This is a genomic window from Pseudomonas sp. IzPS59 (assembly GCF_014863505.1).
Lineage (GTDB): Bacteria > Pseudomonadota > Gammaproteobacteria > Pseudomonadales > Pseudomonadaceae > Aquipseudomonas > Aquipseudomonas kribbensis.
The window spans coordinates 5,229,627-5,344,969 of the sequence record NZ_CP062251.1; the positions used below are offsets into that span (position 1 = coordinate 5,229,627).

The 115,343-nt window shown below is 60.5% G+C and carries 105 protein-coding genes, 2 tRNA genes, 2 rRNA genes, 3 pseudogenes and 1 riboswitch (2 of these 113 cut by a window edge); of the genes and pseudogenes, 58 read left to right on the forward strand and 54 right to left on the reverse strand.

Translation table 11 applies throughout. The features are described from left to right. The 7 genes from IF189_RS23390 to rplM all read right to left on the reverse strand — a co-directional run. Positions 1-73 carry the start of a ClpXP protease specificity-enhancing factor gene (locus IF189_RS23390; RefSeq protein WP_065261496.1) on the reverse strand. The gene continues 341 nt to the left of window position 1, outside the view, so 73 of the gene's 414 nt are visible here — the first part of the coding sequence; its start codon is at positions 71-73; its stop codon lies beyond the left edge, outside the window. 16 nt (positions 74-89) lie between these two features. After that, positions 90-707: a glutathione S-transferase N-terminal domain-containing protein gene (locus IF189_RS23395; protein ID WP_085709342.1), complete on the reverse strand. Its 618-nt coding sequence runs from the start codon at positions 705-707 to the stop codon at positions 90-92. Positions 708-854: 147 nt separating this feature from the next. Beyond that, entirely contained in the window at positions 855-1,637 is a 783-nt protein-coding gene (locus tag IF189_RS23400; RefSeq protein WP_064383969.1) for a cytochrome c1, read from the reverse strand. Next, on the reverse strand, positions 1,637-2,848 hold the full coding sequence (locus IF189_RS23405) for a cytochrome b (protein ID WP_134828053.1): 1,212 nt from the start codon (positions 2,846-2,848) through the stop codon (positions 1,637-1,639). Before IF189_RS23405 ends, IF189_RS23400 begins: the two co-directional genes overlap by 1 nt. Continuing rightward, complete coding sequence (gene petA / locus IF189_RS23410) at positions 2,848-3,441, reverse strand: ubiquinol-cytochrome c reductase iron-sulfur subunit (RefSeq protein WP_003228055.1); 594 nt, start codon at positions 3,439-3,441, stop codon at positions 2,848-2,850. Before petA ends, IF189_RS23405 begins: the two co-directional genes overlap by 1 nt. Positions 3,442-3,710: 269 nt before the next feature. Next, positions 3,711-4,103, reverse strand: a complete 393-nt coding sequence (gene rpsI / locus IF189_RS23415) for a 30S ribosomal protein S9 (protein ID WP_007961615.1) — start codon at positions 4,101-4,103, stop codon at positions 3,711-3,713. Between the two features lie 14 nt (positions 4,104-4,117). Next, the gene (gene rplM / locus IF189_RS23420) at positions 4,118-4,546 is read right to left on the reverse strand and encodes a 50S ribosomal protein L13 (protein ID WP_007928449.1); all 429 of its coding nucleotides are present in this window, start codon (positions 4,544-4,546) and stop codon (positions 4,118-4,120) included. Positions 4,547-4,790: 244 nt separating this feature from the next. Between rplM and IF189_RS23425 the strand changes: the two genes are divergently transcribed. Further along, positions 4,791-5,831 carry an NADP(H)-dependent aldo-keto reductase gene (locus IF189_RS23425; RefSeq protein ID WP_134828054.1) on the forward strand — a complete coding sequence of 347 codons (1,041 nt, stop codon included), beginning with the start codon at positions 4,791-4,793 and terminating at the stop codon, positions 5,829-5,831. A gap of 49 nt (positions 5,832-5,880) precedes the next feature. Here IF189_RS23425 and IF189_RS23430 read toward each other — a convergent pair whose 3' ends face one another. Next, positions 5,881-7,017, reverse strand: coding sequence for an acyl-CoA dehydrogenase family protein (locus IF189_RS23430; RefSeq protein WP_085709339.1), 1,137 nt, complete (start codon positions 7,015-7,017; stop codon positions 5,881-5,883). A 245-nt stretch (positions 7,018-7,262) separates the two neighbouring features. On the opposite strand from IF189_RS23430, the gene IF189_RS23435 reads away from it, so the two are divergent. Beyond that, positions 7,263-8,159 carry a GlxA family transcriptional regulator gene (locus tag IF189_RS23435; protein WP_170931599.1) on the forward strand — a complete coding sequence of 299 codons (897 nt, stop codon included), beginning with the start codon at positions 7,263-7,265 and terminating at the stop codon, positions 8,157-8,159. Positions 8,160-8,221: 62 nt separating this feature from the next. Here IF189_RS23435 and zapE read toward each other — a convergent pair whose 3' ends face one another. The 3 genes from zapE to IF189_RS23450 form a co-directional block, all read right to left on the reverse strand. Beyond that, the gene (gene zapE / locus IF189_RS23440) at positions 8,222-9,316 is read right to left on the reverse strand and encodes a cell division protein ZapE (protein WP_085606932.1); all 1,095 of its coding nucleotides are present in this window, start codon (positions 9,314-9,316) and stop codon (positions 8,222-8,224) included. A gap of 90 nt (positions 9,317-9,406) precedes the next feature. After that, a complete protein-coding gene (locus tag IF189_RS23445) occupies positions 9,407-10,762 on the reverse strand; it encodes a tryptophan--tRNA ligase (protein ID WP_192552344.1) in 1,356 nt (451 codons plus the stop codon). Positions 10,763-10,786: 24 nt separating this feature from the next. Then, complete coding sequence (locus IF189_RS23450; protein ID WP_134828118.1) at positions 10,787-11,416, reverse strand: alpha/beta hydrolase; 630 nt, start codon at positions 11,414-11,416, stop codon at positions 10,787-10,789. Between the two features lie 144 nt (positions 11,417-11,560). Between IF189_RS23450 and IF189_RS23455 the strand changes: the two genes are divergently transcribed. Further along, positions 11,561-11,995 carry a YhcB family protein gene (locus tag IF189_RS23455; protein ID WP_085709336.1) on the forward strand — a complete coding sequence of 145 codons (435 nt, stop codon included), beginning with the start codon at positions 11,561-11,563 and terminating at the stop codon, positions 11,993-11,995. A gap of 67 nt (positions 11,996-12,062) precedes the next feature. On the opposite strand, the gene IF189_RS23460 is transcribed toward IF189_RS23455, so the two are convergent. Further along, a complete protein-coding gene (locus tag IF189_RS23460) occupies positions 12,063-12,800 on the reverse strand; it encodes an OmpA family protein (RefSeq protein ID WP_134828056.1) in 738 nt (245 codons plus the stop codon). Between the two features lie 116 nt (positions 12,801-12,916). Then, positions 12,917-13,561: an MBL fold metallo-hydrolase gene (locus IF189_RS23465; RefSeq protein ID WP_134828057.1), complete on the reverse strand. Its 645-nt coding sequence runs from the start codon at positions 13,559-13,561 to the stop codon at positions 12,917-12,919. Positions 13,562-13,899: 338 nt separating this feature from the next. Between IF189_RS23465 and IF189_RS28915 the strand changes: the two genes are divergently transcribed. Beyond that, on the forward strand, positions 13,900-22,365 hold the full coding sequence (locus tag IF189_RS28915; RefSeq protein WP_225739919.1) for a M10 family metallopeptidase C-terminal domain-containing protein: 8,466 nt from the start codon (positions 13,900-13,902) through the stop codon (positions 22,363-22,365). 105 nt (positions 22,366-22,470) lie between these two features. Here IF189_RS28915 and IF189_RS23475 read toward each other — a convergent pair whose 3' ends face one another. The 5 genes from IF189_RS23475 to IF189_RS23495 form a co-directional block, all read right to left on the reverse strand. Continuing rightward, positions 22,471-25,206, reverse strand: coding sequence for a LuxR C-terminal-related transcriptional regulator (locus IF189_RS23475; protein ID WP_134828059.1), 2,736 nt, complete (start codon positions 25,204-25,206; stop codon positions 22,471-22,473). A gap of 170 nt (positions 25,207-25,376) precedes the next feature. Further along, positions 25,377-26,741, reverse strand: a complete 1,365-nt coding sequence (locus tag IF189_RS23480) for a DUF1329 domain-containing protein (protein WP_085733654.1) — start codon at positions 26,739-26,741, stop codon at positions 25,377-25,379. A 28-nt stretch (positions 26,742-26,769) separates the two neighbouring features. Then, complete coding sequence (locus IF189_RS23485; protein WP_134828060.1) at positions 26,770-28,659, reverse strand: DUF1302 domain-containing protein; 1,890 nt, start codon at positions 28,657-28,659, stop codon at positions 26,770-26,772. Between the two features lie 336 nt (positions 28,660-28,995). Further along, positions 28,996-30,678, reverse strand: coding sequence for a fatty acid--CoA ligase (locus tag IF189_RS23490; RefSeq protein ID WP_134828061.1), 1,683 nt, complete (start codon positions 30,676-30,678; stop codon positions 28,996-28,998). A 147-nt stretch (positions 30,679-30,825) separates the two neighbouring features. Next, positions 30,826-32,010, reverse strand: coding sequence for an MFS transporter (locus IF189_RS23495; protein WP_134828062.1), 1,185 nt, complete (start codon positions 32,008-32,010; stop codon positions 30,826-30,828). A gap of 96 nt (positions 32,011-32,106) precedes the next feature. Here IF189_RS23495 and IF189_RS23500 point away from each other — a divergent pair, with 96 nt between their 5' ends. After that, positions 32,107-32,880: an AraC family transcriptional regulator gene (locus IF189_RS23500; RefSeq protein WP_134828063.1), complete on the forward strand. Its 774-nt coding sequence runs from the start codon at positions 32,107-32,109 to the stop codon at positions 32,878-32,880. Here the strand turns inward: IF189_RS23500 and IF189_RS23505 are convergent. Continuing rightward, a complete protein-coding gene (locus IF189_RS23505) occupies positions 32,864-33,493 on the reverse strand; it encodes a LysE family translocator (RefSeq protein WP_085709326.1) in 630 nt (209 codons plus the stop codon). The two genes, IF189_RS23500 and IF189_RS23505, sit on opposite strands and share 17 nt — an antisense overlap. A 91-nt stretch (positions 33,494-33,584) precedes the next feature. Between IF189_RS23505 and IF189_RS23510 the strand changes: the two genes are divergently transcribed. The 3 genes from IF189_RS23510 (at position 33,585) to IF189_RS23520 (ending at position 36,418) form a co-directional block, all read left to right on the forward strand. Further along, a complete protein-coding gene (locus IF189_RS23510) occupies positions 33,585-34,550 on the forward strand; it encodes a 2-hydroxyacid dehydrogenase (protein ID WP_192552345.1) in 966 nt (321 codons plus the stop codon). A 33-nt stretch (positions 34,551-34,583) separates the two neighbouring features. Beyond that, the gene (locus IF189_RS23515) at positions 34,584-35,582 is read left to right on the forward strand and encodes a class I SAM-dependent methyltransferase (protein WP_085709324.1); all 999 of its coding nucleotides are present in this window, start codon (positions 34,584-34,586) and stop codon (positions 35,580-35,582) included. A gap of 40 nt (positions 35,583-35,622) precedes the next feature. After that, a riboswitch (yybP-ykoY riboswitch) is annotated at positions 35,623-35,745 on the forward strand. A gap of 88 nt (positions 35,746-35,833) precedes the next feature. Then, positions 35,834-36,418 (forward strand): TMEM165/GDT1 family protein, encoded by a 585-nt coding sequence (locus tag IF189_RS23520; RefSeq protein WP_085709323.1) that lies wholly within the window; start codon positions 35,834-35,836, stop codon positions 36,416-36,418. 44 nt (positions 36,419-36,462) lie between these two features. Here IF189_RS23520 and IF189_RS23525 read toward each other — a convergent pair whose 3' ends face one another. Beyond that, positions 36,463-37,281 (reverse strand): M48 family metallopeptidase, encoded by an 819-nt coding sequence (locus IF189_RS23525; RefSeq protein ID WP_096822780.1) that lies wholly within the window; start codon positions 37,279-37,281, stop codon positions 36,463-36,465. A gap of 1,442 nt (positions 37,282-38,723) precedes the next feature. On the opposite strand from IF189_RS23525, the pseudogene IF189_RS29225 reads away from it, so the two are divergent. Together IF189_RS29225 and IF189_RS29230 are read left to right on the forward strand one after the other, a co-directional pair. Then, positions 38,724-38,783: pseudogene (locus IF189_RS29225) on the forward strand (hypothetical protein); the annotation flags it as partial. A 198-nt stretch (positions 38,784-38,981) separates the two neighbouring features. Beyond that, positions 38,982-39,686 (forward strand): methyl-accepting chemotaxis protein, encoded by a 705-nt coding sequence (locus IF189_RS29230; RefSeq protein WP_409348360.1) that lies wholly within the window; start codon positions 38,982-38,984, stop codon positions 39,684-39,686. A 4-nt stretch (positions 39,687-39,690) separates the two neighbouring features. Here IF189_RS29230 and IF189_RS23535 read toward each other — a convergent pair whose 3' ends face one another. From IF189_RS23535 to IF189_RS23545, 3 genes are read right to left on the reverse strand one after another with little or no spacing between them, the layout of a single operon-like run. After that, entirely contained in the window at positions 39,691-40,314 is a 624-nt protein-coding gene (locus IF189_RS23535; protein ID WP_134828067.1) for an SOS response-associated peptidase, read from the reverse strand. A gap of 36 nt (positions 40,315-40,350) precedes the next feature. Continuing rightward, entirely contained in the window at positions 40,351-40,611 is a 261-nt protein-coding gene (locus tag IF189_RS23540; RefSeq protein ID WP_085709319.1) for a putative signal transducing protein, read from the reverse strand. 9 nt (positions 40,612-40,620) lie between these two features. Beyond that, positions 40,621-40,803 carry a CPXCG motif-containing cysteine-rich protein gene (locus tag IF189_RS23545; RefSeq protein WP_085709318.1) on the reverse strand — a complete coding sequence of 61 codons (183 nt, stop codon included), beginning with the start codon at positions 40,801-40,803 and terminating at the stop codon, positions 40,621-40,623. 142 nt (positions 40,804-40,945) lie between these two features. On the opposite strand from IF189_RS23545, the gene IF189_RS23550 reads away from it, so the two are divergent. Continuing rightward, positions 40,946-42,109, forward strand: a complete 1,164-nt coding sequence (locus tag IF189_RS23550; protein WP_192552347.1) for a 1-acyl-sn-glycerol-3-phosphate acyltransferase — start codon at positions 40,946-40,948, stop codon at positions 42,107-42,109. Between the two features lie 49 nt (positions 42,110-42,158). On the opposite strand, the gene IF189_RS23555 is transcribed toward IF189_RS23550, so the two are convergent. Next, on the reverse strand, positions 42,159-42,431 hold the full coding sequence (locus IF189_RS23555) for a hypothetical protein (RefSeq protein WP_114885469.1): 273 nt from the start codon (positions 42,429-42,431) through the stop codon (positions 42,159-42,161). Between the two features lie 193 nt (positions 42,432-42,624). Here IF189_RS23555 and IF189_RS23560 point away from each other — a divergent pair, with 193 nt between their 5' ends. Beyond that, a complete protein-coding gene (locus IF189_RS23560; RefSeq protein ID WP_039766399.1) occupies positions 42,625-42,831 on the forward strand; it encodes a hypothetical protein in 207 nt (68 codons plus the stop codon). 57 nt (positions 42,832-42,888) lie between these two features. Here IF189_RS23560 and IF189_RS23565 read toward each other — a convergent pair whose 3' ends face one another. After that, a complete protein-coding gene (locus IF189_RS23565; RefSeq protein WP_134828069.1) occupies positions 42,889-43,473 on the reverse strand; it encodes a YajG family lipoprotein in 585 nt (194 codons plus the stop codon). A 191-nt stretch (positions 43,474-43,664) separates the two neighbouring features. Here IF189_RS23565 and IF189_RS23570 point away from each other — a divergent pair, with 191 nt between their 5' ends. Together IF189_RS23570 and mqo are read left to right on the forward strand one after the other, a co-directional pair. After that, on the forward strand, positions 43,665-43,898 hold the full coding sequence (locus tag IF189_RS23570) for a hypothetical protein (protein WP_039766297.1): 234 nt from the start codon (positions 43,665-43,667) through the stop codon (positions 43,896-43,898). 700 nt (positions 43,899-44,598) lie between these two features. Next, on the forward strand, positions 44,599-46,107 hold the full coding sequence (gene mqo, locus IF189_RS23575) for a malate dehydrogenase (quinone) (RefSeq protein WP_114885473.1): 1,509 nt from the start codon (positions 44,599-44,601) through the stop codon (positions 46,105-46,107). 74 nt (positions 46,108-46,181) lie between these two features. On the opposite strand, the gene IF189_RS23580 is transcribed toward mqo, so the two are convergent. The 3 genes from IF189_RS23580 to IF189_RS23590 all read right to left on the reverse strand — a co-directional run bounded on the left by IF189_RS23580 (position 46,182) and on the right by IF189_RS23590 (position 47,750). Next, on the reverse strand, positions 46,182-46,469 hold the full coding sequence (locus IF189_RS23580; protein WP_007951679.1) for a PA4642 family protein: 288 nt from the start codon (positions 46,467-46,469) through the stop codon (positions 46,182-46,184). A gap of 63 nt (positions 46,470-46,532) precedes the next feature. Further along, positions 46,533-47,012: a hypothetical protein gene (locus IF189_RS23585; RefSeq protein ID WP_085709313.1), complete on the reverse strand. Its 480-nt coding sequence runs from the start codon at positions 47,010-47,012 to the stop codon at positions 46,533-46,535. 180 nt (positions 47,013-47,192) lie between these two features. Then, on the reverse strand, positions 47,193-47,750 hold the full coding sequence (locus IF189_RS23590) for a hypoxanthine-guanine phosphoribosyltransferase (RefSeq protein WP_192552348.1): 558 nt from the start codon (positions 47,748-47,750) through the stop codon (positions 47,193-47,195). 165 nt (positions 47,751-47,915) lie between these two features. Here IF189_RS23590 and upp point away from each other — a divergent pair, with 165 nt between their 5' ends. After that, positions 47,916-48,554 (forward strand): uracil phosphoribosyltransferase, encoded by a 639-nt coding sequence (gene upp / locus IF189_RS23595; protein ID WP_011335903.1) that lies wholly within the window; start codon positions 47,916-47,918, stop codon positions 48,552-48,554. Positions 48,555-48,556: 2 nt separating this feature from the next. Next, a complete protein-coding gene (locus IF189_RS23600) occupies positions 48,557-49,831 on the forward strand; it encodes a uracil-xanthine permease family protein (RefSeq protein ID WP_085709311.1) in 1,275 nt (424 codons plus the stop codon). 97 nt (positions 49,832-49,928) lie between these two features. On the opposite strand, the gene hemH is transcribed toward IF189_RS23600, so the two are convergent. Next, positions 49,929-50,951 carry a ferrochelatase gene (hemH, locus tag IF189_RS23605; RefSeq protein WP_134828071.1) on the reverse strand — a complete coding sequence of 341 codons (1,023 nt, stop codon included), beginning with the start codon at positions 50,949-50,951 and terminating at the stop codon, positions 49,929-49,931. 13 nt (positions 50,952-50,964) lie between these two features. Further along, positions 50,965-51,867: a TIGR01777 family oxidoreductase gene (locus IF189_RS23610; RefSeq protein ID WP_192552349.1), complete on the reverse strand. Its 903-nt coding sequence runs from the start codon at positions 51,865-51,867 to the stop codon at positions 50,965-50,967. A gap of 197 nt (positions 51,868-52,064) precedes the next feature. Between IF189_RS23610 and IF189_RS23615 the strand changes: the two genes are divergently transcribed. The 12 genes from IF189_RS23615 to IF189_RS23670 all read left to right on the forward strand — a co-directional run bounded on the left by IF189_RS23615 (position 52,065) and on the right by IF189_RS23670 (position 62,091). Continuing rightward, positions 52,065-53,051 (forward strand): NAD(P)/FAD-dependent oxidoreductase, encoded by a 987-nt coding sequence (locus tag IF189_RS23615; RefSeq protein WP_134828072.1) that lies wholly within the window; start codon positions 52,065-52,067, stop codon positions 53,049-53,051. Continuing rightward, entirely contained in the window at positions 53,048-53,263 is a 216-nt protein-coding gene (locus tag IF189_RS23620; RefSeq protein WP_134828073.1) for a TIGR02450 family Trp-rich protein, read from the forward strand. Before IF189_RS23615 ends, IF189_RS23620 begins: the two co-directional genes overlap by 4 nt. A gap of 111 nt (positions 53,264-53,374) precedes the next feature. Further along, on the forward strand, positions 53,375-54,328 hold the full coding sequence (locus tag IF189_RS23625; RefSeq protein ID WP_134828074.1) for a YbgA family protein: 954 nt from the start codon (positions 53,375-53,377) through the stop codon (positions 54,326-54,328). Continuing rightward, complete coding sequence (locus IF189_RS23630; protein ID WP_134828075.1) at positions 54,328-55,269, forward strand: MerR family transcriptional regulator; 942 nt, start codon at positions 54,328-54,330, stop codon at positions 55,267-55,269. The genes IF189_RS23625 and IF189_RS23630 overlap by 1 nt, the downstream gene beginning before the upstream one ends. Before the next feature lie 20 nt (positions 55,270-55,289). Continuing rightward, positions 55,290-56,735 (forward strand): deoxyribodipyrimidine photo-lyase, encoded by a 1,446-nt coding sequence (gene phrB, locus IF189_RS23635; protein WP_192552350.1) that lies wholly within the window; start codon positions 55,290-55,292, stop codon positions 56,733-56,735. Further along, complete coding sequence (locus IF189_RS23640) at positions 56,728-57,150, forward strand: nuclear transport factor 2 family protein (RefSeq protein WP_134828077.1); 423 nt, start codon at positions 56,728-56,730, stop codon at positions 57,148-57,150. Before phrB ends, IF189_RS23640 begins: the two co-directional genes overlap by 8 nt. Beyond that, entirely contained in the window at positions 57,147-57,929 is a 783-nt protein-coding gene (locus IF189_RS23645) for an SDR family NAD(P)-dependent oxidoreductase (protein ID WP_134828078.1), read from the forward strand. Before IF189_RS23640 ends, IF189_RS23645 begins: the two co-directional genes overlap by 4 nt. After that, positions 57,926-59,173, forward strand: coding sequence for an NAD(P)/FAD-dependent oxidoreductase (locus tag IF189_RS23650; protein WP_192552351.1), 1,248 nt, complete (start codon positions 57,926-57,928; stop codon positions 59,171-59,173). Before IF189_RS23645 ends, IF189_RS23650 begins: the two co-directional genes overlap by 4 nt. Then, the gene (locus IF189_RS23655) at positions 59,170-59,985 is read left to right on the forward strand and encodes a DUF1365 domain-containing protein (RefSeq protein WP_192552352.1); all 816 of its coding nucleotides are present in this window, start codon (positions 59,170-59,172) and stop codon (positions 59,983-59,985) included. Before IF189_RS23650 ends, IF189_RS23655 begins: the two co-directional genes overlap by 4 nt. Beyond that, positions 59,972-61,246: an SAM-dependent methyltransferase gene (locus IF189_RS23660; RefSeq protein WP_134828081.1), complete on the forward strand. Its 1,275-nt coding sequence runs from the start codon at positions 59,972-59,974 to the stop codon at positions 61,244-61,246. Before IF189_RS23655 ends, IF189_RS23660 begins: the two co-directional genes overlap by 14 nt. Further along, positions 61,239-61,730 (forward strand): DUF2878 domain-containing protein, encoded by a 492-nt coding sequence (locus IF189_RS23665; RefSeq protein ID WP_134828082.1) that lies wholly within the window; start codon positions 61,239-61,241, stop codon positions 61,728-61,730. Before IF189_RS23660 ends, IF189_RS23665 begins: the two co-directional genes overlap by 8 nt. Positions 61,731-61,782: 52 nt before the next feature. Beyond that, a complete protein-coding gene (locus IF189_RS23670) occupies positions 61,783-62,091 on the forward strand; it encodes a YkgJ family cysteine cluster protein (RefSeq protein WP_134828083.1) in 309 nt (102 codons plus the stop codon). A gap of 42 nt (positions 62,092-62,133) precedes the next feature. Here IF189_RS23670 and IF189_RS23675 read toward each other — a convergent pair whose 3' ends face one another. The 6 genes from IF189_RS23675 to hemA form a co-directional block, all read right to left on the reverse strand. Beyond that, the gene (locus tag IF189_RS23675) at positions 62,134-62,652 is read right to left on the reverse strand and encodes an acyloxyacyl hydrolase (protein ID WP_134828084.1); all 519 of its coding nucleotides are present in this window, start codon (positions 62,650-62,652) and stop codon (positions 62,134-62,136) included. Between the two features lie 110 nt (positions 62,653-62,762). Then, a complete protein-coding gene (murI, locus tag IF189_RS23680; protein WP_134828085.1) occupies positions 62,763-63,554 on the reverse strand; it encodes a glutamate racemase in 792 nt (263 codons plus the stop codon). Then, positions 63,547-64,302, reverse strand: a complete 756-nt coding sequence (locus tag IF189_RS23685) for a molybdopterin-synthase adenylyltransferase MoeB (protein WP_085733619.1) — start codon at positions 64,300-64,302, stop codon at positions 63,547-63,549. Before IF189_RS23685 ends, murI begins: the two co-directional genes overlap by 8 nt. Next, entirely contained in the window at positions 64,296-65,126 is an 831-nt protein-coding gene (gene prmC / locus IF189_RS23690; protein WP_134828086.1) for a peptide chain release factor N(5)-glutamine methyltransferase, read from the reverse strand. Before prmC ends, IF189_RS23685 begins: the two co-directional genes overlap by 7 nt. Then, positions 65,127-66,209 (reverse strand): peptide chain release factor 1, encoded by a 1,083-nt coding sequence (prfA, locus tag IF189_RS23695; protein ID WP_114885501.1) that lies wholly within the window; start codon positions 66,207-66,209, stop codon positions 65,127-65,129. Then, entirely contained in the window at positions 66,206-67,492 is a 1,287-nt protein-coding gene (hemA, locus tag IF189_RS23700) for a glutamyl-tRNA reductase (protein WP_085700892.1), read from the reverse strand. Before hemA ends, prfA begins: the two co-directional genes overlap by 4 nt. Before the next feature lie 182 nt (positions 67,493-67,674). On the opposite strand from hemA, the gene IF189_RS23705 reads away from it, so the two are divergent. The 8 genes from IF189_RS23705 to ychF all read left to right on the forward strand — a co-directional run bounded on the left by IF189_RS23705 (position 67,675) and on the right by ychF (position 74,591). Beyond that, positions 67,675-69,399: a tetratricopeptide repeat protein gene (locus tag IF189_RS23705; RefSeq protein WP_134828087.1), complete on the forward strand. Its 1,725-nt coding sequence runs from the start codon at positions 67,675-67,677 to the stop codon at positions 69,397-69,399. A 3-nt stretch (positions 69,400-69,402) separates the two neighbouring features. After that, on the forward strand, positions 69,403-70,020 hold the full coding sequence (gene lolB, locus IF189_RS23710; protein ID WP_192552353.1) for a lipoprotein insertase outer membrane protein LolB: 618 nt from the start codon (positions 69,403-69,405) through the stop codon (positions 70,018-70,020). Positions 70,021-70,022: 2 nt separating this feature from the next. Beyond that, positions 70,023-70,874 carry a 4-(cytidine 5'-diphospho)-2-C-methyl-D-erythritol kinase gene (gene ispE / locus IF189_RS23715; RefSeq protein WP_134828089.1) on the forward strand — a complete coding sequence of 284 codons (852 nt, stop codon included), beginning with the start codon at positions 70,023-70,025 and terminating at the stop codon, positions 70,872-70,874. A gap of 37 nt (positions 70,875-70,911) precedes the next feature. Next, positions 70,912-70,986: transfer RNA gene (locus IF189_RS23720), tRNA-Gln, on the forward strand. 45 nt (positions 70,987-71,031) lie between these two features. After that, positions 71,032-71,973 carry a ribose-phosphate pyrophosphokinase gene (locus IF189_RS23725; protein WP_003171603.1) on the forward strand — a complete coding sequence of 314 codons (942 nt, stop codon included), beginning with the start codon at positions 71,032-71,034 and terminating at the stop codon, positions 71,971-71,973. A gap of 140 nt (positions 71,974-72,113) precedes the next feature. Continuing rightward, positions 72,114-72,713: a 50S ribosomal protein L25/general stress protein Ctc gene (locus IF189_RS23730; RefSeq protein WP_085709289.1), complete on the forward strand. Its 600-nt coding sequence runs from the start codon at positions 72,114-72,116 to the stop codon at positions 72,711-72,713. 170 nt (positions 72,714-72,883) lie between these two features. After that, positions 72,884-73,468: an aminoacyl-tRNA hydrolase gene (gene pth, locus IF189_RS23735; RefSeq protein WP_007951726.1), complete on the forward strand. Its 585-nt coding sequence runs from the start codon at positions 72,884-72,886 to the stop codon at positions 73,466-73,468. Positions 73,469-73,490: 22 nt separating this feature from the next. Then, entirely contained in the window at positions 73,491-74,591 is a 1,101-nt protein-coding gene (gene ychF, locus IF189_RS23740) for a redox-regulated ATPase YchF (protein ID WP_085709288.1), read from the forward strand. A gap of 63 nt (positions 74,592-74,654) precedes the next feature. Here ychF and IF189_RS23745 read toward each other — a convergent pair whose 3' ends face one another. After that, on the reverse strand, positions 74,655-75,872 hold the full coding sequence (locus IF189_RS23745; RefSeq protein ID WP_085733612.1) for an MFS transporter: 1,218 nt from the start codon (positions 75,870-75,872) through the stop codon (positions 74,655-74,657). Positions 75,873-76,205: 333 nt separating this feature from the next. Between IF189_RS23745 and IF189_RS23750 the strand changes: the two genes are divergently transcribed. Then, a complete protein-coding gene (locus IF189_RS23750) occupies positions 76,206-78,263 on the forward strand; it encodes a methyl-accepting chemotaxis protein (RefSeq protein WP_192552354.1) in 2,058 nt (685 codons plus the stop codon). Here the strand turns inward: IF189_RS23750 and IF189_RS23755 are convergent. Continuing rightward, on the reverse strand, positions 78,256-79,158 hold the full coding sequence (locus IF189_RS23755; RefSeq protein ID WP_134828092.1) for a LysR substrate-binding domain-containing protein: 903 nt from the start codon (positions 79,156-79,158) through the stop codon (positions 78,256-78,258). The two genes, IF189_RS23750 and IF189_RS23755, sit on opposite strands and share 8 nt — an antisense overlap. 226 nt (positions 79,159-79,384) lie before the next feature. Here IF189_RS23755 and IF189_RS23760 point away from each other — a divergent pair, with 226 nt between their 5' ends. The 9 genes from IF189_RS23760 to IF189_RS23800 all read left to right on the forward strand — a co-directional run bounded on the left by IF189_RS23760 (position 79,385) and on the right by IF189_RS23800 (position 87,017). After that, positions 79,385-80,503 (forward strand): ABC transporter ATP-binding protein, encoded by a 1,119-nt coding sequence (locus IF189_RS23760; protein ID WP_134828093.1) that lies wholly within the window; start codon positions 79,385-79,387, stop codon positions 80,501-80,503. Between the two features lie 15 nt (positions 80,504-80,518). Then, positions 80,519-81,439 carry an ABC transporter permease gene (locus IF189_RS23765; protein WP_085709284.1) on the forward strand — a complete coding sequence of 307 codons (921 nt, stop codon included), beginning with the start codon at positions 80,519-80,521 and terminating at the stop codon, positions 81,437-81,439. Further along, complete coding sequence (locus tag IF189_RS23770; protein WP_085709283.1) at positions 81,439-82,245, forward strand: ABC transporter permease; 807 nt, start codon at positions 81,439-81,441, stop codon at positions 82,243-82,245. The genes IF189_RS23765 and IF189_RS23770 overlap by 1 nt, the downstream gene beginning before the upstream one ends. A gap of 27 nt (positions 82,246-82,272) precedes the next feature. Then, the gene (locus tag IF189_RS23775) at positions 82,273-83,319 is read left to right on the forward strand and encodes an extracellular solute-binding protein (RefSeq protein WP_192552355.1); all 1,047 of its coding nucleotides are present in this window, start codon (positions 82,273-82,275) and stop codon (positions 83,317-83,319) included. Between the two features lie 61 nt (positions 83,320-83,380). Then, the gene (locus tag IF189_RS23780) at positions 83,381-84,835 is read left to right on the forward strand and encodes an amidase (RefSeq protein WP_192552356.1); all 1,455 of its coding nucleotides are present in this window, start codon (positions 83,381-83,383) and stop codon (positions 84,833-84,835) included. Between the two features lie 86 nt (positions 84,836-84,921). Next, a tRNA-Met gene (locus IF189_RS23785) sits at positions 84,922-84,998 on the forward strand. A gap of 224 nt (positions 84,999-85,222) precedes the next feature. After that, the gene (locus tag IF189_RS23790) at positions 85,223-86,470 is read left to right on the forward strand and encodes an S-type pyocin domain-containing protein (RefSeq protein WP_192552357.1); all 1,248 of its coding nucleotides are present in this window, start codon (positions 85,223-85,225) and stop codon (positions 86,468-86,470) included. A 9-nt stretch (positions 86,471-86,479) separates the two neighbouring features. Next, entirely contained in the window at positions 86,480-86,749 is a 270-nt protein-coding gene (locus tag IF189_RS23795; protein WP_134828097.1) for a bacteriocin immunity protein, read from the forward strand. A gap of 16 nt (positions 86,750-86,765) precedes the next feature. Then, a complete protein-coding gene (locus IF189_RS23800) occupies positions 86,766-87,017 on the forward strand; it encodes a bacteriocin immunity protein (protein ID WP_134828098.1) in 252 nt (83 codons plus the stop codon). A 78-nt stretch (positions 87,018-87,095) separates the two neighbouring features. Here IF189_RS23800 and IF189_RS23805 read toward each other — a convergent pair whose 3' ends face one another. Further along, positions 87,096-88,202 (reverse strand): DUF2817 domain-containing protein, encoded by a 1,107-nt coding sequence (locus IF189_RS23805; RefSeq protein ID WP_134828099.1) that lies wholly within the window; start codon positions 88,200-88,202, stop codon positions 87,096-87,098. A gap of 155 nt (positions 88,203-88,357) precedes the next feature. Here IF189_RS23805 and ggt point away from each other — a divergent pair, with 155 nt between their 5' ends. The 3 genes from ggt to IF189_RS23820 all read left to right on the forward strand — a co-directional run bounded on the left by ggt (position 88,358) and on the right by IF189_RS23820 (position 91,131). Next, on the forward strand, positions 88,358-90,190 hold the full coding sequence (gene ggt / locus IF189_RS23810) for a gamma-glutamyltransferase (protein ID WP_192552358.1): 1,833 nt from the start codon (positions 88,358-88,360) through the stop codon (positions 90,188-90,190). A 263-nt stretch (positions 90,191-90,453) separates the two neighbouring features. After that, complete coding sequence (locus IF189_RS23815; RefSeq protein ID WP_085709278.1) at positions 90,454-90,756, forward strand: type II toxin-antitoxin system HigB family toxin; 303 nt, start codon at positions 90,454-90,456, stop codon at positions 90,754-90,756. Between the two features lie 3 nt (positions 90,757-90,759). Continuing rightward, the gene (locus tag IF189_RS23820) at positions 90,760-91,131 is read left to right on the forward strand and encodes a helix-turn-helix domain-containing protein (RefSeq protein ID WP_074692315.1); all 372 of its coding nucleotides are present in this window, start codon (positions 90,760-90,762) and stop codon (positions 91,129-91,131) included. Positions 91,132-91,331: 200 nt separating this feature from the next. Here the strand turns inward: IF189_RS23820 and IF189_RS23825 are convergent, their stop codons facing one another. The 4 genes and pseudogenes from IF189_RS23825 to IF189_RS29240 all read right to left on the reverse strand — a co-directional run. Continuing rightward, a complete protein-coding gene (locus IF189_RS23825; protein ID WP_134828101.1) occupies positions 91,332-91,955 on the reverse strand; it encodes a LysE family translocator in 624 nt (207 codons plus the stop codon). A 63-nt stretch (positions 91,956-92,018) separates the two neighbouring features. Beyond that, positions 92,019-92,618 carry a flavin reductase family protein gene (locus IF189_RS23830; protein ID WP_134828102.1) on the reverse strand — a complete coding sequence of 200 codons (600 nt, stop codon included), beginning with the start codon at positions 92,616-92,618 and terminating at the stop codon, positions 92,019-92,021. 87 nt (positions 92,619-92,705) lie between these two features. Next, entirely contained in the window at positions 92,706-93,137 is a 432-nt protein-coding gene (locus tag IF189_RS29235; RefSeq protein WP_371320925.1) for a methyl-accepting chemotaxis protein, read from the reverse strand. 156 nt (positions 93,138-93,293) lie between these two features. Continuing rightward, positions 93,294-94,022 (reverse strand): annotated as a pseudogene (locus IF189_RS29240) (PAS domain-containing protein); the annotation flags it as partial. Positions 94,023-94,261: 239 nt separating this feature from the next. Between IF189_RS29240 and IF189_RS23840 the strand changes: the two are divergent. Further along, positions 94,262-95,632, forward strand: coding sequence for a gluconate:H+ symporter (locus IF189_RS23840; protein ID WP_134828104.1), 1,371 nt, complete (start codon positions 94,262-94,264; stop codon positions 95,630-95,632). 38 nt (positions 95,633-95,670) lie between these two features. On the opposite strand, the gene IF189_RS23845 is transcribed toward IF189_RS23840, so the two are convergent. Next, positions 95,671-96,984, reverse strand: coding sequence for an MFS transporter (locus IF189_RS23845; protein WP_192552359.1), 1,314 nt, complete (start codon positions 96,982-96,984; stop codon positions 95,671-95,673). 199 nt (positions 96,985-97,183) lie between these two features. Between IF189_RS23845 and IF189_RS23850 the strand changes: the two are divergent. Further along, a pseudogene (locus IF189_RS23850) lies at positions 97,184-98,600 on the forward strand (short-chain fatty acid transporter). A 35-nt stretch (positions 98,601-98,635) separates the two neighbouring features. Here the strand turns inward: IF189_RS23850 and IF189_RS23855 are convergent. Together IF189_RS23855 and IF189_RS23860 are read right to left on the reverse strand one after the other, a co-directional pair. Continuing rightward, positions 98,636-98,980 carry a DUF86 domain-containing protein gene (locus IF189_RS23855; protein ID WP_134828107.1) on the reverse strand — a complete coding sequence of 115 codons (345 nt, stop codon included), beginning with the start codon at positions 98,978-98,980 and terminating at the stop codon, positions 98,636-98,638. Further along, positions 98,977-99,267: a nucleotidyltransferase family protein gene (locus tag IF189_RS23860; RefSeq protein WP_134828108.1), complete on the reverse strand. Its 291-nt coding sequence runs from the start codon at positions 99,265-99,267 to the stop codon at positions 98,977-98,979. Before IF189_RS23860 ends, IF189_RS23855 begins: the two co-directional genes overlap by 4 nt. A gap of 149 nt (positions 99,268-99,416) precedes the next feature. Here IF189_RS23860 and acpA point away from each other — a divergent pair, with 149 nt between their 5' ends. From acpA to IF189_RS23875, 3 genes are all read left to right on the forward strand, one after another. Continuing rightward, entirely contained in the window at positions 99,417-101,117 is a 1,701-nt protein-coding gene (acpA, locus tag IF189_RS23865) for an acid phosphatase (protein WP_192552360.1), read from the forward strand. A 119-nt stretch (positions 101,118-101,236) separates the two neighbouring features. Further along, positions 101,237-102,409 (forward strand): hypothetical protein, encoded by a 1,173-nt coding sequence (locus IF189_RS23870; protein WP_134828110.1) that lies wholly within the window; start codon positions 101,237-101,239, stop codon positions 102,407-102,409. Between the two features lie 178 nt (positions 102,410-102,587). Then, the gene (locus tag IF189_RS23875; RefSeq protein ID WP_192552361.1) at positions 102,588-103,112 is read left to right on the forward strand and encodes an SET domain-containing protein-lysine N-methyltransferase; all 525 of its coding nucleotides are present in this window, start codon (positions 102,588-102,590) and stop codon (positions 103,110-103,112) included. Between the two features lie 8 nt (positions 103,113-103,120). On the opposite strand, the gene can is transcribed toward IF189_RS23875, so the two are convergent. Further along, positions 103,121-103,765 carry a carbonate dehydratase gene (can, locus tag IF189_RS23880; protein ID WP_007951756.1) on the reverse strand — a complete coding sequence of 215 codons (645 nt, stop codon included), beginning with the start codon at positions 103,763-103,765 and terminating at the stop codon, positions 103,121-103,123. Between the two features lie 142 nt (positions 103,766-103,907). Between can and IF189_RS23885 the strand changes: the two genes are divergently transcribed. Then, positions 103,908-104,312, forward strand: coding sequence for a serine kinase/phosphatase (locus IF189_RS23885; protein WP_134828112.1), 405 nt, complete (start codon positions 103,908-103,910; stop codon positions 104,310-104,312). Between the two features lie 47 nt (positions 104,313-104,359). Here IF189_RS23885 and rimI read toward each other — a convergent pair whose 3' ends face one another. Continuing rightward, positions 104,360-104,812, reverse strand: coding sequence for a ribosomal protein S18-alanine N-acetyltransferase (gene rimI / locus IF189_RS23890; RefSeq protein WP_085709267.1), 453 nt, complete (start codon positions 104,810-104,812; stop codon positions 104,360-104,362). Next, positions 104,805-105,557 carry an energy transducer TonB gene (locus IF189_RS23895; protein ID WP_134828119.1) on the reverse strand — a complete coding sequence of 251 codons (753 nt, stop codon included), beginning with the start codon at positions 105,555-105,557 and terminating at the stop codon, positions 104,805-104,807. The genes rimI and IF189_RS23895 overlap by 8 nt, the downstream gene beginning before the upstream one ends. A gap of 231 nt (positions 105,558-105,788) precedes the next feature. Between IF189_RS23895 and mksB the strand changes: the two genes are divergently transcribed. From mksB to mksF, 3 genes are read left to right on the forward strand one after another with little or no spacing between them, the layout of a single operon-like run. Then, positions 105,789-107,069, forward strand: a complete 1,281-nt coding sequence (gene mksB / locus IF189_RS23900) for an Mks condensin complex protein MksB (protein WP_167748779.1) — start codon at positions 105,789-105,791, stop codon at positions 107,067-107,069. After that, a complete protein-coding gene (mksE, locus tag IF189_RS23905; protein WP_085709264.1) occupies positions 107,059-107,760 on the forward strand; it encodes an Mks condensin complex protein MksE in 702 nt (233 codons plus the stop codon). The genes mksB and mksE overlap by 11 nt, the downstream gene beginning before the upstream one ends. Continuing rightward, positions 107,757-110,597 carry an Mks condensin complex protein MksF gene (gene mksF, locus IF189_RS23910; RefSeq protein WP_134828114.1) on the forward strand — a complete coding sequence of 947 codons (2,841 nt, stop codon included), beginning with the start codon at positions 107,757-107,759 and terminating at the stop codon, positions 110,595-110,597. Before mksE ends, mksF begins: the two co-directional genes overlap by 4 nt. A 67-nt stretch (positions 110,598-110,664) precedes the next feature. On the opposite strand, the gene IF189_RS23915 is transcribed toward mksF, so the two are convergent. The 5 genes from IF189_RS23915 to IF189_RS23935 form a co-directional block, all read right to left on the reverse strand. Further along, positions 110,665-112,968, reverse strand: a complete 2,304-nt coding sequence (locus tag IF189_RS23915; protein WP_134828115.1) for an intermembrane transport protein PqiB — start codon at positions 112,966-112,968, stop codon at positions 110,665-110,667. Then, entirely contained in the window at positions 112,961-113,584 is a 624-nt protein-coding gene (locus IF189_RS23920; RefSeq protein WP_085709261.1) for a paraquat-inducible protein A, read from the reverse strand. The genes IF189_RS23915 and IF189_RS23920 overlap by 8 nt, the downstream gene beginning before the upstream one ends. Next, on the reverse strand, positions 113,571-114,230 hold the full coding sequence (locus tag IF189_RS23925; RefSeq protein WP_134828116.1) for a paraquat-inducible protein A: 660 nt from the start codon (positions 114,228-114,230) through the stop codon (positions 113,571-113,573). The genes IF189_RS23920 and IF189_RS23925 overlap by 14 nt, the downstream gene beginning before the upstream one ends. A gap of 150 nt (positions 114,231-114,380) precedes the next feature. Then, positions 114,381-114,496 (reverse strand): 5S ribosomal RNA (gene rrf / locus IF189_RS23930). A gap of 150 nt (positions 114,497-114,646) precedes the next feature. Beyond that, positions 114,647-115,343: ribosomal RNA gene (locus IF189_RS23935) — 23S ribosomal RNA — on the reverse strand; it runs 2,194 nt beyond the window's last position.

Genomic DNA, 115,343 nt, shown 5'->3' on the forward strand with positions numbered 1-115,343 from the left:
TGTGCGGGGTGCAATCGTTATCCACAATCCACTCGTAGAGCGCGCGGACCAGATAAGGTCGACTGGAGTTCATAGCGGCTCCTTAAGCCTTAGCGCATGTCGCGTTCGACACCAGACAGACTCGCCTGGAAAGCCTCACGCGCAAATTGACGCTCCATATAATCAAGCAGCGGCTTGGCCGGCCGCGGCAGTTCTATACCCAGAATCGGCAAACGCCAGAGTATTGGCAATAGGCAGCAATCCACCAGACTTTGTTCCTCACTGAGGAAAAACGGCTTGTCGGCGAACAGCGGCGACACGCCCGTCAGGCTTTCACGCAATTCCTTGCGCGCCACGACACGCGCAGCTTCCTTGGTGCGTGAATCCAGAATCAGATCCACCAGACCACACCAGTCACGCTGGATGCGGTGCATCAACAGACGACTGTTGGCACGCGCCACCGGGTACACAGGCATCAATGGCGGATGCGGGTAACGCTCATCCAGATACTCCATCACCACGGTCGACTCCCACAACGCCAGGTCACGATCGACCAGCGTCGGGAGACTGCCGTAAGGGTTCACTTCAATCAGTTTAGGCGGCTGACGACCAGCCTCCACAAAAATGATTTCGGCGCTGACACCCTTCTCTGCAAGCACGATGCGCACTCGGTGGGAATAGTGGTCGGCGGGGTCGGAGTAACAGGCCAACCGATTGGTCACGCCCATGGCGATCCTCCTCGCTTGTTGAAATAGTCGGAGCCGGAAAAACGCGCGCGCCCAGAGGGCGCCTCCCGCAAAACCTGGCTGACCAGGCTTTGCGTTTTCAGAGGCGCCCTTGGGCGCGCGCGATTAACAGCAATTGCTTGAAGCGTATCAGTGCACGTCTTTCCAGTATTCACGCTTGAGCAGGTAGGCGAACACAAAGAAGAACGCCAGGTACAGCAAGACGTAAGTACCGATGCGCTGATGTTGCAGCTTAACCGGGTTAGCCGAGTAAGCCAGGAAGGTTACCAGATTCTTGACCTTCTCATCGAACTGCTCTTCGTTCAGGGTACCGGTTTTCGGCACGATGGTCAGTTGATCGCAGGCTTCATGAGTCAGAGGCGTACCGGTCAGCGGATCGTACTGCTTCTTGCCATCCTCGACGATCTGCACCTGTTTGCAACCCACGACCTGACGACCCTGCAGGCCGACCAGCACGTTAGGCATGCCGACGTTCGGGAAGACCTTGTTGTTCACGCCCCATGGACGCGCCGGATCTTCATAGAACGAACGCAGATAACCATACAGCCAGTCGGTACCACGAACACGCGCCACCAGGGTCAGGTCCGGTGGCGCCGCACCGAACCAGGTCTTGGCGTCGGCCGGTTGCATGCCGATGTTCATGTGATCGCCGATCTTGGCACCGGTGAACACCAGCTTCTCCAGCATCATTTCGTGCGGAACACCGAGGTCATCGGCAACACGCTCGTAACGCTGGAACTTGGCGCTGTGGCACCCCATGCAATAGTTGGCGAAGGTACGCGCACCATCCTGCAGGGCAGCCTTGTCGGAAACGTCGATGTCGACTTTTTCCAGTTCCGGACCACCGTGTTCCGCAGCAAAGGACAGCACAGGCAGAGCAGCAAAAATCAGAGCAAAAAATAACTTTTTCATCAGCCAGTCACCCTTTCCGGAACCGGTTTGGTCTTCTCGAGCCTGGTGTAGAACGGCATCAGAATGAAGTAGGCGAAGTAGAGGAAGGTGCAGATCTGCGACACCAGCGTGCGCTCCGGCGTCGGGGCCAGAACCCCCAGAATGCCGAGGATCACGAACGCGATGCAGAACACCACCAGCCAGATTTTGCTCATCCAGCCTTTGTAGCGCATCGATTTGACCGGGCTACGATCAAGCCATGGCAGCACGAACAGCAAGGCAATCGAGGCACCCATGGCGATAACGCCCATGAGTTTGTCCGGGATCGCACGCAAGATTGCGTAGAACGGCGTGAAGTACCAGACCGGTGCAATGTGCTCTGGCGTCTTGAACGGGTTGGCTTGCTCGAAGTTTGGTTTTTCGAGGAAGTAGCCACCCATTTCCGGGAAGAAGAACACAATGAAGCAGAAGATGAACAGGAACACCACGACGCCGACAATGTCTTTCACGGTGTAGTACGGGTGGAAAGCGATGCCGTCCAGCGGGACACCGTTTTCGTCCTTGTGCTTCTTGATGTCCACGCCGTCCGGGTTGTTCGAACCGACTTCGTGCAGCGCCAGAATGTGCAGCACCACCAGACCGAGAATCACGATCGGCAAGGCCACTACGTGCAGGGCGAAGAAGCGGTTCAGGGTGATCCCGGAAATCAGGTAGTCACCACGGATCCACTGAGTCAGGTCGTTGCCGATGACCGGAATCGCACCGAACAGCGAGATGATCACCTGGGCGCCCCAGTAAGACATCTGACCCCATGGCAGCAGGTAACCCATGAAGGCTTCGGCCATCAGCGCCAGGTAGATCAGCATGCCGAACACCCACACCAGCTCTCGCGGCTTCTGGTACGAACCGTAAAGCAGGCCACGGAACATGTGCAGATAGACCACGATGAAGAACGCCGAAGCGCCGGTGGAGTGAAGCAAACGCAGGATCGAGCCGTACTCGACGTCGCGCATGATGTATTCGACGGAGGCGAACGCCTCTTCCGCCGACGGGGTGTAGCTCATGGTCAGCCAGACACCGGTGACGATCTGGTTGACCAGAACGAGCAGTGCCAGCGAGCCGAAGAAGTAGAAGAAGTTGAAGTTTTTTGGTGCGTAATACTTGCTGAGATGGTCTTCCCACATTTTGGTGGCGGGGAAGCGCGCATCAACCCAATCCATGAACTTGCTCATCACGCTTTCTCCGTATCGACGCCAATGACAATCAGGTCATCGGTCTCATAGGAATGCGGGGGTACTGGCAGGTTCAAAGGCGCAGGTTGCGACTTGTAGACGCGGCCAGCCAGATCGTAGTGGGAACCGTGGCAAGGGCAGAAATAGCCGCCTACCCAGTCTTTGCCCAGATCCGCGGGTGCCACTTCGGGACGGAAGGTCGGTGAGCAACCCAGGTGAGTGCAGATCCCGATCAGCAGCAGGATTTCCGGCTTGATCGAACGCACTTCAGGGTCGACATAGGTGGGTTGCGTGGAGTTTTTGGAGGTCGGATCGGAGAGCTGGCCCTCGATCTTCTTGAGATTCCCCAGGATTTCCGCAGTACGGCGAACAATGAATACCGGCTGGCCGCGCCATTCAGCAATCATCTGCTGTCCGGGCTCAATCTTGCTGACATTCACTTTCACCGGTGCGCCGGCAGCCTTCGCCTTGGCACTGGGAAACCATGACCCCACGAACGGGACCGCAGCCCCCACCGCTCCTGCAGCACCCACCACGGATGTGGCCGCTACCAAGAAGCGACGCCGGCCTGCATTCACGCCGTCATTGCTCATTCAGTCCTCTCCCATCAGCTTTGTGGCCTGTTAAATCAGGCATCTACTAAATATGAAACAATGTACTTATAAAAATTTTGCCGAATGGTAATGAAAACCCCCAATTCTGACAAGGTAATTACCCGGAGGGCTGGCCCTCAAGCCTTGTAGTATAGGGGGTCTACGAATGTGGCAAGTTGTCACAGCGCAATTATTCAAGAAATCGCACGCATAAAAAAACGCCCGGTTCCGTGAGGAATCGGGCGTTCTTTTTGAACGTGGAAGCGGAATTAACGCTTCGAGTACTGCGGACGCTTACGCGCTTTACGCAGACCAACTTTCTTACGTTCAACTTCACGGGCGTCGCGGGTAACGAAGCCAGCTTTGCGCAGAGCGCTACGCAGGGTTTCGTCGTAGTCCATCAGAGCGCGAGTGATACCGTGGCGGATTGCGCCAGCCTGACCACTTACACCACCGCCGATCACGGTGACGTAGATGTCGAATTTCTCGACAGTCTCGGTCAGTTCCAGCGGCTGACGAACTACCATGCGGGCAGTTTCGCGGCCGAAGAACGAATCCAGCGAACGGTTGTTGATGGAGATGTTACCAGTACCCGGACGCAGGAAAACGCGTGCGGTTGCGGTCTTGCGACGGCCAGTGCCGTAATTTTGAGTCGCCGACATAATGAACTATTCCGTTAAATCTTCAGTTCTTGGGGCTGCTGAGCAGTATGAGGGTGTGCAGCGCCCGCATAGACTTTCAGCTTACGGTACATGTCGCGACCCAGCGGGTTCTTAGGCAGCATGCCTTTAACCGCGGTCTCGATCACGCGCTCAGGGGCCTTGGCGATCAGTTTTTCAAAGTTGATCGACTTGATACCGCCCGGGAAACCGGAGTGGGAGTAGTACATTTTGTCAGTGGTTTTAGCACCGGTTACACGAACTTGCTCGGCGTTGATTACGACGATGTAGTCGCCGGTGTCAACGTGAGGAGTGTACTCAGGCTTGTGCTTGCCACGCAGACGGCTCGCGATTTCGGTGGCCAGACGACCCAGGGTCTGACCAGCAGCGTCGACGACAAACCAGTCGCGCTTTACTGTTTCCGGTTTAGCAGTAAAAGTTTTCATTCTTTATAGCCTCAGGGGCCGCCTGTAAATAAGACGGCGGATCTTACTGAATAGTGCGTACTTTGACAAGTCAAAGGCAGCCGGATACAGACGCTTTCGGGGGCTCGGGTCGGCGCGTCCGTTCAACGGCAAGATTCTTCGGCGGCGGGGCATCACTTCCACTGCAGAAAGAGGTCGGCAATTATGCAGATTGCGAAAAAAATTTCAACCTGCTTTTATGCTTGTTTTGCCCAAGGAGCACCCGATGGACTATCGCCAGCTAGGCCGTACCGACCTGAACGTGAGTGCAATCTGCCTCGGCACCATGACCTGGGGCGAGCAAAACACTGAAGCTGAAGCCTTCGCCCAGATCGAGCGGGCCAAGGGCGCCGGGATCAATTTCATCGACACCGCCGAGATGTACCCGGTGCCGCCAAAAGCCGAAACCTATGCCACCACCGAGCGCTACATCGGCAATTACTTCAAGAGCCGTGGCGACCGCGCCGACTGGATCCTTGCCAGCAAGATCGCCGGCCCCGGCAACACCATCGATTACATCCGCGACAAAAACCTGCGCCACAACCGCCAGCACATCACCGAAGCCGTGGACGCCAGCCTCAAGCGCCTGCAGACCGATTACATCGACCTGTATCAACTGCACTGGCCGGAGCGCAGCACCAACTTTTTCGGACAGCTGGGCTACAAGCACAAGATCGAAGCCAACCTCACCCCGCTCGAAGACACTCTCGAAGCGCTCGACGAGCAAGTGAAGGCCGGCAAGATCCGCCACATCGGTCTGTCCAACGAAACCCCGTGGGGCACCATGCGCTTTCTGGCCCTGGCCGAAGCCCGTGGCTGGCCGCGCGCGGTATCGATCCAGAACCCGTACAACCTGCTCAACCGCAGCTTCGAAGTCGGCCTGGCGGAAATCGCCATTCGCGAACAGTGCGGCCTGCTCGCCTATTCGCCGCTGGCATTCGGTTTCCTGTCGGGCAAGTACGAAGGTGGCGCCCGCCCACCAAAAGGTCGTCTGAGCCTCTACAGCCGCTTCAGCCGCTACTTCAACGCGCAATCGGAAACGGCGTGCAGCCGTTACGTGGCACTCGCCCGGGAACATGGCCTGGATCCGGCGCAAATGGCGCTGGCCTTCGTCAATCAGCAACCGTTCGTCACCAGCAACATCATCGGGGCGACGACGCTGGAGCAACTGGACAGCAACATTGCCAGTTTCTATCTGAATCTTTCAGACGAAGTGCTTGAAGGGATTGAAGCGATTCACAAGGATCATCCGAACCCGGCACCTTGATCCGGCACTAAAAGCCGCGCTCCCACGCACAAGCGTGGGAGCGCCCGGGTCATAGCGACCGCGCAATAATCTCTTTCATGATTTCATTGGTGCCGGCATAGATCCGCTGCACCCGCGCATCCGCCCACGCCCGGGCTACCGGATACTCCCACATGAATCCGTAGCCACCATGTAACTGCACGCACTCGTCGAGCACCTTGCATTGCAGGTCGGTGCCCCAGTATTTGGCCATTGCCGCCGTCGGCACATCCAGCTTGCCCTGAAGGTGCAGCTCCAGGCAGCGATCGACGAACACGCGGCCGATCTGAATCTCGGTGGCCATTTCCGCCAGTTTGAAGCGGGTGTTCTGGAAGTCGGCGATGGCCTTGCCGAACGCCTTGCGGTCACGGGTGTAATCCAGCGTCCATTGCAGTGCTGCCTCGGCTGAAGCCAACCCGCCAATCGCCACCGTCAGCCGCTCCTGCGGCAGTTCCTGCATCAGATAGGCAAACCCGGCGCCGGCCTGACCCAACAGGTTTTCCTTCGGCACTCGCACGTCCTGGAAGAACAATTCCGACGTGTCCTGGGCCTTCATTCCGACCTTCTCCAGGCGCTTGCCCTTGTCGAAGCCCGGCGTGTTCGCCTCTACCAGAAACAGACTGGTGCCCTTCGCACCCGCCTTCGGATCGGTCTTGGCCACGACGATCACCAGATCAGCCAGAAAACCGTTGGTGATGAAAGTTTTCGAGCCGTTGATCACGTATTCGTCGCCATCCAGCACCGCTGTGGTCTTGACCCCTTGCAGGTCGGAACCGGCGCCAGGCTCGGTCATGGCGATGGCGCTGACCATCTCGCCGGACACCAGTTTCGGCAGATATTTCTGCTTCAGCGCCTCGCTGCCGTAATGCAGGATGTACGGCGCAACGATGTCCGAATGCAGGGAAAAACCAATGCCGGTCAGACCCAGTCGCCCCACTTCCTCGATGACCACCGCGCTGTAAAGAAAGTCCGCCCCCAGCCCGCCGTATTCCTCCGGCAGATGCGAGCAGAGCATCCCCGCCTCCCCTGCCTTGTTCCAGAGTTTACGGTCGATGTAGCCTTGTTTTTCCCATTGCCCGTGAAACGGCACCGCCTCTTTCTCAAGGAAAGTCCGCACGCTGTCGCGGAACAATTCGTGCTCGGAGCTGAACAGGGTTCTGGGAATCATGCGTCACCTTTCGTTCTTGTTGGAGGGATCAGACCTTCAGAGACTAAGCCGCACACCCGTTACAGGACACTGGACACATCCGACAAAAAATAAGACGATCCAGCCGTCTGGTGACCACTTTCCCTTATAAAAACAAAAGTTGAATTATGTCCAAGCAAGTCTCCACGCCCTTGCGGCGCGTCAGCATCCTGGCGATCGACCGGGTTTTCGCTTCCACCCTCATGCAAGCCAAGGATTTCTTCCATCTGGCCAGCCTGCGTTACGGCAAACAACTGGGCCACGGCCTGACTCCGGCGTTCGAAACCCGCCTGGTCAGCCCCGACGGCAAACCGGTGAACAGCTTCAGTGACGTGGTCATGCCGGTGGACGGCGGCCTGGAAAACGCCGACGTCATCATCCTCCCGGCCTTCTGGGATGATTTCGACACGCTCTGCCAGCGTTATCCACAGGTACTGCCGTGGCTGCGTGAACAACATGCGCGCGGCGCAGTGCTTTGCGGCGAGGCCACCGGGGTGTTCTGGCTCGCCGAGGCCGGCCTGCTCAACGGCAAGGAAGCGACCACCTACTGGCGCTTCTTCAATGCCTTCGCCGAGCGCTTCCCCAAGGTCTATCTCAATCAGGACAAGCACCTGACCGACGCCGACAACCTGTACTGCGCCGGCGGCACCACCTCGGCCTGCGACCTCTATATCTATCTGATCGAGCGTTTCTGCGGTGCCAATGTGGCGCAAGCCGTGGCCCGCGACATTCTTTATGAAGTGCAGCGCAGCTACTCACCGGGCCGCATCGGTTTCGGCGGCCAGAAGCTGCATCAGGACGTGATCATCCTGCAGATCCAGCACTGGCTAGAAGAACATTTCGCCGACAAGTTCCGCTTTGAGGACGTGGCCCGTGAACACGGCATGAGCATTCGCAACTTCATGCGCCGCTTCCAGACCGCCACCGGCGACAAGCCGCTGCACTATCTGCAACGGCTGCGCATCGAGACCGCCAAAGGCTTGCTCTCCGGCAGCCGCAAGAGCATCAAGACCATCAGCTACGAAGTCGGCTACGACGATGCGAGTTTCTTCGCACGCCTGTTCCGCCAGCACACCGAACTGTCGCCGAACCAGTATCGACAGCAGTTCCAGCAAGCTGCCTGACGATTCGACCAGACACAAAAAAGGGCCTGCATCTGCAGGCCCTTTTTGTTTGCCAAATCCGCTTAAGGCTTGTGTGCCCGGGACAGGAATTCGTGGGATTGCATCTCCAGCAGACGGCTGAGGGTCCGCTGGAACTCGAACGTCAGGCGCCCGCCGGTGTACAGGTCTTTCAACTCGACTTCGGCAGAAATGATCAGCTTGACGTTACGGTCGTAAAACTCGTCGACCATGTTGATGAAGCGACGGGCGATGTCGTCGGTGGTGACGCTCATCTGCTCCACGCCACTGAGCAGCACGGCGTGGAAAATCTTGCCCAGCTCGATGTAATCGTTCTGGCTACGCGGGCCGTCGCACAGTTCGCGGAAGTCGAACCACGCCACGTCATCGCAGGTGCGCAGGGCGCGGATTTCGCGGTTCTCGATGATCAGTACGTCGTTTTCCACGGCAGCCGTGCATTCAGGCGTCAGCGCACGGAAGCTCTTGCGCAGGCTTTCGTGAGCGGCTTCATCAAGCGGGAAGTGGAACAGTTCCGCCTGTTCGAGGTGACGCAAACGGTAGTCGACGCCGCTGTCGACGTTGACGATTTCGGTGTTCTGCTTGATCAGCGCGATGGCCGGCAGGAAGCGCGCGCGTTGCAGGCCGTCCTTGTACAGTCCGTCGGGGACGATGTTCGAGGTGGCGACCAGGGTTACGCCGTTCTTGAACAGTTCTTCCATCAGCGTGCCGAGGATCATGGCGTCGGTGATGTCGGAAACGAAGAATTCATCGAAACAGATGACCCGCGATTCAGTCGCAAAACGCTTGGCGATGATGGTCAGCGGGTTTTTCTCGCCGCCGAGGGTTTTCATTTCTTCGTGCACACGCTTCATGAAGCGGTGGAAGTGGGTACGGGTCTTTTCCTTGAATGGCAGCGCTTCGAAGAAGGTGTCCACCAGGTAAGTCTTGCCGCGACCCACGCCGCCCCAGAAGTACAGGCCCTTGACCGGCGTCTGATCCTTTTTGCCAAACAGCTTGCCCAGCAAACCCGGCTTGTTCTGCTCGGCCGCGATCAGATCGTCGTACAGGCGTTGCAAGTGACGCACGGCAGTTTCCTGCGCCGCGTCATGGAAGAAGTCCGGGCGTTTCAGATCAGCTTGATATCGTTCTAGGGGCGTCATAATTCGTTAGCAAGGCAACAAAAACGGGCCGTCACTGTAGCGATGGCCCTTGGGAATGGCAATCGACCCTTGGTCGGGCCGGCCCTTTGATTATTCCTGAACCGGTGTCAGAGCGATCCGCAAGGCCTCAATGGCCGCGTCCCGCGCAGCAGCCTCGGCGAACGCCGGGCTGTCACCGACACACTGGCCTTCCAGCCAGACGCTGAAGCTCAGGTCTTCGCTGCGCACATCCAGCGCCTGACCCGATTGCAGTTGCTTGGTCACCTGGCCGGCGGTCTTGCCGTCAGCGAAGTTGCGCGACAGCAGCAATTGCTCGCCATCAGCCGCCAGCAGACGGAAACGGAAGCTGCCGTCGTCTTCGCGGAAGCTGACGAAGCGCGCAGCCTTCGCGGCTTTCTTCTTGGTGGTCGCGGCCACCTGAACCTGATTGACGAAGGAGCGCAGGCCGACCGCTTCACGCAGTTCGTTGAGGAACGGCGTCGCCACCGCACGGGCCTTCTTGGCGCCGTGTTGCAGGATGTCTTCCAGATCTGCCGGGCGTTCGATCAACTGGTGATAACGTTCGCGAGACTCGCCCAGCTCGTTGTCGAGCAACTGGAACAGACGGTTCTTCGCTTCGCCCCAACCCAGACCGCCCAGCAGTTCGCTGCGGAACTCGTCGGCCTGCGCCGGCGTGGCGAATGCCTGGAACAGGGTGAACAGGTGCGAGTTATCCGGGTCTTTCGATTCGCCCGGCGCGCGGGAGTCGGTAACGATCCGCGAGATCGCGTCCTTCATATCCTTGGCGCTGGTGAACAGCGGGATGGTGTTGTCGTAGCTCTTGGACATCTTGCGACCGTCCAGGCCCGGCAACGTGGCGACGCTTTCCTCGATCAGCGCTTCGGGCATGGTGAAGAACTCCTTGCCCTGGCCGAACAGGTGGTTGAAGCGCTGACCGATGTCGCGGGCCATTTCCACGTGCTGGATCTGGTCGCGACCGACCGGCACCTTGTGTGCGTTGAACATCAGAATGTCCGCCGCCATCAGCACCGGGTAGCTGTACAGCCCCATGGTGATGCCGGCATCCGGGTCTTCGCCGGTCTCGACGTTCTTGTCCACCGAAGCTTTATAGGCATGGGCGCGGTTGAGCAGGCCCTTGGCGGCGACACAGGTCAGCAGCCAGGTCAGCTCGGGGATTTCCGGAATGTCGGACTGGCGGTAGAAGGTCACGCGATCCACATCCAGACCACCGGCCAGCCAGGTCGCGGCGATTTCCAGACGCGAGCGCTGGATGCGCAGCGGGTCATCGCATTTGATCAGGGCGTGATAGTCGGCCAGGAAGTAGAACGAATCGGCGTTCGTGTCACGGCTGGCGACGATCGCCGGGCGGATGGCACCGGCGTAGTTGCCCAGGTGCGGGGTGCCGGTGGTGGTGATGCCGGTGAGGATGCGGGTACGGTTCGTCATGGGTAATCGCTTGTCAGACTGCAATCAATTCGAAAGACGCGGCAGGATCAGATCCTTGAGATCGGTCAGCTTGCCATGAAAAAAGTGTCCGCATTCTGCCACTTTCAGCAGCTCATGGGGGCGCTGGAGTTTGTCGGACCATTCGTAGACCAGTTGCGGATCGATCACCTCGTCGGTTTCCGGCTGGATCACGGTCAGTTCGCCCTGCTGCGGCAACTGATCCTGATCACCCAGGCGCATGACCGCAGGCGCCACCATGAACAGATGCTTGAGCACCACGCCTTGTGCTTCAAGACGACCGCCGAGACTTGCTGCAACAAATCCACCGAAGGAGAAACCGAACAGAGTCAGCGGCAGATCCGGGTGTTTTTCCCGCAGCCACGCGGCGGCGGCCTGGGCGTCATCGACTTCACCGCTGCCCATGTCGTGGGAGCCTTCGCTGGCACCGACGCCGCGGTAGTTGAAACGCAGGGTAATCAGGCCCGCGTCGCGCGCGGTGCGTTGCAGGGTCGAGACGACCTTGTTGAGCATGGTGCCGCCCTGCACCGGGTTGGGATGGCAGATCAGCGCGATGCCGCGTGGCTGCTCGTTGTCCAGGTACAGGGATTCAAGTTGACCCACCGGGCCATCAATCACTACAGGGGTTTCACGCATCAGCAAGGAAGGAACTCCGTGACCTCGAATCGGGTCGACTCGTCTAGCAAATTGTCTGTGCCAATCTATTGCGAGTGAATCGCGGTATACAGCGCAGGTTCGAGCCGTTAACGTAAAGCAAAGCCGTTTATAGAGGAAGGACTCGTGGAACACTCGCTCTTAGTTTGGTTGTTGCCGACTCTTGCCCTGGTTGTGGGTGTCGCCATTGGTTTCCTGATCGCACGCGTTGCGCCGAACGCCGCGCCCAGCCGCACACAGCGTCAACTGGACGACATTCAGGAACGTTTCGACAGTTATCAGAATGAAGTGGTGACCCACTTCAACAGCACCGCCAATCTGGTCAAGAAACTGACCCAGAGTTACCAGGAAGTGCAGGATCACCTCGCCGAGGGCGCCAACCGTCTGGCCCTGGACGAGCAGACCCGTCAGCGTCTGCTGGCTTCTCTGCACTCCGAAGCGGTTCAGGCTCCACGGGAACGCCTGACTCCACCGCACAGCCAGGAGCCTCCGCGCGACTACGCGCCGAAGACCCCGAACTCGCCGGGCATGCTCGATGAGCATTACGGTCTGAAGAAGTAATCAGTCTTCGCACCAACAAAAAGCCCCCGGACAATCACTTGTCCGGGGGCTTTTTTGTGCCTGACTGTTACGGATACTGCTGAACCGTACCCGGCTGCTGTTGCTGCTGACCACCGTACTGCTGGCCCGGAATCGCCTTCAGGTTGACTTCAACGCGGCGGTTCTGCGCCCGGCCATTGACGTCAGCGTTGCTGGCAACAGGATTATCCGGGCCGGCACCACGGGCCGACAGGTTGGCACCGCTGACGCCTTGCGAAGTCAGGTAGGTCGCCACGCTCTGCGCACGACGCTGGGACAGGTCCATGTTGTGCTGGCGGCTGCCGGTGCTGTCGGTGTAGCCGACGATTTCGATCTGGTTCTGGTTGAACTCCCTGAGCGAGCCCGCCAGGTTATTCAGCGGTTGATAGAAGCTTGGCGCGATATTCGCCGAATCGGTGGCGAAGGTGATGTTGCCCGGCATGATCAGCTTGATCTGGTCACCCTGACGCTGCACCTCGACACCGGTGTTGGCCATGCTGGCGCGCAGTTTCTTCTCCTGCTGGTCGGCGTAATAGCCGTAACCGGCAGCGGAAGCACCGACGACGGCAGCGCCGATCAAGGCGCCCTTGCCGCGGTTGTTGTGGTCGATGGCAGCACCGGCCAACGCACCGGCCAGTGCACCGAGGCCGCCGTACTTGGCGGTTTTGCTCATGCCCTGGGAGCCACCGTCGGCCTGACCCTGATTGTCATACGGGTTGGGCGAGGCGCAGCCGGACAGTACGGCTACGGCAGTAGCGACAATAATCAAACGACGCGTGGTGAACATGGAGAGCTCCTACTTTTTTGCATTCTGTGGTGCAACGGCCGTTTGGCAATGGACCTTTGCGGGCGTTGGATCATGACAATGCACAAAAATTCCGCCGGGCACTCGTGACAAAATGTTTAGGCGCGCACGAACGGATTTTCCCGCATTTCATCGCCCAGACGCGTATCCGGGCCATGTCCGGCCACAACGGTCGCGTCTTCGTCCAGTGTGTACAGCCGCTGCTTGATCGATCGCACGATGGTCGCCTGATCGCCGCCCCACAAATCCGTGCGCCCTACTCCGCGCCGGAACAACGTGTCGCCGGCAATCAACAGCTTAGCCTCGGAAAACCAAAAGCTCATGGAACCGGGTGTATGCCCCGGCGTGTGCAGCGCCACGCCGCAGCCACAGGCCAGTTCTTCATCGTCGCTCAACCAGCGATCCGGCGACGGCACCGGGGTGTAAGGCACGCCGAACATCTGACATTGCATCTCCAGGTTGTCCCAGAGGAACTGGTCTTCCTTGTGCAGATGCAGGGTCGCACCGGTTTTCTCTTTCATCTGGCCGGAGGCAAGGAAGTGATCGAGGTGCGCGTGGGTGTGGATGATGCTCACGACTTTCAGGCCATGGGCTTCGAGGCGCGCCATGATCAGGTCAGGATTGCCCCCCGGATCGACGACGATGGCTTTTTTTGTGATCGGATCACCGATGATGGTGCAGTTGCACTGAAGCGGGCCGACGGGAAAGGTTTCGCGGATAAGTGCCGGGGGGACAGAGGTCATGGTCAATCCTGATAAGCGCTGAAAAAGCAGGCTGCAAAGTCTACTTCAACGGCCGATACAGTTAGCCAATCGGATATCTGACGAATAACGTTAAAAAGTAATGGCCATATGATGCCAAACGTATCCGTTCTGATGCAAAATCGACATTTTTGTAGCGGCCGCATTCAGGAAGGGCCTCATCATTCTCAGGAAATAAAATGCCTACCCCAACTGGTTCCACGCTTAGTTTTTATTCCTCGCTGACCGGCGTCAAACCTGTTGACAGCCTATTGTCCGGATCCTATTGGGCGGGATCCAATTGGCCACTGGGCGGGTCCACCAACCTGACCTACAGCTTCATGTCCGCCAGCACCTCCTACTTCGCGACCAACTACAGTGCCGACAATGAATACAACGCCATGTATGACCTGTCGACGTCGCAGCAAGGCGGAATCATCAGGGCGCTAGCCTCCTGGAGCTCGGTTGCCAATATCACGTTTACCAAAACCACTGACGACATTTCCAATGTCGGCGATTTGCGTTTTGGCGGTTATGCGTTGATGAAAGACCAGGCGGCGGCCTGGGCCTACACCCCATCCAACACACCCAAGGGCGGCGACGTCTGGATTGGTGATCCCGCCAACGAATTCCCGATCAATGGCTCTTACGACTATCTGACCTACATTCATGAAATCGGTCATGCCATTGGGTTGAAGCACCCGTTCTCCCCCAACTCGCTGAACTCGACGATTCTCGACCCGTCGCTGGACGATGTCCGTTTCACCGTCATGAGTTACAACAACAACTACTCCTACCAGCCAACGACGCCGATGCTTCTGGACATCCTCGCGATCCAGGCACTCTACGGCGCCAATACCCAGTGGCAGGCCGGCGATACCGTCTACAGCTGGAAGCAGTACGACAAGATTTTCGAGACGATCTGGGACTCCGGTGGCAACGACACGATCGATGCCAGCAACCAGATGTCTTCGGTCAGCCTTGATCTGAATGAAGGTGCATTCAGTTCGATCGGCGTTGGCTTCTTCTACAACACGAACAACTTTTTCAACAGTGGCCTGGCCATTGCCTATGGTTCCAAAATCGAAAACGCCATCGGCTCGACGTTCAACGACCAGATTCGAGGCAATGCCCTGGACAACGTTCTGGATGGTCGTGAAGGCGCCGACTACATGGTGGGCGGAGCAGGTAACGATACCTACTACGTTGATAACAGAGGTGACGTGGTCGTCGAAACCGGTACGTCACCCACCGAAATCGACTCGGTGTTTTCAACGGTCACCTATGACCTGTTCGGCAGTCCAAACGTAGAAAACCTGACACTGCTGACCAACGCCAACCTCAACGCTTACGGCAACGCGTCGAATAACGTGATCGCCGGCAATGCCGGCAATAACATTCTCGATGGCCGCGAGGGTACCGACCTCTTGATTGGCGGTGCCGGTAACGACACCTACATCGTCGACAACGTCGGCGACGTGATTGTCGAATCCAGCACCCTCGCCACCGAGATCGACAACGTGCTGGCGTCGGTGACCTATACCCTTGGCGCCAACCTGGAGAACCTCACGCTGACCGGCAGTGCCAACATCAACGGCACCGGCAACACGCAGAACAACGTGATCACCGGCAACGACGGCAATAACCAGCTCGATGGTGGTGCAGGCGTCGACACCCTGATCGGCGGCAAGGGCAACGACGACTACAGTCTCGATCAGGCTGATGAACTGGCTCTGGTTCAGGAAAAGGCCAACGAAGGCAACGACACTCTGCACATCAGCTATGACGCCAACGCACAGACCAATGTCATCGACCTGAACCAGAACAACCTGGTGAACTTCGAGAACGTTCAGGTGCTGGGCAAGGGCGCGTTCAACCTCATTGGCAACAACCTGAACAACGTGTTGAGCGGCAACGACTCCGCCAACAATCTGCAGGGCGGTGCCGGCAACGATGTTCTGGACGGCGGCGCGGGGGCCGACACGCTGGTGGGAGGAACAGGCGACGATACTTACGTGATCGACCGCCTCGACGATACGGTCGTCGAACTCGCCAACGAAGGTCGCGACCTGGTACGCACGAGCGTCAGCTACACGCTCGGGGCCAATATCGAAGACGGCGAGCTGCTGGGCACAGCCTCGATCAACCTTACGGGTAACGAGTACAACAACGTCCTGACGGGTAACTCGGGCAATAACATCATCGATGGCGGCGTTGGCGCCGACACCATGCTCGGCGGCGCGGGCAGCGACACCTATTATGTCGACAACACCAACGATGTAATCATCGAGGACTGGTCCTACGACCATGACCTGGTCTATTCCTCCGTCAGCTACACCCTTGGCAACTACATCGAAACCCTGACGCTTACCGGCACGGCCAACCTTAACGGCACAGGTAACTTCAGTGACAACCGGATCAATGGCAACAGCGGCAACAACATTCTCGATGGCGGATCCGGTGCCGACTGGCTCTGGGGCGGCGCGGGCGATGACGTCTACATCATCGACGACATCAACGACCGAGTGATGGAGTTCAATGGCAATGGTCATGACGAAGTACGTACGACGGTCACCTACACCCTCTCCAACTTTGTAGAAGACGGTGTGCTGCTGGGCTCTGCATCCATCGACCTGACAGGCAACGACCTGGTCAACGTACTGACCGGCAACAGCGGCAACAACGTACTGGATGGCGGTGCGGGTGCCGACATCATGACCGGCGGTGCCGGCAACGACACCTACGTGGTCGACAACGTTGGCGATGTGATCAACGAAACCAGCACCCTCGCCACTGAGATCGACACCGTTCGCGCTTCGATCGACTACACCCTCGGCGCCAATCTGGAAAACCTGACCCTCACCGGAACAGCCAACCTCAACGGCACCGGCAATGCGCTGAACAACGTCATCACCGGTAACGACGGCAACAACGTCCTCGACGGCGGCACGGGTGCTGACCTGATGGCAGGCGGGCTCGGCAACGATACCTACATCGTCGACAACGTCGGCGACGTGGTCAGCGAAACCAGCACCCTGGCCAGCGAGATCGACACCGTAAAAGCCTCGGTGGACTTCATCCTCAGCGCCAACCTGGAAAATCTGATACTGACCGGCAACGCCAATATCTATGGTATCGGCAACACCCAGAACAACGTCATCACCGGTAACGACGGCGACAACCAGCTCAATGGCGGTGCCGGTCTCGACACCCTGATCGGCGGCAAAGGCAACGATACCTACTTCCTCGATCAGGCCGGTGAACTGGCGCTGGTGCAGGAAAATGCCGGCGAAGGCAACGACACGCTCAATGTCGTGTATGCCGCCACGGCACAAAACAGCCTGATCGACCTGGGCCTGAGCAATCTGCAGAACATCGAAAACCTCACAGTGCTGGGCAGCGGTGCGTTCAACGTGACCGGCAACGGTCTGAACAACACCCTGACCGGCAACACCTCCGACAACATCCTCGATGGCGGTGCAGGGGCTGACCTGATGATTGGCGGTGCCGGCAACGACACCTACGTGGTCGACAACATCGGCGACGTGGTCAGCGAAACCAGCACTCTGGCCAGCGAGATCGACACCGTAAAAGCGTCGATCGACTACACCCTCGGCGCCAACGTGGAAATTCTCACCCTGACCGGCACTGCCAACCTCAACGGCACCGGCAATGCGCTGGACAACGCGATCAACGGCAACGCCGGTGACAACATTCTCGACGGTGGCGCCGGCGCCGACCTGATGGTGGGCGGGCTCGGCAACGATACCTACATCGTCGACAACGTCGGCGACGTGGTCAGGGAAACCAGCACCCTGGCCAGCGAGATCGACACGGTAAAAGCGTCGGTGGACTACATCCTTGGCGCCAACCTGGAAAACCTCACGCTGACCGGCAACGCCAATACCTATGGCATCGGCAACGCCCTGAACAACGTCATCACCGGTAACGACGGCGACAACCAGCTCAATGGCGGTGCCGGCCTCGACACCCTGATCGGCGGCAAAGGCAACGACAGCTACTTCCTCGATCAGGCCGGTGAACTGGCGCTGGTGCAGGAAAATGCCGGCGAAGGCAACGACACCCTCAATGTCACTTATGCCGCGACGGCGCAAAACAGCCTGGTCGACCTGAGCCTGAGCAATCTGCAGAACATCGAAAACCTCACGGTGCTGGGCAGCGGTGCGTTCAACGTGACCGGCAACAGCCTGAACAACACCCTGACCGGCAACGCCTCCGACAACATCCTCGATGGTGGTGCCGGTGCTGACCTGTTGGTGGGCGGGCTCGGCAACGACACCTACATCGTCGACAACATCGGCGACGTGGTCAGCGAAACCAGCACCCTGGCCAGCGAGATCGACACCGTAAAAGCGTCGATCGACTACACCCTCGGCGCCAACGTGGAAATTCTCACCCTGACCGGCACCGCCAACCTCAATGGCACCGGCAATGCCCTGGGCAACGCCATCAACGGTAACTCAGGTGACAACATTCTCGACGGCGGCGCCGGTGCCGACCTGATGGTGGGCGGTCTCGGCAACGATACCTACATCGTCGACAACGTCGGCGACGTGGTCAGAGAAACCAGCACCCTGGCCAGCGAGATCGACACCGTCAAAGCCTCGATCGACTACATCCTCGGCGACAACCTGGAAAACCTCACGCTGACCGGTAATGCCAATACCTACGGCATCGGCAACGCCCTGAACAACGTCATCATCGGCAACGACGGCGACAACCAGCTCAATGGCGGCGCCGGCCTCGACACCCTGATCGGCGGCAAAGGCAACGATGCCTACTTCCTCGATCAGGCCGGTGAACTGGCGCTGGTGCAGGAGAACGCCAACGAAGGCACCGACACCCTGAATCTGGTTTATGCCGCTACGGCTCAGACCCGACTCGTCGACCTGAGCCTGAGCAATCTGCAGAACATCGAAAACGTCTCGCTGCTGGGTGCTGGCGCTTTCAACATTACCGGCAACAGCCTGAACAACACCCTGACCGGCAACGCCTCGGACAACATTCTCGATGGCGGTGCGGGGGCTGACCTGCTGATCGGTGGTGCCGGTAACGACACCTACGTGGTCGACAACGTCGGCGACGTGGTCAGCGAAACCAGCACCCTGGCCAGCGAAATCGACACCGTAAAAGCGTCGATCGATTACGTCCTCGGCGCCAACCTGGAAAACCTCACGCTGACCGGCAACGCCAATACCTACGGCATCGGCAACGCCCTGAACAACGTCATCATCGGTAACGACGGCGACAACCAGCTCAATGGCGGTGCCGGTCTCGACACCTTGATCGGCGGCAAAGGCAACGACAGCTACTTCCTCGATCAGGCCGGTGAACTGGCGCTGATGCAGGAGAATGCCGGCGAAGGCAACGACACCCTGAATGTCGTGTATGCGGCCACGGCACAAAACAGCCTGATCGACCTGAGCCTGAGCAATCTGCAGAACATCGAAAACCTCACGGTGCTGGGCAGCGGTGCGTTCAACATTACCGGCAACAGCCAGAACAACACCCTGACCGGCAATGCTGACGACAACGTGCTCGATGGCGGTGCCGGCCTGGATACCTTGATCGGCGGTAAAGGTAACGACACCTACGTTCTCGATCAGGCAGGCGAACTGGCGCTGGTGCAGGAAAATGCCAATGAAGGCAGCGACACGCTCAATATCGCTTATAACGCCACGGCGCAGACAAGCCTGATCGACCTGACACTGAGCAATCTGCAGAACATCGAAAACGTCTCGCTGCTCGGCAGCGGTGCATTCAACGTGACCGGCAACAGCCTTAACAACCTGCTGACCGGTAACGCTGCCGACAACGTGCTCGATGGCGGTGTGGGCGCTGACCTGATGGTAGGCGGGCTCGGCAACGATACTTATATCGTCGACAACGTCGGCGATGTCATCCGGGAAACCAGCACCCTGGCCAGCGAGATCGACACCGTAAAAGCCTCGGTGGACTACATCCTCAGCGCCAACCTGGAAAATCTGATACTGACCGGCAATGCCAATACCTACGGCATCGGCAACGCCCTGAACAACGTCATCACCGGTAACGACGGCGACAACCAGCTCAATGGCGGCGCCGGGCTCGATACCCTCATCGGCGGCAAAGGCAACGACAGCTACTTCCTCGATCAGGCTGGTGAACTGGCGCTGGTGCAGGAGAATGCCGGCGAAGGCAACGACACGCTCAATGTCGTGTATGCCGCCACGGCGCAAAACAGCCTGATCGATCTGAGTCTGAGCAATCTGCAGAACATCGAAAACCTCGCGGTGCTGGGCAGCGGTGCGTTCAACATCACCGGTAACGGCCTGAACAACACCCTGACCGGCAACGCCTCCGACAACGTTCTCGATGGCGGTGCCGGTGCTGACCTGATGATTGGCGGTGCCGGCAACGACACCTACATCGTCGACAACGTCGGCGACGTGGTCAGCGAAACCAGCACCCTGGCCAGCGAGATCGACACCGTGCGCGCCTCGATCGACTACACCCTCGGCGCCAACGTGGAAATTCTCACCCTGACCGGTACTGCCAACCTCAATGGCACCGGCAATGCGCTGGGCAACGCCATCAACGGTAACTCCGGTGACAACATTCTCGACGGTGGCGCCGGCGCCGACCTGATGGTGGGCGGGCTCGGCAACGATACCTACATCGTCGACAACGTCGGCGACGTGGTCAGAGAAACCAGCACCCTGGCCAGCGAGATCGACACCGTCAAAGCCTCGGTCGACTACATCCTCGGCGACAACCTGGAAAACCTCACGCTAACCGGTAATGCCAATACCTACGGCATCGGCAACGCCCTGAACAACGTCATCATCGGCAACGACGGCGACAACCAGCTCAATGGCGGTGCCGGCCTCGACACCCTGATCGGCGGCAAAGGCAACGATACCTACTACCTCGATCAGGCCGGTGAACTGGCGCTGGTGCAGGAGAACGCCAACGAAGGCATCGACACCCTGAGTCTGGTTTATGCCGCCACGGCTCAGACCCGACTCGTCGACCTGACCCTGAGCAATCTGCAGAACGTCGAGAACGTCTCGCTGCTGGGCGCTGGTGCGTTCAACATTACCGGCAACAGCCTGAACAACACCCTGACCGGCAACGCCTCCGACAACATCCTCGATGGTGGTGCAGGGGCTGACCTGTTGATCGGCGGTGCTGGCAACGATACCTACATCGTCGACAACGTCGGCGACGTGGTCAGCGAAACCAGCACCCTGGCCAGCGAGATCGACACCGTAAAAGCGTCGGTGGACTACATCCTTGGCGCCAACCTGGAAAACCTCACGCTGACCGGCAACGCCAATACCTATGGCATCGGCAACGCCCTGAACAACGTCATCATCGGCAACGACGGCGACAACCAGCTCAATGGCGGTGCCGGCCTCGACACCCTGATCGGCGGCAAAGGCAACGACAGCTACTTCCTCGATCAGGCCGGTGAACTGGCGCTGGTGCAGGAGAATGCCGGCGAAGGCAACGACACCCTCAATGTCGTGTATGCCGCGACAGCGCAAAACAGCCTGATCGATCTGAGCCTGAGCAATCTGCAGAACATCGAAAACCTCACGGTGCTGGGCAGCGGTGCGTTCAACATCACCGGCAACAGCCTGAACAACACCCTGACCGGCAACGCCTCCGACAACATCCTCGATGGCGGTGCCGGTGCTGACCTGTTGGTGGGCGGGCTCGGCAACGACACCTACATCGTCGACAACATCGGCGACGTGGTCATTGAAACCAGCACCCTGGCCAATGAGGTCGACACCGTGCGCGCCTCGATCGACTACACCCTCGGCGCCAACGTGGAAATTCTCACCCTGACCGGCACCGCCAACCTCAATGGCACCGGCAACGCACTGGGCAACGCCATCAACGGCAACGACGGCGACAACATTCTCGACGGTGGCGCCGGCGCTGACCTGATGGTGGGCGGTCTCGGCAACGATACCTACATCGTCGACAACGTCGGCGACGTGGTCAGAGAAACCAGCACCCTGACCAGCGAGATCGACACTGTTAAAGCGTCGGTGGACTACATCCTTGGCGCCAACCTGGAAAACCTCACGCTGACCGGCAATGCCAATATCTACGGCATCGGCAACGCCCTGAACAACGTCATCATCGGCAACGACGGCGACAACCAGCTCAATGGCGGCGCCGGGCTCGATACCCTCATCGGCGGCAAAGGCAACGATGCCTACTTCCTCGATCAGGCCGGTGAACTGGCACTGGTGCAGGAAAACGCCAACGAGGGTAACGACACCCTCAATGTCGTTTACTCGGCTACGCCGCTGACCAACCTGATCGACCTGAGCCTGAGCAATCTGCAGAACGTCGAGAACGTCTCGCTGCTGGGCAGCGGTGCGTTCAACATTACCGGCAACAGCCTGAACAACACCCTGACCGGCAACAGCGCCAACAACGTTCTGAATGGAGGCGCCGGCGCTGACACGCTCATCGGCGGCGCAGGCGCGGACACCTTTGTTTTCAGCGCCGTCAACGAAATGGGGATCGGAGCCAATCGTGATGTCATCAGCGACTTCAGCAGCCTGCAGGGTGACAAGATCGATCTGAGCCACTTCGATGCCAATCTGCTGGCGGCAGGCCTCAATGGTTTCACCTTCATTGGCGCAGGTGAATTCACTGGAGCCGGGCAACTGCGATTCGTCGATCACATTCTTTCGGGCAACGTCAGCGGCAACGCCACGGCAGACTTCGAAATCCAGTTGGTGGGGGTCAATACATTCAGCGCCAACGATCTGGTGGCCTGATGGTTTTACCGTAAAGCTGCAATCCGGCCTGGCTCACAGGCCGGATAAAAAAACGCCCCGATCGTATCGGGGCGTTTTTTATTGGCCGTGACCGTTGAATATCCGCTAACACAACACGCCCAGCTCCTTGGCCCGCGCCACGGCCTGCGTGCGCCGCTCCACCCCCAGCTTGCTGTTGATATGGCTGGCATGGGTTTTCACGGTATGTAGCGAAATGAACAGTTGCTCGCTGATTTCCTGATTCGAACAGCCTTGGGCGATCAACCGCAGGACTGCCAGTTCCCGGCTGCTCAGTTGTTCCGCTGTCGGGAGCTCTTGAACGTTGCGCGATGCCACGGGAGGGAAATGCTCCAGCAATTGCTGGCTGGCGAAACCCGGCAACATCAGCAACAGCTGCCCGCGCAACCACTCGGCATGTTGTTTGACCAGAGCATCAAAGGGCTGCAACACCCCGCCGCTGGCCGCTTCAATCGCCTGAGCCAATGCTTTTCGGGCTTCAGGTTCACGACTGCTCGCCAACAGTAACGCCACTTTTTGCGTCAATGCCATCACGCTCAACAGCTGACGTCCGGTTTGCTGGCCGTTTTCCAGCAATACATTCAGCCGCCCTTCGGCGAGCATGGGTTGCCCCTGAATGACGTCCAGCAACGCCTGCTGCAATTCGACATGCAATGGCAATTGCGGGTGAAACTCCGGCGGAGCTGCGGCACGTTCGCCGGTGTAAGTCTGACCCAGCCTCCCCAGCCAGGCCTCTGCCAGGTCAATGCGTCCCTGCGCCAGCCACAGTTCACATTTGACCAGGGTAATCATCGCCAGGTAGTAGATCGGCGGAACGTCCCAGATGTGCATCAGACGCTCGGCTTCGGCCAGCTCGGCAAAGGCCCGTGCGTAGTCGCCGCTGCTGCCGTCAAGTCGGGCGATGACGCAATGGCCGATCAACACGCTGATATCCCGACAGGCTCGAGCTTCGCTCAACCCCGTCTGTAATCGATGGCGCGCCGCTTCAGGTTGCAAGCGCATGGCCAACAGAAATCCCTCGTACAGCGTCAACCGCGCACGCACGGCGTACAAGCGCTGGGCCGATAATCCACGCAGGCGCTCCAGGCCCTGTTGCACTTCATCGAGCGAACGCACAATTTCCCCACGTGCCTGCAACACCCGGGCGCGGTCGTAATGGGCCAACGCTTCGAACAGCGGATTGCCGACCCGCTGCGCCAGTTCCAGGGATTCTCGGTTCAAGCCTCGTGCGCGCCATAGATCGCCATCGGCAATCGCCAGGTTGGACAAGGTCGACAAACACATCAGGCGCTGGCCATATCGCTTGGCCGGCAAGCTCTCCAGCGCTTCGCTGCAATATTCGATGGTCTGCTCGCGATGGCCCCGGCCTCGGGCGATGATGCCCTTGAGCGCCAGCCATTGAGCGAGCATGGATTTCTGTGCGGTGGCCGATGGCGCCGGCAGAAACCGGCTCAGGTGACTGGCAAGCTCCTCGGCCGCATCGAGCTGACAGGCCAGCCCCAGCGCCCAGCTGTACAACACGATCAGGCGCGGCGTGCTGATCAGCAAGCTATCGGGCAAGTCCATTTTCCAGCGCAACAACATGCCGACGTTCTGTTCGGCGAGCAACTGTTCCTCGGAAAGGTTCTGCACCAGATTCGCCGCCACGTCCAGATGCCCTGCGCGCAACGCCTGTTCCACGGCTTCGTCCAGCAAGCCTTGAGCATTGAACCAGCGACAGGCGCGCAGGTGCAGCGTAGCAACAGGCACCACCGCCCGAGCGATTGGCCGACTGCGCAACAGATCGGAAAACAGATGGTGATAGCGATACCAATGCCCGTGTTCATCCAGCGGCACCAGAAACACCTGATGCGCCAACAGGAAGCGCAGAATCTCGGCACTGTCGTGGGCTTCGCGCACCGCATCGCACAGCTCGCTGCAAAAACGTTCCTGCGGCGCGGTGTCGTAGAGGAACGCCTGCACCTCGGCCGGCAGGCAGTCGATCACTTCTTCCAGCAGGTAATCACGGATCAGCCCTTCCCCGCTGTTCAAGGCCTGCGGCAATGCGGCATCGCTCCCGGCCTCGGATACCGCCAGCAACCAGAAGCGCAGCCCCGCCACCCAGCCTTCACTGCGCTGGATCAGGTTTTCCAGGGCCTCGCCGCGTAGCGAGCTGCTGTGCCGATCGAGCAACGCCAGCGCTTCGTCGTGGGTCAGGCGCAGATCCTGTTCATGCAGTTCCAGCAACTGTCGCGAAAGACGCAGACGGGCGAGATGCCAGTCGGGCCGCTGGCGGCTGGTGACCATGACCAACAGGCCATCGGGCAAATGATTGAGAAAAAATTGCAGGCAGCGGTCGAGTACCGGCCCCTGGGCGAGGTGATAGTCGTCCAGTACCAATAACAGCGGCGAGGTCGGTTGCAGGTGCAGTGCCAGCTCATCGAGCAGGCCATCGAGCCATTCTTCGAAGGCGAACGGTTGATGACGCTGGCGCATTTTCAACAGGCCGAGTGCGCGGCTGCCGAGTTCCGGGAAGTAGTCCTGCAGGCCTTCGAGCAGACGCTCGAGAAAGCGCCCCGGGTCGCTGTCCCGGGCGCTCAGTCCCAGCCACAGACTTTGCCAATGTCCTGGCAGACTTTGACAGAACTCCACGGCCAGCGAACTTTTGCCAAACCCGGCCGGGGCGCAGACCAGCAACAGACGTCCACCGAGCCCGGCTTGCAGTCGCTCGCAAAGTCGTGGCCGCAGTACGTATCCGTCAGGCAGCGGGGGACGAAAGAAACGTCCGTCCAGTGCCGCGACGGCAACGCTTGCAGGACCCGGAAGTGGGGACAGATCAGTCATGGCCGGCTCTTGTTCGAATGGCTGTTGGCGGCGTAGCAGATGTCCGCAGACTAGCCTTAAACGGCGTACATATGAAGTTGTTGCTACAAATGGCTACAAAATCACCACGCAAAAAAAACGCCCCGAACCAGTCGGGGCGTTTTTTCGAGGATGCGGCCTCGGGTTACAGCTTAGCGGATACCGTCCTGGCCCAGGTTGCCTGGCTGAAATTCGCTCTTGGTGGCAGAGAAGCCGAAGTCATAAGCCTGTTTCTCTTCGTTCTTCATGCCCAGTGCCAGGTAACGACCGGATTGCAGGTCGTACAGGGTTTCCAGCGCGTACCACGGCACTTGCTTGTCGTAGTAGTCCTCGGCATGGGCCTCGGCGACGCGCCACAGCTGACCGCGACCGTCATAGTGGTCGATGACCGCTGCCTGCCAGGTATCTTCATCGATGAAGAAGTCACGTTTGGCGTAGATGTGGCGCTGGCCCGGCTTCAGGGTCGCCACCACGTGCCAGACGCGGCGCAGCTCGTAACGGGTCAGGTCCTGATTGATGTGGCCGGCCTTGATGATGTCGGCGTACTTCAGCGTCGGCGAATCGATCTTGTAGCTGTTGTTGGCAATGTACATCTCTTTCTTGCCTTCGAGCTTCCAGTCATAACGATCCGGTGCGCCGTTGTACATGTCGAGGTTGTCGGAGGTACGCAGGCCGTCCGCCGCGGTACCCGGACCGTCATAGGACACTTGTGGTGCCTGACGCACACGGCGCTGACCGGTCGCATAGACCCAGGCCTTGCGCGGTTCCTTCACCTGGTCGAGGGTCTCGTGCACCAGCAGCACGGTACCTGCCAGACGAGCCGGCGCGGTCACTTTCTGCTTGAAGTAGAACAGCACGTTGCCCGGGTTGGCCGGATCGTAATCCTTCATCTTGTCGCGGAACACGAACTGGTCCTGGAAATACACCAGGCTGAACGAGCCGTTGGTCTGCGGCGTCGCCTGGGTCACCAGACGGGTCACGCTGCCACCGCGATAGCGGGTGATGTGGTTCCAGATGACTTCCAGACCGTCTTTCGGGATCGGGAACGGGATGGCGGTCTGGAAGTTTTCCAGACCGTTGCCACCGGCTACCAGCGTGGTGGTCGTGGCGTTTTTCTTGATCGCGGCGAACACGTCATCCGGCACGGTGGCACCGCGATGGGACGGGTAGACCGGCATCTTGAAGGTGTCCGGGTAACGCTTGAACATCGCGTACTGGCCCGGCGCAAGCTTGTCCTTGTACTGGTCGACGTTCTGCGCGGTGATGGTGAACAGCGGTTTTTCACTGCCATACGGATCGGACAGGAAGCCTTTGCTGTCGACGGTGCCGGCATTCTTCGCCAGCGGTTTCCAGGCCGGGATCGAACCGTCGGCGTTGCCCGCCATCTCGGCGCCCATCGGGGTCAGGCTCTTGCCCAGTTTGTCGGCTTCGGCGGCAGGGACCGCCGCCATCACGCTGGTCGCCAGCAGCGAAAGCCCCAGAACACCGGCGTGGAACAGATTCTTTGTTATTTTCATAGGTTTGTTCGTCCTGAAAAAACTGCGCTTAGAAGTTCACGCCAACACTGAGGGCAACGAAGTCGCGATCATCCACCGTGCTGTATTCGCCACCAAAGAAGTTGGTGTAGGCCAGGCTTGCGGTGTAGGTGTTCTGGTATTCGGCATCCAGCCCGAGGCTGATGGCCTTGCGACCTTCCTCGAAGTTGCCGCCAGGGCCCGGGGAGTAACCCTTGACGTCGTGGGACCAGGCCACGTTCGGCTTCAGGTTCACGCCGGCGAACACGTCGCTGTAGTCCCAGATGGCACGAGCGCGATAACCCCAGGAAGTGGCGGTGGTGAAACCGTTGTTGTCGCAATTGCTGGAGCGGTTGCTGGTCGACGCGCCAGGGCCGGCACCGTTGATGGTCGAGGTGTTGAGGATCTGCGAGCAGGTGTTCAGGCCGCCAGTGGACGGCAGTTCACCCGGACCGAAGACCGGATCGCGGCCGTAACGGGCCTCGGACTTGCTTTCCAGACCGCCGACGTGGGTCACGCCGACTTCACCCACCAGGGTCAGACGGTTGGCGCCCATCACCTGATCGAAGAAGTGCGTCAGGGTGGTCTGCAACTGGGTGATTTCTTTACGGTTGTAACCGTGCAGGTCCTGGCCCGGCACGCCATTGAGGATCGAGGCGTTGGTCAGTGCACCGCCCAGCGGACGCACACCGGCAAACAGGATGTCGGTTGAGTTCAGTTGCACCGGCGCATTCGGCCGGTAGCTGACCTCACCGCTCCACGCCGTACCGGTAGGCAGGGTGGTGGAGAAGCTCAGACCGTAGAGGCGAATGTCCTCCGGATACTCGATGAAATACTCGGAGTTACCCGCCACCACCAGAGGGCCCAGAGCCTGGAACGGGCCAGGTAGAGCCTTGACGCCGTTATAGATCGACTGTGGCGCACCGGTCGCGCTGAAGATCGGCGCACGGCTGTGGTAGTTCATGAAGTAGGCACCGAACTCGGTGGCCAGCGGATCGAACATGTACTTGGCCGACACACCCCACTGCCCGCTGTCCCGCGCATTGCGGTTCGGCGAACGGCGTACCAGCACGCCTTCTTCGTTGACGTCGACATTGGCAGCCGCCAATGGGCCGAGGGCAACACTTGGAATGGTCGAGCGCTTGTTCAGCACGCGCAGGTTGTCGTCGCAACCGGTGGTGACGATGTCAGGCTGGGAGAAGAAGGTGCCGCAGTTGTCGGTCACGGTCTTCTGCCAGTCGATCTGGTAGAAACCTTCGGCCGACAGGTTTTCGGTGATGCTCTGGGACAGATAGAACATGTTGACCGGGATCAGGCCTTCCTTGATCTCGGCGCCCGGACGGCGAAATGCGGAAACGTCGATCGGGTTGATCGAGTTGATGCCGCCACCGATGAAGGTACTTTCACCCCAGTTCACCACTTGCTTGCCCAGACGCACCGAACCCGGCTCATCGGCAATGGCGTAGTTGTGGTAGATGAACGCATCGAGGATCTGGCCGCCCGAAGAGCGGGCTGCCACGTCGCGGTTGTGGTTGCTGACGTCCTTGTATTCCAGGTCCTGGTTCTGCAACGCGAAGTCGTACCAGTACTTGCCCCGGACGAAGACACCGGTGTCGCCGTATTTCAGTTCGAGGTCATGGATGCCCTTGAAGATCTTCGAGAACGCTTGCCCGCTCTTGAAGTTCAAGTGACCGTCGTCGGAGGTCTGGGACAGGCCCCGGCCGCCGTTGTTGACACCAATAAGATCCTTGTTCGGCTGCTGGGTCGACACGCTCATGCCCAGGGAGAGCGAGGAGTCGAACTGGCCTTCGATTTCACCGACGTTGAAGCTGACGCCGAATGCGGGCCCGGCGAGCGTGGAGGCAAGACTGACCGCCAGAGGCAGTTTCGCCCGGCGCCAGAACTGGTTTACTGAGGTCATCGACGCTACTCCATGTGCATTATTGTTATGGCAGTGAGTACTTTTAAAAACGCCTGAAGGACCGGGCGCCAGGAGCCTCCCGAAATCGCTTCAAAGTTGCATCGCCCCGTTTGTGCGTGTGCCCCGTTTCTAAAAATCCTTGAGCGGACTATAGCCAGCAGGTGGTACTGCTTGATCCCTCTAAAGTGTGATTTGCAGCTGCCGGCCACTCTGGAACAGTCCTTTCGCCAGTCCGACACATGTCGGCCCGGCAAGGATGGCTGATTTTTCCGATTTCACAAGCCAAGCGCTTGCTTGGTGGGGCTGGCGCGCCGTTTTCGGCGCGCCGGGGGGCACTCAAAGTGTCGAGAGGAAGGTGCTGTTGTTGGCCTGCCATTCGGTGATGTCGAGGCGGATGCGCTTCTTGTCGAGTTTGCCGACACTGGTCTTGGGAATTTCAGTAACAAGCGCGATCTGGCTCGGGATTGCCCACTTGCTCAGGTGCCCCAGTTCCACGAACGGCTTGAGGTGTTCCTTAAGCTCGCGCGCCCCGATGGCGTGCCCTTCGCGAATGACCAACAAGGCAAACGGACGCTCGCCCCACTGCGGATCGGCGATGCCCACCACTGCTACCTCACGTACCGCAACGTGACGGCTGATCAGGTCTTCGAGGTCCAGCGAGGAAATCCATTCGCCACCGGTCTTGATCACGTCCTTGATGCGGTCGCGGATGTCGATCACGCCCATGCTGTCGAGTGTTGCCACGTCGCCGGTGTGCAGCCAGCCACCGGCCCACAGCTCTGCGCCCTTCTGCGGTTCGTTGAAATAGCCCTCGGTCAGCCACGGCGCGCGCAGCACCAGCTCGCCCTGGGTTTCGCCATCGGCGGGCAGGAAGTTGCCGTCGCCATCGACGATCGCCGCTTCGACAAGCGGCCCCGGCACCCCGGCCTTGATCCGGTAGGTGGTGCGTTCGTCTTCGGTGCCCGCCATCAGCTCGTCGTTCAGATGTGCGCAAGAAACCAATGGTCCGGTTTCCGACATGCCGTAGGCGGCCGTCAGTTGAATGCCCTTGCTCTTGGCCGTTTCATACAGTGTGCGATTGAGTGCGCTGCCGCCGATGACGATCTTCCAGCCGCCGAAATCGGTGCCCTGCGCTCCCTTGGCGTTGAGCACCATCTGCAGGATGGTCGGCACGCAGTGGGAGAACGTGACCTTCTCCTTGCGCCACAACTCGACGAGGAACTCCGGGTCGTAACGTCCCGGATAAACCTGCTTGAGCCCGAGCATGGTCGCCACATACGGCAGGCCCCACGCATGCACATGGAACATCGGGGTGATCGGCATGTACACGTCGTTGGTGCCCAGCAGCCGCACGCTGTCGATGGCGCCCATGATGGTCGACACGCCCATGGTGTGCAGCACCAGTTGCCGATGGGTGAAATAGACACCTTTCGGATTGCCGGTGGTACCCGTGGTGTAGAAGGTGGTGGCGACCGAGTTTTCGTCGAAGTCCTGGAAGTCGTACTGCGGGCTTGCGGCCGCCAGCAGTTGTTCGTACTCGCCGACCAGATTCGGCAAATCCGCGTTTTTTTCCGGCAGATCGGTCAGCAGCAGGGTTTTCTCCACCGTGGTCAGGTGCGGCGCGATGGCCTGGTACAGCCCGACGAATTCGCTGTTGACCAGCACGAAGCGGTCCTCGGCGTGGTTCATGGTGTAGAGGATCTGTTCCGGCGACAGGCGCACGTTGATGGTGTGAATCACCGCGCCGATCATCGGAATGGCAAACATGCATTCGAGGTAGCGATGGCTGTCCCAGTCCATCACCGCCACGGTATCGCCGGCCTTTACGCCGGCTGCCGTCAGTACGTTGGCCAGTCGCGCGACCCGCTCGATCAGCGTCGGATAGCTATAGCGCAACTGGTCACGGTAGATGATCTCGCGGGTTTTCTCGTAACGGGCGCCCGACATCAGCAGCCGTTTAATCAGCAATGGATACTGGTAGGCCCCTTCGGCGGGCGGAATAACGCGAGTCTGCAACATAAGAATCCCTTTTCTGACTGCACGGTGTTGGCGTTGGAGTTTTGTACTCTAGAACCCTTATACGCCAGCCAAATCAGCCAAAGGAATGATTTGCAGAGCCGTACAAATGCTAGCTTTGCGCCAGCATTTGTCGGATTTCGTCACCGGTCAGGCCGTTTGCCCTACAGCCGCTTCGGAAGGGGTGCGTGGGAAAACCACCGCAGCGAGGAAGGTCAAAGCGCCAAACCCGGCCAGAATCAGGTAAAGCCCCACAAAACCATGGCGCGGTTCGACATAGGAAATCAGCGGAATCGCCGTCGCACTGGCACCGAACGATAAACAGTAACGCAAGGCAAATACCCGCGACTGCCATTGCGGCGCAACGAAGTTGGCGACCATCGAATCGTTCACCGTCACCTGGCCGAACACCACGAACATGAACGCCGCACCGAGCGCGATCACCGCCCAGCCATCGACGTAAGCCATGGCATAAAGCAGTGGCGCCTGAAACAGCGTCAGCACCACAAATGGCCATTTCAGACTGACCCGGTGCAGCAATTGCCCGATGCTCAACTGCGCCACTGCACCGAACGCGTACGCCAGACTGACCACCACGCCGAGGGTCTGCGGCGAGGCGAACAGGTCATGCAGGCGCTCCTGGAACAGCTTTGGATAAGTCATGGTGGTGGCGTTGAACACCACGCCGCCGGTGGCCGTGGCCAGGGCCAGCACGCCGAACACCATCACCATCGAAATGCGCTGGCCACCGGCGCCCTTGAGCGCGGTGTGCGGGCGCTTGGGGATCGGTTCCTCGCGCACCTGCAAGGCAAAACCGATCCCCAGCACGATGGCCACGGCACCCGGTATCAGGAATGCCGAACGCCAGCCGAACTGCGCCACCAGCAAACCGGTAATCAGCGCCGAGAACGCCACGCCCAGATTGCCCCACATGCCGTTGATGCCGATTTCGCGACCGCGATTCTGCGCGTAGGCCACCAGCATCGCCGTGCCGACCGGGTGATAGATCGCGGCAAAAATACCGATCAGGGTCAGGCCGATGACCAGCATCGTCGGGCTGTTACTGAGGCCGGTCACGATCGCCGAAGCGCCGATACCGAAGAAAAACACCAGCATCATCCGCCGCCGGCTCCAGTGATCGCCCAACCAGCCGGCCGGTAGCGAACACGCGCCAAACGCAATGAAACCACCCAGTGACAGGCCGATCAGCGCGGCATAGTCGAGGGCGAAGGCCTGGGTCATGCCGAGCACGGCGGCGGGGAAAATCAGCATGAACATGTGATCGATCACATGGGCTGCGTTGATGTAGCGGATGACATTTCTGGATTGATTCATCGCGGCACGCTTTCTTGTGGTGAACAGATGAGGGTGAGCGCTTATGCTAAGTTGGCGAAAAAGCGCATTCCTGCCATACAAGTCAGTGAACCGGACATGTTGATCAGCCATTTCGAACACGGCCCGGTGAGCGCCTATCCCCGGGATTATCTGGATGGCGCGCACCAGCCATTGCACCTGCATCGCGAGGCGCAGTTGCTGTATGCGGTGAGCGGCGTCATGCGGGTGGTCACGGCGCAAGGTGCGTGGGTGATTCCCCCGACCCGCGCGGTGTGGATTCCACCGGAAGTCGGCCATGAAATCTTCATGTCCGGTGATGTGCAGATGCGTTCATTGTTCATCGCGCCCGAACTGTCGCCGGCCAGCCTGCAACACTGTTGCGTGCTGGCGGTGACGCCGTTGCTGCGCGAACTGATCCTGCGTGCGGTGCAGGGCCCGCCCCACGCCGACAATCCGCTGATCCAGCAATTGATGCTGGAGGAGCTGGCCGGCCTCGAAAACCTGCCGCTGCATATACCGATGCCCGGCGACCGACGCCTGCAAAACATTTGCCTGGCGCTGCTGCGCGAGCCCGATCATCCGAACACCCTGGAAGACTGGGCACAGCAGGTCGGGGCCAGCTCGCGCACCTTGGCGCGGCTGTTCCAGCAACAACTGCAGATGAACTTCAATGCCTGGCGCCAGCAACTGCGCCTGATGGAAGCCCTGCCCCGCCTGCTCGCCGGGGACAGCGTGCAGAGCGTGGCGCGGGATCTGGGTTACGGCAGCGCGCGGGCGTTCAGCGCGATGTTTCGCCGTTTGCTCGGGGACAATCCCCGGGAGTACCTCAACGCCCTGAATCAGCTCCGCTCGATCAATGCATCTCGGTGAACGCGAGCTTCACGCCGATTGCGATCAGCACCGCGCCCATGGTGCGGTCGAACCAATGGCCCATGCGGGCGAAACCGGCACGCACGCGCTGCTGGCTGAACAGCATCGCCACCAGGCAGAACCAGGTGGCAGTCGCAGCCGCCAGGTAAACCCCGTAACCGGCCTGCACTGCCAGTGGCGTGTGCGGGTTGATCACCACGGTGAACAGCGACAGGAAGAACAGCGTGGCCTTTGGGTTCAGACCGTTGGTCACGAAGCCTGAAGTGAAGGCGCCACGGGCGGTGCGTTCGCCGGCCTCTTTGTGCAAGTCGTCCGTCACGGTCTTGGCCGGTTGCGCACGCAGGGCCTTGTAGCCGATGTACAGCAGGTAAGCGGCGGCGGCCCATTTCAGGGCGTTGAACAACACGATCGATTGCGAAACGATTAGGCCGATGCCCAGCAGCGAATAACCGACGTGCAGGAAAATCGCCGTGCCCACGCCCAGTGCCGTCCAGGTGCCGGCACGACGCCCGTGGGTCACGCTCTCGCGCACCACCACGGCAAAGTCCGGGCCGGGGCTGGCGACGGCCAGCAGGTGGATCAGTGCAACGGTCAAGAACTCGGTCCAGTACATGGGGGCTCCTTTCGGCCAGGCGTAACGTTTTGTTTCATCTGTTAGGCTCGGCAGATTACGCCTTCCCTTCAAAGCACAACAGGTACAGTTGATGACGAACGCCCACCGCGCCGTATTCCTCGATCACCCTTCCCTGGACCTCGGTGACCTTGACCTCGAGCCGTTGCGTGCGTGCTTCAGCGACCTGCAACTGTTCACCCAGACACTGCCTGCGCAGGTTGCCCAACGCCTGCAAGGCGCGACCGTGGCCATCAGCAACAAAATCCTGATCGATGCCGCCGCCATGGCCGCCAACCCACAGCTGAAACTGATCCTGATCACCGCCACCGGCACCAACAACGTCGATCTGGCCGCCGCCCGCGCCCACGGCATCACCGTGTGCAACTGTCAGGGTTACGGCACGCCGTCGGTGGCGCAGCACACGATCATGCTGTTGCTCAATCTCGCCACGCGTCTGGCCGATTATCAAAGAGCCGTCGGCGAAGGACGCTGGCAGCAAGCGAAACAGTTCTGCTTGCTGGATTACCCGATCGTCGAACTGGAAGGCAAAACCCTCGGGCTGCTCGGGCATGGTGAGCTGGGCGGCGCGGTTGCGCGTCTGGCGGAAGCCTTTGGCATGCGCGTGTTGCTGGGGCAGATTCCGGGGCGTCCGGCCCGTCCGGACCGCTTGCCATTGGAAGAGCTGCTGCCGCAGATCGACGCTCTCACCCTGCACTGCCCGCTCAACGAACACACCCGCCACTTCATCGGTGCCCGCGAGCTGGCGTCCATGAAACCGGGGGCTTTCGTGGTCAACACCGCCCGTGGCGGGCTGATCGACGAGCAAGCCCTGGCCGATGCCTTGCGCAAGGGTCATCTGGGTGGCGCGGCCACCGATGTGTTGAGCGTCGAACCGCCAACCCAGGGCAATCCGCTGCTGGCCGCCGACATCCCGCGCCTGATCGTCACCCCGCACAACGCCTGGGGCAGTCGCGAAGCGCGGCAGCGAATCGTCGGCCAACTGGTGGAAAACACCCAGGCGTTCTACAGCGGTAAGGCGCTGCGGGTCGTCAGTTGATAAACTGCGGCACTTTTTTTCACAGGAGCAGTTATGGATCCGCGCAGTGAAGTACTGCTTCGTCAGGTCGAGTTATTCCAGGGTTCGCTGTTGCTGGCCGGTCTGCCCGCCGACGACCTGCTCGGGCGCCTGCCCAACGCCTTCGGCTGGTGCTGGCATGCCGGCGATCAGGCGGCGCTCGATGCACGCTTCGAAGGTCGCAGCCATTTCGGCGTGAACGTGCCGGAGCGCGAGTTCGACAGCGCGGTGGTGTTCCTGCCCAAGTCCAAGGATCTGACCGACTACATCCTCAACGCCGTGGCCTCACGTCTGGCCGGGCGTGAGGTGTTTCTGGTCGGGGAAAAGCGCAGCGGCATCGAAGGTGCCTCCAAGCAGCTCAACCCGTTCGGCAAGCCGCGCAAGCTCGACAGCGCGCGCCACTGCCAGCTGTGGCAAGTGACCGTGGCCAACGCTCCAGAAGCCAAATCCCTGGAAAGTCTGGCGCAGACTTACGAATTGCCGCTGGCCGAAGGCCCGCTGAAAGTCATCAGTCTGCCGGGCGTGTTCAGCCATGGCCGACTGGATCGCGGCAGCGCCCTGCTGCTGGAGCATCTGGACAAACTGCCGAGCGGTCACCTGCTGGACTTCGGTTGCGGTGCCGGCGTGCTTGGCGCAGCGGTCAAACGTCGCTACCCGCACAATCAGGTCACTCTGCTCGACGTCGACGCCTTCGCTGCCGCCAGCAGTCGCCTGACATTGGCGGCCAACGGTCTGGAAGCCGAGGTGTTGACCGGTGACGGCATCGACGCCGCGCCGATGGGTTTGAACGCGATCCTGAGCAATCCGCCGTTCCATGTCGGCGTTCACACCGATTATTTCGCCACCGAAAACTTGCTTCGAAAAGCAGCCAAACATCTGAAAAACGGCGGCGAACTGCGCCTGGTGGCGAACAGCTTCCTGAAGTATCAACCGCTGATCGAAGAGCATCTGGGCGTGTGTGCGATCAAGGCCGAAGGCAACGGATTCCGGATTTACCGGGCCAAGCGCGGCTGAAAATTAGCACTTGCCGAATGGATTGCGCCTAGGCAGAATCCGCTCCGTCCTAGGGGAGTAGTCTCCCACGAGCGCCATGCTCGTCCGGCATACGTCAACATACTTGATCCTCAGATCATGGCGTATGCGACCCAAGCGTCCGCAGCAGACGGATCGCAGGGTTTGACAAGACCTATGACACGCACACCTTACCCGGGGCGGGAAGGCTGTACGTGTCATAGCCGTGTCGACCCGCCCCTTAGGAAATCCTGATGCTGGACTCGTTACTCGTTCCCACCGCAATCGTTGCCTTGGCCGAAATCGGCGACAAGACGCAACTGCTCGCGCTGATTCTCGCCGCTCGCTTTCGCAAACCCTGGCCGATCATTGCCGGTATCGTCGCTGCGACCCTGGCCAACCACGCGGCAGCCGGTGCGGTAGGCGCCTGGTTCGGCAGTTTCTTCTCCGATGCTGTCCTGCACTGGATTCTCGCCGCAAGCTTCACCGCCACCGCCCTGTGGACGCTGGTGCCGGACAAGATGGACGACGATGAAGCCAGCACCGCCCGCAAGTTCGGGCCATTCCTGACTACCCTGATTGCATTCTTCCTCGCGGAAATCGGCGACAAGACCCAGATCGCCACCGTGATGCTGGCGGCGCAATATCCTGAGCTGTGGCTGGTGATCATCGGCACCACAGCAGGCATGCTGATTGCCAACGTGCCGGTGGTTCTGGCGGGTAACTTTGCAGCGGAGAAACTGCCGCTGACCCTGATCCGTCGCCTGGCCGCCTCGGCGTTCATGATCCTGGCGATCGTCGCGGTGTACAAGGCGATGCAGAGCAGCGGCTGGGTCTGATCCGGCAGATCGCTCCCGCACTCGGTGCGGGAGCGATCATTGCTTCAGGACTTTGGCGCTTTCTCGTAAAGCGGCATGACCTTCGGAATTGCCGCCTGCAGCGAGGCAATCCGGCTGGAGGATGCCGGGTGAGTGCTCATGAACTCCGGCGGTGCACCTTCGGACGCCTTGCTCATCTTGTTCCACAGAGTGATCGCGGCGTTCGGGTTGTAACCGGCGCGAGCCGCCAGCTCCAGGCCGATCAGGTCGGCCTCGTTCTCGTTGGCGCGGCTATTGGGCAGCGTCATGCCGTAGTTGGCCACGGTGTCGGCCAGCGCCAGGCTGTCCTGACCCAGACCGAGCAACGCGCCGGCGCCCTGCTTGGCCATCTCGATGCCATAGGCCTTGGACATCGCTTCACGACCGTGTTCGCGCAGGGCGTGGGCGATTTCATGGCCCATGACCGCGGCGATTTCATCGTCGGTCAGTTTCAGGCTGTCGATCAGCCCGGTATAGAAAATGATCTTGCCACCAGGGCCGCAGTTGGCGTTGAGCTCGTCACTCTTGATCAGGTTCACTTCCCACTGCCATTGCGCGGCATCCGGACGGAAGTTCGGCGCCTGGGCGATCAAGCGGTTGGCAATCGCCTGAACCCGCTTGGCTTCGTTGCTGGTCTTGTCCAGCACGCCTTTGCTGGACGCCTCGCCAACGGTCTTCTGATAGGACTGGGCATACATCTGGTCGACCTCTTGCGAGGACAGCATGCTGAACATGTACTGCTTGCGCTCCACGCCCACGGCACCGCCGCTGGTGGTGTTGACCGACTGACAACCGGCCAGCAACAGCGCTGCGCTCAGTGCACTTACAACCAATGTCTTGTTCATTCAAAAGCTCCCTGAAAACATGCCGCGTATCCTAGGCGGGTAATTGTATCGACGCCAGATACAACGGACGTGTTGCACCCACTTTCAGAAGGCGCCCGCCGGCCCTGTAGGAAAAAATTCATATCCGCCGACAAGCCCTGCGCATCTGCGTCGCGCACTGCTCCATTTGCGACATCCGCCTTCAATTGCGCGCACTTCGCCTCATGGCGCAATAGTGGCTGCCGATACGCCAGCGCAGACGTCCTCTTGCGTGCGGAGCTTCCATGAAATTCAAGTCGATCCAGTTTTCCGTGGCCGCCCTGGCCGGCGCCATCGTTCTCAGCGTGGTGGCTGCGCTGGTGCTGTATGCGCTGTTCTCCGGCGCCCGCACCCAAGAGATGGTTCAACAACGGACCCAGGAGCAGTTCGAGCAAGTCATCGAACAGCGCCTGACTTCCCTGGCACAGACACAAGTCAGCCAGATCCAGCGTGAGCTCGAAGCGCCGCTGCTGATTGCCGGCGGACTGGTTCGGGTCAACGCCCTGCTCGGCACCCCGGGCGCCGATGGCCAGCCGCGACTGACCGTCAGCCGCGAGCAACTGATCAGCCTGATCAAGGAAAACGTCGAGAAGAACCCGAAGATTCTCGGCACCTACATCGGCTGGGAAAAGAACGCACTGGACCACAATGACGCGGCCTACGTCGGCACCAGCGTGGTCGGCATCGACGCCGCCAACGGACGCTTCCTGCCGTGGTGGTTCCGCAACGACGACGGCACTCTGGGCCTGGACAAACTGGTGGACGTCGACGACCAGAAAGTCCTGTCCACCGGCGTGCGCGCCAGCGAGTACTACCTGTGCTCGAAAGAAACCAAAAAATCCTGCGTGATCGATCCGGCGCCCTACAAGGTTGGCGACAAGATCGTCATGCTCGCCTCCTTCATTGAACCGATCATGCTCAACGGCGTCTTCCAGGGCATCGTCGGTGCAGACCTGTCGGTGAACTTCATCCAGGAAATGCTCCTGGGCGCCAACCAGAAGCTGTACAGCGGCGCCGGGCAAATGGCCCTGATCGGCGGCAACGGCCGGATCGTCGCCTACACCAAGGACCCGAGCAAATTCGGCGAGAAGGTCAGCGACATTCTCGACGCCCAGCAGATTGCCAATATGGCCAATCTCAAGCGCGGCGAAGTGACCTATTCCGTCAATAAAGAGGCGGGCCGGATCGAGTTGTACCTGCCATTCGGCATCGGCCAGACCGACGCACGCTGGACCCTGATGCTGCAACTGCCACTCAACGCGGTGATGGCCGATCTGCAAAAGCTGCAAGGCGACCTCGACGCCCAGCGCAAATCCGACACTTTCGGCATGGCCATGGTCGGCCTGCTCATTGCCGGCCTCGGCCTGCTGGTGATCTGGCTGGTGGGCCACGGCATCGCCCGACCGCTGAAGCAAATGGTCACCATGCTCGATGACATCGCCCAGGGCGAGGGCGACCTGACCCGTCGCTTGAGCAGTGACCGCAAAGACGAACTCGGTTCAATCGCCAAAGGCTTCAATACCTTCCTCGCCAAATTGCAGGCGATGATCACGCAGGTGGTGTCGTCGGTGCAGAGTGTCAGCGATTCCTCGGAGCACACGGCGGACATCGCGATCCGTACCAATATCGGCATTCAGAAGCAGATGGCCGAGATCGATCAGGTCGCCACCGCGGTACAGGAAATGACCGCCACGGCCCAGGACGTGGCGCGCAACGCGACCCAGGCCGCACAAGCCGCCAGCCATGCCGATCAGGCCGCCAGCCAGGGCATGCAGATCGTACGCGACACGTCGAATTCGATCGGTGTGCTGGCCGTGGAAATCGGCAAGGCAGTGGACGTGGTGCAGACGCTGGCCAAGGACAGCGAAAACATTAACGCGATCCTGATTGCCATTCGCGGAATCGCCGAGCAGACCAACCTGCTGGCCCTCAACGCAGCGATTGAGGCGGCCCGTGCTGGCGAACAGGGACGCGGTTTTGCGGTGGTGGCCGACGAGGTACGCAACCTGGCGCAGAAGACCCAGAAGGCCACCGAAGAAATCCAGAGCATGATCCAGCAACTGCAACAGGGCACCCGCGATGTGGTGCGGGTCATGGAAGACAGCCAGAACCGCACCGATGAAAGCGTGCAGCACGCGGCCAAGGCGGCCGAAGCGCTGGAGACCATCACCCAGGCGGTGTCGGTGATCAACGACATGAACACCCAGATCGCCAGCGCCGCCGAGGAACAGAGCGCAGTGGCCGACGACATCAACCGCAACGTGATCAACATCGGTCAGGTGGCGAACGAAGTGGCCGGTGGCGCGGATGAGTCGAGTTCGGCGAGCGCCGATTTGACCAAGCTGGCGGAGCAGCAGCGGCGGTTGATCAATCAGTTCAAGGTCTGACCGATCAGGCCGGGGTCAAACACTCCGGCCCGTTGAGTTTCGGATCATTGACCAGGTTCGCCAGCACCCGCTCGCGCAAGGCGGCGGGTTCGCTGGCGAGCAGGCCTTGCAGAACGTGCAGCGGCGTCTCGGGGTCGAGCCACGCCGCCTGCCCCGCCTCGTCGAGAATCAACGGACGGCGCTGACTGGCCGCCGGTTGGGTGATCACCGCCGTGCTCAGCCAGACCTGCTCCTGCACCGGATACGCCTCCCAGATCGCCGCAAAAAACAACGAAGCCCCTTCTCCCGGCGTCAGCCAGTACGGCTGCTTGCGCACATTGCCACGCCATTCGTAGAAACCGTTGGCCGGCAGCAGGCAACGACGCAGGCGCAGGGCTTCGCGAAACATCGGTTGTTCGGCCACGGTTTCGGCCCGGGCGTGGGCCGGGGTGCGCGACAGATCGGTCAGCCACGGCGGCGTCAGGCCCCAGCGGGCGCGGGCCAGGGTGCGCTGGCCGTCAGGCTCGGCACGCAGCATCAACACCGAATCGTTGGGGGAAATGTTCCACTGCGCCTGCTGATCGGCGGGAAAACCTGGCAGCGCCGCGAAGTCGCGGTTCCAGCGAAACAGGGCATAACGTCCACACATGGGGCAGCACGACTCAAGAATAAAACGAACGCCAGCCTAACAGACCAGCGTACCGGGGAAGCTCTCCGGTTCATCGCCGGGCAGCGGCAGCGCGGCATTGTACGCGCTGATCAGTTCGCGGGCGTATTCGGCCTGATCGTTCTCGACCGAAAGCCCGAGCAGGCCGAAGATCGGCAGCTCGCCGGTGCCGCCGAGCAGGTCGCGCCCGACCAGATGCGCCTCGATGCCTTCGCTGGCGAGCATGCCCTTGAGCATTTCGCCTTCCATCAGGTTTTCCGGCTCGTAGATTCGCTGCATGGGCGCACCTCACTCGTTTTCGCTGAACACTTCCAGAAACCAGTCCTGGCCATCGACCTGCAACACAAAGGTGATCGGCCGGCAACACACCTGACAGTCTTCGATATAGGTCTGATCACCCGCCGACAGATCCACTGTCGTCTCGACTTCCTCCCCACAGTACGGACATTCATACAGTGCGCTTTCCAGCATCGCGGTCTCCCGGGTGACTTGTGCGTATAATCGCCGGTCTATTTGCAGGGCTATTTTTGTCTGACTACTTTTTCAGACCGTGCCCCGTTGGTTTTCGATCAAAACCTTTACTTACCCTAGCCGTTTCCAACAAGAGAGCATGATGGGCGAATTCGATGCCATCCGACCTTACGACGACAGCGAAGTACCTGCGGTACTGGCAAGACTGCTCGGCGACAAGGCGTTTCTAGATATCCTCACCCACTTCCGCTTCCCGCGTTTCGCCGGTGCCTTCGGCTGGATGCTCAAACCACTTATAGCCCATCGGCTGCGTCGTGAGTTCGCCGACGTGACATCGGTGGCGATGTTGCAGGACAAGGTCGAGTTCTACGTCGACCACACCATCGAGCGCGCCACCGACGGCGTGACCTACACCGGTGTCGAGCAATTCAAGTCCGGCAGCGCCTATCTGTTCATCGCCAACCACCGCGACATCGTGATGGACCCGGCCTTCGTCAATTACGCCGTGTACCACGCCGGCCTGCCGACGCCGCGCATCGCGATTGGCGACAACCTGCTGCAAAAGCCTTTCGTCAGCGACCTGATGCGTCTGAACAAGAGTTTCATCGTGCACCGCTCGATCACCGGGCGCCGCGAGAAAATGGCCGCGTACCAGTTGCTGTCGGCCTACATCAACCACTCGATCCGCAACGATTGCGCCTCGATCTGGATCGCCCAGGCCGAAGGCCGCGCGAAGGACGGCGACGACCGTACCGAGTCGGCGATCCTCAAGATGTTCCACATGAGCCGCAAGGACGAGCCGTTCGGCGAGGTCATCCAGTCGCTGAACCTGACGCCGGTATCGATCAGCTACGAATACGACCCGTGCGACCAGGCCAAGGCCCGCGAACTGTACATCCGCGCCACCACCGGCACCTACAGCAAGGCGCCGGGCGAGGATGACGTGAGCATCGCCAAGGGCATCACCGGCTACAAGGGCCGGGTGCACGTGAATTTCGCCGCGCCGATCACCGAACTGTTCGAAGACACCAAGCAACTGGCGGTCGAGATGGACAAGCAGATTCTCGGCGGCTACCGGTTGTTCCCGGTGCATTACCTGGCGTATGCGCAGTGGGCGGATGCCGATCCGCAGTTGAACGTGCCGAAGGCTGCCGACGTGTTCGGTGCCGAGGAACTGGCCAAGGCCCAGGAAGAATGGCAAAGCCGTCTGGATGCCTGCCCTGAGGAGCATCGTCCGTATCTGGTGCTGCAATATGCGACGCCGGTGCGCAATCAGTACCGGGTCAAGGCTGGCTTGCCGCTGTAAGCGGTTTCGAGCGGATACAAAAACGGCGCCTTCGGGCGCCGTTTTTCGTTCAGTAGCGGGTACTGATCCAGGAAATCAGCAACGCCAGCCCCAGACAGGCAAAACCGAAACGATAGAAAAACCGGTTCATGCGCAGGGTCGCCCAGTCCAGCACCGGCTCTTGGTCAGGCTGGCTCTGGCGCTGGGCCGCGATACTGGCCATCGCCCGTTGCTCACGCCGACGAGTCGCGTGCAGCAGCCAACTGCCCGGGAAGGCCAACAGCAGGGCCAGCAGGTTGATCAGTTTGGCGGGATGGGCGGTAAACAGCGTCATCAAGTGCATCACAGACCTCAATCTAAACCGGAATGGCGAACGCCAGACCGACGACCGCGGCGCGGATTCTACCGAAACCCTCCCCCGCAGCCCTACCCTTTGCGACAAATAACCCATCAATCGACCGATGGCTGTCCTGTGTCACGGCATCGTCATTTGTTTCGGCCACCCTGCGCGCCTCGAAACGTAAACGGAATGCGACATGCTTCACGCTGAAAACCAGGATCGCCTGTACCTCATCTCCCCGTCCGACGAACAACAGACCCTCGTCGGCAGCCTGGCCTTCAATGTTCAGGACCGTCACTGGCTGGTGTATTGCGCCCTCGGCGGGCACCAGCATGCAGACTTGCCCGAGACTGATCTGCTGACCGGCGTCAGCGTCCTCGACTTCTACTCGCAGGCCGCCTGAATGAAAAAAGCCCGGGGCCATCGCTGGCCCCGGGCTTTTTCACATCTGACGCATGCCTTATTCGGCGAGGATCTGGCCGATGGAAGGATCCTTGAACACACGGGTCAGCGCATCGCTCAGTACATCGCTGACCAGTTTGGTGTTGGTTTCCTGGTTCGGCGCCATGCCGAAACGCTGGTCCAGCGACGCACCGTAACGGCCGCTGTAGCGACGGTTGCCGCTCTGCACGTCGGAGCGGAAGGTCGCGCCGATGGTGGCTTCGGTCACGTACATGCCTTCTTTCGGCGACTGGTATTTCAGTTCAGTCAGGGTCACGGTCAGTTGCGGAGCATTCATCGCACCGCTGGACGGGGTGAAGCCCAGCAGACGCACGGCCGCTTCGGCCTGGGCCTGCAACTTCGGCACGATCTGCTCACGCTGGACGGTGATGGCGCTGGTTTCCGGGTACAGGCCACCGCGGGTGCCCAGGGTTGGCGACGGACGACCGTCGACCACGCGAACCACGACAGGCTGGCCATGGCCGACCGGTGCCAGCTGAGTGGTCAGCTTCGGTTCCGGGCTCAGTTGTTGCGGGCTGTGGGCGCAGCCAACCAGGGTCAAACTGGTCACAGTGATCAAACCGAACAACAGGCGTTGCAACATGCTCTTCTCTCCAGAATCAGGCACAGACAGGCCCGCAGTATAGCGGTGGGCCACTGCGGGTCACCAGCACTGAAATCTCAGACAAACCCCGCAGCACGCGGTTCCTGTCACAGATTGTTCACCCCCCATACATGTTCGCTTCACGGTCTTTTGACAATCTTCGTCACAGATCTCCAGAAGGAACACACACCATGCGCTATCTGATCTCGTTGTTCGCTCCACGCCCGCTGCACCGCAGCTTCGCCCTGCTCGACCGCAACGGCCATTGCCAGGCTTTCAAGCAATGCAGCCTGCAGCCAATGGGTGACGGCTGGGTCGAAATCGAGGAAATCCGCCTCAACTGGTTGCACCAGCCTCTGCCGGCCAGCGCCCGGGTCGAGCAGCAGCGCCCTCGCGCACGTGCCCAGGCGATGTTGAGCATCTGACCGGATGCCTAATAAAAGTCATTAAACTCGACCAACTCCCCGCATTTCTTCGATACAATCTCCCCCCGATTATAAGGACGTCTCCTGATCGGGCCCCGCAACAGCGTCAATGCGCATGCATTGGCATCCAAATCGCCCACAGAGAGCCGCCCACACAGATCGAGTGAAGCTGGCGTGCTTGCTGTTTCCCTGGCAAATCCCAGCTTTTCGCGAATCTGCAGAGCTGTCATGACGCTCGGTCACTGAGTTGTTTGCCCCTCCGGGCACGGTGCCAGCCGGGACAGCCCTTTTTGAGGTTCACGTCTTCAAAAGAGCGTGAAAAAAACGGGTTTTCACAACTTCACAAGAGTGTGGCGAGCAAATGAATAGTTTTGCGTCTGAACATGCACCATTAGCGTCTGAAACAGCCCAACGACACAGGAACGGGTACGCCTCGAATACCGGAGCCTGAAGCCTGTCCGCTACGGATTTGGTTGCACAAACGGATGTCTCGACCATAAGTCGAATTGCCAGCCACGTGCTGAAATGAGTTCATGTGACTCTTGAAGCCAGGCCGCACGCATCCGTCGAAGTTGCGAAAAATTGCGAAGATTCGGACATGGCAAACCTGGCCATGGGTACCTGGGGTGTAACTGACCTGCCCCGGACACCTGGCAGCCATGCCGACAATTTGGTGCTGCAGATTTTGGAGACGCGTTAAATGGCGCATAACGAAGCAGTCGACGTAGTTCTGGTTGGGGCCGGCATCATGAGTGCCACCCTTGCAGTGCTGCTCAAGGAACTCGACCCGGCGATCAAGCTGGAAGTCGTCGAACTGATGGATTCCGGTGCCGCGGAAAGTTCCAACCCGTGGAACAACGCCGGTACCGGCCACGCCGGCCTCTGCGAGCTGAACTACACGCCGCAGAATGCCGACGGCACCGTCGACATCAAGAAAGCCGTACACATCAACACCCAGTTCGAGGTGTCGAAGCAGTTCTGGTCGTACCTGACCAAAAAAGGCACCTTCGGCTCGTGCAAGTCCTTCATCAGCCCGGTGCCGCACCTGAGCTACGTCGAGGGTGAAAAAGGCGTTTCGTTCCTCAAGGAACGCTTCAACACGCTGCACAAGCATCACGCCTTCGCCGACATGGAATACACCGAAGACAAGGCGAAGATGGCCGAGTGGATGCCATTGATGATGCCGGGCCGCCCGAAAGACCAGGTGCTCGCCGCCACCCGCGTGATGAACGGCACCGACGTCAACTTCGGCGCGCTGACCAACCAGTTGCTCAAGCACCTGACCAGCGCCCCGGATGCCCAGGTCAAATACTGCAAGCGCGTGACCGGCCTCAAGCGTAACGCCAATGGCTGGACCGTCAGCATCAAGGACGTCAACAGCGGCAGCAGCCGTGAAGTCGACGCAAAATTCGTGTTCCTTGGCGCCGGTGGCGCGGCCCTGCCGCTGCTGCAAGCCTCGGGCATCGAAGAAAGCAAAGGCTTCGGCGGCTTCCCGATCAGCGGCCAGTGGCTGCGTTGCGACAACCCGGAAGTGGTCAAGCATCACCAGGCCAAGGTCTACAGCCAGGCTGCGGTGGGTTCGCCACCGATGTCCGTGCCGCACCTGGACACCCGCGTGGTCGACGGCAAGAAGTCCCTGCTGTTCGGGCCATACGCCGGTTTCACCACCAAGTTCCTCAAGCACGGCTCCTTCATGGACCTGCCGCTGTCGGTTCGCGCCGGCAACATCGGCCCGATGCTGGCCGTGGCGAAAAACAACATGGACCTGACCAAGTACCTGGTCAGCGAAGTGATGCAGTCGATGGAACAGCGTCTGGAATCCCTGCGTCGTTTCTACCCGGAGGCGAAAGCCGAAGACTGGCGCCTGGAAGTGGCCGGCCAACGGGTGCAGATCATCAAGAAAGACCCGAAAAAAGGCGGCATCCTGCAGTTCGGTACCGAACTGGTGGCCGCGAAGGACGGCTCCCTCGCCGCCCTGCTCGGCGCTTCGCCAGGTGCTTCGGTAACTGTTTCGATCATGCTGGAACTGATCGAGAAGTGCTTCCCGGCCAAGGCCAAGGGTGAGTGGGCTGCCAAACTGGCGGAAATCTTCCCGGCCCGTGAAAAGGTCCTGGAAACCGACGCTGCGCTGTATCGCAAGATCAACGCGCACAACAACGTCGCGCTGGAACTGGTTGAAGCCAGTAACGAGACCGAAAGCTACGCCTGATCCGGCTCCATGAAAAACGCCCCGTACTCAGTGAGTGCGGGGCGTTTTTTTATGCCTGTGGAAAACTTCGGCTATCAGCCGCGCGCTTTCTCGATCAGCTCGATGTATTCCGGGGCGTTGCGTTGATCGCGGATCTGGTCGACGAAGGTCTTGCCATGCTCGTCCTTGCCGTCTACGTCATAACCGGCTGCAACGAAGAACGTCAGGAAACGCTCGAAATCGTCGATGCGCAGGCCACGGTACGCCTTGACCAGTTTGTGCAGCGACGGCGAAGTGGCGTCGACCGGCTCAAAATCGAGGAACAGCTTGATCTGCTCATCGCCGATCTCGTCACCAATCACTTGCTTCTTATCTTTACGCATTGCCGACTCCAGCTCGCAGACATTTCACGGGGCGGGCAGTTTACCCCCGCCCGGGCACGAGGCTCAACGCGCACGCGTGCTGCCGGTGTGCAGATCGGCCCAGATGTGGCCGTTGGCGTAGCTGAGGAATTGCACATACACGGTGTCGTTGCGCAGCAGATCGATGATCACCCGGTACTGGGCCAGCGGATAAAACAGGGTCAGGGTCTTGCGCTGGTCGTCGTATACCGGTTTTTTCAGGCTTTTGCTTTCGCCATCGAAGCTGACCAGCACCTGATTGATCGTCGCACCCTTGTTCAGGGACTTGCCCTTGAGGCGGATCATCAATGGCGAAGTGACCGGTATCGGCTGCTGGTTGGACTGACGCTGGGCGCCGACCACCACCGAATAGTCGGTGACCTGCAACAGTTGCTGCTGCTCGGGTTCGGCATCGCGCAGGGTGAGGTCGTCGGGCGGCAGGAATTGGCTGTGCATCGGGGCGGCGGCCAAGGGCAGGCTGAGGGTCAGCAACAGGGCGGCGCAGCTGCGGATCAAGAGGCTCATGACAGGCTCCGGAGGGCGGGGCCGAGCACTCTAGCATGGGTATCGCGGATGGATCAGCATGCCCAAACAACTGTAGGAGCGTGGCTTGCCGCGATAGCGTCGGCATATCCGACATCAATGTGTCAGACAGTCCGCCATCGCGGGCAAGCCCGCTCCCACAGGGATCGGGGTTACCCGGAATTACATGCCTTTGACGGCGAAGATCCCGTTGGCGTTGCGCCAGTAGCCTTTGTAGTCCATGCCGTAACCGAAGATGTAACGGTCAACGCATGGCAGGCCGACGAAATCGGCTTTCAGGTCAGGACGGGCCTTGCGGTCGTGGTCCTTGTCGATCAGCACGGCGGTGTGCACGGCACGGGCACCGGCGTGTTTGCAGAAGTCGATGATTGCGCCCAGGGTGTGACCTTCGTCGAGGATGTCGTCGATGATCAGCACGTCACGGTCGATGAACGAGACTTCCGGCTTGGCTTTCCAGAACAGGTCGCCGCCGCTGGTTTCGTTGCGATAGCGGGTGGCGTGCAGGTAGGACGCTTCCAGCGGGAACTGCAGATGGGTCAGCAGTTTGCCGGAGAAAATCAGCCCGCCGTTCATCACACAGAACACCACCGGGTTGCTCTCGGCCAGTTGTTCGTTGATTTGTGCACCGACGCGGGCAATGGCAGCCTCGACTTCAGCTTCGGTGTACAGGCAGTCAGCCTCTCGCATGACTTGACGGATATGCTCGAGATCAGCGGACATGGCGCTCTCCAAGGGGGGTCTGTTTCGGAAAAGCGGGCAAAGGTACGCATCCCGCACGGCCGAATCAAGCATTTGTGGACTAACGTACTGTATGTCCTATAGGACATCACCCTCGGATAGATTAATCTAGGCCGGTTTTTTTGCCCGCCGCCGGAGCCTTTCCCCATGTCCATCCAAGAGATCCGCCATCCGCTGATCCGTCACAAACTTGGCCTTATGCGCCGTGCAGACATCAGCACCAAGAATTTCCGCGAGCTCGCTCAGGAAGTCGGTGCCCTGTTGACCTATGAAGCTACCAAAGACCTGCCGCTGGAAACCTACGATATCGAAGGTTGGTGCGGCACTGTGTCGGTGGAGAAAATCGCCGGCAAAAAGATTACCGTCGTGCCGATCCTGCGTGCCGGCATCGGCATGCTCGAAGGCGTGCTGAGCCTGATCCCGGGCGCGAAAGTCAGCGCCGTCGGCGTTGCCCGTAACGAAGAAACCCTGCAGGCCCACACTTATCTGGAAAAACTGGTTCCGGAAATCGACGAACGCCTGGCCATGATCATCGACCCGATGCTCGCCACCGGCAGCTCCATGGTTGCGACCATCGACCTGCTGAAGAAGGCCGGCTGCAAGGACATCCGCGCGATGGTGCTGGTTGCCGCGCCGGAAGGCATTGCCGCCGTCGAGCAGGCTCACCCGGACGTGATCATCTACACCGCGTCCATCGATCAGAAACTCAACGAGCACGGTTACATCATTCCTGGGCTTGGCGATGCCGGTGACAAGATCTTCGGCACCAAGCAGAAGGACGCTTGACCATGCAGGATGAGTTCAACGATCCGCTCTGGCGCACGGTGCTGTCCGGCGCGCAGATGCTGTTCGTGGCTTTCGGCGCCCTGGTGCTGATGCCGCTGATCACGGGCCTTGACCCGAACGTGGCACTGTTCACCGCAGGTCTTGGGACGATTCTGTTCCAGATCGTCACCGGGCGTCAGGTGCCGGTGTTCCTCGCGTCGAGCTTTGCCTTCATCACTCCGATCATCCTCGCCAAGGGCCAGTTCGGCCTTGCCGCGACCATGGGCGGCGTGATGGCGGCCGGTTTCGTCTACACCTTCCTCGGCCTGGCCGTGAAGATCAAAGGCACCGGGTTCATCGACCGTCTGCTGCCACCGGTGGTGATCGGTCCGGTGATCATCTCCATTGGCCTGGCCATGGCACCGATTGCCGCGAACATGGCGATGGGCAAGGCCGGTGACGGCTCGGAGCTGATCCACTATCAGACCGCGATGATGATCTCGATGCCGGCGCTGCTGACCACGTTGATCGTGGCAGTTTTCGGCAAAGGCATCTTCCGTCTGGTGCCGATCATCTCCGGCGTGCTGGTGGGTTTCGCCATGTCGTTCTATTTCGGTGTCGTCGACACCGCGAAGATTGCGGCAGCCCCGTGGTTTGCACTGCCTCACTTCACCGCGCCGGAGTTCAACTGGCAGGCAATCCTGTTCATCGTCCCGGTGGCCCTGGCCCCGGCCATCGAACACATCGGCGGCGTGATTGCAGTCGGCAGCGTGACCGGTCGCGACTACCTGAAGAAGCCGGGCCTGCATCGCACCCTGCTGGGTGACGGTATCGCTACCACGGCAGCCGGTCTGTTCGGCGGTCCGCCCAACACCACCTACGCCGAAGTGACTGGCGCGGTGATGCTGACCAAGAACTACAACCCGAAAATCATGACCTGGGCGGCGATCTTCGCCATCGCCCTGGCGTTCATCGGCAAGTTCGGCGCCCTGCTGCAAAGCATTCCGGTGCCGGTGATGGGCGGGATTCTGTGCCTGTTGTTCGGTTCGATCGCAGCGGTGGGGATGAACACTCTGATCCGCCACAAGATCGATCTGGGCGAGGCGCGCAACCTGGTGATCGTTTCGGTGACCCTGGTGTTCGGGATCGGCGGTGTGCTGGTCGGCACCGGCACAGGCCCCGACGACTTCGGCCTCAAAGGCATCGCGCTGTGCGCGGTGGTGGCGATTGCGCTGAACCTGATCCTGCCGGGCAACGACAGCTGGAAACACAAGAAGGCGGATGAGCCGCTGATCTAAGCTGTAGCTTCATCGCCTGAAAGACCGCTATCGCCAGCAGGCTGGCTCCCACATTGGAATGCATCTTCCTGTGGGAGCCAGCCTGCTGGCGATGCTTTTAGAGGGCCAACGGCGCCCGCTCACACAACGTCGCCAATGCCTTGGCCCATTGCGGGTCATCGTTCAGGCACGGCACCAGCACCAACTCCTCCCCTCCCGCCTCGCGGAACTGTTCCTTGCCGCGATCGCCGATCTCTTCCAGGGTCTCGATGCAATCGGCAACAAACGCCGGGCACATCACCAGAATCTTCTTCACGCCGCTTTTGGCCAACTCATCCAGCCGCGCTTCGGTGTACGGCTCGATCCATTTCGCCTTGCCCAGTCGCGACTGGAACGACACCGACCATTTGCCATCCGGGATGCCCATGCGCTTGGCGAACTCGGCTGCCGTGCGCAGGCACTGGCCGCGATAGCAGGTCGCAACGACTTCCGGCGGTGCACCGGCGCAGCAATCGCCGTGACCATCGAAGCGATGGCCCGGATTGAGCTTGGTCAGATGCCGCTCCGGCAAACCGTGGAAGCTCAGCAACAGGTGATCGTAATCCTGCTGCAAGTGCGGCCGGGCACTCGCCACCAGGGCATCGAGGTATTCCGGTTGATCGTAGAACGGCTGCAACACCGACAATTGCACATCGAGTTTCTTCTCGCGCACCACCCGCTTGGCTTCTTCGATCACCGTGGTCGTGGTGCTGTCGGCAAACTGTGGATAAAGCGGTGCGAGGGTGATGCGTTTGTGTCCCGCCGCCACCAGCTTCAGCAGGCCTGTCTCAATGGACGGCTCGCCGTAACGCATGGCCAGTTCCACCGGGCCGTGGGTCCACTGGGCCTTCATCTGCTGTTGCAGGCGACGGCTGAGCACCACCAGCGGCGAGCCTTCATCCCACCAGATCGAGGCGTAGGCGTGGGCCGACTGCTCGGGACGCTTGATCAGGATCAGCGACACCAGCAGACGCCGCACCGGCCACGGCAGGTCGATCACGTACGGGTCCATCAGAAATTGATTGAGGTAGCTGCGCACGTCGGCCACCGAAGTGGAGGCCGGCGAACCCAGGTTGACCAGAAGCAAGGCGTGATCGGTCATGCAACGTCCTATTTCAGAGGCGGCTGGACAAATCGTCCAGGGCCGCGCGTAAATCCGTGAACCGGAAATTGAATCCGGCTTCCAGCAAGCGTGCCGGCGTGGCCCGTTGACCACCCAGCAACAGCAATGACATCTCGCCGAGCCCGACCTTCAGGGCCAGGGCCGGCATCGGCATGAACGCCGGGCGATGCAGCACGCTGCCCAGCGTCCTGGCGAATTCGCGATTGCGCACCGGCTTCGGCGCGCACGCATTATAAGGACCACTCGCCTGATCGCGGTGCAGAAGAAAATCAATCAGGGCGATTTGATCGTCGATATGAATCCACGACATCCACTGTCGACCATTGCCCAAAGGCCCGCCCAGCCCGAGTTTGAACGGCAGCAACAGGCGCGACAAAAAACCGCCCTCGGCCGACAGCACCAGCCCGGTCCGCACCAGCACTACGCGGATGTCCATCGCTTCGGCACGCTGCGCGGTTTCTTCCCAGGCAATGCACAACTGGCTGGCGAAATCGTCGACCACCGGTGGCGACTCTTCGGTCAACTCACGTTCGCCGCCGTCTCCGTACCAGCCCACGGCCGAGCCCGAGATCAGCAGTGACGGTTTTTGCCCGCGGTTTTCCAGCCACGCCAGCAACGATTCGGTGAGCGTGATCCGGCTGTTCCACAGCAACGCCTTGCGCCGATGGGTCCACGGCCGGTCGGCAATCGGCGCGCCGGCAAGGTTGACGATCACATCGACCGGTTCATCGCCAAGGTCCTCCAGACGCGCGATGCCACGCACTTGAGCGCCGCAGATTTTTGCGACCTTTTCCGCACGACGGCTCCACACGGTCAACCGGTGGCCCTGACCCGACCAGTGCCGGCAGAGCTGACGTCCGATCAATCCAGTACCGCCGGTCAGCAATATGTGCATGACATCTTCCTCGCGTGGCGTTTTACTTCGATCACTAGTCTATTTTTATAAGCAGGGATCTTTTCTATCGGACAGGCTCTATTGTTTAACAATAGGCCAAGCTGTCAGAACGAAAACGCTGGAAGTTATACCAGAAAACAAAATTGTACAGGTTTCATCCACGGCGTAGTCTGTACAGAAAGGTAAACGAGGCCCCTATGACTGTACCTATCGCAATCATTGGCACCGGCATCGCCGGACTCTCCGCCGCCCAGGCCCTGACCGAGGCCGGGCACACCGTCCAGTTGTTCGATAAAAGCCGCGGTAGCGGCGGGCGCATGTCGAGCAAGCGCAGTGACGCCGGCTCGCTGGACATGGGTGCGCAATATTTCACGGCCCGCGACCGACGCTTCGTCACCGAAGTCCAGCGCTGGCAAAGTCAGGGCTGGGTCGCCGAGTGGACGCCGCAGCTCTACACCTTTCATGGCGGACAACTGAACCTGTCACCGGACGAGCAGACCCGCTGGGTCGGCTCACCTCGCATGAGCGCCATCACCCGTGGTTTGCTCGACGGCCTGGAAGTGCATTTCGCCTGCCGGATCACCGAGGTCTATCGCGGTGAAGAGCACTGGCATCTGCAAGACGCCGAAGGCTTCACTCACGGCCCTTTCAGCCATGTGGTGATCGCCACCCCGGCGCCTCAGGCCACCGCATTGCTGGCCGCTGCGCCAAAACTGGCCGGGGCCGCTGCCGGTGTGAAGATGGACCCGACCTGGGCCGTCGCCCTCGCCTTCGACACGCCGCTGGATACCCCCATCGAAGGCTGCTTCGTACAGGACAGTCCTCTCGACTGGCTGGCTCGCAACCGCAGTAAACCCGGGCGCGACAACACCCTCGACACCTGGGTCCTGCACGCCACCAGCGCCTGGAGCCGGCAGCACATCGACCTCTCCAAGGAAGCCGTGATCGAACAGTTGCACGGCGCCTTTGCCGAGTTGCTGCATAGCGCCATGCCCGCACCGACTTTCAGCCTCGCCCACCGCTGGCTCTACGCCCGCCCGGCCACCAGCCATGAGTGGGGCACGCTGGCGGACGCAGACCTGGGGCTGTATGCGTGCGGCGACTGGTGCCTGTCAGGCCGGGTCGAAGGCGCGTGGCTCAGCGGCCAGGAAGCTGCACGCCGCCTGCACGAACACCTGCAGTGAACCGCATCAATCCGCAAAAACTGCTGCTGTCGAAATGGACAGCAGCCCTGCCGCAAAACCGTGAAAAGCATTTTCTGGTGACCGAACTGTTCCGCGACGAGAACGGCACTGTGCTGGAGATCGAAATGCAGGCAGTGCTGACCAGGCGTACCACGCAACTGGACTGGCATGTTTTGCAAGACGATGCACACTGGAAAATGGGCTGGCGCTAGTCTTCGCCAAAATCTTGTACAAATAATTTGACTTGTACACCTTTGAATCTATGCTGAAAGAATGTTGTACAGAATAAACATTCTGTACAAATTCAGATTCGAGGTGCCGTCATGTCTGAACCGTCCCCACCCAAGATCGCCATCAGCGCCTGCCTGATGGGAGCCGAAGTGCGCTACAACGGCGGACACAAGGCATCACGGCTGTGCACCCATACACTCACTGAATATTTCGAATTTGTCCCGGTGTGTCCGGAAGTCGCGATTGGCCTGGGCATTCCTCGTGAGCCGATCCGGCTGGTGGGCGATCCGGATCATCCCCAGGCTCTCGGGACAGTTCACCGCGAGACCGACGTCACCGATGCACTGTCCGCCTATGGCGAGAAAATGGCCACCGAGCTCGACGACATCTGCGGCTACATCTTCATGCAGCAATCGCCGTCCTGCGGGCTGGAACGGGTCAAGGTCTATCACGCCAACGGTGCACCGATCGGCAGCGGTCGCGGGATCTATGCCCAGGCCTTCTGCGCCCGGCACCCCGACCTGCCGGTGGAAGAAGCCGGGCGCCTGAACGATCCGGTCCTGCGGGAAAATTTCATCACCCGGGTATTCGCCTACAGCGACTGGCAGCAAGTGCTCCGGCAAGGCCTGAGCCGCCGTGCCCTCACCGACTTCCACTCGCGCTACAAATACCTGCTGATGGCCCACAACCCGGTGCAATACAAGGCGCTGGGCAATCTGCTGGGCAACATGGGCCAGACCGATCCCGTAGAACTCGGCCCGCGCTACTTCAGCCAGTTGATGGTGGCGCTGACCACCTGCGCCACACGCCGCACCCACAGCAACGTGTTGCAGCACATCAGCGGTTACCTGAAACAGGCCATCAGCGCCGAAGACAAACAGGAAATGCAGCACGTCATCGGCCAGTACCGCCACGGCATCGTGCCGCTGGTGGTGCCGCTGACACTGCTCAAGCATCACTTTCGCCAACACCCCGATCCATACATCGCGCAACAGGTTTACCTGCAACCGCACCCGGAAAACCTCAGCCTGCGAAACGCCATTTGATGAACGACTCACCCGACACCAGCGCCCGCGAAGACCTCGGCGCCGACTTCAAGAAAGCCCTCGACGAAGGCTGGCTGCCAATTCGCGAGGTGGCGCGCCAGACCGGCGTCAATGCGATCACCCTGCGTGCCTGGGAGCGCCGTTACGGGCTGATCGTGCCGCAACGCACGCCCAAGGGGCATCGCCTGTATTCGGCCGAGCATGTACAGCGTATCCAGCACATCCTCACCTGGCTCAACCGTGGCGTGGCGGTCAGCCAGGTCAAACCGCTGCTCGACACACCGCAAACCGTCAACGAGCCGCTGGAAAACGAATGGCAGCCCTTGCACCAGGCCGCGCTGCTGGCGGTCACGCAATTGAACGAGCGCAGTCTCGACGACAGCGTCAACCAGGCCATGGCGCTCTACCCGCCGCGAACCCTGTGTGAGCAATTGCTGATGCCGTTGCTGGCGGACCTCGAGCAACGCTGGCAAGGCCAGTTCGGCGCGCAGATGGAACGGGTGTTCTTTCACGCCTGGTTGCGTAGCAAATTCGGCGCACGCATCTACCATAACAACCGTCAGTTGCGCACAGCGCCGCTGCTGCTGGTCAACCAATCGGATTTACTGCTGGAGCCACACCTGTGGCTCTGCGCCTGGCTGATCAGCAGCGCCGATTGTCCGGTGCAGGTATTCGACTGGCCGTTGCCGGCCGGGGAGCTGGCACTGGCAGTCGATCATCTGCAAGCCCGGGGCGTGCTGCTGTATTCCAGCAAAGCCATGAACCTGGCGCAGTTGCCGAAACTATTGAACGGCATCAGTTGCCCGAAAATGATTGCCGGACCAACGGTGTGCATCCACCACGCCGAGTTGTCCGTAAGAACTTCCGAGATCGCTGATCTGTACCTGGCCGAAGATCCCTTGTCGGCACATCGGGCACTCCTTCAGCGTGGGTTGATTTAATGATTCGTGCAGAGAACACCATGCAATTGATCTGGCTGCGCAGCGACCTGCGCCAACATGACAACACCGCCCTGACGGCCGCCGCCGAGCGTGGCCCGACCGTGGCCGTGTACCTGTTGAGCCCCGAACAATGGCAGGAACACGACGACGCCCCGTGCAAGGTCGATTTCTGGCTGCGCAACCTGCGGGAACTGAGCAAGACCCTCGGCAAGTTGAACATCCCGCTGCTGATCCGCCACGCCCCGCTCTGGGATAAGGCGCCAGCAGTGCTGCTTGAGCTCTGCCGGCAACTAAAGATCGAGGTCGTTCACGTCAATGAGGAATACGGCGTCCACGAAAGCCGCCGCGATGCGGCCGTTGCCCGGGCATTGCAGGCCGAAGGGATCGCATTTCACAGCTATCTCGATCAGTTGCTGTTCAAACCCGGCAGCGTGCTGACCAAGACCGGCACCTACTTTCAGGTGTTCAGTCAGTTCCGCAAGGTCTGCTATGAACGCCTGCATCGTTCGATGCCGTCCTTGATAATGGCGCCGTCCGCACAGGCCCCACTGAACATTGCCAGCGATCCGGTACCCGATTCCATCGAGGGTTTCCCGACACCCGGCCAAGCGTTGCGCAACCTGTGGCCCGCCGGCGAAGCCGAAGCCCGGCGCCGTCTCGACACCTTCGCCGACGTGCAGATCGACTACTACAAAAGCGAGCGCGACTTCCCGGCCAAACCCGGCACCAGCCAGCTCTCGGCCTATCTCGCCGCCGGGGTGATCTCGCCGCGCCAATGCCTGCATGCCGCGCTGCAAAGCAATCAGGGCGAATTCGAAAGCGGCAAGGTCGGCGCGGTTACCTGGATCAACGAACTGTTGTGGCGCGAGTTCTACAAACACATTCTGGTCGGCTACCCACGGGTCTCCCGCCATCGCGCGTTCCGCCCGGAAACCGAAGCCCTGGCCTGGCGCGATGCGCCGCAGGAACTCGCGGCCTGGCAGGAAGCACGCACCGGCCTGCCGATCATCGACGCAGCCATGCGCCAATTGCTCGAAACCGGCTGGATGCACAACCGCCTGCGCATGGTGGTAGCGATGTTCCTGACCAAGAACCTGCTGATCGACTGGCGTGAAGGCGAGCGTTTTTTCATGCGCCACCTGATCGACGGCGATCTGGCCGCGAACAACGGCGGCTGGCAGTGGAGCGCGTCGACCGGCACCGATGCGGCGCCGTATTTCCGGATCTTCAATCCGATCAGCCAGTCGGAAAAATTCGACAGCGAAGGCCTGTTCATCAAGCACTGGCTGCCTGAACTGGCCGCGCTGAACAAGAAAGAAGTGCACAACCCTGCAAGCGCTGGCGGACTGTTCGGCGTGGCGGACTATCCGCCGCCGATCGTCAACCTGAGCACCTCGCGGGAGCGGGCACTGACCGCGTTCAAGAATCTGCCCTCCCGTACGTCTGTCGGAGAAGGCCATGAGTGAATTCCTGCGCCGTTTCGCCCGACAGTTCGCGCAGTTGAACAAGGACAACCTGCACGGCCTGGACGCGCTCTACAGCGAGGACATTCATTTCACCGACCCACTGCACGAGGTGCAGGGGCTGACGCAATTGCGCAACTATTTCAGTGAGCTGTATGCGAACGTAACCGAGCTGCGGTTCGACTTCCACGGCTTCGACCAGATCGGCGACTGCGAAGGCTACCTGCGCTGGGTCATGAGCTACCGCCACCCGCGTCTGGCTGGCGGGCGGTTAATTCGGGTCACGGGCTGTTCGCACCTGCTCTGGCGTGACAAGGTTTATCGCCACCGGGATTACTTCGATGCCGGGGCGCTGCTTTACGAACATTTACCCATATTGGGCCGGGTAATCGCCTGGCTGAAAAGGAGACTGGGATGAGCCGCTCAACGCCACGCCGTTATTGGCTGACCGGTGCCAGCAGTGGCATCGGTGCAGCAATGGCTGAAGAAATTCTGAAAAGCGGTGCGCACCTGGCGGTCAGTTCCCGCCAGGTCGAACCGCTCAAAGAGCTGTCGCAACGCTACCCGGGCCAGGTACTGGTCGTGGCCGGGGACCTCACCAATAGCCAGACCGTACGGGAAATCGGTGAACAGATCGCGCTGGAGTGGGGGTCGCTGGACAGCGTGATCCTAAACGCCGGCACCTGCGAATACGTGGATGCAAAACAGTTCGACGCTACGATCGTCGAACACGTAGTGCGCACCAATCTGCTTGCCAGCAGCTATTGCATCGAAGCCGCCCTGCCCCTGCTGCGCAAAGGAACCGCGCCGCATCTGGTGGGCATGGCCAGTTCCGTCACCTACGTGCCGCTGCCCCGGGCCGAAGCGTACGGTGCGTCGAAGGCCGGACTGCGTTATCTGTTCGAGTCATTGCGCATCGATCTGGCGGACGAAGGCATTGAAGTCACCATCATCAGCCCGGGCTTTGTCGAAACGCCACTGACCGCCAAAAACGACTTCCCGATGCCATTGAGCTGGCCTGCGGAAAAAGCGGCGAGCCACATTTTCGGCAGGCTCAAGGACCGGCCACTGGAGATTGCCTTTCCGGCACTGTTCATGGCGGCGCTCTGGCCGCTGTCGAAAATGCCCGCGCAAGTACAACTGGCGATCGGCAAGCGCATGGTGCGCAGCACACCACCCTTGCGGGATCCGACGTGAACATCGCCATCGTCGGCAGCGGGATCGCGGGGCTGACCTGCGCCTACCTGCTCGATCGCCGACATGACGTCACGGTGTTCGAGGCCGGCGATTGGGTCGGCGGCCATACGCACACGGTGACAGTGACGGTGGACGGGCGTGATTACGCAGTCGACACCGGGTTCATCGTGTTCAACGACTGGACGTACCCGAACTTCATTCGCCTGCTCGGCCAATTGGGTGTGAGCAGCAACGCCACCGAAATGAGTTTTTCGGTGACCGACCCCGATACCGGCCTGGAATACAACGGCAACAATCTCAACAGCCTCTTCGCTCAGCGCAGCAATCTGTTGTCGCCGGGGTTCTGGGGCATGCTGCGCGACATCCTGCGTTTCAACAAGGAAGCCAGGCGCGACCTCGCCGAACAGCGGATCGCCAGCGACACCACACTGGACGACTACCTCAAGGCCGGCGGCTACGGCGAGCGTTTCATCCTGCATTACATCGTGCCGATGGGCGCGGCGATCTGGTCGATGCCGATGGCCGAGATGCTGAATTTTCCGCTGCAGTTCTTTGTGCGGTTTTTCGAGAACCACGGTTTGTTGTCGGTCAGCAATCGCCCGCAATGGCGAGTGATCGAGGGTGGCTCCAGTGCCTACCTCGCATCATTGACCGCGCCATTCAAAGAGCGGATCCGCGTGAACTGTCCGGTAAACCGGATCGAACGCAACGAACACGGCGTGGTTATCCACAGCCCCGTCGGTATCGAACACTTCGACAAAGTCGTGCTGGCCTGCCACAGCGATCAGGCATTGCGACTGCTGGCCAATCCGAGCCGCGCCGAACGGGAGATTCTCGGTGCCCTGCCCTACGCCGACAACGAAGTGGTGTTGCACACCGACACCCGTCTGCTGCCGATGCGCAAACGGGCCTGGGCCAGCTGGAACTATCGCCTCGGCGGTGCGGGACATACCCAGGCGGCCGTGACCTACGACATGAACATCCTGCAAGGCATCCAGAGCAATACCACGTTCTGCGTCAGCCTCAACCAGAGCGCCGGCATCAGCCCGTCCAAAGTGCTTGCCCGCTTCACCTACGCCCACCCGCAATTCAGCCTCGCAGCGGTGGCGGCACAACAGCGCTGGGCCGAACTCGATGGAGCGCAGCACACCCATTATTGCGGCGCCTACTGGGCCAACGGTTTTCATGAAGACGGCGTGGTCAGCGCTTTACGCGTCGCCGCCGCGTTCGGGGAAAGCCTGTGAACAGCGCGCTCTACAGTGGCTGGATCGCCCATCGGCGCTTCGCCCCGCGTCGGCATGAGTTCCGCTACCGGATCGGACTGCTCTATCTCGACCTGGCCGAACAGGACGCCGTGCTGAACCTGTCGCCACTGTCCGGGGCGAGCCGCTTTGCCCTGTTCTCGTTTCGCGAGACCGACTACCTCAAGACCTTCACCGGTCGCGGTGTGCGACTGATCGATGCTGTGCGTCTTCAAGTCGGCGCGGCCCTCGGTCACGAGCCGCAGGGCTCGATCTGCCTGCTGACCCAGCCGCGAAGTTGGGGCCTGGCATTCAACCCGGTGAGTTTCTTTTATTGCCACGAAGCCGACGGGCAACTGGCGGCAATTCTCTGCGAAGTCAGCAACACGCCGTGGCGCGAGCGCTATCACTATGTGCTGCCGGCGCGGGCACCGACCAACGTGCGCGACTTCCATCAGCACTTCGCCGTGGCCAAGGCGTTTCACGTGTCGCCGTTCCTGCCGCCGGACCTGGAATACCGCATGAGCTTCAGCCCCGCCGCGCAAACTCTCGGCGTGCACATGGCCGACTGGCAGGGCGAACGCAAACTGTTCGACGCCACGCTCAACCTCAAGCGCCAACCGCTTGATCGACGAAACCTGCACCGGCATCTGTGGCGTTTTCCATGGATGACCGCCAAGACCGCCCTCGCGATCTATTGGCAGGCCCTGCGATTGCTGCTCAAGCGCACCCCGCTGTTTCCCCATCGGACGGCCGACGACAGCTTTCGAACCGCCACTGCATCTCCCGAGGAGCACCGCCATGAAATCCTCTAGCGTTTCGGCCAGAGCCGCCATCCCGTTCAGTACCCACGGCATCACCGGCTCGCTGCTGCGTCGCGGTGTCCTGCGTCAGCTCGCACAGCTCAAGCACGGGCAACTGGTAGTGATCGAGGACGGCGAACGCCAGGTCTTCGGCACACCGGGCAGTGCGTTGCTGGGCGAGATTCATGTCCTCGATGCAGCGGCCTGGGGCATGGTCGCGGGCAACGGCTCGATCGGCGCTGGCGAGGCCTTCATCCACGGCTACTGGAGTTCACCGGACCTGACCGCCGTGGTGCGCGTCTTCGTCAGCAACCTCGAAGTGCTCGACGGCATGGAGGGTGGACTGGCCACAATCGGCCGGCCACTGGTACGCGGTCTGCACTGGCTCAACCGCAACACACGCAAGGGCTCGCAGAAAAACATCGCCGCCCACTACGACCTCGGCAACGATCTGTTCGAGCAGTTTCTCGACCCGACCATGATGTATTCGGCGGCGCAGTTCCTCAGCCCCGACGACAGCCTGGAACAGGCACAACTGAACAAACTGGAGCGGATCTGCCAGAAGCTCGCACTCGAGCCTGGCGATCACTTGCTGGAAATCGGCACCGGGTGGGGCAGCATGGCGCTGTATGCCGCGCAGCACTATGGCTGCAAAGTCACCACGACCACCCTGTCCAAAGAGCAATACGCGTTCACCGCCCGGCGCATCGAAAGCCTCGGCCTGCAGGACCGGGTGACGCTGTTGCTCAAGGACTACCGCGACCTCACCGGCCAGTACGACAAACTGGTGTCGATCGAGATGATCGAGGCGGTCGGCCATCGCTTCCTGCCGACCTACTTCAAGCAATGCGCGCACCTGCTCAAGAGCAACGGCCTGATGCTGCTGCAAGCGATCACCATCCGGGACCAGCGCTACGAGCAGGCAAAACGCGGCGTGGACTTCATCCAGCGCTACATTTTCCCCGGCGGCGCCCTGCCCTGTGTGCAGAAGATGCTCGAAATCGTCAGCCGTGACACCGACATGAACCTGCTGCACATGGAAGACTTCGGCCTGCACTACGCCCGGACCCTGCGCCTGTGGCACGAGAATTTTCGCCACGCCCACGGTCGCCTGAGCGAATTGGGCTACGACGATTATTTCCTGCGCCTGTGGGAGTTCTATCTGTGCTACTGCGAGGGCGGCTTCCTCGAACGTACCATCGGCACCGCACAATTACTGCTGGCCAAACCGGCGGCGATGCCGGCACCGCTGCTCGGACGCTTCGATGCTTGAGCGGATCGCCAACGCGGTTCTGTTCCAGATCGGCTGGCTGGCCTGCGTGCTCGGCGGCAACAGCCTGTGGCTGCTGGTGGCGCTGGCGGCATTGGTAATTCATCTGCGCTGGATCAGCAACTGGGCGGCGGAGGGCCGACTGATTCTCGGCGTGGTGATTCTGGGCACCGCCGTGGACAGCGGCCTGCGCGGTCTTGGCGTGTTTGAATTCAAGGACCTGTCGCCGCTGATTCCGCTGTGGCTGATGCTGTTGTGGGCACTGCTGGCCACGACATTGCGCCATTGCCTGCAATGGAGCGCCCGGCCATGGTGGCTGGCGAGTGTGCTCGGGGCTGTCGGTGGCGCGTTGTCGTATTGCGCCGGTGGACGACTGGCCGGGGTGCAGTTTCCCTACGGCGAGTTACCGACTTTGATCGGCATCGGTCTGTTGTGGGCGTTGCTGTTTCCGTTGTTGCACCTCTTGTCGCGGCGCCTGGTGCAGTAATCGTCCGTCAGGGCTTTCACACGCGCGCAGGTCACTGCCGTACACTGCGGCCATGAAAACCATTCCCCTGCAGCCAATCGACGACGAACCCGCCGTCACCTGCTCGACCTGCGCGGCCTGCTGCTGTCAGCTCGAAGTCATGCTGATCACCGACACTGGCGTACCCGAGCGTTATATCGATACCGATGAGTGGGGTGGGGAAGTCATGTTGCGTCTGGATGACGGCTGGTGTGCGGCGCTGGATCGCGACACGATGATGTGCACGATCTACGAAAAACGCCCGCTGATCTGCCGCGAATTCGAGATGGGCGCGCCGGAATGCATCGAGGAACGCCTGGGGATTGCCACGGCGTATCGCTGAATACAAAAAAAGGAGCGCTTGGCGCTCCTTTTTTCATGGGTGTTACAACGGCATCGTGTAGTGCAGCGAGTAGCTTTCTACCCCGTCGTTGTTGCTCGACATGCCGGCGTTGGAATAGTGAGTCGCACGGATCCCCACCTCGTGCCCGCCATGGAAGCGCAGACCGAAACCGATGCGGTCTTCGAACTGGAAGGCCTGGCCGATCTTGTTGCCTTCGTAGTCGGTGTTGGAGAACACCGCCGCGCCGATACCGGCCTCGACATAGGGCTTGATCGACTCGCCGGAAAACTCGTAAACGAACACCGGCGAGAACGACAGGCTGTTGTTACTGGAGCCCTTGTCACCTTCCCAATAGGTATAGGCGCCGCTCCAGTAACCGGTCAGACGACCGACATCGCTTTGCAGCCAGCTCTTGTCCCAGTCGAAATTCATTCCCAGGCGATAAGTCATCGTTGAATCGCTGGTGGCTCCAACCCCGAATTCCACGCCAGCGGCCTGTGCAGTAAAACTTTGCCCCATCAGTGCGGCCGCAATCGCGGCCAAGCAGAATAGTCGCTTCACTTGAAACATCCTTTTCCTAACGGTCGTATGGTTTTTAGTGTGCTTGACGCTTATAGAAATCGGCGCTTGAACAGAAGTTCAGCTGATTTTTCAGTTATGACACAACTTTTTTACATCGCGAAGCTTTGCACATCGCCGGGCGTTTGTCCCAGCAGTGGCAGGATGTTTTTCAAGGACTGGGGATCGGCGCTGGTCCAGAATCTGGCGTGGCGATTCGGGCCGGCAGCGAGCAGATCGCGCTCGGCCAGCAGGCGCTGAAGTTGCCGGGCCACGGCGGCGCCGGTGTCGATCAGGCTGATGTCGTCGGGGAGCATCGTCTTGAGCAGCGGCTTGAGGAACGGATAGTGGGTGCAGCCGAGAATGATCGTGTCACAACCCGCGCCCAACAGCGGTTCGACATAGCGGTGAAGCAGCTCGCGCAATTCGGCGCTGTGCAGGTCGCCGCTTTCGATCAGCTCCACCAGCCCCGGGCATGGCTGGGTGATGACCCGGATATCGGTGGCAAAACGGTCGAGCAAAGCCGCGAACTTCGCGCTCTGCAAGGTGCCGGTGGTGGCGAGGACGCCGACCACGCCGCTGCGTGTCGCCGCTGCTGCCGGCTTGACCGCCGGCTCCATGCCGACAATCGGCCAGTCGGGAAAATCACGCCGCAGATCGGCAACGCCGGCCACGGTCGCAGTGTTGCAGGCGATCACCAGCGCCTTGGCGCCCTGCTCGCGGAAAAAACCGGCCATCACGCTGCAACGCTGACGGATGAACTCCGGGGATTTCTCGCCATAAGGAATGTGCCCGCAATCGCCGAGGTACAGCAGCGATTCATTGGGCAGCAGCTGCTGGATTTCCGCCAGCACCGACAGGCCACCGACGCCGGAATCGAATACGGCGATCGGCGCTTCACGCATGGTGCGAACCACAGACGCTGCATCCCGGATCACGCTTGACCCGCAGCTCACGGAATCGCGAGCCCAGTGCATCGATCAACAGCAGGCGCCCCACCAGTGGCTCGCCGAAACCCGCCAGCAGCTTCAAGGCTTCCAGCGCTTGCAGGCTGCCGACCAGCCCCACCAGCGGCCCGACCACGCCGGCTTCGCTGCAAGTCAGTTCGGCTTCGCTGCCGTGACCGTACAGGCAGTGGTAGCAGGGGCTCTCGGCGCGACGCGGGTCGAATACCGACAGCTGTCCTTCGAGACGGATCGCCGCGCCGCTGACCAGCGGTTTGCGCGCCGCCACACACGCGGCGTTGACCGCTTCGCGGGTGGAGAAGTTGTCCGAGCAGTCGAGCACCAGATCCACCGCTGCCACGGCGGCGGCGAGAGAATCCTCGTCCAGTGCCTGACGATGGGGCACCAGTTTGATTTCAGGATTGATCGCGCTCAGGCGCTTGAGCGCCGAGTCGACCTTGGTCATGCCGACGCTGTCGGTGTCGTGGATGATCTGGCGCTGCAGGTTGGTCAGGTCGACCGTGTCGAAATCCGCCAGATGCAACTCGCCGACGCCCGCCGCCGCCAGATACAAGGCCACCGGCGCGCCGAGACCGCCGAGGCCGACGATCAGCACGCGGCTGTCCTTGAGCTTCAACTGGCCATCGATGTCGATGTGTTGCAGGAGGATCTGCCGACTGTAGCGCAACAATTCCTGATCATTCAGCACGGCAGGCGCCCCAGGCTGATCCGTTGATGGCCGCCCAGATCGGTGCGGCTGTGGACTTCTTCGAAACCTTGCGTCAGCAACAGATCGCGTACGGCTTCGGCTTGATCATAGCCGTGTTCGAGCATCAGCCAGCCACCGGCCTCCAGATGCGCCGGCGCCTGGGCGATGATCAGACGCAGATCGTCGAGCCCGTCGATGCCGGCCACCAAGGCGCTTTCCGGCTCGAAACGCACATCGCCTTGCACCAGATGCGGATCGGCGGCGCGGATGTATGGCGGGTTGCTGATGATCAGCTGGAATCGCTTGCCTTCGAGGGCACTGAACCAGTGACTGCTGAGCACCGTGGCGTTGTTCAGGTGCAAGCGCTGACGGTTGCGCTCGGCCAGGGCCACGGCTTCCAGTACGCGATCCACAGCGGTGACGCTCCACGCCGGACGCTCGCTGGCCAGGGCCAGGGCAATCGCCCCGCTGCCGGTGCCGAGGTCGAGAACCCTGGCCGGGGTCGCCGGCAGCAATTCCAGTGCGGCTTCCACCAGCAGTTCGGTGTCCGGGCGCGGAATCAACGTATGCGGCGCGACTTCCAGATCCAGCTTCCAGAAACCCTGCTGGCCGAGAATGTAGGCCACCGGCTCGCCGCTGCGGCGGCGTTGCAGGTATTCGGTGAAGACCAGCACGGCTTCGCTCGGCACGATGCGCTCGGGCCAGGTGTGGAGAAAACTGCGGGACTTGCCCAGCGCCGCAGCGAGGAGCAACTCGGCGTCCAGGCGTGCGGTGGGCGAGTCCGGCAGTTCGGCGGCGCGCAACAGGCTGGCGATGATGGTCATTTATTCACCTATCGCTGCCAGTTGGTCGGCCTGGTATTCGGCCAGCAACGGCTCGATCACCGCTTCGACGCCACCGGCGAGGATTTCGTCGAGGGAGTACAGGGTGAGGTTGACGCGGTGGTCGGTGACCCGTCCCTGGGCAAAGTTGTAAGTGCGGATACGCTCGGAGCGGTCGCCGGAACCCACCAGCAATTTACGCTCGCTGGCGATGGCGTTGGCCGCTGCGGTGGTCTGCTGATCGTTGAGCTTGGCCGACAGCCAGGCCATCGCCCGTGCACGGTTCTTGTGCTGGGAACGTTCTTCCTGGCACTCGACCACGATGCCCGTCGGCAAGTGGGTGATACGGATGGCCGAGTCGGTCTTGTTGACGTGCTGACCACCGGCCCCGGAGGAACGGTAGGTGTCGACGCGCAAGTCCGCCGGGTTGATCTCGATCGCTTCCTGCTCGTCGGGCTCCGGCAACACGGCCACGGTGCAGGCCGAGGTGTGGATGCGGCCCTGGGATTCGGTGGCCGGCACGCGTTGTACGCGGTGCGCGCCGGACTCGAATTTCAGCTTGCCGTACACATTGTCGCCTTCGACCCGGGCGATGACTTCTTTATAGCCGCCGTGTTCGCCTTCGTTTTCCGAAAGGATTTCCACGCGCCAGCCACGTTTTTCGGCATAACGCGAGTACATGCGAAACAGGTCGCCGGAGAAGATCGCCGCCTCGTCGCCACCGGTGCCGGCGCGGATTTCGAGGAACACGTTGCGCCCGTCGTTGGGATCCTTGGGCAGCAGCATGCGCTGCAAGGTGGCTTCCAGCTCGATGAGTTGCTCTTTGGTTTCGCGCACTTCTTCCACGGCCATTTCGCGCATGTCCGGGTCGCCGTCCTTGAGCAGCGCCTGGGCGCCTTCCAGATCGGCCTGGGCCTTGAGCAGCTGTTTATAGGCTTCGACGACCGGCTCGACTTCGGCGTATTCCTTGGAATAGGCGCGGAATTTGGTCTGGTCGGAAATGACTTCGGCGTCGCCGAGCAGCGCCGTCAGTTCCTCGAAACGGTCCTGGAGGATATCCAGCTTATTGAGCAGTGACGCTTTCATTGCGGTTTTTTATCCGAAAAGCTATCCGGTGAGCCCTCGAGGGCAAAGAGTTCCTGGGCCATGGCCAGCGCATCGAGGCGGCCTTCGGCAGAAAGCTTTTTCAACTGAACGCTCGGGGCGTGCAGGAGTTTATTGGTCAGGCCACGGGCCAGCTGGCCCAGCACGTCCTCGGCGTTGCCGCCGTTGGCCAGCAGACGCAGGGCCTTTTGAAGTTCTTCGTCGCGCAGGCGTTCGCTCTGTTGACGATAGGCCTTGAGCACGTCGACCGCCGCCAGCTCGCGCAGGCGCACCATGAAATCGTCGGCGCCGACCGAGACCATCTCTTCGGCGGCTTGCGCTGCGCCCTGACGGCTCTTGAGGTTTTCGGCGACCACTTCGTGCAGATCGTCGACGCTATAGAGGTAAACGTCGTCGAGTTCGCCGACTTCCGGTTCGATATCCCGTGGAACGGCGATGTCGACCATGAAGATCGGTTTGTGCTTGCGCAGCTTCAGGGCGCTTTCAACGGCACCCTTGCCGAGGATCGGCAACTGACTGGCGGTGGAGCTGATGACGATGTCGCTGCGCACCAGTTCCGCCGGAATGTCCGACAGCAATACCGCGTGGGCGCCGAACTGTTCCGCCAGCAGGCTGGCGCGCTCCAGCGTGCGGTTGGCCACCACGATACGCTTGACCCCCAGATCATGCAGATGGCGGGCGACCAGGGTGATGGTCTCGCCGGCGCCGATCAGCAGGGCCTGGCTGCGTTGCAGGTCACTGAAAATCTGTTTGGCCAGGCTGACCGCGGCAAACGCCACGGACACCGGGTTCTCGCCAATGGCGGTGTCGGTGCGCACTTGCTTGGCAGCGTTGAACGTCGCCTGAAACAAGCGCCCGAGCAGCGGCCCGATGGTGCCGGCCTCGCGGGCCACGGCGTAGGCCGATTTCATCTGGCCGAGGATCTGCGGTTCGCCCAGCACCAGCGAGTCGAGCCCGGAGGCGACGCGCATCATGTGACGAACTGCCGCATCATCTTCATGCACATAAGCACTCGCGCGCAGCTCATCGAGGCTTAAATGGTGATAGTCGGCCAGCCAGCGCAGCACGATATCGGCCGAAAGCTGATCCTGTTCTATATACAGTTCACTGCGATTGCAGGTGGAAAGGATCGCAGCTTCGCGGCTGTCGGTGAGTCGGCAGAGCTGCTGCAAGGCCTCCACCAGCTGCTCAGGGGTAAAGGCCACGCGCTCGCGGACGTCTACTGAAGCAGTCTTGTGGTTGATACCGAGTGCAAGGAAGGCCATTCAAGGTCGCTGATGGTGACGTGAAGCCGGCAATTGTCCTACTTCGTCAGATTCAGAACAACTACCGCTGACTATTGTCCCAATTGTCGGCCCCTATAATGGCCACAATCGAGACTCGGTTATGTTTGGCCGAAGGCTTGTGTCATGATGATCCGACCGCAGGTTAGTCGTCCTCTTCCTATATGAATAGATCTTCCGCGTTGCTCCTTGCTTTTGTCTTCCTCAGCGGCTGCCAGGCCTTGGCCCCCGTTTCGCACGATGGCACCTCATCGGTCGAAGACACCACGCCAGCCCCTGAAAAGCCCAAGGTTTACAGCTCGTTCAGCCAGGAAACGGTGTTCAGCCTGCTGAGCGCCGAACTCGCTGGTCAGCGCAATCGTTTCGACATTGCCCTGGACAACTACGTGACCCAGGCCATCAACACCCAGGACCCGGGTGTTTCCGAGCGGGCGTTCCGTATTGCCGAGTACCTGGGCGCGGATCAACCGGCGCTGGATACCGCACTGATCTGGGCGAAAAACGCACCTGACGACCTCGAAGCGCAACGCGCCGCCGCCGTGCAACTGGCACGCGCCGGGCGTTATGACGACTCGATGGTCTACATGGAGAAAGTCCTGCAGGGCAAGGGCGATACCCATTTCGACTTCCTCGCGCTGTCGGCCGCCGACACCGATCAGGAAACCCGCAATGGCCTGATGAAAAGTTTCGACCGTCTGCTGCAGCGTCACCCGCACAACAATCAGCTGATTTTCGGCAAGGCCTTGCTGATGCAGCAGGATGGCGACACCAAAGGTGCGCTGACCCTGCTCGAAGACAATCCGCCGGACGACGGCGAAATCGCCCCGATCCTGCTGCGTGCCCGCCTGCTGCAAGGGCTGAACCGTGGCGACGAGGCCCTGCCCCTGCTGCAGAAGAACATCAAGAAGTACCCGGACGACAAGCGCCTGCGCCTGACTTACGCGCGGATGCTGGTGGAACAGGACCGGATGGACGATGCCAAGGTCGAGTTCTCCACGCTGGTCCAGCAATACCCGGAAGACGACGAACTGCGTTACTCGCTGGCACTGGTGTGCCTGGAAGCCAAGGCCTGGGACGAGGCCAAGGGTTACCTGGAAGACCTGATCGCCCGGGAAAGCCATGTCGATTCCGCGCATCTGAACCTGGGGCGCATAGCCGAAGAACGCAACGACCCGCAAGGCGCACTGATCGAGTACGCCCAGGTCGGGCCGGGCAACGACTATCTGCCGGCGCAACTGCGTCAGGCCGACATCCTGATGAACAACGGCAAGACCGCCGAAGCCCAGAGCAAACTGGCCGCCGAACGTGATGCGCAGCCGGATTACGCGATCCAGTTGTACCTGATCGAAGCCGAGACCCTGTCCGCCAACAATCAGGGCGACAAGGCCTGGAAAACCCTGCAACAGGCATTGCAACAGTATCCAGACGATCTGAATCTGCTCTACACCCGGGCCATGCAGGCGGAAAAACGCAATGATCTGGCGCAGATGGAAAAAGACCTGCGCCTGATCATCAAGCGCGATCCGGACAATGCCATGGCCCTCAACGCCCTCGGCTACACGTTGTCCGACCGCACAACCCGCTACGCCGAAGCCAAGGCGCTGATCGAGCAGGCGCACCAGATCAATCCGGAAGACCCGGCGGTACTCGACAGCCTCGGCTGGGTGAATTTCCGCATGGGCAACCTGGATGACGCCGAGAAGTATCTGCGTCAGGCGCTGGAGCGCTTCCCCGATCACGAAGTCGCCGCTCACCTGGGCGAAGTCCTGTGGACCAAGGGTAACCAGCGCGAAGCCAAACAAATCTGGGGCAAATTCCTCAAGGACCAGCCCGACAGCACCATCCTGCGCAGCACCATCAAGCGCCTGACCGGATCCGAGACTCTTTAACTCATGTTTTTGCGCCACGTCATCGTTTTCAGCTTCATCGCCCTGCTCGCCGGTTGCGCGGGTTTTGGCGCCCGCGAATCCGTCGAAGGCCATGGCAGCCCGGCACAATGGGCCGCGAACAAACAGCAACTGAGCGGCCTCGACGGCTGGCAGATCGACGGCAAGATCGGCATCCGCGCCCCGAAAGACTCGGGCAGCGGCACGCTGTTCTGGCTGCAACGCCAGGATTATTACGACATCCGCCTGTCCGGCCCGCTGGGTCGCGGCGCAGCCCGTTTGACCGGTCGCCCGGGCAAGGTTTCGCTGGAAGTCGCCAACCAGGGCCGCTATGACGCGCAGTCGCCGGAAGTCCTGCTGGAAGAACAGCTGGGCTGGAAACTGCCGGTATCGAACCTGTCCTGGTGGGTGCGTGGCCTGCCGGCCCCGGCCAGCAAGAGCCGCCTGACCCTCGATGCCGGCAGTCGCCTGGCCAATCTGGAACAGGACGGCTGGCAGGTCGAGTACCTCGGTTATGCCGAACAGAATGGTTACTGGCTGCCCGAGCGGATCAAACTGCACGGCACCGATCTGGACGTGACGCTGGTCATCAAGACCTGGCAACCGCGTAAATTGGGGCAATAAGCATGACCGCTCCACGCCTGACGCTGCCTTCTCCGGCCAAACTCAACCTGATGCTGCACATCCTCGGTCGCCGTGAAGACGGCTATCACGAATTGCAGACGATTTTTCAGTTTCTCGACTACGGCGACGAAATCACCTTTGCCGTCCGCGACGATGGCGTGATTCGCCTGCACACCGAATTCGACGGCGTGCCCCACGACAGCAACCTGATCGTGCGTGCGGCGAAAAAACTTCAGGAACAATCCGGTTGTTCGCTCGGCATCGATATCTGGATCGACAAGATCCTGCCGATGGGCGGCGGTATCGGTGGCGGCAGCTCGAATGCGGCGACCACCCTGCTCGGACTCAATCATCTTTGGCAGTTGGGCTGGGATGAAGATCGGCTGGCAACACTGGGGCTGAGCCTGGGCGCCGACGTGCCGGTGTTCGTCCGTGGCCACGCGGCTTTCGCCGAAGGTGTCGGCGAGAAACTGACCCCGGTCGAGCCCGCCGAACCGTGGTATGTCGTGCTCGTACCGCAAGTCTCTGTTAGTACGGCAGAAATTTTTTCAGATCCATTGTTGACACGTAACACGCCGCCCATTAAAGTGCGCCCCGTTCCCGAGGGAAACAGTCGAAATGACTGCTTGCCGGTGGTAGCAAGGCGTTATCCAGAAGTACGTAACGCATTGAATTTGTTAGGTAATTTTACCGAAGCAAAACTCACCGGAACTGGAAGTTGTGTGTTTGGGGGCTTCCCAAGCAAAGCTGAAGCTGATAAAGTCTCGGCCCTTCTGACAGAGACCCTTACAGGGTTTGTAGCAAAGGGAAGCAACGTTTCGATGTTGCATCGCAAGCTGCAAAGTCTGCTCTAAAGGAACCAAGTGCCCGGCACTTGCAAGCAACAGATACAGGGGCGTCGCCAAGCGGTAAGGCAGCAGGTTTTGATCCTGCCATGCGTTGGTTCGAATCCAGCCGCCCCTGCCATTTTCTATACTCATCCAGGTTACCCTCAGCCTCTAGGTACTGCGCGTGTCCAAGATGATGGTCTTTACGGGGAACGCTAACCCCGATCTGGCTCGGCGTGTCGTACGTCAGCTGCATATCCCTCTCGGTGACATCTCTGTCGGTAAATTCTCCGACGGCGAAATTACAGCCGAGATCAATGAAAACGTTCGCGGTAAAGACGTTTTCATTATTCAGCCGACTTGCGCTCCGACCAACGATAACCTGATGGAACTGGTAGTGATGGCTGATGCCTTCCGCCGCTCCTCGGCTACTCGTATCACTGCTGTTATTCCTTATTTTGGTTATGCCCGTCAGGATCGCCGTCCGCGTTCCGCACGTGTGGCTATCAGCGCGAAAGTCGTTGCTGACATGCTTACCGTAGTCGGCATCGACCGTGTTCTCACGGTTGATCTGCATGCTGACCAGATTCAGGGTTTCTTCGATATTCCGGTAGATAACATCTACGGCTCCCCGGTTCTGGTGGATGACATCGAAGATCAGCGCTTCGAGAACCTGATGATCGTGTCCCCGGACATTGGTGGCGTCGTGCGTGCACGTGCCGTTGCCAAGTCGCTGGGCGTGGATCTCGGGATCATCGACAAACGCCGTGAGAAAGCCAATCACTCTGAAGTGATGCATATCATCGGTGATGTCGAAGGGCGTACCTGCATCCTGGTCGATGACATGGTCGATACCGCCGGCACCCTGTGCCACGCGGCCAAGGCCCTGAAAGAGCATGGCGCAGCCAAGGTCTTTGCCTACTGCACACACCCTGTGCTGTCGGGTCGGGCCATCGAGAATATCGAAAATTCCGTGCTGGACGAGCTGGTGGTCACTAACACCATCCCGCTGTCCGCAGCAGCACAAGCCTGTGCACGTATCCGTCAACTGGATATCGCACCGGTTGTTGCCGAAGCGGTTCGCCGCATCAGCAATGAAGAATCGATCAGCGCGATGTTCCGCTAAGGGCCCTGCCCTTCTCGAAATGTCTCGTTGACGAAAAGCGCCCCGCCCCAACACTCATGTTGGGGCGGGGCTTTTTTGCCCATGCCGCTTTGACGTCGGTCGCAGACGTCGCCCGGACATGGCTATTTTGGAGATACAAAATGACTGATTTCATCCTGAACGCCGAAGCGCGTACCGACCTGGGGAAAGGTGCGAGCCGCCGCCTGCGTCGTCTCGCCAGCCAGGTTCCTGCCGTTGTCTACGGTGGTGACAAGGCTCCTGAGTCCATCATGATGCTGGCTAAAGAAGTAGCCAAGCTGTTCGAAGACGAGGCTGCTTTCAGCCACGTCATCCAACTGAACATCGGCGGCGTCAAGCAAGACGTGGTTGTTAAAGCCATGCAGCGTCACCCGGCCAAGCAGTTCATCATGCACGCCGACTTCGTACGCGTTGTTGCCGGCAAGAAACTGACTGCTGTTGTTCCAGTGCACTTCATCAACGAAGAAGCTCCGGTCAAGAAAGGCGGCGAGATCTCGCACGTAGTTGCAGAAATCGAAGTTTCCTGCGAAGCCAAAGACCTGCCTGAGTTCATCGAAGTCGACCTGGCCAAAGCCGAAATCGGCACCATCATTCACCTGTCGGACCTGAAAGCTCCTAAAGGTGTTGAGTTCGTTGCTCTGGCACACGGCGATGACAAGGCTGTTGCCAACGTCCACGCTCCACGTGTTGCTCCAGAAGCTGCCGAAGGCGCTGCAGAGTAATCACTCTGTAAAGCCGGAGTGAACAGGTAACATCGCGGACTGGAACGTAGCGAGAAAGCGGGCGGGAACGCGGAGTTTACATCCATGGTAAATGAGCATTTTTCGTCCACTTTCGCCGCCTTCCCCGATCGCGGCGATGTTATCCACCACTCCAAGGAAGGGCCCCTATCGTGACTGCCATCAAACTGATCGTTGGCCTGGGAAATCCAGGTGCCGAATACGAACAGACCCGGCATAACGCAGGGGCCCTTTTTGTTGAGCGCATCGCCCACGCACAGAACGTGAATCTCGTGGCCGATCGCAAGTATTTCGGCCTGACCGGGCGTTTTTCGCATCAGGGTCAGGACGTTCGTCTGCTGATTCCCACCACCTACATGAACCGCAGCGGCCAGGCCGTGGCGGCACTCGCCGGTTTCTTCCGCATCAAGCCCGAAGAAATCCTGGTGGCACACGACGAACTCGATCTGCCTCCGGGCGTCGCCAAGCTCAAGGTTGGCGGCGGCCATGGCGGTCACAACGGGTTGCGCGACATCATTGCGCAATTGGGTAATCAGAATACGTTCCACCGCCTGCGGCTTGGCATCGGCCACCCGGGCGTCGCCAGTATGGTTTCAAATTTCGTCCTGGGTCGTGCGCCACGCGCCGAACAGGAAAAACTCGATGCCAGCATCGACTTTGCCCTCGGCGTGCTGCCGGATATCCTCGCCGGTGAATGGAACCGCGCGATGAAAAACCTGCACAGCCAGAAGGCCTGACTCTAATCCGAGGGGAAACACCATGGGATTCAATTGCGGCATCGTCGGCCTGCCTAACGTCGGCAAGTCCACCCTGTTCAACGCCCTGACCAAATCCGGGATCGCGGCCGAGAACTTCCCCTTCTGCACCATCGAGCCGAACAGCGGCATCGTGCCGATGCCGGATCCACGCCTGAATGCTCTGGCGGAAATCGTCAATCCAAAGCGCATCCTGCCGACCACCATGGAATTCGTCGACATCGCAGGCCTGGTGGCCGGCGCGTCGAAAGGTGAAGGCCTGGGCAACAAGTTCCTGGCCAACATCCGCGAAACCGACGCCATCGCTCACGTGGTCCGCTGCTTCGAAGACGAAAACGTGATCCACGTTTCCAACAGCGTCGACCCGAAGCGCGACATCGAAATCATCGACCTGGAACTGATCTTCGCCGACCTCGACAGCTGCGAGAAGCAACTGCAGAAAGTCGCGCGCAACGCCAAGGGCGGTGACAAGGACGCAGTGGCCCAGAAAGCCCTGCTGGAGCAATTGATCCCGCACTTCACCGAAGGCAAGCCTGCGCGCAGTCTGATGAAGAACATGAGCGCCGACGAGAAGGCGATCATCAAGGGCTTCCACCTGCTGACCACCAAACCGGTCATGTACATCGCCAACGTCGCTGAAGACGGTTTCGAGAACAACCCGCACCTGGACGTGGTCAAGGCCATCGCCGAAGAAGAAGGCGCCATGGTCGTTCCGGTCTGCAACAAGATCGAAGCGGAAATCGCCGAGCTGGACGACGGTGAAGAGAAAGACATGTTCCTCGAGGCCCTGGGCCTGGAAGAGCCTGGCCTGAACCGCGTGATCCGCGCCGGCTACGAAATGCTGCACCTGCAGACCTACTTCACCGCCGGTGTCGAAGAAGTCCGCGCCTGGACCGTCCGCGTCGGTGCCACCGCACCACAAGCCGCCGGCGTGATCCACACCGACTTCGAAAAAGGCTTCATCCGCGCCGAAGTGATCGCCTACAACGACTTCATCCAGTACAAGGGCGAAGCCGGTACCAAGGAAGCCGGTAAATGGCGTCTGGAAGGCAAGGATTACATCGTCAAGGACGGCGACGTGATGCACTTCCGCTTCAACGTGTAAAAGCTGCACCCAAGAAAAAGCCGCGTTTGATACGCGGCTTTTTTGTGCCTGAAATTCAGCCCGTCAGGCCTTTTTGGTTCTCGGCAGGAAGATCGCCAACACCCCGAACAACGGCAGGAACGAGCACAGGAAGTACACGTATTCGATGCCGTGAATGTCCGCCAGATGCCCGAGCAACGCCGCGCCAATCCCGCCAAAGCCGAACATCAGCCCGAAGAACACCCCGGCAATCATCCCGACATTGCCCGGCACCAGTTCCTGCGCGTACACCACGATGGCCGAGAAGGCCGACGCCAGAATGAAGCCGATCACCACACTCAGGACAGTGGTCCAGAACAGATCAACATGGGGCATGAGCAGCGTGAATGGCGCAACGCCAAGAATCGAAAACCAGATCACCGCCTTACGGCCGATCTTGTCGCCAATCGGCCCGCCGAAGAACGTGCCCGCTGCCACCGCGCCAAGGAACAGGAACAGATGCAGCTGCGAACTGGCCACCGACAGGTCGAACTTCTCGATCAGGTAGAAGGTGAAGTAACTGGTCAGGCTGGCCATGTAGAAATACTTGGAGAACACCAGCAACCCGAGCACCACCAATGCACTGACCACCCTGCCCTTCGACAGTCCATGAGTGGCAGCCTGGCCGGCCTTGAGCTTGAACAGGTTCAGGTGATGGGCGTACCAGCGGCTGATGCGGTACAGCACGAACAGCGCAAACACCGCGAACAGCCCGAACCACGCCACGTTGCCCTGTCCGAAGGGAATGATGATCGCCGCTGCCAGTAACGGGCCGAATGCCGAACCGGCGTTACCGCCGACCTGAAACGTCGATTGCGCCAGACCGAAACGCCCACCGGAAGCCAGCCGCGCAATACGAGAAGCTTCCGGGTGAAAGGTCGAAGAACCGATACCGATCAGCGCTGCCGCCAACAAAATCAGCGGGAAACTGCCGACCATCGACATCATCACAATCCCGACCAGCGTGCACACGGAACCAGCCGGCAACAGCCACGGTTTCGGATGCCGGTCAGTGTGATAACCAACCCACGGCTGCAACAGCGAAGCGGTCAATTGAAAGGTCAGGGTAATCAGGCCGACCTGAGTGAAGCTCAAGCCATAGTTGGCCTTGAGCATCGGATAGATCGATGGCAGCACTGACTGGATCAGGTCGTTGATCAAATGCGCCAGCGCCACCGCGCCGATGATGCGCATTACCAGTGGACTGCTTTGGGGAGGAGCGGACGCCGACGCAGCGGCGGTCTGAACGTTGCTGATAGCCATGGGAGTTTCCGTACAGCAGATGGGTGCACGCAGGCAGGTGCGTCAATGTGCCATTTTTCGGTGCGCCAGCGCCATCCCCTTAGCCAGCTAACGAACTATTCATTCATCGCAGCAAACGTGATAGCGCAAAGCCATGGTCTGATTCTTGCCTTGCTTCTCCGCTTGAACGCGGCCCCCTTACAAAGGGGATCGAGAATGGGAAGTTCTGCTACAGAGTCTGCCTACAGAGCGGACGAGAGTGGACTTTCGAAGCCTTTTAGCAGGGCACGGATCGCGCTCGCAAAGAGCGCGGCGCACGCCAATGGTGCGTGGTGTCCAGAGGAGTCATGGGGCATGCAGGCTTTCTTGTTACCGGGGATCAAATTGCTGGGGCGGTTTGGCTTCGCGCGTAAATTCCAGTTGTTGTTTCTGCTGTTCATTCTGCCGTTGGCCGGCAGCCTGTTGATGATCGGCCAGGACTATCGCGTCAAGCTCAACCTGATTTCCGGCGAACGTGCCGGTGTGCGGCAGTTGCTCGCCCTCGATGCGCTCGACAACCTGCTCGCCGCTCAGCGCGACCGCGCAGCTCGCTGGCGTGCCACGGAAACCAACCGCCAACCGACGCCCGCCACCCTCGCGGCCATGGCTGCATTCGATGCCGTCCAACCTGCCGTCGCTCAGGCTACAGTGGATCTGGGCAATGCCTTGCAAGCCGAAGCCGCCGAAGGTGAAACCCTGGCCCGCTTCCAGACCCTGCAAACCGCGCTCGGTGGTCTGGACTCCAAGAGTCTGGCCGGCATCGGCTGGTGGCCGGACGGTTACGATCGCTTCACCAACGCCCTCAGCGCCCTGCAAGCGTTGCGCGAACAGATCGCGATGGACAATCGCCTGATCCTCGCGCCGTGGCTGGAAACCTATCTGCTGACACAGATTTCCACCCAACATGCACCGGACCTGATCGAACGGGTCGGCCGACTCGCAGCGGTCGGGCAAGCATCCGTAGTCTCCGGTCAGTTCACCCTGCAAAGTCGCCTGCAACTGCGGGACCTGCGCAGCCGCATCGGCGATGCCCGCGAGCAGCTTGTCAAAACGGCAAGCCTTCTGGAGGCGCGGCTGCCGAACGATCTGCAAGGCTGGGCCGGGCAATATCACGACAGCCTCAAACAATTGGATGCCGGTTTGAAGGTGCTGGATGACGGCGTGTTCGGCGGCAGCATCAATCTCAAACCGGAAGACTTCGAACGCAGCCTCGATGCCCTGCTCGGCAATCTCGCCACGCTGCGTCAGCAATCACTGGTGGCGCTGGATCAACGACTGGACGATTACCACGGTTCAGCGATCCGTCAGTTCATTGTGGTCGCAGCGGTGTTCGGTTGCCTGTTGCTTGCGGCGCTGTACCTGTTCGTCTGCCTGCAATCCTCGATCCGTCGCAGCGCCAGCGGCATCACGGTGCTCGCCGAAGCGTTGCGCGACGGCAATCTGAGCCTGCAAGTGCCTGTCGTGGGTCGCGATGAGCTGGCCTCGATCAGCACCGCACTCAACGTGGCCGTGGTGCAACTGCGCACCAGCCTGCTGGGCGTCGATCACGAAACCTCGCAACTGAGCCACGCCGTGCGCAGCCTCAACGATCACTCCAGCGGTGCTCTCAGCGAGGTCGAAGCCCAGCAATTGCAGATCAGCCAGATCGCTGCCGCCGCCACGCAATTGGCGGCCACCTCTCAAGGCGTCGCGCAGAGTTGCGAACAGGCCTCCGGCAGCGCCCAACAGACCCGGCGCATCGCCACCGACAGCAGCCGCGACAGTCAACGCACCACCGCGAGCATTCAACAGCTCAATCAGCGTCTGAACGAAACGGCAGCAGCGCTGGGCCGGGTCAGCGAGCAAGGGCAGCAGATTCAACTGGTGGTCGACACCATTCGCGGCGTCGCCGAGCAGACCAACCTGCTGGCGCTGAACGCCGCCATCGAAGCCGCTCGCGCCGGTGAACAGGGTCGCGGTTTTGCTGTGGTGGCCGACGAGGTGCGCAGTCTCTCGCAGCGTACGCAATCGTCCACTGCGCAGATTGCCGGGACGGTCGACAGCCTGCGCAACACGGTCAATGAAGCGGTGAGCCTGATGGAGGCGGCCTGCGGCCAGGCGCAATCGGATGCCGAAGCCGTCACCGGGCTTGGCGAACGTCTGGGGGAAATTGCCAGCGCCGTACAGAGCGTCACCGACACCCTCGCCCAGATCGCCACGGCGGTGGAAGAACAGGCCAGCACCGCCGATGAGGTCAGCGGCAATATCCAGCAAGTCGATCAGGCCGCGGTTCGCCTCCTCGACGGCGCGCGGGCCGTCAACCTGGCGGCAGACACCTTGAGCCAGGGCAGCAAGGCCTTGAGCGACAACACCGCACGCTTCCGGCTCAGTTGATCAACGCTTCGGGGAAGTCCTTTTCCAGTTCGGACTTGAGCCATTGAATGAACCACGCCGCATCCGCCGACAGCTCGGCGGACGGCGTCAGCACCCGATAGCTTTCCAGCTTCACCTGAGCGTCCACTGCGCGCACCAGTTTGCCGGACCTGAGTTCTTCGCGGACCAGCACCTCATTGGCCAACGCGATGCCCTGCCCGCTCTCGGCCACCGATAACGCGTGATCGTTGTTGACGTAGAGCATGTCGGAATTGAGGTGAATATCCAGGTCATGGGCGGCGAACCACAGGTTCCACCACTCGCCGTCATCGACGTGGATCAACTCGTGCCGGACCAGATCGGCCGGGCCGCCGAGCGGTTCGATGCTTGCCAGGTATTGCGGGGTGCAGATCGGAAACACGCGGGGGCAGATCAACGCTTCACGGGAGTCCGCGTACTGCCCGTCGAGGCCGTAGACGATGCCGAGATCGGCGCTTTTGCCATCCACTTCGGTGAAGGTCGAGTTCGGTTCGATGGCAAACTTCAGCCCCGGGCGCAGGTGACGCATGGCCTCGATGCGCGGCATCAGCCAGCGCTTGGCAAAACCCGGCACCACCATGATCCGCAGCCAGCGCTCGGCCTCTTTGGGGCGCGCCTCCTTGCCGGCCTCGATGATCAACTGCAGGGCGGCCGCGATCTTGCGGTGGTACTTCTCACCGGCCGGCGTCAGGGTGACACCGCGCGACGTGCGTTCGAACAGCTGAATGCCCAGCCAGTCCTCCAGCAATTTCACATGCCGGCCAATCGCCGGCTGAGTCACGTGCAAGGCTTTCGACGCCTCGACATAGCTGCCCAGGCGGGCAGCGGCATCGAACGCACGCACTGCATTGAGTGGCGGCAAACGGTGGTCGGGCATGTTCCTGGCACCTGTCGGTATTAAATTAACTAACACCTGCCATGTTTAAATTGAAGTTTCGTCCCGCGCAACCCCTCGCCGATAATCGAGCCACAGCAGAACAACAAAACAGCTGGTTTCACCCCGTACGCAATCTCGATCCTGCCCAGAAAAATAATATCCATGGCCCGACAGATTCGCTGACCGACAGCGCAATCGCAGGCGATGGGGGAATCGGAGGTAACGCATGAATGCCCTGCATTCGCTGCAAACGCTGGCGGTGTCGATCCGCTCGGTGCGCAAGGTCTACGGCGATCCGTCCACCGGTCCGGTGGCGTTGAAAAACATCGATCTGGATATCCGCGACAACGAATTCTTCACCCTTCTCGGCCCCTCCGGCTGCGGCAAGACCACGCTGCTGCGGATGATTGCCGGGTTCGAGTTTCCGACCCAGGGCGAGATCCTGCTCTACGGCGAAAACATCGCCGAACGTCCGCCGTTTCAGCGCCCGGTCAACACGGTGTTCCAGCACTACGCACTGTTCCCGCACATGACCATCGGCGAAAACCTGGCCTTCGGCCTTGAATCGCACCCGATGGGCAAGGTCCTGAACAAGGCGCAGATCGCCGAGCGCGTCCGCGAGATGCTTGCCCTGGTGCAGATGGAGCGTTTCGCCCATCGCAAACCGGCGCAACTCTCCGGTGGCCAGCAGCAGCGCGTCGCCCTCGCCCGCGCTCTGGCGCCGCATCCCAAGGTCCTGTTGCTTGACGAGCCGCTGTCGGCACTTGATCTCAAGCTGCGCCAGGCCATGCGCGAAGAGCTGAAAACCATCCAGGCCAGGACCGGCATCACCTTCATCTTCGTCACCCACGACCAGGAAGAAGCGCTGACCATGTCCGACCGCATCGCCGTGCTGTCCGAAGGCGAAGTGCAACAAGTCGGTCGCCCGGAAGACATCTACGAACGGCCGCGCAATCGCTTCGTGGCCGACTTCATCGGCGAAACCAACTTCATTCAGGCCAGCGTCACTCGGGTCGAGAACGGCATGGCGTGGTTCGCCGGGCCGGCCGGACATCCGCTGCCGGCGCAACCGTGCAACGACGTGCAACCGGGTGCCAGCGTGACGCTGTCCGTGCGCCCCGAACGCCTGCATCTGGTGCCTGCCAACACGGAGGCGGCGTTGCCGTGCCGGGTCGAAGCGCAGATTTATCTGGGCACCGACCTGCAATACCAGGTCAGCCTCGGCGACGGTTCGCGCCTCACCGTGCGCACGCCCAACTGCGTCGATCAGAGCCTGCGTTTTGCCGTGGGCAGCCAGGCCGGTCTGTTGTTCGACCGGGGAAGCGCCAGCGTCCTGCACGATTGAACCCGAGGAGTTGCCATGCACGCCTTACCGATAACCAACACGCTGGAACGCCGACGGGCGTTCCAGAGCTTCCTCGGTGTCAGCCCGGCGCTAATCGCCATCGCCCTGTTTCTGGTGGTGCCGATCCTGATCGTCATCGGTTATTCGCTGATGGAAGCCAACCCCTATGGCGGGGTCAACAAGGTGTTCAGCAGCGACGCCTACACCTCACTGCTGTTCGAACGGCAAATGGACGACAGCCTGGCCTTCGCCGACTCCTACCTGATCATAGCCCTGCGCTCGGTCGGAATTGCCGGCCTGACCACCGTCATCACCTTGCTGATCGGTTTTCCGGTGGCGGTGTGGCTGGCCATGCAACCGGCACATCGGCGTGGTCTGTTGATCTTCCTGATCACCGTGCCGTTCTGGGCCAACCTGCTGATCCGCACTTATGCGTGGATTCTGTTGCTGCGTAACACCGGGGTGATCAATAACAGTCTGATGGGCCTGGGTGTCATCCATGAGCCGCTGCAGTTGCTGTACACCGACGGCGCCGTGCTGTTGGGGCTGGTTTATACCTATGCGCCCTTCGTGGTTCTGCCGATCTACGCCACGCTGGAAAAAATGGATATCCGTCTGCTCGAGGCCGCTCAGGACCTGTATGCCGGACGCCTGCGCACCTTGCGCAAAGTGGTGCTGCCGATCGCCAGACCGGGAATTCTCGCCGGCGCCATTCTCACCTTCGTGCCGTGCCTCGGCGCGATGATCGCCCCGGAACTGCTCGGCGGCGGCACGCGGATGATGCTCGGCAACCTGATCTTCCGGCAGTTCAGCGATGCCCGTAACTGGCCGTTCGGCGCGGCGCTGTCGCTGGTGCTGATGGCGGCAGTGATGCTGGTGCTGACAGTTTATGCCTTGCGCGCCGAACGCCAGCGCATCGCCAAAGGAGGTGCGTGATGATCGGTCTGTTCAAACGCAAGGGACTGGGCGTCCAGGATTTCCCCGGATTCGGCGGTTTCAGTTTCCTGTTCTACCTGTACCTCTACGCGCCGATCGTGGTGCTGGTGGTGTTCTCGTTCAACGCCAACCAGTCGGCCACGGTATGGACCGGCTTCAGCCTCGACTGGTATCGCGCCGCGTTCGCCAATCAGGCGCTGCGCCAAGCGGCCGGCAACAGTCTGCTGATCGCGGTGTGCGCCAGCATGGTCGCCACGGCGATTGCCACCCTCGCAGCCCTCGGCACCTCGCGGGGTGCGAAGTTCAAGGGCCTGCAACTGTCGATGGGCGCGATCATGCTGCCGCTGGTGCTGCCGGAAATCGTCGTTGGCGTCGCCACGCTCGCGCTGTTCTCCACCATTGGCCTGTCCCTCGGCTACGGCAATCTGATCATCGCCCATACGGTGTTCTGCATTCCGTTTGCCTACCTGCCGATCCGGGCCCGACTGAACGACATGGACCTGTCGCTGGAACAAGCCTCGGCCGACCTGTATGCCGGGCCGTGGCGGACCTTTCGCAAAGTCACTCTGCCGTTGCTGATGCCGGGGATTTTCTCCGGGCTGATGCTGGCGTTCATCGTCTCGCTGGATAACTTCGTGATCTCGATGATGGTCTCCCAGGCCGGCACCACGACCCTGCCAATCTTCATCTTCGGCCTGTTGCGCATGGGCGTGACACCCGACGTCAACGCCGTGTCGACCCTGATCCTGGGCGTCTCGGTGCTGTTTGTCAGCCTCTCTTACCTGCTGGGCAAAAAGAACGCCTGAACCTTCCAAGAACCGTGGGGAAATAGCATGAGCAAGTGGATAAAAAGCGTCGGTACTTCGTTGTTTCTGACTGTGCCGCTGGTCATGGCCGGGAGTGTTCAGGCCGCCGAAAAACTTAACGTGGTGAGCTGGAGCGGTTACTTTTCACCGGAGATTCTCGCCAAATTCCAGAAGCAGACCGGCATCGAAGTCACCGTCGACTCCTACGACTCCAACGAGACGCTGCTGGCCAAACTGAAACAGGGCGGCGCCGGTTACGACGTGGCGATTCCCTCGCACCAGTTCATTCCGATCCTGATCAAGGAAAACCTGCTGGAGCGCTTCGATCCGGTCAAGGAGCCCTACTACGCCAGTGTGGTCGACAACCTGAAAAAACCGAGCTGGGACCCGGAAGGTGCCTATTCGGTGCCGTTCATCTGGGGCTCCACCAGCGTGGTGCTCGACAGTGGCCGCTACAAAGGCCCGGCCGACAGTTACAAGGTGCTTTATGAGCCGCCGGCCGAGTTGCAGGGGCGGATCAACATGTTCGATTCGGTCAGCGACATGGTCGACATGGCCAGCCTGTACCTGAACATTCCGCTGTGCAGCGAAGACCCGAAACAGATGCAACAAATCCTCACGCTGCTCAAGGCGCAGAAGCCATTCGTCAAAACCTACAGCTCCAAGGCCGGCTCGATCCGCGAGAACCTCGCCTCGGGCGAAATCGATATGTCGATGTTCTGGGGCGGTTCGTCAATGCGCGCCCGCGAGATGAAACCGAGCCTGAAATACCTGTACCCGAAAGAAGGGGTGCTGGCCTGGGTCGACAACATGGTCATCCCCGCCGGCAGCAAGAACCCGGCGAATGCCAAGGCGTTCATCGCGTTTCTCAGCCAGCCGGAAAACTCGGCGATGACCCAGAACTTTCTCAAACATCAGAGCCCGATCAAAGGCGTCGAACCGTTCCTCGATGCGAACCTCAAGGATGCACCGGAACTGCATATTCCCGAGGGCACCCACGTGGTGTTCAGCAAGACCTGCGGTGAAGGCGCGATCCGTCTGGCCGATCGCCTGTGGACCAACCTGATGCGTTGATTTCTACCGCCCCGGCACGAGGCCGGGGCGTTTTTCCAGCCGTCTGAAGGGCGCCGTCGTCATGAACTCCAATAACATCAGCGAACTGGTCCTGTTGCCGGCCATCGAGCTCGCCGAACGCATCCGCCTGCGTCAGGTTTCCTGCCGCGAAGTGATGCAGACCTATCTTGCCCACATCGAACGGTTCAACCCGTCAGTCAACGCATTGATCAGCCTGCAGGCGCCGGAAGATCTGCTGGCCCAGGCCGACACACGGGACGCCGAACTGAGCCGGGGCCAATACCGGGGCTGGATGCACGGCCTGCCCCACGCCATCAAGGATCTGTCGCTGACCTGCGGCATCCGCACCACGCTGGGCTCACCGCTATTCAAGAATTTCATTCCCGAGCGTGACGGCATCATGGTCGAGCGGATCAAGGCTGCCGGCGCGATCATCATCGGCAAGACCAACACACCGGAATTCGGCCTCGGTTCGCAGAGCTACAACCCGTTGTTCGGGGCCACCGGCTGCGCCTTTGACCCGAGCAAAACCGCAGGCGGCAGCAGTGGCGGCGCAGCGGCGGCGCTGGCGATGCATCTGGTGCCGGTGGCCGATGGCAGCGACATGATGGGCTCGCTGCGCAACCCGGCAGCGTTCAACAACATCTTCGGCTTCCGACCGTCTCAGGGACGCGTACCGTTCGACGACAGTGCCGATCTGTTCTTCGATCAACTCGGCTATGAAGGGCCCATGGCGCGCAGTGTGCGTGATGCCGCAATGCTGCTGTCGGTGCAGGCCGGCGGCGATGCGCGGGCGCCGTTGTCGATCCGTGAATCCGGAGAGGTCTTTACCGCACCGCTGGAGCGCGACTTCACCGGCACCCGGATCGGCTGGCTCGGCGACTTCAACGGGTATCTGCCCATGGAGAACGGCATCCTCGCGTTGTGTGAAAAGACGTTTGCCGACTTTGAAAGCCTGGGTTGTCATATCGAGCCGGTGCGTCCGGAATTTGCTCCTGAGAAACTGTGGAGCAGCTGGCGCACCTTGCGCCACTGGATGGTCGCCGGCTCCCTGGGCGCGGCGTACGCCGATCCGCAGAAACGGGCGCTGCTGAAACCGGAAGCCTGCTGGGAAGTGGAAAACGGTCTGAAGCTCTCGGCCAGCGAAGTGTTCGCCGCCTCGGTGGTGCGCAGCGACTGGTATCGGGCGATCTCACGCTTGTTCGAACAATACGATTATCTGCTGCTGCCCAGCGCGCAGGTCTTCCCGTTCGACAAGTCGCAGGCGTGGCCGACCACGATCGAGGGTGTGAACATGGACACTTATCATCGCTGGATGGAGGTGGTGATTCCCGGCACGTTATCCGGTTGCCCGGTGGCGAACGTCCAGGCCGGCTTCAATGCCCGGGGGTTGCCGATGGGGCTGCAGATCATCGGCCGGCATCAGGCAGACTTCGCCGTTCTGCAACTGGCGCACGCGTATGAGCAGGCCAGTCGCTGGTTCCAGCGCTGCCCTTCGCCACTGTTGAACGCCTGATTTTGATAAACGGTTGAAAGCGTAGAAAAAATTTTGAAATTTACGCTTGACGCTTTTCCATTTCAGGGGAATAATGCGCGCCACTTGGCTACATAGCTCAGTTGGTTAGAGCATAGCATTCATAATGCTGGGGTCCGGGGTTCAAGTCCCTGTGTAGCCACCAAGTACTAAAAACGGCTTACCGAAAGGTAGGCCGTTTTTTTATGCCTCGAGAAAAGTGCCCTCCCCACTGGACCGGTATGAATCTGTAGGAACCGGGTGCGAAAGGCGTACGAAGAGGATTTTTCGTTCGCTCAGGCACCAGCATCTGCGCAAGTCGATTTGATCGCCATCCCGCTCGACCGACACGCTCCCCTGTCTCGATTCCAGGACAGACAGGGAGTGGTCATGGACCTCAACAAATTCCTTTTCGACGATGAGTGGCGTCGAAAACGCCCGAGCGAGAACGCGACATGGATCGGATGGACTCCACCCCCGCCACCAGAACCCGTTTATATCCGGACAGACGAATGGCCCACCCCGAAGCCCCGCGACGATCTGGTATTTGCCAAATCCTGCACACCGGATAACTGGTGCCGAACGGAGGCCGGCACAGCCCCCGAACCCGTCTCAAGTTTCGGCAAGGTCATGGTCGCGGGCGCCATGCGCTTTCCCGCTGCCAGTACCGCCGCAGCCAAGGCCATCGGCGCCGATCTGGCCCTGGGGCGCATGGCGGGCGGTGGAATCCTGCAGCAACGCCTCAATTGGGCAATACGAGGCGCCGGCGGCCCGGCCAGTGTGTTCATCCTCGGGATGCTGCCGACCCGAATGGGCGACGGCACGCTCTACACCGACGATCAGCTACGCACCTTGTCTCGCGCACCCACTCGCGTGCGCTTCCAGTTCCGACGCGATGCCGAGGGCGTCATGCAGGTCTACGGCATTCACACCGGAGCCTCGGGCGACGACTCGGTGCGTACCGTAAAAGTCGAGTGGAACAGCGACAAGACCGCCATGGAGGCCAGGCTCAACGGCATCACCATTCTGTGGACGCCGCAACGCGGGCCGCTGGGAGCGATGCCGCCGCTGGTTTATCCGGAACACGGCGAACCACTGAGCACGATCCTCGTCCACCCGATCGCCGCGAACACCGACAGCCAGATAGAAATCCTGCCCGGCGAAGACATCACCGCCGAAGACTGCATTCTGGTGTTTCCGGCGGAAACCGGGCTGAAGTCGTTGTATGTGGTGTTTTCGAAGCCGGCGAGATTGATGCCGGGGACGGTGACGGGGGTTGGGGAGGATGTTGCCGGTGTATGGCTTGACCATGCCCGGGCGGGATCTGGCGCGCCAATCCCAACAAGCATTGCCGATTCGCTAAGAGGCCGTGAATATTCCAGCTTTGATTCATTCAGGCGCGCCTTCTGGGCCGAAGCCTCAAAAGATACCAGGCTAGCCGGGCAGCTCAGCGAAGACAGCCTGGAGCGCATGCGCAACGGAAAGGCACCTCGCGCCCGATTAGCTGATGCAGTCGGCAAGAGAATCTCTCACGAAATTCATCATGTGGAACTGATATCTCAAGGCGGCGAGGTCTATAACGTTGACAACCTCAGAGTCCACACCCCCAAAAATCACGTCGAAGTACACCAGGATTGAGGTAACTGCATGAGCGACCCTTTCATCAAAAACAACTTTTCTGATTACACCGAACAAGACTTCGTTGAGTTCATTGACGAGATCAGAAAGGAAGACAAAGCACCGACAGATGACCGTGCAGATATTCTATTGCTGCACTTCAACGAGATCGTTGGGCATCCGAGCAAGATGGACCTTATCTACTACCCTGAGCCAGGTGCTGACACGTCATCCTCTGGCATAGCCTGTACAGTCGCGACATGGCGTGAAGCAAACGGGCTGCCAGGATTCAAGAAGTAACCCTCCGGCATCCATCATGGAAAAAATATCTGAATACACCGAAACCCAATTTATCCGCTTCATCGAAAAAATACGTGTCACGAACAAAAGCGGATCGGATACGGAGCTTGGCGAGCTGCTGGCACAATTCAGAAAGCTTACCGGCCACCCGGATGGCACCGACCTGATTTTTTATCCCGAACCCGGAGAAGACAACTCTGCCGAGGGCATTGCGAAGACCGTAAAAGAATGGCGCGCCGCCAACGGGCTGCCAGGCTTCAAGCAGTAACCCTCCGGCATCCATAGTCAAAACCGCTGCGCATTACCAATGCAGTCAAAACGGCTTACCGAAAGGCAAGCCGTTTGTTTATCCCTCGCCCACTAACGCCGCCAGCCCCTTCGCCCAGATCTGCCGCGTGCGCAAACCCACCACTGCCCGCCAGTCCGGATCCGCCGGATAGAACTGCTCCAGCAGATTCAACTTGATTGCCCGCCCTGTCGCATCCAGCGGATCACCGTGCAGATGCAGCCAGTGATCGTCGCGCAGATAACGATGTACGTCCGGCCCCGGATACGTCCCGCACTCGATCACGAACGGCATCAACTGCACATTCGGCAGCGCGTCGAGCAATGCCTGCGAGGTGTAACCGGTAGCCGTTGCCGCGACACCGGTTTCGCTCAGGGTTTCGGCTCCCGTGTGCAAGGTGTAGAGCCACGGGCCATAGATCGATTGCGCAAGGGCCAGCGCCGGATACGGTGCCTGAGTGATCGTCAGCAGCATCGGATGACCGTACTCGCCGGCGCCGGTGTGCAGGTCGAAACACATCACGGTTTCAGCGCCGGCCAGATGATTCTCGATGATCTGGTGCAGCGTGCGATTCGACCAGCTCGGGGCAAAGCCTCCGAAGAACAGACCGTCGGGATGACTGTGCTGGCCGCCCTCGACAATCGACATCACCGCCGGCCAGCCGTGTTCGGCGATTTGAGCATCGAGCAAGGCATCGGCGCGCTGACGCTCGGGGCCGTTCAAATCGGCGCAGGCGTAAATTTCGTGCAGCGCGGCGTAGGCCTGGTTGTCCGGAAGGGGCTGGTTGAAATCCAGATGATTGCGGTTCAGGTCGATGTTGTCTTCGTTGACCCGTCGCAGCCATGCAGTGCCCCACGGGTTGATCAGGTGGATCAACACCACCGCCACATCCTTCGGCAGCGAACCCGGCGTGAAATGCTTCAGCCAGTCGATCTGACATTCCGAACCGTAATAGCCCTCCACCCCGTGGGTGCCGCTGAGCGCAACCAGACGCCGTCTGGCTTGCGGATCCCCCAGCACCGCCACATCGGTGCTCAACGGCTCGCCGAACGGTCCGCAACGCGGATGGGCGTAGGAGGTGAGCGTCGCACCGGCCGCGGTTGCGGCGGCAAGAAACTGTTCGCGCTGCTGGCGGTAGCTGGAGTGGGTCGGAAACTCGCTGTGCATGGTGGCCTCTTGTTGATTGTTCTGGCTTCACGTTTGCCCATGACCCTACAGAAAATTCGCCAAGGCATGAAGGACAAACATACCGACGGTTTGCGTCCTGCACGGTCGGCCGATACAGTCCGTCAGACTTTTATCCCACGGACGGAGAGCCCCGCGTGTTTCCAGCCCAGCCCCTGAAACGCTTTCGCCTGCCAGCCCTGACGTTGATCGTCAGCGCCATCACCCTCGCCGCCTGCAACGCACCACCCTCCTCGACCCTGCCGCTGGCGCCGGAAGCCGCCTCCGGTTACCGCACAGGCCTGCAAGCCAGTCACGCCGATAAACATATGGCCGCTGCTGCGAATCCGCTGGCTGCCGAGGCCGGCCGCGAGATGTTGCGTAAAGGTGGATCGGCCATCGATGCGGCCATTGCGATGCAAGCTGTGCTGACATTGGTCGAACCGCAGTCCTCCGGGATCGGCGGCGGCGCGATGATCGTGCTGTGGGATGGCAAGCAGGTGCGTACCTATGACGGTCGCGAAACCGCGCCGGCCGGCGCTACCGAAAAGCTGTTCCTGCAGGCTGATGGAAAACCGATGTCGTTCCCGCAGGCGCAGATCGGCGGACGCTCGGTCGGCACACCCGGCGTATTGCGCGCATTGGAGATGGCGCACAAACAACACGGCCGCTTGCCGTGGGCGACGTTGTTCGAGCCAGCAATCAAACTCGCCGAACAGGGCTTTGCGATCTCGCCTCGCCTGCATTCGCTGCTGGAATCCGACCCTGTGGTGCGCCGTTCACCAGACATGGCCAGGTATTTCCTCAACAGCGACGGCAGCGTCAAAGCCATCGGTACGCGCCTGCAAAACCCGGCGTTGGCCGCCGTGCTCAAACGCATCGCCACCGAAGGTTCAGATGCACTCTACAAAGGCCCGATCGCCGAAGAGATCGTGGCCAAGGTTCAGGGCCACGCCAACCCCGGCAGCCTGTCGTTGAACGACCTTCAGCACTATCAGGCCAAGGAACGCACGCCACTGTGCACCGACTACAAGCGCTGGCAGGTTTGCGGAATGCCGCCGCCGTCATCGGGCGGGATTGCAGTGGCGCAAATCCTCGGTACCTTGCAGGCACTGGAAACCCGCGACCCGCGCCTGTCCCTGACACCGCTCAAACCCGTGAAGACCGATAAACCGGCCGGCCTCGAACCGGCGCCGCAAGCCGTGCACCTGATCGCCGAAGCCGAACGCCTGGCCTACGCCGACCGCGCGCAATACGTGGCCGATACCGACTTCGTACCGGTGCCGGTCAAGGGCCTGGTCGACCCGGGTTATCTGGCCAGCCGCGCGAGCCTGATCGGCGATCGCAGCATGGGCACCGCCAAACCGGGCACACCACCGGGGGTGCAGGTTGCCTACGGGCCGGACCGCTCGCCGCTGCGCATCTCCACGTCGCAAGTGGTGGCGGTGGATGACTTCGGTGGCGCGGTGTCGATGACCACCACCATCGAAGCGGCATTCGGCTCGCACCTGATGGTTCAGGGCTTCTTGCTCAACAACCAGATGACCGACTTCTCGTTCATCCCCGAAGAAAACGGGCAGAAAGTCGCCAACCGCGTCGAGCCCGGCAAACGCCCGCGTTCGTCGATGGCACCGACCCTGATCTTCGATCGCAACAGCGGTGAGTTCGTCGCCACCGTCGGCTCTCCGGGTGGCTCGCAGATCATCGAATACGTGGCCAAAACCACCGTCGGCCTGCTCGACTGGAACCTCGACGCGCAAAGCGCTATCAGCCTGCCCAACTTCGGCAGCCGCAACGGCCCGACGGAACTGGAACAGGGTCAGTTCACCCCGGCTCTGATCCAGGCACTCAAGGACAAGGGCCACGCTGTGAGTGAAATCGACATGACCAGCGGCACCCAGGCGATCGTGCGGGTCAAGGATGCGCTGGGGAAGGCAACGCTGGCCGGTGGAGCGGATCCACGGCGTGAAGGGGTGGCGGTGGGGGACTGAAACCCCTTCCGCCAACTGAAAAAGGCTTACCGAGAGGTAGGCCTTTTTTGTATGCCCCTGAATCCGATTCGGCTAAATCACATTGCCTTTTCCTACACCGGAAAAATGCTGTCCGGGATAGAGTCTTCACCCTGTGAATTCACTCACGCCCCTTTCCCTCCACTGCCGACAGCATCGGTAAAAGTCATCAATTGACACCAACCATTTGTCCAGAATCCACCGACAGACTTGCAGCAGTCCCACTGCGGGACTAGGATCACGCCATGAGAATCATCGCCATCAGTCAGCTAAAAGTCTTTTGGGAACAATATCCGGAAGCAGAGCAGCCATTGCTGGCATGGATAGACGAAGCAAGAAAGGCAAGCTGGAAAACACCTGTGGATATCAAGTCACAGTTTGCTTGCGCCAGCATTCTGAAAAGCCGAAGAGTTGTATTCAATATCAAAGGCAATTCCTATCGCCTGATAGTCGCCGTGGCATACCGCTTCGGTGCGGTGTACATAAAATTTGTCGGAACTCACAAACAGTACGACGCAATCGACGCTGATACCGTCGAAATGGAGTAACCCATGAACATACGTCCGATTCATACCGAAGAAGACTACCGTGCGGCGCTCAAAGACGTGTCCGCTCTTTTCGAGAATGAGCCAGAACCCGGCACGCCTGAAGGTGATTACTTCGACATCATGATCACCCTTATCGAGGCCTATGAGGCCAGGCACTTCCCACTTGACCTGCCCAACCCGATTGATGCCATAAGGTTTCGGATGGAGCAGTCCGGGCTGTCGGCAGCCGATCTCGCTCCTGCAATTGGCCGGACAAATCGCGTTTATGAGGTACTGAATGGCAAACGCGCCCTGACGCTACCCATGATCTGGAAACTTCACGAGTTGTTCGGTATTCCGGCGGAAAGCCTGATCAAGCCAATGAAATCAGTCTGATGAAAAAACAGCCATGCAGGCAACTCAACATGTATTGCCTACCCTGAATTTCCCAGCCAACTGAAAAAGGCTTACCGAGAGGTAAGCCTTTTTTGTGTGTCCATGAATCCGTTCGGCCGAGCATTCCGATGGTCAAAGTCCACGTTCCGCCGAGCAATTGATGACAGCGAAACAAGCGTCATCCGTCGCCTGATTTCCGGTCAGCGATTCGCCACCAGATGCGCACCGAACAGCAGATAACAACCACCCGCCAATCGATCCAGCCATGTGCGCGAGCGCTCGTAAACGCCGGCAATCCGTCGGCTGGCGAAGAACAGCGCCACACTGCAATACCAACTGAAAGACAGTGTGGCCATGGTCAGCACCGCCAGCGCCAGCAGCATCGGCGGCACATGCGCCGGCATGGCGGTGGCGAAGATCGTCGCCACGAACAGTGCCGATTTGGGGTTGGTCATGTTGCCCAGAAAACCTCGCCCATAGGCACCGAGCAAGGTTTGCTCAGAAGCGTCAGTTGCCCCTTGCGTGAGAGGGGCCTTGCGCTTGAATTGCTTGAGTCCGAGATAGATCAGATAGCAGCCACCGGCAATCTTGAAGCTCAGATAGAGCGCCGGTGCGGCACTGAACAGCGACTGGATGCCCAGGCCACCGGCCAGCCCCCACAATACCGTTCCGCTGGCAACTCCGAGGGCCGCTACCACGCCATGGCGTCGGGAACGGCTGACAGCCAGTTGCGCGATGTTGAAAAAGTTCGGCCCGGGCGTCACTACCGCAACCGTCCACAACAGCGCCAGCGACAACAGCGGAGCAAGGTAACTGGAAAACATGGGGCAGGCGCCTGATCGGTTCGACAATGCCCCTACCTTGCAATATTCAGCGACGTTTTGCCATCAGACCGAAAGCGTCTTGCCATCCACCGGATCGCCGATCGTCAGGAAATGCCCGCCGGCCACATGGTGCAAAGTGCGCAAACCGTCATGCCCTTCAAAATGCCAACGTCCATCGCTGAAGACTCGCGAATCCGCCTGCGCTGCAATCACCTCAGCCAGAAACAGATCGTACTGTTCGTGATTGCGCGGCTCCGGCAGCAACCGGCATTCGAGCCACGCCACGCAGCCGTCGAGCATTGGTGCATCAACCTGCTCGCCGGCGAAGGTCTGCAAGCCATACGCCTGGAACTTGTCCTGCCCTTGATCACGATTGATTTCCAGGCCCGAAGTCGAACCTACGGTCTGCACGATGTCAGCCTGGTTCACGCAAGGAACGTTGAGGACAAAGGTGCCCGAGGCCTCGAGCAGTTGCCGGGTCCAGGTGGATTTATCGAGGACCACCGCGACTTTCGGCGGTTCGAAATCCAGCGGCATGGCCCAGGCCGCAGCCATGATGTTGCGCTGCCCGTCGTGAGCGGCGCTGACCAGCACGGTCGGCCCGTGATTGAGCAAACGGTAGGCTTTGTTCAGGGGAACCGGGCGACGAAAAGACTCGCTCATGGGATCTGCTCCGGGAAAAAGAGCCGATTGTAGCGGGATAAAAACAGCGAAGGGATTGCCATGGACAATCCCTTCCCCTGACAAGCATCAGTTGGATAGCTGGTTAGCGAACTGGCCGACCGCGTCCACCACTTTCTGCGCGCCATCCTGGATCTCGACGATCACCGTGCCCGCCTCCGCCGCCAGCGCCAGCCCTTGCTCGGCCTGAAGCTTGCCGTCGGTCATCAGCGCCACGGCATTGCGCGCCATGTCCTGGTTCTGACGCACCACGCCGACGATTTCCTCGGTCGCCTGGCTGGTGCGTGAAGCCAGTTGCCGTACTTCGTCGGCCACCACCGCAAAACCACGGCCCTGCTCGCCTGCACGGGCGGCTTCAATGGCGGCGTTGAGCGCCAGCAGGTTGGTCTGTTCGGCAATACCGCTGATGGTCTTGACGATGGTGCCGATCACCTGGGATTGCTCGTTCAGCGCCTCGATGCCTTCGCCGGCGGTCTGCATGTGCCGCGACAGGTCGCGCATCACATTGACCGCTTCGGTGACCACACGGGTCCCGCGCTGGGCGGTGCTGTCGGTCTGCAAGGACGTGCTGTAGGCGATGTTGGCAGCCTCGGCGACGGCTTGCTCCTGATTGACCTGATCGGTGATCACGGTGGCGAATTTCACCACTTTGTAGAGTTTTTCGTTGGCGTCGAGCACCGGGTTGTAGGACGCCTCCAGCCAGACCTCGCGACCATGAGCATCGATCCGCTTGAAGCGACCGGCGACGAACTCACCGTTGTTCAGACGGCGCCAGAAGTTCTGGTACTCGGCGCTGTTGGCCTCGCCCGAGTCACAGAACATGCGGTGATGTTTGCCCTTGATCTGCGCCAGGCTGTAACCCATGCCCTGAAGGAAGCGGTCGTTGGCGCTCAGCACGTTACCGTTGAGGTCGAATTCGATCACCGCCGTCGAACGTACCAGCGCGCCGATCAGGTTCTCGTGTTCGCGTGAGGCTTCGATGGTACGGGTCAGGTCGCTGGAGAAAATCGAAAAGTGCTTGATCCGCCCGTCCGAAGAGCGGACCGGCTGGACGATCGAACGCAACCACGCCTCTTCGCCATTGCCGCGTGACAGACGCACGGCGCCGGCGAAGTGCTCGCCCCGACTCAGTGCGGCCCGGAAGCGGTGATGAAATTCGTCGGACTTCACATGAGCCGGCACGATGTCTTCGATGGCGCGGCCGATCAGATCGTGGCTCTTGTAGAGCATTTCATTGAGGAAGTTCTGGTTGACCGATTGAATCCGCCCGTCGGGCTCAAGGGTCAGCACCAGCATCTCGCTTTCCAGGCTCTCCTTCACTTGCAGAAGGCTGGAGAGTTCTTCACGAAGAGCCGCCAGCTCTTGCTTGAGGCGTTTGTTGAACATGGGAAAGCACCGATGGACTGGATGGAAAGCGGGGTTGCAGCCCTAACCATCGGCCTTGGAAATCTTTTCTGAAGAGCGATCGAGACTGGCCAGTCAAAAATAATCTCAATTGGCCATTGGTCTTATCCGTCCTCGCAGAACGGATACAAAACCCGCCGCTCTGGCCCGGCCATATCAGGTATTCTCAAGTCAAATTGCAACAATATGTTGCCGCTATCCGCCCGATAAGGAGTTCCGTTTTGGATTTATCGACCGCTGCCTGGATGGTTCACGACACCCGCCTGATTCTCTGCTGCCTGCTGGCGATTGCGACGATTATCGTGCTGATCAGCGCCAGCAAGCTACCGCCCTTTCTATCGATCCTGATCGGTACGTTCATTGCCGGCGTCGGCGCGGGTTTACCGCCCGAGGACGTGGCCAAGGCGTTCAGCAAAGGCGCCGGGGCGATTCTCGGTGAAGCGGGGATCATCATCGCGCTGGGCTCGATGCTGGGTGCGCTGATGGCCGAATCCGGCGCAGCCGACCGCATTGCGTCGACCTTGCTCGGGCTGGGCAAAGGCAAGTCCCTGCCGTGGGTCATGGCGCTGGTAGCGATGGTGATCGGCCTGCCGCTGTTCTTCGAAGTGGGGCTGGTGATGATGGTACCGATCATCTTCGTCATGGCCCGCCGTTCCGGTCAGCCGCTGTTGAAAATCGCGATTCCGGCGCTGGCCGGCATGACCACGCTGCATGCCCTGATGCCGCCGCACCCCGGACCGCTGATCGCGGTCAGCGCATTGCATGCCGACCTTGGGCTGACCATGTTGCTGGGCTTCAGCATCGCCATCCCGGCGGTGATCCTGGCCGGACCGGTCTACGGCAACTGGCTGTCGAAACGTATGCACGTCGATGAGCCGGCAGAACTGGGCGCGCTGTTCAGCGCCCCGCCGAAAGCGCCGCGCCAGCCGAGTTTCGGCATGTCGCTGCTGATCATTCTGTTGCCGGTGTTGCTGATGCTCGGCAGCACGCTGGCGAAAGTCGCGATGAGCCCGGAAAGCGGCGTCGCCCTGACCCTGAAGTTTCTCGGAGAACCCTTGGTGGCGCTGGGCATTGCCGTCATGGCGGCGGTGATCTGCCTCGGCTGGGTCAACGGCATGTCGCGTGAACACGTCGGCGGCACCCTGCGCAAAAGCCTCGCGCCGATTGCCGTGCTGTTGCTGACCATCGGTGCCGGTGGCGGCCTGAAGCAGACCTTGCTGGATGCCGGTGTCAGCCAGACCATCAGCAAAGTCGCCGAAGGCGCGCACATGCCGTATCTGCTGCTGGCCTGGCTGATTGCCGTGGCACTGCGTCAGGCCACCGGCTCGGCGACGGTGGCCACCACGACGACGGCGGGGATTCTGGCGCCGATGATGGCGGGCCTCGCCGCGACGCAAAGTTCGCTGGTGGCGCTGGCGATTGGCGCCGGGTCAGTGTTCTTCTGTCACGTGAACGACGCCGGCTTCTGGATGGTTCGCGAGTACTTCGGCCTGCAACTGAAACAGACGATCTGGGTCTGGTCGGTCCTGCAAACCATCGTCTCGGTGGTGGGTCTGGCGGGGACCTTGCTGTGGTGGCACTGGTTGACGTGACGGCCGCGCGAGTTTGCGCCGAGGCCGTCAACCAGCCTTCAGGAACAGGGCGCCACCGAACGGCGCCCGCCCCCGGGCATGCGCACACCGAAGTACGCCGCACTGACGATGCCGACCGCGCCCATCACCGCGCAGAACATCACACAGATCCACGGGCTCCACGGCATCAGACCGATCAGCAGCAGCGGTGTGATGCTTGCCCATGCGGCGTAGGCAATGTTGTAGGTGAAGGAAATGCCCGAAACCCGAATCCGTGCCGGAAACAGGCTGACCATCACCGACGGCACGGCGCCGACCACACCGCAGCCGAGACCGGCGATGGCGTATGCCAGGCCCACCCAATCGCCGCCCATGATTAAACAGCTGTAAAGCACGCCGATGCCCAATGGCAACAGCAGGCTATAAAGCATCACCGTGCGCCAGGCACCGAGGCGATCGACCAGCAACCCGGCAATCACGCAGCCAATGTTCAGGAATACGATGCCCAACGCGCTCAATGCAAATGTATGGCCGGCGGTCATGCCGAAGGTCTTCTGCATCATGGTCGGGGTAATGACCACGAACACCACCACCGCCGAAGTCAGTACGCAGGTCAGGAGCATGGCCGGCAGCATCGCCAGACGATGCTCGCGCAAGACCATGCGCAACGGCAGCTCGATCCGGGCCTCACGCTGCGCGTCCATGGCCATGAACACCGGGGTTTCACTCAACCAGCGGCGCAGGTACACGCCGATCACGCCGAACACGCCGCCGAGCAGGAACGGATAACGCCAGGCGTAATCGAGGATTTCCGCCGGGGTAAACACCTGTGCGAGAAACGTCGCAGTCAATGCGCCGATCAGGTAACCAAACGTCAAACCGGCCTGCAGAAAGCCCAGTGCATAACCGCGATGCGCGACCGGTGCGTGCTCGGCCACGAACACCCAGGCGCTCGGCACTTCCCCACCCACCGCCGCGCCTTGCAGGATACGCAGCGCCAGCAGCAACAGCGGTGCGAAATAGCCGATCTGCGCGTAGGTCGGCATGATTCCGATCAGCAGGCACGGCAGCGCCATCATCAGGATGCTCAGGCTGAAGACCTTCTTGCGCCCCAGCCGGTCGGCGAAATGCGCCATCAGGATCCCGCCCAGCGGCCGCGCCAGATAGCCGGTGACAAAGATCCCGAAGCTTTGCAGCAGACGCAGCCACTCGGGCATTTCCGGCGGGAAGAACAACTGGCTGAGGGTCAGGGCGAAGAACACGAAAATGATGAAATCGTAGATCTCCAGCGCCCCGCCCAGGGCCGCAAGGCCGAGGGTCTTGTAGTCGGAACGGCTGAACGGCGCCGGTCGGGCAGTGGAATGGGCAGTCATGGCAAAGAACTCTGGCAGGCAAAAAACCAAGGCGCCCATGGTCTACGCAAACGGGCCGATCGACAACCCGTTAGACCATAGTCTGATTCAGTGAAACACGGTCACAAAAATCCGCCGGTTGATTTACTGTTGGCACCTGTCCAGACGGGCCGGCCAAGCTCCGAAGACCACAATAAACATAAAAATCCGAGGTACTCCCGTGGCCGTTGATATCGAAGATAGCCGCTCTGCGCGCTTTGCCTTGCGCTGCTCCAGTTTTGCCGAACGCTGGTTTCCCGACTCCTGGGTGTTCGCCGCACTCGCCGTGATCATCGTGGCCCTGGCCACCCTGGCCATGGGCGCCAAACCCACCGACGCCGCCATGGCTTTCGGCGACGGCTTCTGGAGCCTGATCCCCTTCACCATGCAGATGGCCTTCGTGGTGATCGGCGGTTACGTGGTGGCCAGCTCGCCACCCGCCGTGAAGCTGATCGATCCTGGCGCGAATCCCGAAGAACGGCCGCTCCGCCGTGGCCTGGGTCGCGCTGATCTCGATGGTCGCGTCGCTGCTCAACTGGGGCCTGTCGCTGGTATTCGGCGGTCTGCTGGTGCGCGCCCTCGCCCGCCGCACCGATCTGAAAATGGATTACCGCGCCGCCGGAGCCGCTGCTTATCTGGGCCTTGGTGCCGTGTGGGCACTGGGCCTGTCGTCGTCCGCTGCGCAGTTGCAGGCCAACCCCGCCAGCCTGCCGCCGTCGATCCTGTCGATCACCGGGGTGATTCCGTTCACCCAGACGATTTTCCTCTGGCAGTCGGGAGTCATGCTGCTGGCGCTGATCGTGATTTCGATCATCATCGCCTATGCTACCGCGCCCGGCCCGAACTCGGCGCGTGACGCCAAGGCCTGCGGCATCGACCCGGCCTTCAACCTGCCGCCGCTGCAACCGCGCACCCGACCCGGCGAATGGCTGGAGCACAGCCCGCTGCTGATCATCGTGCTGGTGCTGCTGGCGGCCGGATGGCTGTTCCACGAGTTCTCGACCAAACCTGCGATCACCGCGATTTCCGGGCTCAACACCTACAACTTCCTGTTCATCATGCTTGGCGCATTGCTGCACTGGCGCCCGCGCAGCTTCCTCGATGCGGTAGCGCGGGCAGTGCCAACCACCACCGGCGTGCTGATCCAGTTTCCGCTGTACGGCTCGATTGCCGCACTGATGACCACGGTCAAGGGCACCGATGCCCAGACTCTGGCCCACCACATCTCGACCTTTTTCGTCAGCATCGCTTCCCACGACACCTATGCGCTGCTGATGGGCGTGTACTCGGCGATTCTCGGCTTCTTCATTCCGTCCGGGGGCGGCAAGTGGATCATCGAGGCGCCGTACGTGATGCAGGTGGCCACCGATCTGAAGTACCACCTGGGCTGGGCCGTGCAGATCTACAACGCCGCCGAAGCCCTGCCGAACCTGATCAACCCGTTCTACATGCTGCCGCTGCTGGGCGTGCTGGGGTTGAAGGCGCGGGATCTGATCGGTTTCTCGTTCGTGCAACTGCTGGTGCACACGCCGCTGGTGCTGTTGTTGCTGTGGGCGTTGGGGACGACGTTGGCATATACGCCGCCGGTGATGCCGTAATTTGAACAGATCACGCCTGTTTACAGCAGGCGTGATCAGCTTGGCTGTAGAGGCAAGACTTTCAGGAGCTCAGGCAAGGCGCTTTGAACCGTGTCCCACACCACATCGAGATTGATATCGAAATAGCCGTGAGCGATCCGGTTACGCATACCGCGCATACTGCGCCATGGAACCTGGTTATTTTGCGCCGCGAACTCCGGGAAACGATCCATGATCTTGGTAGCCGCCTCGCCAATGATCACAAGACTCATGATCACCGCTTGCTGAGTACGCTTATCCTCAACAAACTCTTCTTTGCTCAGACCTTCGACAAAGATCAGCGCATCGCTGGCAGCCTGACGCATGTGTTCAAGGTAATCGCCAATCCGATTCTCGATCATACGGGACGGGCCTGATCCAGTACCTGTTGACGGAACTTCACGGGTAAGTCTCCCGGCGTTAACAGATCGACAGAAATGCCCAACAGGTCTTCAAGCTCAACCTGAAGCCCGCCAAGGTCAAACAAGGTTGCCCCAGGAAGCGGATCAACCAATAGATCAAGATCACTGCCTTCTACGTCAGTCCCCAACAGTGTCGAACCGAACACACGTGGGTTGGCCGTCGGAAAGCGGTCGACCAATTCACGAATGGCGGCTCGTTGCAGATCAAGTGCTATGGAAGGCTTCATGGTTTCACCTTGGCCAGATTCAATACTGCGCCAGTCTAGCAGTGGTGGCGGGCGGCAAACACCGCACCTTTTGTCACCCAACCGTCACATTCCCTTGCTAGCGTCCGCCCGAAACATACTGAAACAATTAAGCATAAACGGACTTCTACATGAACGACGACACCGACGGCAAAGACCCCTTCTCGCCTGAATCCGACAATCCCACCGATACCAGCCGCCGCCGTTTTCTCGGTGGTGTCGCCGTCCTGGGTGTGGGCGCCACGCTGGCCGGGTGCGGGAATGCCGGTGATCTGCCGGGCAAACCCGAGGAGCGTCCGCTCTCGCCCGCCGAACTGGACAAGGCCCTGCGCGATCAGGTGAAGACCGTCGTGGTGATCTACGCCGAGAACCGCAGCTTCAATAACCTGTTCGGTGATTTCCCCGGTGTCGAGAAGCCGCTGTCTGCACTCAAGCCTGAGGAATACCAACAGCGCGACCGCGACGGCAGCCTGCTGCAGACCCTGCCGCCGGCCTGGGGCGGTGTATTGCAGATCGGCCCGCAAACCCTCGATGGCGTGACCTATCCCAATGCCGTGCAGTTTCAGGAAAACCTGCCCAACGCACCTTTCGCTCTGAAAGGCCCGAATGCCGAGGACCTTCCACTTGGTCTGGTAACCCGCGACCTGTGGCACGTGTTCTATCAGAACCAGATGCAGATCAACGGCGGCAAGAATGACGGCTTCGTGGCCTGGGCCGATTCCGGCGGCCTGACCATGGGTCACTATGCCCAGAGTCGCTATTCCCTGCGACTGTGGGACGTGGCCCAGGAATTCGTGCTGTGCGACAACTTCTTCCAGGGTGCCTTCGGTGGTTCGTTCCTCAACCACCAGTATCTGATCAGCGCCACCGCGCCGTTCTACCCGAATGTCGCCAGCTCAGTCGCCAAGAGCCAGATTGCCGCGCTGCAAAGCGATGACCCGGCCGACCCGCGCCTCAAACCGCTGGAGCAATCCCCGGCCAGCGCCATGACCGGCCCGCCGCAGTTCGGCCCGAGCGCACTGACCCCGGACGGTTACGGGGTCAACACCCTCGCCCCGCCCTATTGGCCGACCTGGATTCGTGACCCGGAGCGCCCGGCGTATTCCAAAGCCGATCTGCCGAACGTCATGGTGCCCCAGACCCACGAGCACATTGGCGACAAGCTGTCGAAGAAAAACATCGACTGGGCGTGGTACGCCGGTGCCTGGCAGGCGACGCTGGATCAGTTCAAGGATTCCGGCGGCATCCCGAAAATCCCCAACTTCCAGTATCACCACCAGCCGTTCAACTACTTTCAGCAGCAGGGCCCGGAGCATCCCGAAGAGCGCAGCAAACGCCTGCGCGACGCCGGCCTGGGCGATGAGTCGAGTACCAACAAGTTCTTCGCCGACGCCGAGGCGGGCAAGTTGCCGGCCGTGAGTTTCTACAAGCCCCAGGGCAACCTGAACATGCACGCTGGTTACGCCGACGTGGCTTCCGGTGATCGGCACATCGTCCGCGCGTTGAAAGTGCTGCGGGAAAGCCCGCAGTGGAAAAACATGGTGGTGATCGTGACCGTCGATGAGAACGGCGGCTGGTGGGACCACGTCGCACCGCCCAAGGGCGATCGCTGGGGGCCGGGGTCGCGGGTGCCGGCGCTGGTGGTGTCACCGTTCGCCCGCAAAGGCACGGTGGATCACACGGTCTATGACACCGCATCGATCCTGCGTCTGATCACCCGCGTCTTCCAGCTGGAGACCCTGGCGGGAATCAAGCAGCGTGACGATGCGATGACCGGCCGGGGCCAGAAACCCATGGGCGATTTGACCAACGCCCTGCATTTCAAGGCCTGAGGACTAGTCCTGCGATACGGCCCAAAAAACTGTGGCTGACGGCTTCTCGCCATCACCCGGCTGATCCAATATGTGGCGCACCCGAGCAACGGGGAACCCACGCTGAAAAGGATCTGAGCATGTTCAAACTCGCAGGACTCACCCTCGCTGCGCTCACATTGAGCGCAGCCGCCCACGCCGATGTCGACCTGAAACTGGGCAGCACCGAACGCGTCACCCGCCTCTTCGCTTATCCCAACAATTGCAGCGTGATCTGCTTTCGCAACTGGACGCTTGAGCAGACCGTCGCCCATTACCTGAGCCAGAGCGTGCAACGCGATGGTTATACCGGTGCCAAGGTGCTGGTGAAGAACGATAACGGTCAGATCTATGCCGAGATCAGCGGTGTGCCGAAAGGTTACGACAAGCCGCTGACCGCGCTGCTGGATGCCGGGGACCTGGCCTACACCGGCGCCAGCAAGCTCAACGCCGATGGCAAGTGGGCGTACAGCTGGTATCTGTTCCTGCCGCTGGGCATGGCCCTGGAAAACCGCAAAAGCGTCGAGCTGCTGCACTTCCCGCCGGATTACTCGCTGACCCAGGCCCAGGACTACCTGCGCTCCAACACCACCGATCGCTGGGCTGCGCTGCTGACCGACAACGGCGTTCCGGCCGACCAGACGCCGGGTTACCAGACCATCGTCGACATCGCGCCGATTGCCGCCCCCGCCAGCGCCGGCAGCGACCTTGAAGGGGTCTACGACTACTTCAAGGATTACCAGACCACCATGGTCAAACAGGTCAGCGTCAGCGCCAGCGGTGCTGCTTTGCCGATGGTGGCCTTCGGTGCACCGGTGCGTAACTGGATCAAACAGCAATACGGGCCGACCGTGAACGTGCTGGGCCTGGCAACCATTACTCCGAGCGCCGGGGTGAACGTGCCGGTACTGGGTTCCAACCACCCGAGCTACATCTGGTACGCCGCCGATCCCAAGAGCTACACCGGTGACGACGCCCAGGCCAAGGCTGACGCTGCGGGGCTGAAAGTGATGGGCCAGGATTTGAGCGCCGCCTGCTGGCAGGCCGGCATGGGCAGCAAGCCGGGCACCGACCCGAAAACCCTGCTGAACAGTTGCACCCAGACCTGGCAAGTGACGCAGAAGGTCAAGACTTGCGAGCTGTTCTACACCTCGATCCGCAACCTGACCGCCGAACAGGCCGCCGCCAAGTGCGCCACCACGCCGATCAAGGCCCAGTTGCAACAGCTTCAAAGCCCGATGCCGGACACCGCGGTGCCTGCTCCGCATATCTGACGCAAGAATGGCTTTTCCGTGTCAGCGCAGGCTGACGCGGAAAAGCGTCTTTCGCCCCTGTCAGATGTGACAGTAGATCTGTAGTTTCATATGCGAGATATTGGATCCAATACTGTGTTACCGGGCCGAATGGAAACTGCCCTGTTGAAGTCGCAGCATCTTTTCGACAGGGATCGTTATGAATACGCAAGTCCTTCGCCATCCAACGCCCCGCGATACAGAGGGGATCTACCCGTTCATGGGGCTTCCCGTGCGCCTCGGATTCCCTTCCCGTGCCGACTTCGAAGTGATTCACGACGCCCGGGGAACGCCCTGTGCAGTCGTCGCGCGCCGGGAATTCCTGCGCATCACCCGCATGTGCAGGGTCTCGGGTCAACTGCTGCCCTACCGCTGCCGCCAGACCCGGCAATTACAGGCCGGCATCCATATTTACGATCCACGCTTCTGCGGATTGCTCGAACACTCCTGCGACCCGAACGTATTCATAGACATGAGTGAATTATGGCTGTGGGCCGTGCGAGACATTCAGCCGGGCGAACGATTGACCATGGACTACACCGCCACCGAGGACAAACTGCTCAGGCAGTTCGCCTGCGGTTGCGGATCTGCACATTGTCGCGGCTGGATTACCGGCTATGACGAACCACCCAGCCTTGAAGGCCAGCGCTATTTGAAGAGCTGGCTGCGACAAGGCATGCGCTGACTTGCAGGTTACGGTGCGCCGACCGGACGCAGACGATATTGCGGCGGCAGTTGCTCGAAACCGCTGATGGTGGTGTTCAGACTTTTCCAGCGGCCATCCTTGATGCCGTAGATGCAACCGTGGATCGACAGGCTCTGCCCGCGATGCCAGGCGTTCTGAATGATGCTGGTGTGGGCGACGTTGGCCACTTGCTGGATCACGTTGAGCTCGCACAGGCGATCGACCTGTTCCTCTTCGGTCGGCAGTTTGGCGAGTTCTTCACGCTTTTCGTAATACAGATCGCGAATCGACCGCAGCCAGCCATCGATCAGGCCGAACTGACGGTCCTGCATCGACGCCCGCACACCGCCGCAACCGTAGTGGCCGGTCACCAGAATGTGTTTGACCTTGAGCACGTCCACGGCGTACTGGATCACCGAAAGGCAGTTGAGGTCGGTGTGCAGCACCACGTTGGCCACGTTGCGGTGAACGAACAGATCGCCCGGCAGCATGCCGACGATTTCGTTGGCCGGAACCCGTGCATCGGAGCAACCGATCCACAGGTATTCCGGCGTCTGCTGGCGGGCCAGTTTGGCGAAGAAATCCGGGTCTTCCTTGGTGATCGCGTCAGCCCAACGCTCGTTGTTATCAATCAGGTCTTGTAAGTCATGCATGCTGTAAGGCCTCAAGAAAGATGCGCTGCTATGACAGACAACCGTCCGTCGGGGTCACGAAAGGATCGCAAGTGATTTCATTGGAATTTCTCGTGTGCCGGGTGAGTCCACCTGAGTAAGGCCCACAGTATGAGGATTTGCCATGACTGATTCACGACGTCCCTTCGACGCGGTGCAGCCGGAGCCCATCGATGATAACGAAGACCGCATGGGATCGGTGCATGAGCTGGATTTCGACGACGAACAGCCCAGCGCAAAGATCGGTGATGAACTGCCGGAAAGTGAGCGTGAGCAACGGATGCCCCGTGAACGGGTACGGGAGGCGGGACTGACCGGCGCTTCAGTGGCTGATCATGAGCCGACCGACGATGACCTGAGCCCGGAAACCCTGATCCGCGAAGACGGTGCCCGTGATGCCGATGAGTTGGGGTCAGGCAATCAGGCGGATTGGGACTTGAGCATTGTCGATGAGGACGACATTGGCGGCGGCGACGGGCTGGATGAAGCGGAAATGGCGCGTCGCGACCCGATGGACGGCAAACGCTGAAGTGCTCCGTAGAAGCTGTCTCCGGTTGAGACAGCTTCTACCGCCGATCAGTCAACCAGGGTGCAGGCCATGACCACGGCGTCTTCACGCCCGCCCACCGCCGGGTAGTAATCGCGACGACGGCCGATTTCATTGAAACCGTAGCGCTCGTACAGGCGGAAAGCCGCTGTGTTGCTGTCGCGCACTTCCAGGAAACATTCCCGGGCATCGGCCGCATAGGCACGGGACATCAGGTATTCGAGCAATGTCAGCCCCAGACCACGACCCTGGTTCTCCGGTTTTACCGTGATGTTGAGCAGGTGCGCTTCATCCAGAATGATCTGCACCACCCCGTGGCCGACCTGCTGCTCGCCTTCGAACATCAACCAGATCTGGTATTTGCCCAGCCCGTCGAGAAAAATCCCGCGGGTCCAGGGATGGCTGTAGGCCGCGAATTCAATTTTCAGCACAGCGTCCAGATCGGCTTCGACCATCGGACGGAAGGTTACCGCATCACTCATTCGATTCTTTCCAGCGCGCCATCAGCCGACGCATGGCTTGCCACACGGCGGCTTTGCGCTGTGGCTCTTCCATCAACAATTCCAGTCCCGGCACGGCCCAGGCCAGGCCAAGACCCTCGATCTGCAATTCACTGTTGAACGCTTCGGCATCCTTCTCACCGGCGAAGCGCACCGCTGGCAGGCCGATCAGCCACAGACAGACGCACGGCGACGTCTCCATTTGCACCGAAAGGAAACCCTGGACGAAATCCCGGGCCGCGTCCGGCCCCTGATCCATGGTGCCGCGCACCAGCAGTGGCCAACGCACCGGATCGCCGACGATCTGCGGCGCATCCGGCAGACCGGCGGCGCGCAGCATGTCCTTGAGCAGCAGATAAGCCGGATCCCGGCTCTGGAACGATTCGCCTGTGGGTAACTCCACCAGCAACAGGCAACGACCGGCGCGCAGCAATTGCAAGGCGAAACGCGGTGGCGGCACCGGCGCGGGCCGCGCGACCACCGGCGCTTCTTCGGCTTCCTCCACCGGTTTGGCGGCAGGGCGGCCGCTGGCGGGCGTCGGTCGCGGGACCTCGATCTTCGGCCGCTCGGCTACACGCGCAGCCGGCTGAGCCGGCGCTTCAGCCGGGGATGCCGGTGCGACGGACAGCAGAACCTCGGGCTCCGGCTCCAGCAGCTCCAGCAGCTCGGGCCGCGACGGTGCGGCGAAGGGCAATTCGGTGCGCGGCAGCCAGTTGACCACCTGCATGGCGTTCAAATAGGCGCGGCGGCGGGACTCGATTAGCAAGGGTCGGCCACTTGTGGATAACTGAAGTGCGCTGATTCTACCGCCCTTCGCTCAAGATCGCCCGCTGTTGATCGATAGTCTTGACCGATACCTTGACGCAAAGAAAAACGACAGCCCGTCCCGAGAGTGAATCGCATCCCGCGTGATGCAGTACAATCGCGGCTTTTAATCGCCAACCAGCCGGCCATTCCGATGATCGAACCCAAGCGCGTCTTGCGCGCCCTCGCTGAACACTGGGCACTTCTGGAGCCACTGTGCGAGCACTTCGACCAGGGCACCCTGAGCCTCAACGAACTGCGCACGCAACTGGCCGCCCAACAACTGGAAAGCACGCCGCAGGACATCACCAGCCTGCTCGACGTGTGGATTCGCCTCGACATTCTGGTCCCCGTGGCGAAAAGCCCGAACCGCTTCGAGCTCAACGCGCAAATCCACGACTTCCTCGCTTATCTGCGCCGTGAGCACCGTCTGGGCCTGTGCCTGGAGATCGAAGCCTACCTGCGTCACCTCGAGCGTCTGGCCGGCTACATTCAGGATGCGTTCGACATCCGTGACGGCAATGACCTGGCCCGTCAGTTGCGCCTGCTCGACATGCGCGTGCGCGACGTCCTGAAGAAACTCGACAACGATGAACAGGCGCTGGTGGCGGTGGCCGAACGGGCCAAGACCAGCGACCGACAGATTCCTCTGCGACAGCGTTACGCCGAAGTACTGGCGACCTGGGACGAATACGTCGAGCCGATGATCGATCTGGTGAACGCCGACGGCGCCTTCGAACAAGGCGTGCGCAAGGTCGAAACCGTGTTGTTGAAGATGCTCAGCGAACAGCAGCGCCTCGGCCATCTGGTTGATGACGACATGCTGCTGCGCACCCACGCGCGCATCCTCGAAATGCAGACCAGCGCCCAGTTGACCCTGCGTCATGCCCGGGAACTGCTGCTGCCGCTGCGCGAAGAAGCACGCCGGCACAACGCCGTGACCCGTGGTGCTGCGCTGGCGCTGGCGGCGATCCGCCGCAAAGGCATCGACGCCGTGCCGCAAGCTGCGATGCCGCTGTTCACCCGGCCGCAAAGCACCTTCCTCGGCAGCGCCAGTCAGGTCGAAGCCTACGTCTACGCTCTGGCCCGCTTCGAGCCGAAACCGGCGCGCTTCCCCAAGGCACACAAGTCGCAAAAGACCGGCGATGTTCCGCGTGCACCGCGCACCGTGCGCGAAATGGTCGACCGCTGCGAAGAATCCCTGCCGATGCCGGACCTGATGACCTGGCTGCTGGAGCAGGAGCCGGACGGCGCCACCGACGAATTGCTTTACTGGTTCTCGCGCCTGTCGCGGGAAAAACGCTTCAAGCGCGAGCGTCTGGAACGCCGCGAATACCACACTCACGAGCACCAGGTCAGCCTGCGCTCCTTCGCCCTGCTCTCGGCCCGCGACCCCGCCGCCGAGGATTCTGCGAGCACTCCACATGCATCTTGATCTCTCCGAACTGTCTCAACTGGCGCCGATCTTCCGCGAACTGTTCAAGGGCTACCACGTCAGCCGCCGCGACCCGGAGCTGTACGCACAGCTGTCGAATTTCCAGGACCAGTACCGCACGCTGTTCAAGGCCCTGGGCTTCGAACTGGTCTGCGATACCCGTGGTTTCTACTACTTCGTACCGGACATGGCCGCCGCCGCAGTGAACAAGACCGCCCAGCGTCTGGCGCTGTTCACCTTCATCCTTGTCGAGCACCTGGCTGACCAGGGCCGCGACCCGATCGCCGTGCTGGACGGCGGCAGTCTCGGCCGCGACGAGCTGCCTTCGCTGCTGGAAAAGTACCGCGACCTGTTCATCCAGGCCGAAGTGCAGACCGTTGATGAGCTGGAAGAGAAAATCATGCGCCGCATGACCCAGCTCGGTTTCGCCGGCGAAGAAAACGGCGTGTACCGCTTCCTGCCGCCGATGCACCGCTTCCTCGACGTGTGCCTGTCGGTGCAGCAGGACCGCGATCTGGCGGCCAGCGTCCACAGCGTGCTGCCGCTGCCGGCACCGGTGCTGATCGACGAGGAAGCCGAGGCCAGGCTGCTGGAAACCGACGATCCGCTGGACCTGACCGAGTTTGAAGAAGAAAGCGAAGAAGACGCACTGGCCCGTGCCATTGCCGAAGAACAGGAGTCCGACGCATGAGCCAGGAACGCTATGGCATCCGCCGCTTTGCCCTTTTGAACACCGCCGGCTACAGCCTCGGCCTGTTCCCGCTGGAAGAACCGCTGTCGGTCTACGGCGCGAACAACCTCGGTAAATCCGCCTCGATCAACGCCTTGCAGTTCCCGATTCTGGCGCGCATGTCGGACATGAGTTTCGGCAAGTACAGCCTGGAACAGTCCCGGCGTTTCTACTTTGCCTCCGACACCAGCTACATTCTTGTCGAAGTGAATCTGCCTCATGGCCCGCACGTGATCGGCGTGGTCGGTCGCGGTCCCGGCGGTGGTTTCGGTCACCAGTTCTTCGCCTATGCCGGCAAGCTCGATCTGGCCCACTACCAGAAAAACGATACTTGCCTGCGCCAGAAAGAACTGTTCAGCAACCTTGAGAAAGAAGGCCTGAAAGCCTACGAACTCAAGCCTGATGAGCTGCGCCGTTTGCTGGTCGGCGGTCATACGTCGATCCCGCTCGACCTGACCCTGATCCCGCTGCGCTCCACCAGCGAGCAGAGCCTGAAGACGTTCCGCGCACTGTTCATCAACCTGCTGCACATGCGCGAAATCACCGCCGCCAAGCTCAAGCAGTTGTTCCTCGATGCCTTCGAACACAGCCTGCGTTCCGGCAGTGTCGATTACATCGCCGCGTGCGAAGAAGCCTTCCGCGACGTGCGTCGCATGGAACAGGACTACAACTCGCTGGTGGCCGCCGGCCCGTTGGTCGAAGCCTTGGCCAACGGCGTGAAACAGCGCGACATGCTGCGCGGAAAGCTTCATCGCCTGTCGCCGCTGCTCGACTCGCTGCTCGGCACCTGGTCGGACTACGCCACGGCGCGCAAGGAAGAGCTGACCATTCAGGCCGAGCACTACCGCCGTGAACAGGACGACCTGCAGAACGATCAGCGCGGCGGCACTCAGGAGCTGATGCGTCTGGAGCGGGAAATCTCCGGCATCCAGCGCTGGCTGGGTGAGTTGTCGGTGCTGAAGAATCGCTTCGCTCTGGTCGATGACGTCAAAGTGCTCGAGCAACAACTGCTCGCCGCCAAGGACGCTCACGATGAACTGGCCGGTGCGCTGGCGCAGTCTCGTCAGTTCAGTGCCGAGGATCTCGAAGAACGCCTGCGGGATCTGGAAAAACGCCTTAAGTCGGTGAAGCAGCAACTCGATCACGCCGACAACAACAGCTACGCCCGTCTGCGCGAAGAGTTTTCGCAACAGGACGTCGAGCGTCTGATGCGTCTGTTCAACAGCGCGCTGTTCAGCCTGCCGCTGGGTGAGCACGGCATCACCCTCGACGAGGATGGCGAATGGGTGAAATCGGTCGAGCTGATCCTCGACGGCTTCAAGGGCGAGCGTTTCGAAGTGCCGGGCCTGTCGATCGACATCTCGCACATCGAGCCGCCGGCCCTGCAAGCGCTGGCTGACCGTGCCGCGCTGCGCGATCAGAAAGAGCGTCTGGAAAAAGAACTCAAGCAACTGAAAACCCAACAAGCCGTGGCCGCCGACCGCGCCGCGAGCAAAACCCAGACCGAAGCGCTGTACCAGCAGGTTCTGGATGCTCAGAAAGCGCTGGAAGATTTCCGTCGTACCCAGACCCTGAGCGCCGAAGAAGGCGACAAGCTCGAGCAGCTTGCACAGATGGAAGCCGCGCAGGACGAACTCAAGCGCTCCAGCGATGCGTTCACCGAGCGCGTCCAGCAACTGTCGGCCAAGCTGCAACTGGTCGGCCGGCAGATCGCGGACATGGAAGCCAAGCAGCGCACCCTCGACGATGCCCTGCGTCGCCGTCAGCTGCTGCCGGCGGATCTGCCGTTCGGCACGCCGTTCATGGATCCGGTCGACGATTCCATGGACAACCTGCTGCCGCTGCTCAACGACTATCAGGACAGTTGGCAAGGCCTGCTGCGTGCCGATGGCCAGATCGAAGCGCTGTACGCGCAAGTGCGCCTCAAGGGCGTGGCCAAGTTCGACAGTGAAGACGACATGGAGCGACGCCTGTCGCTGTTGATCAACGCTTACGCGCACCGCACCGACGAAGCCCTGACCCTGGGCAAGGCCCGTCGCGCAGCCGTGACGGATATCGCGCGGACCCTGCGCAACATCCGCAGCGACTACGACAGCCTCGAGCATCAACTGGCGTTGTTCAACCGCGAGATCAACAAGCGTCAGGTATCCAACCTGCAGAGCTTCCGCATCGTGCTTGCACCGAACAAGGAAGCGCTCAAGCACATCGACCAGATCATCCACAGCGCCGGTCAGTACGAAGAAGGCGAAACCCTGTCGGTGTTCGACCTGAGCCAGAGCGCCGAGCAAGACAACAAGAACGAAGAGGCCAAGGAATACCTGGCGCGGCTGGTGGCGGCGAACCACAACCAGCTCGGCCTCAAGGACTTGTTCGAACTGGCGTTCGAGATCACCAAGGTCAACGGCCAGCCGGTTATCCACACCGACATCGATGGCGCTGCGTCCAACGGCACCACGATGACCATCAAGGCGCTGACCAACATGTACTTGTTGCTGCACTTGATGGACCGCGATCTGGCCGGTCGCGTTCGCCTGCCGTACTACCTCGACGAGGCGGCGGACATCGACGAAAGGAACCAGGCCGCTCTGCTGGAAACCAGCCTGCAACTGGGCTTCGTGCCGATTCTGGCGAGCGTGAAGCCGCAGGTCTGCGCCAGTGTCGCTATTGACCTGGAAGGCGGCAGCGGCCCGGCCGGCATCTACATCGACGAGGCGGACTGGAAGTACATCCGTCGCCACGATGTGGTGAAGGCCACGATCAATGTCGAAGCGGATGAACCGGAGCTGGATGCGGTTTGATGCGTTACTGACGGGCACAAAAAAGGGCCGCGATCCATTGGATCGCGGCCCTTTTCATTGGGCGGGATTATTTACCGAGGGGGATTTTCGGCGCCCAGGTCAGCCACTCGTCTTCGAACTTGTCGAACAGCGGGAAGGTCTGCTCGGCGCGGGCCGGGTTGCCCATCCGCTCGCCATCCGGTGTGGCGAAGGCGATACCGCCCTGAATCGCGGTCTCAAGCGACTCGGTGCGCACGGTCAGGCCATTGAACAAGCCAATATCGAAACCGACACCGCTGGTGTTCCAGAAGCGGCTGCCACTGCGTACCAGCGGCGCATACTTCGGCTCGATCAGAATGTGTACAAGGACGCGATCCGCGGTCTGACCCAGTTCGTAACCAGTGACTTTACCCACCGTGATTTCGCGATAGGTCACCGGCACGCCGGGTTTCAACGAGCCGCGACGGGCAGCGCTCAATACCAGACTGAGGCCGGCCTCTTGTTTGCTCACCTCCGGCGGATTGGCCAAGGCCACGAAGTTTTTCTGCGGGCCGAGGCTCTTCGCCGCCGGCTGAACTTCTATGTACTGCCCCGTGACCAGGGTTTCCAGGTTCGAGGTCTTGATCAGCCCCAGCTCCGGCTTGACCACCCAGAACTGGCTGCCGACCCGGGCAATCTTCTCCGGCACTTCGGTGATGCGCGCGGTGAGGATTACCGATTGCAGATCATCGGTCAGGTCGACGCTTTCGATCTTGCCGACATCCAGGCCCTTGAAGCGAACCGGCGTGCCGCTGCGCAAGCCGTCAGCGCGGTCCACCTTGATGGTCACCACCTCACCCTTCTGATTCGCGTCATCATGATTGGCGAACAGACGGAAGCGCGGAATCCGCTTCTGCAATGGCGCCTTGGCTTGCGGCGTTTCGAAGGCGATGCCGCCGGCCATCAGGGTCTGCAAGGACTCGCTCTTGACCTGAATACCGCCGGTCAGGCCACCGGTCAACGTGATGCCGCTGACGTTCCAGAACCGGGTCGAGGCGTTGACCAGGTTTTCGTATTCCTTCTCGATGTGGACGCCGATCACCAGTTGCTTTTTGGTCTTGGAGAACTGATAGCTCTGCACCGAGCCAACCTTGACCTGTTTGTAGAGAATCGGACTGCCGACCTCGATCGAACCGAGGCTGTCGGTGAACAGCACCAGGTGCAGGCCCGGCGCCTTAAGATCCAGAGGCGGTGCTTTTGGCCGGGCCTCGAACTCGCGTTGCGGCGCACCGCCCTTGTCACCGGGGCGCACGGCGATGTAGTTACCTTTGACCAACGCTTCCAGACCGGTGATGCCGGCCAGGGAAATCGACGGTTTGACCACCCAGAACTGGGTGCCGGTGACCAGATAGTCTTCAGCCAGCGGATCGAGGGTCAGCTCGGCGGTAGCACTGGACAGGTCCGGGTCGATCTTCAGCGCTTTCAGGTTACCGACCTGAATGCCCTTGTACATCACCGGGGTGCGCCCGGCCTGCAGGCCTTCGAAATCGCTGAGTTTGACCTTCACACGGATGCCGGCGGCGGCCGCATCGAAGTCCTCATACAAGCGGAACGGCAGGCTCGGATCGGTGGGCGGGCTGTCCTTGCGATTCTCCGGGGTGGCGAAGGCAATACCTCCGGCGACGATGCTGGCCAGGGACTCGCTGCGCACTTTCACGCCGGACAGGTTGGCGTCGATGCTGATGCCGCTGGCGTTCCAGAAACGCGTGTGCTTGCGCACGAGTTTTGCGTAGGTCGGCTCGATGAACACCTTGAGTTCGACAGTGCTCTGGTCTTCCGACAGCACGTAACTTTTGATCTGGCCGACCTTGATCTGCTTGTAGAACACCGGGCTGCCACGGTTCAGCGAACCCAGGCGATCAGCCTTGATTGTCAGGTGCAGACCGGGTTTGGAGTCCGACAGCGGCGGCTCTTCGGCCAGGGCCTTGAACTTGCGCGTCGGCTCGCCTTCGCCCGGGCTGATCGCGACATAGTTGCCCGACACCAGGGTTTCCAGACCGGTAATACCCGCCAGGGTAACGCTCGGTTTGACCAGCCAGAAGCGGGTGCTGGTCTTCAGGTATTGATCGACATCCTTGTTCATCTCGATGGTGGCGATCACGCCTTTGGTAGCACCTTCGTCATCGAGCTTGAGGGCTTTGACCTTACCGACAGACATGCCTTTGTAGACCACTTCGGTCTTGTTGGCCTGGATGCCTTCACCACTTTCGAAACGCACCTGAATCTCGATACCGGTTTCGTTGTAGGCACGCCATCCCAGCCAGCCACCGATGATGAGGGCAATCAGGGGCAGTACCCAAATGGCAGACCAGTTCGAAGCCGGTCGGGTTTTCGCTACGGGCAAATCAGTCATGGTCGGCGTCCGACTCCGTGTTATCCCAAATCAGTCGGGGATCGAAAGTGACAGCGGCAAGCATCGTCAGAATCACCACACTGGCGAAGGCGATGGCGCCCAGATTGGCTTCGACGCTGGCTAGCCGGCCGAAGTTGACGACCGCCACCAGAATGGCGATCACGAAAATATCGAGCATTGACCAGCGGCCGATGAACTCGATGAAGCGGTACATCCAGATTCGCTGGCGTGCGGACAACGGCTGGCGGCGCTGCACCGAAAACAGCAGCAGTGCGATGCCCACCAGTTTGAAGGTCGGCACCAGGATGCTGGCGATAAACACCACGGCAGCAATCGGAATCATGCCGTGCTGCACCAACTGGATGACCCCGGACATGATCGTGCTCGGATCACCCTGGCCCAGCGAACTGACCGTCATGATCGGCAGGACGTTCGCCGGAATGTAGACGATCGCGGCGGTGATCAGCAGCGCCCAGGTTCGCGCGAGACTATTGGGTCGCCGGGCGTGAACCAACGCACCGCATCGGGTGCAGGTCTGTACGTCGCTGTCGGCATCCTGCTTGTTCAGTTCGTGGCATTCGGTACAGATCAGAATGCCCGCATCAATCGCCCGCATGGGCATCTTCTCCTGATAACGCCTGCCAGATCTGGTGCGGTGACATCACCACTTCGAGCCAGACCTGAACCAATAACAAACCGATGAAACATGCCAGACCGAGACCGACGGTGATGGCCGCCATGTCCGCCAGTTTGACGATCGCCACCAGGACGCCCATGAGGTAGACCTCAAGCATGCCCCAGTCTCTGAGGTGGTGATAAATGCGGTAGAGCAACAGACCGTAGCTACGACCGATGTTGAAACGGATGGTCAGCAACACGATCAACTGACACAGCAGTTTCAGCAGGGGGATCGCCATGCTGCACAGGAATACGACGACTGAAACACCGCGCATATCGGTATCGAACAGACCGACAACGCCGCTCCAGACAGTGTCCTGCGACGATTGCCCGAGAACATTGAGCTGCATGATGGGTAAAAAGTTCGCCGGCACGTAGAGCAACAGTGCGGCAATGACCAGGGCAAGGCTACGTTGCACCACATTATGACGGTGGGCATACAGTTCGTAGCCGCAGCGTGGGCAGAGGGCTTTCTCACCGTGGGCAAGCTTGGGCTTGCGCATCAGCAGATCGCACTCATGACAGGCCACCAAGTCATCCAGCGGTAAATCTGACAGCCCGGGGGCGTCAACCGAATCCGACATAAGGGCTCTGGCTCCGAAAAAGATGGGGACTATTCTAGTGTTCTGATTCGAAAATAACTGTGCAAATTTGTTCGCTGTCGCGGGCAAAAAACTTTCCTGCGGACAAAACAAAACCCCAACTGCTTTCGCAATTGGGGTTTCGGAATTTAATCTTGACGATGACCTACTCTCACATGGGGAAACCCCACACTACCATCGGCGATGCATCGTTTCACTTCTGAGTTCGGGATGGGATCAGGTGGTTCCAACGCTCTATGGTCGTCAAGAAATTCGGGTACTGACTCGTGGCCGGATGGCCTCGCTTCAGCAAATTGGGTATGGATAGTTTTCGGTGCTTTGTGAGCGTCGAACTTTCGGTTCATTGCGTCTTCACACACCGCAATCTGGCCTTTCGACTCAAATTGCTTGGGTGTTATATGGTCAAGCCTCACGGGCAATTAGTATTGGTTAGCTCAACGCCTCACAGCGCTTACACACCCAACCTATCAACGTCGTAGTCTTCGACGGCCCTTCAGGGAACTCAAGGTTCCAGTGAGATCTCATCTTGAGGCAAGTTTCCCGCTTAGATGCTTTCAGCGGTTATCTTTTCCGAACATAGCTACCCGGCAATGCCACTGGCGTGACAACCGGAACACCAGAGGTTCGTCCACTCCGGTCCTCTCGTACTAGGAGCAGCCCCTCTCAAATCTCAAACGTCCACGGCAGATAGGGACCGAACTGTCTCACGACGTTCTAAACCCAGCTCGCGTACCACTTTAAATGGCGAACAGCCATACCCTTGGGACCGGCTTCAGCCCCAGGATGTGATGAGCCGACATCGAGGTGCCAAACACCGCCGTCGATATGAACTCTTGGGCGGTATCAGCCTGTTATCCCCGGAGTACCTTTTATCCGTTGAGCGATGGCCCTTCCATACAGAACCACCGGATCACTAAGACCTACTTTCGTACCTGCTCGACGTGTCTGTCTCGCAGTCAAGCGCGCTTTTGCCTTTATACTCTACGACCGATTTCCGACCGGTCTGAGCGCACCTTCGTACTCCTCCGTTACTCTTTAGGAGGAGACCGCCCCAGTCAAACTACCCACCATACACTGTCCTCGATCCGGATAACG

Bases quoted from the DNA above. Each gene is read 5' to 3' on its own strand.
- IF189_RS23395 (WP_085709342.1), bottom strand. From the start codon at position 707: ATGGGCGTGACCAATCGGTTGGCCTGTTACTCCGACCCCGCCGACCAC.
- IF189_RS23400 (WP_064383969.1), bottom strand. From the start codon at position 1,637: ATGAAAAAGTTATTTTTTGCTCTGATTTTTGCTGCTCTGCCTGTGCTG.
- IF189_RS23405 (WP_134828053.1), bottom strand. From the start codon at position 2,848: ATGAGCAAGTTCATGGATTGGGTTGATGCGCGCTTCCCCGCCACCAAA.
- petA (WP_003228055.1), bottom strand. From the start codon at position 3,441: ATGAGCAATGACGGCGTGAATGCAGGCCGGCGTCGCTTCTTGGTAGCG.
- rpsI (WP_007961615.1), bottom strand. From the start codon at position 4,103: ATGTCGGCGACTCAAAATTACGGCACTGGCCGTCGCAAGACCGCAACC.
- rplM (WP_007928449.1), bottom strand. From the start codon at position 4,546: ATGAAAACTTTTACTGCTAAACCGGAAACAGTAAAGCGCGACTGGTTT.
- IF189_RS23425 (WP_134828054.1), top strand. From the start codon at position 4,791: ATGGACTATCGCCAGCTAGGCCGTACCGACCTGAACGTGAGTGCAATC.
- IF189_RS23430 (WP_085709339.1), bottom strand. From the start codon at position 7,017: ATGATTCCCAGAACCCTGTTCAGCTCCGAGCACGAATTGTTCCGCGAC.
- zapE (WP_085606932.1), bottom strand. From the start codon at position 9,316: ATGACGCCCCTAGAACGATATCAAGCTGATCTGAAACGCCCGGACTTC.
- IF189_RS23445 (WP_192552344.1), bottom strand. From the start codon at position 10,762: ATGACGAACCGTACCCGCATCCTCACCGGCATCACCACCACCGGCACC.
- IF189_RS23450 (WP_134828118.1), bottom strand. From the start codon at position 11,416: ATGCGTGAAACCCCTGTAGTGATTGATGGCCCGGTGGGTCAACTTGAA.
- IF189_RS23460 (WP_134828056.1), bottom strand. From the start codon at position 12,800: ATGTTCACCACGCGTCGTTTGATTATTGTCGCTACTGCCGTAGCCGTA.
- IF189_RS23465 (WP_134828057.1), bottom strand. From the start codon at position 13,561: ATGACCTCTGTCCCCCCGGCACTTATCCGCGAAACCTTTCCCGTCGGC.
- IF189_RS28915 (WP_225739919.1), top strand. From the start codon at position 13,900: ATGTCCGCCAGCACCTCCTACTTCGCGACCAACTACAGTGCCGACAAT.
- IF189_RS23475 (WP_134828059.1), bottom strand. From the start codon at position 25,206: ATGACTGATCTGTCCCCACTTCCGGGTCCTGCAAGCGTTGCCGTCGCG.
- IF189_RS23480 (WP_085733654.1), bottom strand. From the start codon at position 26,741: ATGAAAATAACAAAGAATCTGTTCCACGCCGGTGTTCTGGGGCTTTCG.
- IF189_RS23485 (WP_134828060.1), bottom strand. From the start codon at position 28,659: ATGACCTCAGTAAACCAGTTCTGGCGCCGGGCGAAACTGCCTCTGGCG.
- IF189_RS23490 (WP_134828061.1), bottom strand. From the start codon at position 30,678: ATGTTGCAGACTCGCGTTATTCCGCCCGCCGAAGGGGCCTACCAGTAT.
- IF189_RS23495 (WP_134828062.1), bottom strand. From the start codon at position 32,010: ATGAATCAATCCAGAAATGTCATCCGCTACATCAACGCAGCCCATGTG.
- IF189_RS23500 (WP_134828063.1), top strand. From the start codon at position 32,107: ATGTTGATCAGCCATTTCGAACACGGCCCGGTGAGCGCCTATCCCCGG.
- IF189_RS23505 (WP_085709326.1), bottom strand. From the start codon at position 33,493: ATGTACTGGACCGAGTTCTTGACCGTTGCACTGATCCACCTGCTGGCC.
- IF189_RS23510 (WP_192552345.1), top strand. From the start codon at position 33,585: ATGACGAACGCCCACCGCGCCGTATTCCTCGATCACCCTTCCCTGGAC.
- IF189_RS23515 (WP_085709324.1), top strand. From the start codon at position 34,584: ATGGATCCGCGCAGTGAAGTACTGCTTCGTCAGGTCGAGTTATTCCAG.
- IF189_RS23520 (WP_085709323.1), top strand. From the start codon at position 35,834: ATGCTGGACTCGTTACTCGTTCCCACCGCAATCGTTGCCTTGGCCGAA.
- IF189_RS23525 (WP_096822780.1), bottom strand. From the start codon at position 37,281: ATGAACAAGACATTGGTTGTAAGTGCACTGAGCGCAGCGCTGTTGCTG.
- IF189_RS29230 (WP_409348360.1), top strand. From the start codon at position 38,982: ATGACCGCCACGGCCCAGGACGTGGCGCGCAACGCGACCCAGGCCGCA.
- IF189_RS23535 (WP_134828067.1), bottom strand. From the start codon at position 40,314: ATGTGTGGACGTTATGCCCTGTTTCGCTGGAACCGCGACTTCGCGGCG.
- IF189_RS23540 (WP_085709319.1), bottom strand. From the start codon at position 40,611: ATGCAGCGAATCTACGAGCCGGAAAACCTGATGGAAGGCGAAATGCTC.
- IF189_RS23545 (WP_085709318.1), bottom strand. From the start codon at position 40,803: ATGCTGGAAAGCGCACTGTATGAATGTCCGTACTGTGGGGAGGAAGTC.
- IF189_RS23550 (WP_192552347.1), top strand. From the start codon at position 40,946: ATGGGCGAATTCGATGCCATCCGACCTTACGACGACAGCGAAGTACCT.
- IF189_RS23555 (WP_114885469.1), bottom strand. From the start codon at position 42,431: ATGCACTTGATGACGCTGTTTACCGCCCATCCCGCCAAACTGATCAAC.
- IF189_RS23560 (WP_039766399.1), top strand. From the start codon at position 42,625: ATGCTTCACGCTGAAAACCAGGATCGCCTGTACCTCATCTCCCCGTCC.
- IF189_RS23565 (WP_134828069.1), bottom strand. From the start codon at position 43,473: ATGTTGCAACGCCTGTTGTTCGGTTTGATCACTGTGACCAGTTTGACC.
- IF189_RS23570 (WP_039766297.1), top strand. From the start codon at position 43,665: ATGCGCTATCTGATCTCGTTGTTCGCTCCACGCCCGCTGCACCGCAGC.
- mqo (WP_114885473.1), top strand. From the start codon at position 44,599: ATGGCGCATAACGAAGCAGTCGACGTAGTTCTGGTTGGGGCCGGCATC.
- IF189_RS23580 (WP_007951679.1), bottom strand. From the start codon at position 46,469: ATGCGTAAAGATAAGAAGCAAGTGATTGGTGACGAGATCGGCGATGAG.
- IF189_RS23585 (WP_085709313.1), bottom strand. From the start codon at position 47,012: ATGAGCCTCTTGATCCGCAGCTGCGCCGCCCTGTTGCTGACCCTCAGC.
- IF189_RS23590 (WP_192552348.1), bottom strand. From the start codon at position 47,750: ATGTCCGCTGATCTCGAGCATATCCGTCAAGTCATGCGAGAGGCTGAC.
- upp (WP_011335903.1), top strand. From the start codon at position 47,916: ATGTCCATCCAAGAGATCCGCCATCCGCTGATCCGTCACAAACTTGGC.
- IF189_RS23600 (WP_085709311.1), top strand. From the start codon at position 48,557: ATGCAGGATGAGTTCAACGATCCGCTCTGGCGCACGGTGCTGTCCGGC.
- hemH (WP_134828071.1), bottom strand. From the start codon at position 50,951: ATGACCGATCACGCCTTGCTTCTGGTCAACCTGGGTTCGCCGGCCTCC.
- IF189_RS23610 (WP_192552349.1), bottom strand. From the start codon at position 51,867: ATGCACATATTGCTGACCGGCGGTACTGGATTGATCGGACGTCAGCTC.
- IF189_RS23615 (WP_134828072.1), top strand. From the start codon at position 52,065: ATGACTGTACCTATCGCAATCATTGGCACCGGCATCGCCGGACTCTCC.
- IF189_RS23625 (WP_134828074.1), top strand. From the start codon at position 53,375: ATGTCTGAACCGTCCCCACCCAAGATCGCCATCAGCGCCTGCCTGATG.
- IF189_RS23630 (WP_134828075.1), top strand. From the start codon at position 54,328: ATGAACGACTCACCCGACACCAGCGCCCGCGAAGACCTCGGCGCCGAC.
- phrB (WP_192552350.1), top strand. From the start codon at position 55,290: ATGCAATTGATCTGGCTGCGCAGCGACCTGCGCCAACATGACAACACC.
- IF189_RS23640 (WP_134828077.1), top strand. From the start codon at position 56,728: ATGAGTGAATTCCTGCGCCGTTTCGCCCGACAGTTCGCGCAGTTGAAC.
- IF189_RS23645 (WP_134828078.1), top strand. From the start codon at position 57,147: ATGAGCCGCTCAACGCCACGCCGTTATTGGCTGACCGGTGCCAGCAGT.
- IF189_RS23660 (WP_134828081.1), top strand. From the start codon at position 59,972: ATGAAATCCTCTAGCGTTTCGGCCAGAGCCGCCATCCCGTTCAGTACC.
- IF189_RS23665 (WP_134828082.1), top strand. From the start codon at position 61,239: ATGCTTGAGCGGATCGCCAACGCGGTTCTGTTCCAGATCGGCTGGCTG.
- IF189_RS23670 (WP_134828083.1), top strand. From the start codon at position 61,783: ATGAAAACCATTCCCCTGCAGCCAATCGACGACGAACCCGCCGTCACC.
- murI (WP_134828085.1), bottom strand. From the start codon at position 63,554: ATGCGTGAAGCGCCGATCGCCGTATTCGATTCCGGCGTCGGTGGCCTG.
- prmC (WP_134828086.1), bottom strand. From the start codon at position 65,126: ATGACCATCATCGCCAGCCTGTTGCGCGCCGCCGAACTGCCGGACTCG.
- prfA (WP_114885501.1), bottom strand. From the start codon at position 66,209: ATGAAAGCGTCACTGCTCAATAAGCTGGATATCCTCCAGGACCGTTTC.
- hemA (WP_085700892.1), bottom strand. From the start codon at position 67,492: ATGGCCTTCCTTGCACTCGGTATCAACCACAAGACTGCTTCAGTAGAC.
- IF189_RS23705 (WP_134828087.1), top strand. From the start codon at position 67,675: ATGAATAGATCTTCCGCGTTGCTCCTTGCTTTTGTCTTCCTCAGCGGC.
- lolB (WP_192552353.1), top strand. From the start codon at position 69,403: ATGTTTTTGCGCCACGTCATCGTTTTCAGCTTCATCGCCCTGCTCGCC.
- ispE (WP_134828089.1), top strand. From the start codon at position 70,023: ATGACCGCTCCACGCCTGACGCTGCCTTCTCCGGCCAAACTCAACCTG.
- IF189_RS23730 (WP_085709289.1), top strand. From the start codon at position 72,114: ATGACTGATTTCATCCTGAACGCCGAAGCGCGTACCGACCTGGGGAAA.
- ychF (WP_085709288.1), top strand. From the start codon at position 73,491: ATGGGATTCAATTGCGGCATCGTCGGCCTGCCTAACGTCGGCAAGTCC.
- IF189_RS23745 (WP_085733612.1), bottom strand. From the start codon at position 75,872: ATGGCTATCAGCAACGTTCAGACCGCCGCTGCGTCGGCGTCCGCTCCT.
- IF189_RS23750 (WP_192552354.1), top strand. From the start codon at position 76,206: ATGCAGGCTTTCTTGTTACCGGGGATCAAATTGCTGGGGCGGTTTGGC.
- IF189_RS23755 (WP_134828092.1), bottom strand. From the start codon at position 79,158: ATGCCCGACCACCGTTTGCCGCCACTCAATGCAGTGCGTGCGTTCGAT.
- IF189_RS23760 (WP_134828093.1), top strand. From the start codon at position 79,385: ATGAATGCCCTGCATTCGCTGCAAACGCTGGCGGTGTCGATCCGCTCG.
- IF189_RS23765 (WP_085709284.1), top strand. From the start codon at position 80,519: ATGCACGCCTTACCGATAACCAACACGCTGGAACGCCGACGGGCGTTC.
- IF189_RS23770 (WP_085709283.1), top strand. From the start codon at position 81,439: ATGATCGGTCTGTTCAAACGCAAGGGACTGGGCGTCCAGGATTTCCCC.
- IF189_RS23775 (WP_192552355.1), top strand. From the start codon at position 82,273: ATGAGCAAGTGGATAAAAAGCGTCGGTACTTCGTTGTTTCTGACTGTG.
- IF189_RS23780 (WP_192552356.1), top strand. From the start codon at position 83,381: ATGAACTCCAATAACATCAGCGAACTGGTCCTGTTGCCGGCCATCGAG.
- IF189_RS23790 (WP_192552357.1), top strand. From the start codon at position 85,223: ATGGACCTCAACAAATTCCTTTTCGACGATGAGTGGCGTCGAAAACGC.
- IF189_RS23795 (WP_134828097.1), top strand. From the start codon at position 86,480: ATGAGCGACCCTTTCATCAAAAACAACTTTTCTGATTACACCGAACAA.
- IF189_RS23800 (WP_134828098.1), top strand. From the start codon at position 86,766: ATGGAAAAAATATCTGAATACACCGAAACCCAATTTATCCGCTTCATC.
- IF189_RS23805 (WP_134828099.1), bottom strand. From the start codon at position 88,202: ATGCACAGCGAGTTTCCGACCCACTCCAGCTACCGCCAGCAGCGCGAA.
- IF189_RS23815 (WP_085709278.1), top strand. From the start codon at position 90,454: ATGAGAATCATCGCCATCAGTCAGCTAAAAGTCTTTTGGGAACAATAT.
- IF189_RS23820 (WP_074692315.1), top strand. From the start codon at position 90,760: ATGAACATACGTCCGATTCATACCGAAGAAGACTACCGTGCGGCGCTC.
- IF189_RS23825 (WP_134828101.1), bottom strand. From the start codon at position 91,955: ATGTTTTCCAGTTACCTTGCTCCGCTGTTGTCGCTGGCGCTGTTGTGG.
- IF189_RS23830 (WP_134828102.1), bottom strand. From the start codon at position 92,618: ATGAGCGAGTCTTTTCGTCGCCCGGTTCCCCTGAACAAAGCCTACCGT.
- IF189_RS29235 (WP_371320925.1), bottom strand. From the start codon at position 93,137: ATGCGCGACCTGTCGCGGCACATGCAGACCGCCGGCGAAGGCATCGAG.
- IF189_RS23845 (WP_192552359.1), bottom strand. From the start codon at position 96,984: ATGACTGCCCATTCCACTGCCCGACCGGCGCCGTTCAGCCGTTCCGAC.
- IF189_RS23855 (WP_134828107.1), bottom strand. From the start codon at position 98,980: ATGATCGAGAATCGGATTGGCGATTACCTTGAACACATGCGTCAGGCT.
- IF189_RS23860 (WP_134828108.1), bottom strand. From the start codon at position 99,267: ATGAAGCCTTCCATAGCACTTGATCTGCAACGAGCCGCCATTCGTGAA.
- acpA (WP_192552360.1), top strand. From the start codon at position 99,417: ATGAACGACGACACCGACGGCAAAGACCCCTTCTCGCCTGAATCCGAC.
- IF189_RS23870 (WP_134828110.1), top strand. From the start codon at position 101,237: ATGTTCAAACTCGCAGGACTCACCCTCGCTGCGCTCACATTGAGCGCA.
- IF189_RS23875 (WP_192552361.1), top strand. From the start codon at position 102,588: ATGAATACGCAAGTCCTTCGCCATCCAACGCCCCGCGATACAGAGGGG.
- can (WP_007951756.1), bottom strand. From the start codon at position 103,765: ATGCATGACTTACAAGACCTGATTGATAACAACGAGCGTTGGGCTGAC.
- IF189_RS23885 (WP_134828112.1), top strand. From the start codon at position 103,908: ATGACTGATTCACGACGTCCCTTCGACGCGGTGCAGCCGGAGCCCATC.
- rimI (WP_085709267.1), bottom strand. From the start codon at position 104,812: ATGAGTGATGCGGTAACCTTCCGTCCGATGGTCGAAGCCGATCTGGAC.
- IF189_RS23895 (WP_134828119.1), bottom strand. From the start codon at position 105,557: ATGCAGGTGGTCAACTGGCTGCCGCGCACCGAATTGCCCTTCGCCGCA.
- mksB (WP_167748779.1), top strand. From the start codon at position 105,789: ATGATCGAACCCAAGCGCGTCTTGCGCGCCCTCGCTGAACACTGGGCA.
- mksE (WP_085709264.1), top strand. From the start codon at position 107,059: ATGCATCTTGATCTCTCCGAACTGTCTCAACTGGCGCCGATCTTCCGC.
- mksF (WP_134828114.1), top strand. From the start codon at position 107,757: ATGAGCCAGGAACGCTATGGCATCCGCCGCTTTGCCCTTTTGAACACC.
- IF189_RS23915 (WP_134828115.1), bottom strand. From the start codon at position 112,968: ATGACTGATTTGCCCGTAGCGAAAACCCGACCGGCTTCGAACTGGTCT.
- IF189_RS23920 (WP_085709261.1), bottom strand. From the start codon at position 113,584: ATGCGGGCGATTGATGCGGGCATTCTGATCTGTACCGAATGCCACGAA.
- IF189_RS23925 (WP_134828116.1), bottom strand. From the start codon at position 114,230: ATGTCGGATTCGGTTGACGCCCCCGGGCTGTCAGATTTACCGCTGGAT.